Source organism: Aromatoleum toluvorans, from assembly GCF_012910905.1.
Taxonomy (GTDB): Bacteria; Pseudomonadota; Gammaproteobacteria; order Burkholderiales; family Rhodocyclaceae; genus Aromatoleum; species Aromatoleum toluvorans.
In genome coordinates this window covers 1-97816 of sequence record NZ_WTVN01000016.1, presented here as the reverse complement: position 1 = coordinate 97816, position 97816 = coordinate 1, and the positions used below count along the sequence as shown (strand labels likewise).

Sequence of the window (97816 nt, the reverse complement as noted above, 5' to 3'; positions counted from 1 at the left end):
GCACCAACCTGATCGGCGTCCCCACCGCCGTACTGGCAAGCAGCGCCTTCCAGGACACCCCGCTGCCGCTTGCCATCAGCGGCGTGCGGCAGACCAACGCGGCGCTCTTCGCGATGCTCCACGACGCCCGCTCCGCGAGCGATGCGGTTGCGGCATTCCGGATCTACATGCGCGCCGTATTCGATCTGGATGCCCCGCCGGAACGCGACGCCGCCGGCCGCAAGCGCTATCGTGCGAACTACCAGCGGCTGCTGCGCGGCTGGGGTTTCGATGCCAACGGCAAGGAGGGGGCGGTGCTCAAGGGCTGGGTGGAGTCGCGCTTCGGCCTGCTGCCGACCTTCCACAAGGAGATCCTGGGGCGCTATCCGTCGCCCGCGTGGATGACCTACACGGAGGAGAAGATGGCGGCGCGCTTCCACAACAACTGCATCCTGTTGCAGCTCGACCTGCTCTACGAATTCGCGCAGCGCTTCCTGCGCCGCTGGCTCTATCCCGGGCGCAGCCACCTCACCCTCTACCGCGGCGTGAACGACTTCGGCGAGCACCTGCTGGTCGAGCGCCTCGACCGCAGGCGCGCTGTCGTACGACAGAACAATCTCGTCTCGTTCACGACACAACGCGACGTGGCCGACCAGTTCGGCGACACCATCCTCGAAGTGGACGTGCCGCTGTCGAAGATCCTCTATTGCAACGCGATGGCCCCCGGGCCGGTGCTGCGCGGCGAAGGCGAGGTGCTGGTGATCGGCGGCGACTACCGCGTGCGGCTGGGCTACCTGTGAGCGGCGAACCCACCCTGCTCGACCGCGCCCGCGGCGCCTACCTGGGGCTCGCGGTAGGCGACGCACTGGGGGCGACCGTGGAGTTCCTCACTCCCGGCGAGATCCGCCACCAGTACGGCGAGCTGAAGGACATCGTGGGCGGCGGCTGGCTCAGGCTGAAGGCGGGCCAGGTGACCGACGACACGCAGATGTCGCTCGCCCTCGGCGAGGCCATCCTCGCCGCAGGCGGCTGGCACCTGCCGACCATCGCCGAGCACTGGCTCGCGTGGCTGAAGGGCAAGCCGATCGACGTCGGCAACACCTGTCGCCGCGGCCTCACCCGCTACGGGCGCGAGGGCAGCCTGCACGGACCGGCGAACGACGGGGATGCGGGCAACGGCGCGCTGATGCGCAACCTGCCGACGGTGCTACTGGCCCACTCCGACCCGGCCCTGCTGCAACGCCTGTCGATCGACCAGGCCCGCGTCACCCACCATCACCCGCTGTCGGACGCCGCCACCGTGACGGTCGCGCAGATGACCGCGGCGCTGCTTCACGGCGCGAAGCGCTCCGAGGTGATCGGCATCGCGCAGGACCTGGTGGCGCGCCACCGGCAGTTCCGCTTCGCCCCCTACCCGGGGCGCACCAGCGCCTACGTCGTGGACACGGTGCAGACGGTGCTGCACGCCTTCTTCACCAGCGCGGGTTTCGAGGATTGCCTGCGGCGGACGGTGAACCTCGGCGGCGACGCCGACACCACCGGCGCCATCGCCGGCATGCTGGCCGGGGCGCGCTGGGGCGCGGCGGCGATTCCCGCGCGCTGGCTGCGCAAGCTGGAGCGGCCGGCACGTGCCGCCATCGAGCGGCAGGTGCCGGCCCTCCTCGCCCTGGGCGACGCAATCAGTCGCCGGCCAGCCGCCGCGCCTCGACCGTGACCGGCAGGCGGGTGTCGAAGGGCAGGTCGGGCAGCTCCAGCTGCCAGCCGTTGTCGAGCGTGGCCGTGCTGCCCCACAGACGGTCGTCCGCCAGTTCGACGATGCGCGCCTCGAGGTCCTTCTTCGGCACGTAGATGGAATAGCCGCCGCCCGCTTCCTTGCGTACTGTCACTTTCATGCTGTTGCCTCCATGGATTCCGCGAGGCCGCCGATGGCCTCGCCGGGGGCGTCGACATCGTCCGCCGCGATGCGGTCGAGGGAGCGCAGTTCGCGCCCCTTCATGCCCACCACGTAGCCGCGGTCGACGAAATCGATGCCGTAGATGTAGAACTGCTGCAGGAAGGAGCCGATGCTCTTGACGTAGCCGACATCCCCCTTCTTCACCAGCAGGTCGCCGAGTTCCTTGCCGCCGAAGGTGCCGTCGTTGCGCACGTTCTTGCGCGAGACGACCTTTTCGCCATAGTCGAAGGCGGGCGGGCCGTCGAGTTCGACGAGGTCCGAGTCGCGGGCTAGCATGTCGGCCCCCGCAAGGCGGCCGTGGCGGAAGTGAGGGTGAGGTACATCGTCGTTCTCCTGAAGGTCGATGAAGTATTGCGAAGCTCAGGCGGCGGACGCCGCAACGGTCGGACAGGCGACGGTTTTGCCGAACCAGTCGAGCAGTGAGGCCTCGATGTATTCGTGCGCGTAGCCCTCGACGGCGGCGATGCCCGCCGCGGCCAGGTCCTTGCGCGGGCAGTGGCCGATCTTCGCCACCAGCACGGCACTGCAGCCGGCCAGCGCCTGTGCGATGCCGGGCATCGCCTCGTCGTCCTCATAGCCGCCCTGGCAATAGAGCTCCACCTTGCGGTGTCCGACGAACCGGGCGCCGGCGGCGGAGACCTCGTAGATCTGGAATTCCTCGGCGTGGCCGAAGTGCTGGTTGATGCGCCCTGAACCCTTGGTGGCCACCGCCACCAGCCGGGATGCATCGACTTGCCCGGTTACGACCGGCACGGCCGCCAGCGCCGCCTCCCGCGCCGCCGCCTGATCGCCGCGCTCCTTGTCCACGAAGGCACGGTAGGCCTGGCGGGTCTCCGCCACGCGGGCCGGGTCGATGCTCGCGGCAATCGCCGCGATGCTGTCCATGCCGAACTCGCCGCCCCGGTCCTCGCCGAGCATGCCCACCGCATCGGCGCGGCACTGCCGGCAGTGGCGCATCAGCTGCATGTCGCCCTCGCAGCGGTCCTGCAGGGTTTTCAGCTCCTCGGGCGTCGGCCCGCGCTGGCCGGTAAGGCCGAAATGGGTGCCGTGAGCCGGGTCGGAGATGAGCGGCATGATGTTGTGCAGGAAGGCGCCGCGGGCCTTCACCGCGGCATTCACCGCCACCAGGTGCGCGTCGTTGATGCCCGGAATCATCACCGAATTCACCTTCACCAGCACGCCGGCCGCCACCAGGCGCTCGAGGCCCAGCATCTGCCGCTCGTGGAGGATGCGCGCCGCCTCCACGCCGTGGAAGCGCTTGTGCCGGTAGTAGATCCACGGGTAGATGCGCGCCCCCACCTCGGGATCGACCATGTTGATGGTGATGGTGACGTGATCGACGCCGAGGTCGCGGATGCGCTCGACGTGGTCGGGCAGCGCCAGGCCGTTGGTGGACAGGCACAGGCGCAGGTCCGGCGCGGCGGCCTTGATCAGGTCGAAGGTGCGGAAGGTCTTCTCCGGATTCGCCAGCGCGTCGCCGGGGCCGGCGATGCCCACCACCGACAGCTGCGGGATGCGCGCCGCCACCGCCAGCACCTTGGTCGCCGCCTGCTCGGGTGTGAGCTTCTCGCTGACGACACCGGGGCGGCTCTCGTTGGCACAGTCGAACTTGCGGTTGCAGTAGTTGCACTGGATGTTGCAGGCCGGCGCCACGGCGACGTGCATGCGGGCGAAGTGGTGGTGCGCCTCGGCGCTGTAACAGGGGTGGTCGTGCACCCGAGCGCGGATGTGTTCGGGCAGTGCCGACGACGAAGCGGAACCGCAACCGCCCTGCTGCGCCGTGCTGCACCCGCTGTCGGTCGCGGCGCTGCGCGCGACCGTGAGGGGAATGACGCGGCGTGGCGCGCTCGCCGTCCGCATGGACGGGGAAGCAGACAGTGCGACGATCGAAGGGGGCAAGGCCATGGCATTCTCCGTTGAGCCTGTTCGTCTCGGCGCGCAAGGCGGCGCCATGGCTCCCCCCATTGCAACGCCCGTGCCACCGCGGGCGACATCGCCGAAATCCTTGCGGCGAGCGGCTCTCCGCGTTTTTTCAGGATCCGTGGCGGATGTCCGGTTCGCAACAAGCGGGGCGGAATCGCGACATTGGCGTCGCGGCGTCCGGCGTGTTGCAAAGTGGACATTGTCGCGACAGACGGACGCAGGCGGTTTTCGGAAACCCTTGCCAGCCGGCGATCACGGCGCATGGCACGGTTCTCGCAGTGATCGGGCTGATCCGATCCTCATCGACAAGCGAGACCACCATGAGCACCTCCCCCCTCTTCAGCACCCTCGGCGACAAGCTGCTGTCCCCCACCTTCAGCGGCGCGACCGGGAAAGCCGACCGCTACGGCTTCCGCGGCGAACTCGGCCTGCGCTTCCCGCCGTCCGTCGCCGGCGAGAAGCGCCCGCCCGAGATCAAGGCCGACCAGGTGATCTTCGCCGCCGAGGGCGAGCAGCTCGTCTTCCTCACCCTGCACGTCGAGTCCCTCGCCCACCTCGACCTGATCCGCGAGACCTTCGGCAGCGCGCTGACGCCCGCAGGCAAGTACTTCATCTTCGCCGGCAACGTGGACATTTCGAAGAAGTACCAGCTCGACATCGAGGGCATCACCTTCCACGTGCTGCCCCTCGACGAGGCGACGGTGTACAACGAGATCCTCGACCTGTTCTACCTGGAGAAGAACGAGCTCAAGAAGCTCGGCAACGACGCCAAGATCGACGCGATCGTCACGGCGGCCGGTGCCTCGCGCGGCGGCTTTCCCCTCGTACCCTACGCCCAGGCCCTGGCCGAGATGGGGCCGGTCAAGGTGGCCGAAAACCGTCCCGTGTAATTTTTCGCCGCGGGCGCGGGATGGCCCGGCGGCCGCCCGCGCTCTTCACGGATCGCATCGACGAACACCCCAGGAGCGAGCATGCCCCTCTTCGACTTCCGCTGCCCCCGTTGCCGGACCGTGCACGAGCGCCTGGTGCGCGCCGACAGCACACCGGCCTGCGACACCTGCGGCCAGCCGCTGGAACGCCTGGTATCCCTTCCTGCCGCGCCCGGCAAGAGCGCCGGCATGATCGCCCGCGCCCGCGCACGGGCGGCGCGGGAGGGGCACTTCAGCAACGACTGAAATCGCCCACGCCCCTACAGGCGCTTCATCTCGACCCCCTGCTTGCGCAGCGCGTAGCCGATCTGGCGGGGGGTTAGGCCCAGCAGGCGCGCGGCCTTGGCCTGGACCCAGCCGCAGCGCTCCATCGCGTCGATCAGACGGGTGCGCTCATCGGCGGGCACCGCACCGCCTTCGTCGGCGCGGTTGGCTGCAATCTCCTCGCCCGGCACGACCGGCGAGGACACGGCCGGGCGTGCCCGCGACAGCGGCGCGGCCGCCACCGGAAAACAGCTGCGCGAGCGCGTAGTCTCCAGCAGCATCGCCGAGAAGCACTGGCCCTTCTGGCAGCGCATGTCGCTTTCGCGGATGAGGTTGCCGCGGGTCATGGTGGCGGCCCGCTGGATGCAGTTTTCCAGTTCGCGCACATTGCCCGGCCAGTTGCACTGCATCAGGATCTCGACGGCACCGCTGGTGATCGCCAGCGCGCGGTTGTTCTCCGTGTTGAAGCGGCTGAGGAAGAAATCCACCAGCAGCGGAATGTCGTCCTTCCGCTCGCGCAGCGGCGGCAGGAAGATCGTCACGACGTTGAGGCGGAAGTAGAGGTCGGCGCGGAAGTCGCCCTTCTGCACCATCTCCTCCAGGTTGCGGTTCGTCGCCGCCACGAGGCGGACGTCGGTCTTGATCGTCTTGCTGCCGCCGACCCGCTCGAACTCGTGCTCCTGCAGCACGCGCAGCAGCTTGGCCTGGAAGGATGGCGAGATGTCGCCGATCTCGTCGAGGAAGACCGTGCCGCCGTTCGCCATCTCGAAGCGCCCCTTGCGCTCCGAGGTCGCGCCGGTGAAGGCGCCCTTCTCGTGGCCGAACAGTTCCGATTCCAGCAGGGTCTCGGGCAGGGCCGCGCAGTTGAGCTTGACGAAGGGTCCCTTGCTGCGCGCCGACAGGTAATGGATGGCGTGCGCGATGGCCTCCTTGCCGGTGCCCGACTCGCCGCGCAGCAGCACCGTGGCGTCCGAGCCGCGGGCCGCCTGATGCACGTCCGCGAAGACCTCCTTCATGCGCTTCGATTTGCCGACGACGTTCTCGATGTCGTACCGGCCCTGCAGCTGTTTCTGCAGCCGGCTGGTTTCCTCCAGCAGGTGCTGGCGGTCGACGGCCACCGCCCGGTGCAGCTGATACGTCTGGCCCAGGAGGTTCGCCACCAGCGACAGGATGCGCACGTCGCGCTCGAAGCTGATCGGCCGCTCGCCGCCGGGCTTGCGGTCGGCCGACAGGATGCCGATCACCTCGCGCTCGCTCTTCACCGGCACGACGATGTAGGCGGTGCCCGCGACGCCGTCCGGATTGTGTCCGGTGCGGTTGAGGAACAGCGGATCCTTCGTCAGGTCGGGGACGACGATGGGCGAACCGTGACGCAGCACCTGGGCGGTCATGCCCTCCGCTGCGTCGAGCACCGGCGCTTCGTCGAGGGCCCAGGGGACCCCGGCCGCACCAATGATGTGCAGCTTGCCGTCGTCCTGCACCAGGCCGACGATGCCGTGTTCCATCTGCAGCTGCGTGAGCAGCAGCCTGAGCACCTTCCGCACGGATTGCCGGAAGTCCAAGGTCGCGGTGAGAACCTTGCTGATCTCGTAGATGGTGAGGAGTTCCAGCTCGGACGACTGATTGGTTTTCCCACTTTGCATGATCGCGATTCCTGGCGCCCGGTCATGGCCGGGTTGGTTCTTGTGGTGGATGCCCCCTCCCCGCCCTGGACAAAGCAAGCGGCGCGCCACCCTCGGTCTCCGGCCCCGGACTGGCACGTCGCTTGCACCCTTCCACGACAGACCGCAGCGGCGGTCCCGTCTTGTCGGCTTTCCGCCACGACGCTTGTTCCTGCCCAACAGCCCGCTTCGGCCAATTTTTCGGCCCGTCACCTGGACACCCGCCCATGAAGATCGCCATTGCCACCGATGATTTCACCGCTGTCGCCGGTCACGCCGGCCAAGCCCGCCACTGGCTGCTGTTCGACTGCGTGCCGAGCCAGGCGCCGGTGGGCGAGCGGATCGAACTGACCAAGGCCCAAATTTTCCACCACTGGGAAGCCGACGGCCCGAGCGGCGAGCCCCACCCCCTGGACGGCATCGAGATCATCGTCGCCCGCAGCGCCGGCGACGGCTTCCTGCGGCGCATGCGGCAGCGCGGGGTCAACGTCCTGCTCACCAGCGAGACCGCCGCCGAGGCGGCGCTCACCCGCATCCTCGCCGGCGAGGCCCTGCCCGATCCGCGCTGGGACGTCTCGCAGCTGCTCTGCCGGCTGCGAGACCTGTTCTCAAAGCACTGAGGACTGCGCTAGCTGCAACGGCGTGGCCGGGCCCCGGACACAAAAAAGCAGAGACGACCCGTGGTCGCCTCTGCCTCGGTCTCCCTCTGCGTACGAGCAGCCTTACGTGGCGGGGGCCGTCAGCCGGGCAATGCGCCCCTCCAGATCCGCCACGTGCTGCGCCTCCTCGGCGGCGAATTCCGCCGCCATCGCCTTCACCCGCGGATTGCGGCTGGTGGCGGCGATGATCGCGTAGAAGGCCTGGCCGCGCCGCTCGCCGTCCAGCGCCATGGCCAGGGCCGCCGGCACGTCGAGGAAACCGTCCACGCCGGCCCAGGTCACCGCTTCCGGGCTGGTGCCGTCGGGCCACCGGTATTCCTCGGGGCGCAGGTTCGGCACCGCACGGAAGCCGCCGCGGGCGGAGGCCTCCGCCAGATGCTGCCGCGAGAAATGCGCCATGAGGCGGAAGAAGGCCTCCACCGCGGCATTACCGAAGGTGTGCATGGCGTCGGCCAGCTCCTCGTAGCGGCGCGCCGCCTCGGCTTCAAGGCTGATGGCGTGGGCGAGGAAAAGATGGATGTCGTTCATGGATGCGCCCGAGCCCCTCAACCGAACTTGAACAGGATGCCGAAGCCGCCGCGCGGCCAGTCCCACTCCACGTTGCGGTGCTCGTCGCAGATGATGCGGCAGGTGCCGCACTCCATGCAGCCGTCGGCGATCATCACCACCCGGCCGTTGCCCTCTTCCGTGTAGCAACCGGCCGGGCAGCACACCGTGCATTGCTTCTTGTCGCAGCCGGTGGCACAGAGCTGCGGGTCCTTGATGGTGATGTGGGGCCGCCCGGCATCGACGCGGTAGCGGTTCTGGAACAGCTTTTCTTCAACCTTGATCATGATCGCTCTCCGTTTCTGATCCGCTCAACGCGACTGGAAGGCACGCCACATCTTGAAGGCATCGCCCAGCAGGCCCAGGCGGCTGCGCGCCTCGACGAAGGCGCTCTTGATCGAGCGCTCCTTGCTCTTCTTGTCCACCCCGTCCACCTTGACCAGGGTGTGGGCCGCGCGATTGAGCAGCTCCGGGTAGGTGGTGAAGAAGTGCGGATTCTTCTCGAAGATGGCCGGGGCCTGCCGGTACTTCCTGAGATCCTTCATGACGAATGAGTCGTCGAGCTTGGCCTGGTAGCGGGCCAGGCTGCGGGCGTTCCACGCCTTGCCCTGCTCCTTCAGTTCGATGAGGGTCTCGGCGGCCAGCTTGCCGGTGGTCATCGCCAGGTTGGAGCCTTCGCGGTGCAGGCCATTGACGAACATCCCGGCGTCGCCGGCGATCATCCAGCCGTCGCCATAGACCTGCGGCATGGCGTGGTAGCCGCCCTCGGGGATCAGGTGGGCGGCGTACTCCTTCATCTCGGAACCGGCGAGCAGCGGGCGGATCGCCGGATGGTCCTTCATCTTCTCGAGGAGCTGATAGGGGGTGACCTGCTGCTCCTTGAAGTCGCTCAGCATGCAGCCGATGCCCAGGGTGATCGACTCCTTGTTGGTGTACAGGAAGGCGGTGCCCATCATGCCGGCGGTGATCTTGCCGGCCATCTCGATCACCACCCCCTCCTCCTCGCCGATGTTGAAGCGCGACTCGATGGTCTCCTGGGGCAGGAAGTGGATCTCCTTCACCGCCAGGGCCACGTCCCTGGGCTTGATCTCGTCGTGGAAGCCGGCCTTCTTCGCGAGCAGGGAATTCACCCCGTCGGCGAGGATCACGCAGTCGGCGTAGATCTCGCCGCCCTTGCGGTCGGTGGCGACGCCGATCACCCGCTTGCCGTCGAGCAGCAGGTTGGTCACCGTCGTCTCGCACAGCACCAGGGCGCCGGCGTCCCGTGCCTTCTTGTTGAACCACTGATCGAAGTGGGCGCGGATGATCGTGTAGCGGTTGTAGGGCTCGCGGTTGAACTCTTCCGAGCGGTAGTTGGAGCCGACGTAGGACTCGTCGTCGAGGATCCACACCCGCTGCTCGATGAGGTGGCGCTCCAGCGGCGCGTCGTCGCGGAAGTCGGGGATGATCTTTTCCAGCGCGTCGGCGTAGAGGATGGCGCCCTGCACGTTCTTCGAACCCGGCGTCTCGCCGCGCTCGATCTGCAGGACGTTGAGCCCCGCCTGGGCGAGGGTGTAGGCGGCGGCGTTGCCGGCCATGCCGGCGCCCACCACGATGACGTCAAATTTCTCGGCCATGATGCTTACTCCAGAAAGCGGCAACAAAATGAAGCGCAGCGGCCCTGACAAGGCGCGCCGACGCAGACAGTACGACCAGTACGGCAAGGAGGCGCAACGCGGTCAGGGGCATTTTGCTGTCGCTTTCTCAACCGGCCTTGCGCGCCTGCGCGAGGTGCTTGCGGAACGCCTCGGTCAGCGCCGGCAGGATCTGCATGGCGTTGCCGACGATGCCGTAATGGGCGAAGTCGAAGATCGGCGCGTTGCTGTCGTTGTTGATGGCGATGATCACGTCGGCGCCGTCCATGCCCACCCGGTGCTGCACCGCCCCGGAGATGCCGGCGGCGATGTACAGCTTGGGGCGCACCGTCTTGCCCGACTGGCCCACCTGGCGGTCGAGCTCGGCCCAGCCCGCCTGCACCACCGGCCGCGAGGCGCCCACCTCGGCGCCCAGCACCTTGGCGAGGTCCCAGACGAGCTGGAAGTTCTCCGGCTTCTTCAAGCCCCGGCCGCCGGCGACGATGATGTCGGCGAAAGGCAGGTTGGGCTTGTCGCGGGTGTCGTCGGGAATGAACTGGAGGATCTTGGTGATGATCGAGGTCTCGACGATGCTGAAGGCGTGCTCGATGACCTCGCCGCGGCGGGAGGCATCCGCGTCGGGCATCGCCATCACCCGCGGCCGCACCGTGGCCATCTGCGGCCGGTGGCGCTGGGTCATGATGGTGCACAGGAGCGAGCCGCCGAAGGTCGGCCGGGTCGAAGCCAGGCAGCGCGACTCGGCCTCGATCACCAGCTCGGTGCAGTCGGCCACCAGGCCGGTGGCGAGCGTCGTCGCCACCGAGCCGGCCAGGTCGCGGCCCAGCGTCGTGGCGCCGAGCATCAGGATCTCCGGCTGGTAGGTATCCACCAGCTCGGTCAGGCACTTGGTGTAGGGCTCGTTGCGGTAGTCGCGCAGGGCGTCGTGCTGCACCAGGTAGCAGCGGTTGGCGCCGAAGTGGAAGGCCTCCTCGCAGATCGCCCGGGTGCGCGCCTCGGGGGGGCCGAGGACGACGCCGACGAGATCCACGCCCAGCTGGTCGGCGAGCTTGCGCCCCTCGCCGAGGAGCTCCCAGGAAACCGGATGCACCTCGCCGCGCTCGGCCTCGATGTACACCCAGACGTGCTTGTAGGACAGGAAGCGGGGGTCGAGTTCGACCTTCTTGCGGGCCGGCTTCCTCGGGGCGTCGTTGCTATCGCTCATGATCGCTGATCCTTGGTAACTGAGCTTGGTACGGGTGGGCGCTCAGGAAGCGCACTTGATGATTTCCGCCTCGATCTTCGGATGCCTGGTAAACACCTTGGCGAGCAGGGTGACCACCAGGTCCTGCGGATCGTTGTCGTGCACCTCGATCATCTCGGCGCGCTGGCTGCGCGGCTTGGGCGCGAAGACCTTGCCCACCACCGTCGGGCTGCCCTTGAGGCCGATCTTCGCCACGTCCTCGATGCCGGCGGCGACCCGGTCCCACACCTTGAGCGGATAGCGGGCGGCGCGGAACATGTCGGCCATGTCGCCGAAGCGCATCTCGTTGGTGCCTTCGAGCATGGTGATGAGGCAGGGCACCGCCGTCTTCAGCAGTTGCACGCCGCCCTCGGCGCGCCGCTCGACGGTGATCTCCTTCTTCCCGAAGTCGATGTCCACGATCTTCGAGACGTAGGTGAGCAGCTGGTAGTCGAGGCGCTTGGCGATCCCGGGGCCGACCTGGGCGGTGTCGCCGTCGATGGTCTGCTTGCCGGTGAAGATGAGGTCCACCGGCTGATCCTCGCGCACCTTGCCGATCGCCGCCGACAGCGCGAAGGAGGTGGCCAGGGTGTCGGCACCGGCGAAGGCCCGGTCGGAAACCAGGATCGCGTGGTCGGCGCCGAAGGAGAGGCACTTGCGCAGCGCCACCTCGGCCTGGGGCGGGCCCATGGTGATGACGGTGACCGTACCGCCGAAGCGGTCCTTCAACCGCAGCGCCTCTTCGAGGGCGAAGAGGTCGTAGGGGTTGATGATCGCCGGCACCCCCTGGCGCATGATGGTGTTGGTCACCGGATGCACGCGAATCTGCGCGGAATCCGGCACCTGCTTGATGCAGACGACGCTGTGCATGCTGCGCTCCTCGTCGGTGAAGGGTCAGGCCTGGTAGCGCGGGACGGACTTGTCGACGATCACCGTCTTGTCCACCGGACAGGCGACCACGCACTGCGGGTCGTCGAAGAAGCCGATGCATTCGGTGCACTTGTCCGCCTTGATGGCGAAGACGCCGTTCTTCTCATGGATGGCGTCGTTCGGGCACTCCGGTTCGCACGCCGAACAGCCGGAACACTGGGAGGAAACGATCTTGTAGGCCATGGTGGAGCTCCTCGGGAGTAGGGATGACGCCCACCTCAATGCAGGACCTGTGCCATGGATTACAAATACTTTAAAAACAATGTCTTGCATTATTTTCCTGCGATTTCGCGCCGTGTCGCAAACCCGACAGGATGTCGCGATGCGGGCAGAATCCCGGCGCGTGCGGACCGGTCATCGCGAAAAGAAAAAAGTCCATCGCGCCCTTCCCGGAAAGGCGCGATGGACCACAAGGCGGGCGTCCTCGCGAACGCCTGCAGCCCAGAGACGGCGACGGCCTAGCTGGAACCGCGGCGCAGGCCGCCAAGGGCTACGCGGTGCTCCCCCCGGGCCCGCTGGAATACGCGGAAGACCTTCTGCTCGATGCCCGAGGAGCCGACGAAGTCGGTGTAGGCGCGGGCCAGCAGTTCGCGGCAGATCGCGTGGGCATTGTCGGGCGGCAGCCCGTCGATGCCGCCCTGCTTCGCCAGATACTGGTAGAAGCGCTTGAGGATGTGCAGGCGGCTGACGTTCACCACCGCCCGCTCGTAGGGCACGGCGAAGTAGTCGAGAAACTCCTCGGCGCTCTCCAGCCGCCTGAGTGCACAGCCGAGGGCGGAGATATTGGTGGGGGCGGCGGTGACCGAATCATTCGACATGGGAAGCTCCTCAGGGCTGGCAAGCGTCCACCGCCGAGCCGCGCAACAGGCGCTGCAGCGTGGACGGGCCGGGGGGGGATTTATGGCGCGTGGCGTAGTCGCGGATGGCCGGCAGCAGGCGGCGCGCCCGGACCTCGTCGATCTCTTCGCCCAGGGCGCGGTAGGCGTTGATCACGCCGCCGGTGCCGGAATGCTTGCCGAGCACCAGGGTATGGCTGCGCCCCAGTTCCGCCGGGTCGATGCTCTGGTAGTTGCGCGGATTCTTGAGCAGGCCATCCACATGGATGCCCGCCTCGTGGGTGAACACCCCGCCGCCGACGATCGGCTTGTTGGCGGCGACGGGCCGCCCCGAGGCGGCGGCCACCAACGCCGAGATGCGCGGCAGCGCCCGCGGGTCGACGCCGGTGTCGCAGACATGGAGATGGCGCAGCGCCATCACCGCCTCCTCCAGCGGGGCATTGCCGGCCCGCTCGCCGAGGCCGTTCACCGTCGTGCTGATATGCGTGGCGCCCGCGCGCACCGCCGCCAGGGTATTGGCGGTGGCGAGCCCCAGGTCGTCGTGGGCATGCATTTCCAGGTCGAGGTCGGACACGGCCCGCAGGCGGCGAATCGCGGCATCGGTGGCGAAGGGGTCGAGCACGCCGAGCGTGTCGGCGTAGCGGAAACGCACCGCACCGGCCGCCTGGGCCGTCTCCAGCACGGCGCAGAGAAAGTCCGGATCGGCCCGCGACGCGTCCTCGCCGCCAACCGAGACCGTGGCCCCCCACTCACGCCCCAGCCGTACCACCCGGCGCACCTCGGCCAGCACCCAGGCGCGGTCCTTGCCCAGCTTGTGGGCGATCTGCTGGTCGGAGACGGGCGTCGCCAGATGGATGATGTCGGCACCGCAGCCCAGGGCGCCGCGCAGGTCGGCCTCGTTGAGGCGGCACCACACCATCAGCCGGGCCGGCAGCCCGAGGGCGGCAATGGCGCGGATGTTCTCGCGCTCGCGCTCGCCCATCGCCGGGATGCCCACCTCCAGCTCGGGCACGCCCGCTTGCGCCAGAGCGCGGGCGATCGTCAGGCGCTCCTCGGGGGTGAAGGCGACGCCGGCGGTCTGTTCGCCGTCGCGCAGGGTGGTGTCGTTGATGCAGACCGGGGGGGTGTCCATGGCGATCTTGCGTCCAAGGAAACGGGATGAACCGACCTCTGCAAGGACGGTGCCAATTGCCGCACCACGGCAGCCCGCCACCACCGGATTCCACCAAGCCCTGCACCGCCGGCACTTCGGCCGACCGAGCCGTCATCCCGGATGTTGCCGGCCCGCCCCGCCCGCTGCCGACAAATGTCGACTTTGTCGCATCCACGACATCGAGCCGCGCGCCCGCTCGCCGCGCTGGAATACGTCCGGCATGGACGCACCGCATCCCGGTGATATGCTCCCCGCTCCCCGACGGATTCCCCAATGCTCGACGTTTTCAGGATCACCGGCCCCGCCTTCCTCGTCATCGCGATCGGCTTTCTCGCCGTGCGCAGCGGCCTCTTCGACAAGAGCGAGACGCGCATTCTCGGCAAGTTCGCGATCAACATCGCGCTGCCGGCGATGCTGCTGAAGGCGCTGACCGAGCGGCCCTTCGCCGAAATCATGAACGTCGGCTACCTGACCGCCTACACGCTCGGTTCGCTCGCCGCCTTCGCGACGGGCCTCGCCTTCGCGCGCCTCGTACAGAAAAAGGTCCTGCCGGCGAGCGTCGTACACGGCATGGGCATGTCCCTGTCGAACAGCGGCTTCATCGGCTACCCGATCGTGCTGCAGGTCGTCGGCCCTGCGGCCGGCATCGCGCTCGCGTTGTGCTTCCTCGTCGAGAACCTGCTGATCGTCCCCCTCGCGCTGGCGCTCGCCGAGAGCAGCGGCGGCAACGGCGGGAAGATTCACCAGGTCGTGCTCGGCACCTTCGCCCGGCTCGCGCGGAATCCACTCATCATCGCCATCGTCGCCGGCTTCAGCCTCGCGCTGCTCGGCATCGGCCTACCCGTGCCGGTCGCGCGCTCCATCGACATGCTCTCGCTCGCCGCCGCAGGCGTCGCGCTCTTCGTCATCGGCGGCACCCTGGTCGGCATCAAGGTCCGCGGCATGCGCCGCGACATCGCGCAGATCGTCGCGGGCAAGCTCGTCTTCCACCCGCTCTTCGTGTTCATCGCGCTCGCACTCGTGCCACCGCTCGACCCCACGCTGCGCGTTGCCGCGATCGCCTTCGCGTGCATGCCGATGGCGAGCATCTTCCCGATCATCGCGCAGCGCTTCGGCCAGGAAGAACTCCCCGCTGCGGCGCTGATGGCCGCGACGATCAGCGCCTTCTTCTCCGTGAGCGCGGTGATCTGGATGCTGCAGCCGCAGCTAGGCTGAGATACTGGTGCGGGGGCGCTCAGGGCTTCAGCGAACGCTGCAGCACTTCGAGCACCTTGCGCAGGTCCTCGATCGGCACCTGGCCAGGGGCGGAAGCCTTCTGGCCGACCGCGAAGCTCACGGACGAACCGAACACCCAGCCGAACAGCCGCGACAGCGAACCGTAGGTGCCCATCGACATGCTGATGATCGGCAACGAGATCGCCTTCTGGCCCTGGAGCGTCGCCTGCAGCACGGTCAGCACGTCCTCGAGGCCCTGCGGCATCACCGCGACCTTCGCGACATCCGCACCGGCCTTCTCCATCGACACGAACGTCGCGACGATTTCCTCGGCCGACGGCGTCTTCTGGAAGTTGTGGAAGGACGCGATCAGCTTGGTGCCGGTCTCGCGCGCCAGTTCGACCGCGGCCGCGAAATGCCTCGGTTCGCTGGAGAGTTCGCAATCGATGAAATCCACCGCGCCCGAGCGCGCGACCGCCTGGTACATCGCCAGCACTTCGTCCTCGGAAATACCGATCGTCTCGCCGCCCTCGCGGATCGAGCGGCGCGTGAAGATGATCGGGATGCCGCCCGCGCGCTTGCGGATTTCCCTGGCGAGTTCCACGACCCGGCCCGAATCGGCAATGCCGGAGAAGAAGTCGACGCGCCACTCCAGCAGGTCGGGCCGTTTCGCGACGATCGCGTCGAGCTCGCCGAGCACGGCGCCCTCGTCACGGCCGACCAGCGGCGCACACACCAGCGGTTCCCCGCCGCCACCAACGGGCTTGCCATTCACTTCCAGGGGACGGGTAAATGCCATCAGTTCAGTCCTCGTAAATTCAAACGGGCGCCTGGCGCCCGGCCCTCAATCCTTGTAGCCGACGCGCTCGCGGATGCCATCGGACGTGCGTCCGTCGTGCCCCATCCCGCGAACCCGGCAGCATTCTGCACCGTGTCGCGCCGACTGCCGAGCCCAGGGTGTTGCCATCGCCTCGCCAACCGCGGCGCGCTCCATGGCTTCCGGCACTCAATGCCGCGATCGCCCGCCCGTCTCCAGCCTGCGCTCGATGGCGCCCAGGGCGACCCTGATGCCGTTGCCGATCGCGATCTGCGGCTCCGAGGCTTCCAGCCCCTCGGCCGCCTCGCGTTCGGCGACGGTGCGCCGTGCCTGATCGAACGCCATCTCGAACGAAAGCGTCTTGCGCAGGGCCTCGTCGAAGAACGCGCGGCCGAAGAAGGTCCAGTCGGCTTCGTGACTGCAGCCGTGCGAGTTGCGGTCACGCCGCGCGGCGCTGATGACGAGGCTGTCGTTGCCCGACAGCGGCGGGACGAAGCCGCCCGAGTAGCAGGCCGAGACCACCACCACCTGGTAGCGGATACCCGCCGCCTGCAGCATCTCGTGCAGGCGCTCGGGGGTGAGGTCGTCGAAGCGGAACGGCCACAGGCTGAGGTCGAAGCGGTGTTCGGGCGAGCCGTGCGAGGTCATGAAGAGCACCAGCACGTCTTCGTCGCGGTTCATGCGCTGGCCGATGACCGCGAGGCTGCGGGCGAGCGCCGTGACGCTGGCGATCGGCCGTTCGGCAACCGTTCCCGGGTTGTTGACGAGGGTGACGCTGTGGCCGGCGGTATCGAACCGCTCCTCGAACAGGGCTTCGACGGACTGCACTTCGCGCAGGAACACGTCCTGCCCGCCGTGGCCGCCGACGGCGAGCAGGAAGAGCTCCGGCACGCCGGGGCGGCCGGGCGTGACGCGGTCGAGCGTCTCCTCCAGCAGGCGCGGTTGCGCGTAAAGGACCGACTCGCTGGCGCTGCGCAGGCGGCGCGCCTGGGCCGTGGTGTCGACGATCGGTTCCTGGCGGGCGAGCCAGAGGGACTCCTTTTCGTCGATCACCAAGGGCGGCAGCCCGATCAGGACGATCGTGACCAGGACGGCAGCGACACGGCGCTCGCGCTCCAGGCCGGCGGCGCGCACCAGTGCTGCCACCGACGCGAGCAGGCCGAGGCCGAACGGCGCCCACCACACGACGACCGCGGCCTCGCCGAAGGCCAGCCAGGCCGATTCCGGAAGCAGGCTCAGCCCGCCCCAGATGACGCTTGCGGCGAGCCACAGTGCAGCGAGGGCGACGGCGCCAGCCACGGCCCGCCCCTCGTTCCCTGCGATCCGGGCCGTCGCCCACGCCGCGAGCAGCAGCCAGGGGATGCCGAAAAACAGCGGCAACAGGCCGGCGGAGTTGAACTCCCCTGCCCCGCCGACGCGCCAGAAGTCGAGCGCGCCGCCGAGCAGCATGTCCAGCAGCAACAGCAGGATCAGCTGCGGAACGGAGGCACGCAGGGAGCGGAGCGCGGACGGGTGCAGCGCGAGAAACAGGCAGCCGGCCCGCAGGTTGCACCCGAGGTCGCCAAGCAGTCCGCCGGCTTTCGGCTGGATCACGGGGGGCGATTCGGCCTTGTCGGTTTCCAATGGGGGGCTCCGGGCGGAAATGCGCGTGAGCGCCGCTGACAAGCGCGCTCACGCCGCTGAGCCTGCATTATAGCCCGCACGGTTCGGACGGGCCGCGGGCGGGCGCCGCCGGCAGCCGCCCGCTGCGCGCTAGCGCATCACACGCACGCGCCGGCGTGTGCACTCCGGCCATCGGCACCCGCGTCACCCACGGCGTCCCGACTCATCGCGCCGAGGAGCGCCAGCGCCCGCTCGAGCTCTTCCGACCAGGCATGGCCGAAATTCAGGCGGATGCAGTTGCGGTACTCGCGCGCCGCAGAGAACATCGGACCCGGGGCGATGCTGATGCCTTCCTCCAGCGCGCGACGATGCAGCGCGAGCGCGTCGTGGTCGGGCGGCAACTCCACCCACGTGAAATACCCCCCGCGCGGCCGCGTCAGCCGCGTTCCCGGCGGGAAATGGCGTCTGATCGCGGCGGCCATCGCTGCCTCCCGCGTCTCGAGGGTGCTGCGCAGCCGGCGAAGATGCGCATCGAACGCCCCCTGCTTGAGGAATTCCGCCAGTGCGATCTGCACCGGGATCGTCGTCGCGAGGCTGGTCAGCACTTTCAGGCGCTGGATCTTCTGCGCATGGCGGCCGGCCGCGACCCAGCCCACGCGATAGCCGGGGGCGAGGCTCTTCGAGAAGCTCGATACGTGCATCACCAGGCCTGTCGGGTCGAGCGCCTTGGTGGCGAGCGGAGCGTGCCGGTCGAAGTGCAGCTCGGCATAGGTATCGTCCTCGATCAGCGGCACGTCGTGCTGCCGCAGCAGATCGAGAAGCGCGCGACGGGCGTCGTCGGGCACGAGACTGCCGGTCGGATGCTGGAAGTTCAGCATGAACAGGCAGGCCTTGATCGGGTGGTGGCGCAAGGCGTCCGCGAGCGCGGCGAGATCGACGCCCTCCTCCGGGTGGGAGGGAATCTCGATGACCTTGAGGCCGTGGCGCTCGATCATCTGCAGCGCCGGCGGAAAGGTCGGCGACTCCACCGCCACCAGGTCACCGGGCCGGGTGACCGCCTCCACGCACAGATTCAGCGCCTCCATCGCCCCGCAGGTAATGACGATCTCCGCCGGGGCCACGGTAGCGCCGCCGGCGAGATAGCGCAGCGCAATCTGTCGCCGCAGCTCGTCGTTGCCGGGCGGCAGATCGGTGACCGTCGCGCGCGGGTCCATGCGCCGGGCTGCCGCCGCGAGGAAGCGGCCGAGCTTGTCGAGCGGATAGAGTTCGGGACTCGCGAAATTGGACCCGAGTGGCACGACGGCCGGATCCTTCACCGATTCGAGGATCTGGAAGATGAAATCGCTCACCTGCAGCGCCCGCGAGGGACTGGCCGGGCGGTTCGTCTGGGGCTCCGCCGCCCGCCGCGGCCGCGCACGCACGAAGAACCCCGACTTGGGCCGCGCCTCGACAAGTCCGCGGCTTTCCAGCTGGTAATACGCCTTGAGCACAGTCGCGGGGCTCAGGCGCTGTGCCTGACAGGCCTGCCGGACAGACGGCAGCCGCTCGCCGGAGCGCAGCACGCCTTCCCGGATTCGTTGTTCGATGTCCAGCGTCAGACGATCGTAAAGGTTCATTCCACTCCTCTCGCCCCACGGGTATCTCCGGGGCTTGCCGAAGATATCGAAACGCCGAACGCGCTTCCTTGATCCAGCTCGTTTTCTTCGCGGCGCTCTTTCGGTGCCGGATCCCGCGCCGCGCTCTGTACCGGTCGAAAACACCGCGCATTGTGACTGACGCCCGGAATTACGGAAGCGCAACATTCAAGCCCTCGGCAGCGCCCGCTGCCGCATCTGATTGAACACGGAGCCGAATTGACATGAGCGAGAAGCGCCCCCACAACCCCACGGACACGAGCCGCCGCCGATTCCTGAATACGGCGGCTGTCGCAGGCATTGCCGGTGCCGGATTGTCCGTCGGGCTGGCCGCTTGCAAGCAGGACTCTCCCGCGGCATCGGCGCAATCCGCACCGGTCACGCCTGCGTCTGACGCACACGCGGGTGATTACTCGGTGCCGCCGGGGCAGCTCGACACCTACTACATGTTCTCGAGCGCCGGCCACGCGGGCGACGTGCGCGTGTTCGGCCTGCCGTCGGGGCGCGAATTCAAGCGCATCCCCGTCTTCAACATGGACTGCATGGTCGGCTGGGGCATCACCAACGAATCCAAGGCCATCATCGGCACCAACCCCGACGGTTCGGTCAAGTACAACACGGGCGACACGCACCACATCCATCCGTCCTACACCGACGGCACCTACGACGGCCGCTACCTGTTCGTCAATGACAAGATCAACTGCCGCCTGGGGCGTGTGCGCCTCGACACGATGGAGTGCGACAAGATCACCCAGATTCCCAACATCCAGGGTTTTCACGGCACCTTCCCGGACAAGCGCGATCCGCTCGACCCCGCGATCAATCGCACGACACGCGTGTTCTGCGGCTCCGAATTCTCGACTCCGTTGCCGAACTTCGGCAAGGGCATCGATGACACCGCACACTACCGCTCGCTCTTCACCTGCATCGACGCCGAGTCGATGGACGTGCGCTGGCAGGTCCTGATCGACGGCAACTGCGAACTCGTCGCGACGTCCTACGACGGCAAGCTCGCGGCGACCACCCAGTACAACACCGAGATGGGCACGACCTACCCGGAGATGATGGCCGCGGAGATGGACTCGTGCCTGTTCTTCAACGTCGCCCGCATCGAGCAGGCCGTCAAGGACGGCAAGTTCAAGACCTACGGCGACTCGAAAGTGCCTGTCGTCGACGGCACGAAATCCGCCAACACCGACCCGAAGACGGCCCTCACCTGCTACGTGCCGATCCCGAAGAACCCGCACGGCGTGAACATCAGCCCGGACGGCAAATACTATGCGTGCGCGGGAAAGCTCTCGCCCTCCGGAAGCCTCATCGCCCACGAGCTCGTGCTCAAATGGTTCGACGGCGAACTCGATGAGCCGCGCAAGGCGGTGGTGGCGGAGCCCGAACTGGGTCTCGGGCCGCTGCATACGGCCTTCGACAACCGCGGCAATGCCTACACGACGCTGTTCCTCGACAGCCAGATCGTGAAGTGGAACATCGAGGGTGCGATCAAGTCGTACCAGGGCGACAAGACTGCCACCGTCGTGCTCGATCGCCTCGACGTGCACTACCAGCCCGGGCACGGTTTCACGTCGATGGGCGAAACGCGCGAGTGCGACGGCAAGTTCCTGATATCCGACAACAAGTTCTCGAAGGACCGCTTCCTGCCCGTGGGGCCGCTGCATCCCGAGACCTCGCAGCTGATCGACATCAGCGGCGACAAGATGGTGATCGTGCACGACAACCCCGTGACCTCGGAACCGCACGACTCCATCATCATCCGCCGCGACATCATCAAGACGCGCCAGATCTACAACGTCGACGACTTCCCGAACGCGGTGAAGGACCACAAGGACTCCGGCGTCTTCCGCAACGGCAACAAGGTCACGGTGAAGCTCATCAGCCAGGCGCCAGCGTTCAGCCTGCCCGAATTCCGTGTCAAGAAGGGCGACGAGGTCACCATCATCGTCACGAACCTCGACAAGATCGAGGACCTGACGCACGGCTTCGCGATCCAGCGCTACAACATCAATTTCATCCTGAATCCGCAGGAAACCAAGTCCGTGACCTTCAAGGCCGACAAACCGGGCGTGTTCTGGTGCTACTGCACGCACTTCTGCCACGCGATGCACATGGAAATGCGCTCGCGCATGATCGTCGAGGCCTGAACGGCCTCAGCAGGACTGTGCCGAAGCCCTCCCGGTTTCGGCGCGGACATCGTGCCCCGTCCTGGGGGCAACGATGGGCTCATTTGGAGGGGCTTCGGCCCCTCTTTTTTTTGTCATCCCCGGCGAGTGCGAGCCGGGTTCCCGATCCAGTCACGTACCTGCGCCGCAACCCACGCGCCATCGTCCAGCGGTATGTCGTGCCCCGCCCGCGGGTGGATCCTGAGCTCGCAATCCCACCGCTGCGCGAGTGCACGCGAACAATCGACATGGACCAGGCCGTCGTTGCGGCTGGCGAGGATCAGCATTTCGGCATCCGGGCCTTCGGCCGGCGGCCGGTAGCGGGCGGCGGCGCACAGTTGCCGCAGCGCGTTCCTGCGCGTGACGGGACAGCGCTCACGGATGGCGACCCAGGCATCGAGCACTTCCGGGGAGCCAGCCCGCAGCCGGCTCGTCATCGCAAGGATCCGCTCCTCCCATGCGCGCCCGCTGCCGTCGCACAAGGCCAGCTTCAGCAAGGGCAGATAGTTGCGCGGGCGCAGGCGCCGGTAGAACGGGCTGAAACGCCCCACGCTGGTATTGATCAGCACGCAGCGCGCGACTTCGTCCGGATGCGCCTGCGCCCATGCCACGGCGACCATCGCCCCCAGCGACATCGCGAGCAGGTTGTGCGGTGGCGCGATCCCCTCGCCCGCCGCAGCCTGCCGGCAGAACTCGGCCATCGCGCGCACATCGGCGGGGCTGGTCAGGTGATGGAGGGGGCCGTTGCCGGGGAGATCGAGGGTCACGACGCGCGCGCCCGGCACGCTGCGTTCGAAGACATCGACGAAATCGCCCCAATGGCGGCTTTCGCGGGTGAGGCCGCGCAGGAAGATCCAGCTTGTCATGCGCTCACTGATACCACCGGGCCATTGCAAGCGCGTGATGCCTGTCCCGCTCCTCGCCCGTCGGCGTCCACAGGCGGTAGCTGCATGCGGCGCGCGCGAGGAAATCGAGGAACGACAGGTGGCGACGCAGCACGCGCTGCTGCCGGTGCGCGATCTGGGGATTGAAGATCCCCTGGCGCGAGAAGATCTGGCGCGGGTTCTTCTTGATCCACAGCCACGCTCCCATTTCCAGCGTCAGCGGCAGGAAGACCCGTTCCGGGGCATCGCAGGCACGCAGGTGCAGGTAGTCCCACAGGTCCCCGTGGGCGAGGTACTGATGGCTCTGCGGCTCGAAGATGTAGGGATGGTAGGTGTGCGCCTGACGGAAGATCTCCTTCAGCGCATGCATCTCGGCGAGGTGCTTGAGGGGTTTGCGGGTATGGGCGTAGGGAAACCAGATGCGGTCCCGCAGGCCGAAGCCGGAGTGGCAGTCGAGCGCGATGCTGAAGTCCCGCGTGAGAAGCTCCGCACCGACGGTCCGGCAGAGGGCCTGGCTTTCGAACTCCATCGGGTCGTCGCGATGGCCGCGATACCACGGCAGGCGCGAGCTGATCCGCTGTCCGCCGGCGAGCAGCGGCACATGCTCCTCGGCGTCGAGGGGCGCGTTCCGCATCAGGTCCACGCCGTTCGGGTTTGCGCGCGTTCCGAGCCACATGCCGCCGGGGTTCACGAGGGGCATGAAGACCAGGCGCACCGATTCGAGCTGCCGATTCAGGGTCGAATCCCAGCGCAGCCGCATCACCAGGTGCCGCAGGTACGCAATGACGACGTCGGCGCCGATCCGTTCGAGGCCGTGCACCCCGCCGAAGAATCCGATGGCAGGCACCGCGGGGTCCGGATTGCCCAGGGCGATCGCATAGACCGGAAACCGGCTGCCGGATTCGCCCGCGACTTCGCAGACGATGCGCACTTCCAGGCGATCGCCGCCGAGCGCGATCACGTCCTCGAGTTCGCTGAGTTCGGGAAGCGGGGAATGAAACCCCACGGGCTGTCGCAAGTCGGTCACGTCAGCATCTCCTCCCCGAATCCGGTGCCCGGCCAGCGCCGCACCGTGCGCTCGACCACTTCACGCAACTTAAACAAGATTGCCATGTTTCGCTGCTACGGTGGACACGTTCGACAACGCAGGCACCGTCACGCAAATGAAATGGAAACTGTTCAATTTGCAGCGAATGATCGACGAACTGTTCGTTGACGACTGGCTCTATCCGTGGCGGTCCGCGACGACGAAAGGCGAGGTCCCGCAATGAAACGCATCATGCGCCGGGTCGTCGGGATGCCGCTGCTTTCCCTGTGCAGCACGCTCGTGTGGGGTGTGTCGGAACTGGTCGCGCTGCAACGGGCGCGACGCACGGCGAGGCCGCCCCGCTAGCCGCTTCACCGAAGCGCTCCGCCGCCCGAAACCCAAACGCAACCCGGCTGTGATCCTTTCGTCATGAAGGGCGGCAACACTGCATGCTCCAATGTCCGGAGCCTGCAATGCAACGTCCCAGTCGCCGCCAGTTCATCCGAAACGTCACCCTCGGAGCCGCCGCGGCCACCGGCGCCCTCGCCCTGTCCAGCTTCCAGTCGCTGGCAAACCCCGGCTCCACGGACGCGTCGACCGGCGGCGCCGCGTCTCCGTTCCGTCACGGTGTAGCCAGCGGCGATCCGCTGAGCAACCGGGTGATTCTCTGGACCCGGATCACACCTGAAACCGCCGGCACGCAGACGGGGATGTGGGAGATCGCCGCAGACGCCGGGTTTCGCCGGATCCTTCACGCCGGCCCGTTCACAACCGGCCCGGAACGGGACTTCACGGTCAAGGTCGATGCGGCGGGGCTGGCGCCGGACACGGTCTATTTCTACCGCTTTCACATCGGGACGCGGATCTCGCCGGTCGGGCGCACGCGGACGCTGCCCGTCGGCCGCCCGACGCAGGTCAAGCTGGTAGTCTTTTCCTGCTCGAACTACCCCGCGGGCTACTTCCACGCGTACCGCGAGGCCGCGCGCCTCGACGGCGTGCATGCCGCAGTGCACCTCGGCGACTACCTCTACGAATACCAGCGGAACGGATACGCATCGGAGGATGCAGAGGCCCTCGGCCGGGAAGTCGATCCGCCCCACGAGTCGCTCTCCCTCGACGACTACCGCCGGCGCCACGCGCAGTATCGCAGCGACCCGAACCTGCAGGCCGTCCACGCAGCCCTGCCCTTCATCTGCGTGTGGGACGATCATGAAGTCGCCAACGACGCGTGGCGGGAAGGCGCGGACAATCATGATCCCGATACCGAAGGAGACTATTTCGCACGCCGGGCCGCCGCCGTCCAGGCCTACCACGAATGGATCCCCATCCGCACACCGGACCCGGCCGATCCGCTGAAGATCTCGCGATCCTTCGATTTCGGCGATCTCCTCAGCCTGCACATGCTCGATACGCGGCAGATCGCCCGCGACAAGCAGCTGAACTACGGCGACTACCTGTCCGAAGGAAAACTCGACACCGCGCGCTTCTCGCGGGATCTCAACGATCCGGCGCGCCAGCTCATCGGCGAAGCCCAGACCGCCTGGCTCAAGGACGCCCTCGTGCGTTCCGACGCCCGCTGGCAGGTACTCGGCCAGCAGGTGCTGATGGCACGCATGGACGTCCCCGCCCCCGTCGCGCTCGACCAGCTCGGGATCAGCGAATACCTGGCGCTGCACGACAAGGCGAACCTGATGCCGACCGCGTTGAGCGCCGATGAACAGGCGCACATCGCCGGGCCCGTACTGCCCAACAACCTCGACGCATGGGACGGATACCCCTCGGCCCGCGAGACCGTCCTGGGACTCGCACGGGACCTGGACAAGAACCTCGTCGTCCTGGCCGGTGACACCCACAACGCCTGGGCCAGCAATCTCGCGGATGCGGCGGGCACGGCGGTGGGCGTGGAGTTCGCCACCGCGTCGGTGTCCTCGCCGGGCCTGGAAACCTACCGCACCAGCGAGCACCCGGACGCCCTGGCGGCCGGGCTGGTTCGCCTCATCGACACGCTCAAGTTCACCGACACCTCCCACCGTGGCTTCATGGTCGTCACCGCCACGCCCGATCAGTGCGAGGCCGAATGGCATTTCTTGACGACCGTGAAGCAACCCGACTACCGGCGATTCGTCGGCACCCGGCTGCGCGTCCTGCCCGGCGCGGGCAATCGCGCGCTGCGCCCGGTGGAATCCGCGCTTGCCACGCTCGCACCGAACACCGATGGCATTGCCGTGCTGTAAGCACATCGAACGACTCGCCTCCGGAAACGTGACCCTCCGGTACCGTACCGTCATGCAGCTGTAGTAGGGCTGTCATGAGTCCATCTCATAGTGGCGGACCATCCCCTTTCCCTGCCCGCCCACTTGCGCTCAACTCTCGCCTTCCTTGCCACCCTGGGCCGACTGTTCGCGGATTTCGGCCTGGCCCTCTCCGCATGCGCGATCGTGCTTCTCGCATGGTCTGCGCTGGAACGCCCGGTCACGCCCCCGGACTGGGACGGACGGGTCCCCGGCGTCACCTACAGCGGCTATCGGCCCGGCCAGGGTCCGGCGCAGCAGCGTTACCCGAGCGCGGAGGAAGTCGCGCAGGACATGGCGCTTCTCGCCCCGCATAGCCGACGCGTCCGCACCTACAGTTCGACGGAAGGCCCCGACGTCCCGGAGATTGCCGCGCAGCACGGCCTCGACGTCATGGCGGGCGCATGGCTCGGCAAGGATCGCGCGAAGAACGAAAGGGAGTTGCAGGGGCTGATGCGACAGGCGAGCGAACACCGCAACGTGTCGCGCCTGATCGTCGGCAACGAGGTCATGCTGCGCGAGGACCTCACGGAAGCGGAACTCATCGCGGCGCTCGACCGCGTGCGCCGCAGCACGCGCAAGCCGGTGTCCACCGCGGACACCTGGCACATGTGGTTGCAGCACCCCAAGCTCGCTGCGCACGTCGACTTCATCGCCATCCACATCCTCCCCTACTGGGAAGGGGTCAAGGTCGAAGAGGCGGCAGCCTACACCCTCGAACGACTCAAGCGCGTCAAGGCCGCCTACCCGAACAAACCCGTCGTGATCACCGAAACGGGCTGGCCGAGCCATGGCGACGTGCAGTGGGACGCCATCCCCACTCCGCAGGCACAGGCGCGCTACCTGCGCGAATTCATCGCCCAGGCGCGCAGCCTCGGCATCGACTATTACGTGATCGAAGCCTTCGACGGCCAGTGGAAGCGCGACGAGGAAGGGCGCCCCGGACCCTATTGGGGCCTCTTCGATGCCTTCCGGCAGTGGAAGATTCCGGTCCGGGGCGCGCTATCGGTTCATCAGGGCTGGCAGGATCGCGTCATGCCGGCCCTCGGCTGCGTGCTGGCGCTCGGCGTGCTGCTGTCCTGGCGCTTCAGGCGCTGGCACTGGTGGGCGCGCCTGAGCGCGGTGCTCGCCGTGGCGGCGGGGACCAGCTTCGTCCTGTGGCGCGGCATGGCGGGCGTCGGCAGTTACGCCCCCGTGCAATCGACCCTGATCGATGCCGCGCTCGCTGGTCTGCTGCTCGTGTCCCTGCTGGTCTTTGCCGTGCAGCTGATCGAAGCGCTCGACGTGCTGGGCACGCGCCGCTGGCGCCGCGCCTTCGCTGCGACCCCGTGGCCGGACGAACGCCCCGTGCCCATGGTCAGCCTGCATGTCGCCATCTCGAACGAACCGCCGGACATGGTGATCGCGACGCTGGAAAGCCTCCGGCGCCTGGACTGGCCGGCGCTGGAAGTGCTGGTCATCGACAACAACACCGCAAACGAAGCGCTGTGGCGGCCGGTCCAGGCATGGATCGCACATCACCCCGAACGCTTCCGCTTCTGGACCCTCCCCGCCTGCGAAGGATTCAAGGCCGGCGCGCTCAACTTCGCCCTTGCACGAACCGATCCGCGCGCAGAAGTCATCGGCGTCGTCGATGCCGACTACCAGGTCGAGCCGTTCTGGCTGCGCGAAATCATGGGCCATTTCGCTTCGCCCGAAGTGGCCGTCGTCCAGGCGCCGCAGGCGCACCGGGACTACGAATCCGACCTGCTCGCACGCAGCGCGAACTGGGAGTTCGAGGGATTCTTCCGTGCCGGGATGCATCACCGCAACGAACGCAACGCGATCATCCAGCACGGGACCATGTGCCTGGTGCGCACGTCGGCGCTGCGCAATGCAGGCGGATGGGGCCAATGGACGCTGTGCGAGGACACCGAGCTCGGCTTGCGCCTCCTCACGCATGGCTGGGAGCTGCGTTACGTCGACCGCGTCTACGGGCGCGGCCTGACCCCGGAGAACTTCGCCGCGCTGCGCAGCCAGCGCCGCCGCTGGGCGCTCGGAGCAATGCAAATACTGAAGGGCCATGCCGGCGCACTGTGCGGACACAGCCAGCTCACGCTGGCGCAGCGCTATCACTTCGTCGCGGGCTGGCTGCCGTGGCTGCAGGAGGCCTTGCAGGTCGCTGTCATGCTGATGAGCGTGTGCTGGACGCTCGGCATGCTGCTGTGGCCGCGCTACATCGAGCCGCCCATCCCCGGCACCCTCGCCCTGATGCTCGCCGTCGTGCTGGGCCGCACTGCCATCGGCGCCGCCGTCTATGCGACCAAGGTACGCTGCACGTGGCGCGAATCGTTCGAAGCCGCCATCGCGTCGATGGCCCTCAATTACGCGGTGGCGTGCGGTGTGTGGGCCGGGCTGCTGGGCCGCCACGCGCGTTTCATCGTCACCGCGAAAGCGGGCGCGAGCGCACGGCGCGGCAGGCGGCGCCTGCCGCCGGAAGCGAAGTGGGCCCTTGCCCTGCTCGTTGCGGCTGTCGCCACGCTGATCCAGAACGGCGTCGATGCGCCCGAGCCGCTGTGCTGGGCCGTCGCCCTCGTCGTCATGGCCTTGCCCCATTGCGCCGCGCTCTGGCTGAGCTTTGCGCCGCGCGGCGGCCGCCCGACGCCCCATCCCGTGGAAGCACCGCAGGGCGAGGGTCTGCCGGCCACGACCGATTACGCCTTGCGCCCCTCGGCCGGCCAATGACGGCGCTGAAGGCCGGCAGCGTCTAAAGGATATTCACGCCATCCAGCGGGAATGCACCGCCCGCCCCTCACCCGCGGAGTTCTGCCGCCGGCAGCTGCATGCCCTCCGCCGTCAAGCGACGCTCAGTAGCCCTTGAATCCGCGCAACAGCCACACCGAGGCCCGGCGGTGAAAATTCGGGTACACCGCGATGTCGACGTCACCGAGCTTGTCCGCGGCCTCGAAACGTGCGATCACGGCCTTGACGTCCGCCCGCTCGGAGACGAACAGCACCGGATCACCCGACGCCGTCGTCAGGGGCACGGTCAGACCATAGTGGTCCATCACGTGCGGATCCGGCTGCCAACGCGCGTAGCGGCTCGGCCGCAGGCTGTACACGAGCTGCGCGAGCAACTCGCGCTCGTCCGCGACGAGAACGGCATCGGGATGCGCTTCGAGCCGGGGGCGCACCGCCTCGGCGAACTCATGCCAGCCGCGCGCGCGCTTGTAGGGATCGATGCGGCCGTTGAGCTCCTTGCCCGCAAGACGGACCACATCCGGCCAGTGATACAGCACCGAACTCGCGACGATATTTAGCGCGATGGCCGCGACGGCGAGCCGCCGACTCCCTCGCCGGGCGAGGAATGCAACCGTCAGGACGGTCGCACCCACCAGCGCGGGAGCCGCCCAGTTGCCGTTGGCCCGGCCGGTCAGCGCCTGCAGGCCGACGACGACCAGAAGCGGGACGACGAACACGAACAGGAAACGAAAGCGCAGATCCGCCCAGTCATCGCGCCACCGGACCAAGGCCCACCCCAGGCACACTGCCAGCAAGGGACCGAGCAGCAGCCACTGGGCGCCGACGAATTCGATGAACTCGTCGGGACTCCAGGTGCGAGTGCCCAGCCGCGTGATTTCCGCGGTGTGGCGGAAGGTCGGGAAACCGTGCTCCCAGTTCCACACGAGGTTCGGCGCGAAGATCGCCAGCGCGAGGAAGATGGCGATCGCGGGGCCGAGCACCTTGTTCCCCTTCGGCCCGCCGCGGCGTATGAAGAGCGCCAGGAAGGCCGAACCGCCGAACGCGAGCATGACGTATTTCGACATCAGCCCGAGGCCGGCGACCAGGCCGATGCCGACCCAGTACGGCAACGCACCGTCGTTCAGCGCACGCCACATCAGCAGCATGCCGGCCGCCCAGAAGAACAGCAGCGGCGCATCGGTGCTCGCGAACAGCGACAGGGTCGCGGTCAGCGGCAAGGTCAGGAAGGCCACCCCGCACCAGAAACCAACGCGGTCGTCGAAGAGTTCGCGCCCGATTTCGCGCACCAGGAAGGCGGTGCCGGTGTAGAGGATCAACGAAGGCGCCTTGATCGCGAGGAGATTGTCGCCGAACACCGCGCCGGACCAGGCAATCAGCGCGGCGATCACCGGCGGCTTCGAGTAATACCCCCAGTCGAGCGCCTGCGCCCAGCCCCAGTAATAGGCCTCATCGACATAAGGATCGAGACCGAGGCGCGCAATCACGGCAACCCGGTACAGCGCAAACGCCAGGGCGATGATGGCGAACAGGAACAGCGACGAGCGGCGGTGCGACGGGTTGGCGAGGGTCGAATGGTCCATAGGGCGCCGATTATACGTTGGCGTCCGTCTCAACACGATTAATCCCGGCGGACGGGCCGCCCCGCCGAACGCTCAGTAAACCGACGGCACGTACATCGCTTCCGGGATCGGCTCCCGGATATAGTCCGGGTGATGCACCCGCTGCGGCATCGCAACCGGCTCGCGCTGCACTTCGTGGTAAGGAATCTGGCTCAACAGGTGGTGAATGCAGTTGAGCCTCGCCTTCTTCTTGTCCACGGCCTCGACGATCCACCACGGCGCCTCGGGGATGTGGCTGCGCTCCAGCATCTCCTCCTTGGCCTTCGTGTAGTCTTCCCAGCGCCGGCGCGACTCCATGTCCATCGGCGAGAGCTTCCACTGCTTGAGCGGGTCGCGGATGCGCATCTGGAAGCGCGCGTACTGCTCCTCGTCGGTGATCGAAAACCAGTACTTGATGAGTACGATGCCGGAGCGGACGAGCATCTTTTCGAACTCGGGCACCGTACGGAAGAACTCCTCGTACTCATCGGCCGTACAGAAGCCCATCACCCTCTCGACGCCCGCACGGTTGTACCAGCTGCGGTCGAAGAGCACGATCTCCCCGCCCGCGGGCAGATGGCTGACGTAACGCTGGAAGTACCACTGGCTGCGCTCCCGGTCATTCGGCGCCGGCAGCGCGGCAACACGACATACGCGCGGATTGAGGCGCTGCGTGATGCGCTTGATCACGCCGCCCTTGCCGGCAGCGTCGCGCCCCTCGAACAGCACGACGACCTTCAGCTGATTGTGCACCACCCAGTCCTGCAGCTTGACGAGCTCACCCTGCAGCCGGAACAGCTCCTTGAAATAGAAGCGCCGCTCCTTCGTGAGGCTCTCCAACTCCGGACGCATCGGCATGTCGCCCAGCAGCTCGTCCATCCGGTGATCGTCGATCTCCATCTCCAGTTCCTCATCGAAACTGTCGAGAAGGTCGGCATACATCCGGGTGTCGTAATCCCTTTGATCCGGGGCCTTCGGTTTCTCCATGAGCACTCCTGCGGTTATCTGGTGTGCGGACGCGGCACAATCGCCATGACTGCATCGACACCCGCCCGCTGAGATCCGGGTCCCGGAAAGCAGTTCCACCCGAGTGGCGAGAGGTCGAGTGTACAGCCGCAGCAGGTCCCGCACCGAGGGCAAAATGGCTACTTGCATGCTATTGAAATGCGCACGATAATAAATTATTACCGTAATAACATGCGCACACCATGAACGGAAGCAAGGCCATTGCACTGCTCTCACAAAAGGGGGGCTCCGGCAAGACGACCGTGACGATGCAACTGGCCGCCGCCCTGGTGCTGCGTGGCTACCGGGTCGCCGTGGCAGATCTCGACCCGCAGGAGAGCGCAACGCGCTGGGCAGAGTCGGCCCCGGCCGATGCCCCCTTTCCGGCACGCATGCTGCGCCCCCTGGGCGACACCGAAGAGATCCGGCAGACCCTCTGGACCGCGACGCGCGAGGTGGATTTCATATTGTTCGACTGCCCGCCATCGATCGAACATCCGCACATGGTCAGTGCGCTCGAACTGTGCGACTTCGCGATCGTTCCGGTCGTCCCGAGCCCGACCGACCTCTGGTCAACCCGCGCGATCGAGAAGGTGATCCTCAAACGGATCAGGTCGGGCCGGCTTCAGCGAGCCGCCCTGTTGCCGAATCGCGTCATGCGCACCGCCCTCGCCGCGGACGTCCTTGAAGTCATGCGCGACTTCTCGTTGCCGGTGCTCGACGCTGCACTCTCCCAGCGCAGCGCCTACGCACAAAGCGCCGTCATGGGAGCGTCCGTGTACGAGTTGGGACGAACCGCCGCACCGGCCCAGGAAGAAGTCGACCGACTCGTTTCAGTCGTTCTCGAACAACTAGGAGAGTAAGCATGAGCACGAACACCAAGACCCGGTCCGCCTTGCGCGAGGCACTGAAGCACGAAGACGCCGCCCTCGCGGACCGCATTCCGGATGCCACCCCGGCAGCCGCCGCCGCACCCGTAGCGGAGGAAAAGCCGGCGACCGCCACGCCTCCGGCAGCCGCTGCAGTCGACGCCGGCGTCGCGACGATCGCCAAGGTCGATACGCCCGCGAAAGCCAGGGCCAAGGCACCCGCCAAGCCCGCCGCCAAGGCAAGCACCAAGACCGCCGAAAAGCCGAGCGCGAAAACTTCCGCCAAGGCCGCCACGCCCAAGCCCGCGGTCGCCGCACCGGCAAGCGTGGAAGCGAAAGCGGCTCCCAGCCGGAAATCGCCACAAAAGGCCGTGACCGCTGCCGCCGAGGCGAAAGCCGAACCCGCGAAGAAGGCACATGTGAAGCGCGAGCCCGAGGACATGGAACACGCGAAGAAGCCGAAGAGCGAAAAGGTGGTACGGGATTCCTTCTCGATGCCGGCAAACGAACACGCGGGCATCAAGTCCCTGCGGATCGCGCTGGGCAAGGCCGGCCGGCTTGCGAGCAAATCGGAAGTGCTGCGCGCAGGCCTCAAGGTGCTGGGCGAGCGCAGCATCGCCGACGTGCTGGTGGTCCTCGACGGGCTCCCCGTCGCAGCCAAGGGCAAGCGCAAGAAGCACTGACACCTCATGCGCGTTTCGCCGGGGCTGCCCTGCCCCGGCAAGCCTCAGCTGTCGAAACGCCGGCGCAATTCGCGCCGTTCCTGCGCTTCCAGAGTGAGCGTTGCCGTCGGGCGCACGATCAGGCGGCGAACGCCGATCGGCTCGTCCGTTTCCTCGCACCAGCCGTAACTGCCATTCTCGATTCGCGCCAGCGCCTTGTTGATCCGGTGCAAGTGCTTGCGCTCGCGGTCACGCACGCGCAGCTCGAGCATGTGGTCTTCCTCCAGCGTCGCGCGATCCATCGGATCGGCGGGGGCATCGATCTGCTGCTGCAGATTGATTGCCGTTTCTCTCGCCGCGTCCAGCAGGGTTTCACGCTCGTGCAGCAGGCGTGCTCGAAAGAACGCGAGCTGCCTGGGGTCCATGTAATTTTCATCCGGCGCGCCGAGTATCTCCGCCTCGGTCGGCATCTGCTCATCAGGGATCGGGCTGGCAATCATGGCTCTGACTGTGTGATGCGAAAGGGAAAATGATCGAAAGCCGGGCGAGCGTATTCACCTTATGTTTCAGCAAGATAAAGGCACCGCCGGATTGTCGGCCGCGAGGCGGCGACGGATATCCGCCGTTTTACCGCCATCTGCGCGACCTGCCCTCTCATGTTGTTTGCAAGCCATCAAACAACCTGCACTTGTAGCATTGCCGTAACTATAAATTCATCCTGCGGAGCCGCCGCACGCCTAGACTCAGTGTCGAAGCTGTCATGGTTTTTCATGTGCAAGGAGGTCCAAATGACTACGGACAATGCTTCTCCGGACTACCTCGAAAAAGCACGATCGCTGCCCGCGGAGGAATCTGCCCGGCTACTGCAACGATTCGGGGTCTATTGCTCCAAAAATTTCCGCTTGAGAAGCCTGGCGACAACGGAAAAGATGGCCCATCTGTTGTGCAAGGCGGATGAGGACCTGGCCGCATGGCGCACCAACCTCGCTGCCCTGCGGCAGCATGACGGGCTGTGAGTGTCCTCGCTCGATCAGCCCTTTTCGTGGGCATAGATCCCCAATTCAGCATGCTGCATCGCAACAAACAACCGCATTTTCTGTGCTAAAGTTCGATTTTGCTGCAAGCGGAGTTCCCCTATGGGTCGCGAAATCGAGCGCAGGTTTCTGGTTTGTGATTCGCGATTCCTGGACGGCCGTACCGGCGAGCGCATCGTGCAGGGCTACGTCGCAAAGGAATCCGGGGCGATGACCACCCGGGTGCGGATCCGCGCCGATCGCGCCTTTCTCACGCTCAAGGGGCCGCGCCAGGGGCTCGGGCGCGACGAGTTCGAATACCCCATCCCCATCGCCGACGCGTGGCGCATCCTGTTCGACTATTGCGGCGATCGGATCGTCGAAAAGACGCGCTACAACGTCGCCTACGCCGACCATCTCTTCGAAGTGGACGTCTTCGCCGGCCGTAACGCGGGGCTCATCATCGCCGAAGTCGAGTTGGGGCACGAAGCGCAGTCGCTGATCCTGCCGCCCTGGGTGGGTGAGGAAGTCACCCTGAACAAGCGCTTCGGAAATTTCTCCCTCGCGCTGTTCGAAGGCCCCACCCTCCCGGAGGACAGGCGCCGCCTCGAAGGACCTGCTCCGGGTCAGCGTCTCCAGGCAATGCATTAAAGCGCCCAGGAAGCGCGGCCCGCGCCGCGCAGGCCACACGCCCCTCAGGCAAACACCTCGCCGAGGTTGACCGTCCCCTGCTTCCCGACCTGCGGCCGCTTCGTGCGAATCCAGCGCGCGGCGCGGGCGCGGCCGAGGTCGCGCAGTTCGTGCAGGAAGGCGCGGGCAGCATTGAGCTTGCTGCCGCTCCCGGTTTCGGCAAGTTCCTGCGCCTCGATCATGTGGAAGCGCAAGGCCATCAGCTTGCGTTCGAGCCGCCCGTGCGACACCCAGTTGCTGCCCGCTTCGAGGTAGGCCCGGGCGTGCGCGATCATCCGCATCTCGCGCAGGAAGGTCGCGGAGAAGCCCAGCTCCACCGTGCGGTCGGCAATCTCCGCGGCGCTTCGCGGCGCGGTGGAGATCTGCAGGGGATTGAGCAGCACGAGCAGAATGTCCGGCGTGTCGCACTCGTACATCAGCGGGTAGACCGCCGGATTCGCGCTGAAGCCGCCGTCCCAGTAGGCCTCGCCGCCAATCTCTACCGCATGATGCATCGTCGGCAGGCATGCCGAAGCGAGCAGCATGTCCTCGGTCAGCTCCGCCGTACGGAAAAGGCGCACCTTCCCCGACTGCGCGCGCGTTGCGGCAATGAAGAGCTTCAGTCGACACTTCTTGCGCAGGTACTCGAAATCGAACTGCGTGCGGACCACATCGCGCAGCGGATTCAGTTCCAGCGGATTGAACTGGTAGGGCGACAGCAGCCGCGTCATCCCCAGCATCACGCCTAGGGGATTGGGCAAGGCGCCGTTTCCTGCCGGATTCAGGCTGTGCAGCAGGTCCAGTTCCAGCGGGGAACTGCCCGCAATGGCCTCCCAGAAGTTCGACAGGCTCTCGCGCGCGCCCTCGCCTCCGCCCCGCGTCCAGCCCTGCGCGAGCGCAACGGCGTTCATCGCACCGGCGCTGGTTCCGCTGATGCCTTCCAGCTTCCAGCCTTCCTCGAGCAGACGATCCAGCACGCCCCAGGTGTAGGCGCCATGTGCCCCACCGCCCTGCAGCGCGAGGTTGATCGCTGGCAGTTCGCCGTTCTTCGTCGTCCACCATCGTTTCCGAAGCATGTTCGACTCCCTTCCCGCCGTCGGGAATTTCTTTGCTGCAATGCAGCATACCGCGAAAATACGGACGGGAATGTTTCAGAAGTTCAGCAGGACGAATCCGACGGCCGCGCACGCGGCGATCACGTGGATCACGTTCGCCTTGAAGCGGAACAGCGCGACCGCCGCACCAAGCGCGATGAGGGCCGAGATCAGGTCGAATCCGCCGCCAAACCCTTTCGGCCACAGCACGTGATAGCCGAAGAACAGCGCCAGGTTGAGCACCACGCCGACCACGGCCGCCGTGATCGCGGTGAGCGGCGCGGTGAATTTCAGGTCGTTGTGCGTCGTCTCCACCAGCGGCCCGCCGAGCAGGATAAAGATGAAGGACGGCAGGAAGGTGAACCACGTCACCACCGTAGCCGCCACGGCGCCGGCGAGAAACAGGCTGTCGGGCCCGAACACGGCCTTCACGTAGCCGCCGACGAAGCCGACGAACGCGACCACCATGATGAGCGGCCCCGGCGTCGTCTCCCCCAGCGCCAGGCCGTCGATCATCTGCGTCGGCGTGACCCAGCCGTAATGCCCGGATGCGCCCTGAAAGACGTACGGCAACACCGCGTAGGCACCGCCGAAGGTGAACAGCGCTGCCTTGGTGAAGAACCACCCCATCTGCGTCAGCGCATGCTGCCATCCCCAGATCGCCGTCAGCAGGCCCATCGGCACCAGCCACAGCAATCCGCCCGCGACGATCACGCGGGCGACGCGCGACCACGCGAAGCGCGCGTGCTCGGGGGTGGGCGTATCGTCGTCGATCAGCGCCGGACCGAAGGACTTGTCGGCCTTGCCATGGGCGCCGCCCGCGCTGAAATGCCCCGGACTCAGGCGCCCGCCGACCACGCCGACCAGCGCCGCACCGACGACAATCGCCGGAAACGGCAGATCGAATCCGGCGATCGCGACGAAGGATGCCGCCGCGATCGCCCACAGCACGTTGTTCTTCAGCGCGCGCGATCCGATGCGATGCGCCGCCTGCACGACGATGGCCGTCACGGCCGGCTTGATGCCGTAGAAGAGCCCGGAAACCAGCCGGGTCTCGCCGAACGCCACGTACATCCATGACAGCCCGATCAGGATGAACAGCGACGGGAGCACGAACAGTGCACCGGCGATGATGCCGCCACGCGTCCGGTGCATCAGCCAGCCGATATAGGTGGCGAGCTGCTGTGCCTCGGGTCCGGGCAGGACCATGCAGTAGTTCAGCGCATGCAGGAAGCGCCGCTCGGAAATCCATCGGCGGCGTTCGACCAGTTCCTGATGCATGATCGCGATCTGTCCCGCCGGGCCGCCGAAGCTGATGAAACCGAGCTTCAGCCAGAAAAGGAAGGCTTCCCGGACCCCGACCGGTGCAGGTGGCGGCTTCGTGGGAGCGTCCGTCGTCGGTGCGGGATCATGCATGCTTGCGGCGCTGCCTTCCGGAACGTGGCCGAGCTGAGGTCGAACACCGCCGAGCCCCTCCCGGACGCGCGTTCGTCATCGGCCATCAGGTCGATCGAGCGTATAAGTATGCATGTCCCGCGTTTCGTTTTCACATCTCCGCCGCCGAACGCGGATGCGACGCCGGGAATTCGGCCAGGCGGATCGCTCAACCGGCCCCCGCGACGCATAGCCCCGGCCGCATCGCCGGGCGCGCGACCGGCGCACCGTAGGCGTGCCCCTGGGCAAGCGCGCCCGACGGCCAGGCGACTGCAGGCTTCTCCTCGACCCGCGTCACGATCACCCGTGCGGATCCCGCCCGGGTCCGCAGGCGTTCGAGCGCAGCCGGACCGTCATCCTCCGCGGCCAGCACGGAAGCGCCGATCTTGATGAAATCGGTCGGCACGCTGCCCGACAACGCCTGCCATTGCGCCACCGATTCGATATTGACCGCCACGCGGAAGCCGTTGTGGCGATAGTTGCGCAGGACGAAGCTCAACAGGTCGGCCTGCCGGCTCGCAACCACCGGCGCCTCGATGACGATGCGTTCGGGTGCGAAACCGAGCGCGTCGACCACCTTGCGGAAAGCCGCACCATGGTCGCCCGCGACCGCCGCCAGCAGGCGGCCATGCACGTTCAGGAACAGCAGGCCGTCGTCGCCCGCGGACGCGATGAAATTCAGCGCATGCACGGTCCGCGCAAGCCGGTCCAGCGCAACGAGGCGATCGTCGTCCGCGTTCGCGGAAAACAGCACCCAGGGCGACAGGTCCCGCTGGCCGCTGCCCAGGCAGCGCAGGAGGGCCTCGTGGCCCACCACCCCGCCGGAGGACGGCTCGACGATGGGCTGGAACACGCTCGACAGCTCGCAGCCGAACCAGTCCCCGACCACGCTGCCATCGGCAAGGCGGGGCAACTGCCGTCCCGCTTGCCGTTCGAGCGGCAGGCGGCAAAGGAAGTCGCGTACGCGATCGGCGATCGGCGAAACCGGACTGGTCATGGTGAGCTCCTGCGTGGGATTGGCGGTGAACGCGACGCGCCGCGCATGACTTGCAAGCACGTCGTTTCGGCTCAAATGTACGGGGGCGGATCACGGAAGCGAACGATGAAATTCTGCAGAGCTTATGCATGGCCGCTGGCGGCACGATCACCGTGAAATGCAATGAGGGAACGGCGTGGCCGCCGTTCCCGGGAGCGCGGGGCGGCGGTCACAAGCGCGGCCGCCTCCAAGAAATACCGATTAACGCCCGCGGAAATTCGACGGCAGCAGACTGTCGAGGCGCCACACCTCGTTGCCTTGCATCGCAATCGTCTGGCCATCGGCGGTCACCATCCTGTGCCCCTGCTCCATCGAATAGGCGCGGCCGTACTTGTCCTCCATGGCCATTTTGCCGTCCTTGAAGACGTGCAGGGTCGAACCATCCTTCAGGTCGTAGGATTTCTCGAGTGCAGTCGAGCCGTAGTTGTCCCGCAGGACCTCACGCGCCGCAGGAGTCGCCGGCGCGGCGGGCGTCGCCTGGACGTCGTCGAGCCAATGCGACGATCCCGCCTCCGAGTAATCCGTATGCGCCGATGCCGCGAACGAGCCGGCAAGCAGCATGGATGCGAAAACGATGCGGATCGATGTGGCTTTCATGATGTTTCTCCTTGCAGTGACTGGATCAGGCGCCCTGCAGCGGGCAACCTTGATCGAATGCTAGGAGACCACTCCCGACGGGAGCATGACCCTGAAATTACTTTTTATTAAGCGCAATGTCATTTTGCGGACATCTCTCTGCACACGCTCCACGAAAGCAGCACTCCGTCGAATCGCACACGTTGCGCGCAATTCGCGCCCGAAACTGACAGGAATGTAATGTTCGCGTCAGGGCGACGTCGCCCTCGGAGGTCTATGATGAATTCATCGGAACTTCGGATTGACGCCATGAGCCCGAAACAGCTTCCCGTGTCCAGCGCCTCCGGCGAGGCAAGGCAGACGCGGCGCATCCGCTGGGTGTTCGGCGCCTTCGTCGCCATTGCCGCAGTCCTGCTCGCCCTCGAACACCGCGCGCATCTGCTGGGCATCCTCCCCTGGCTGTTCCTGCTGGCCTGTCCGCTGATGCACCTGTTCATGCATCACGGCCACGGCAGCCATGGCGCTCACCACGACCGCCCGAAGGACGGAGGTGCGCAATGACCGAATCGAGCCCCGCTTACGGCCTCTGGTCGCTGGTCGCCATCAACTCGGCGGTGTTCATCGTGTTCGCCGCGAGCTTCTTCAAGCCGCGCTCGTCGCGCGACTGGCGCACGCTCGGCATGTTCTCGGCGTTCATCGTCGCGCTGTTCGCCGAAATGTACGGCTTTCCGCTGACCATCTACCTCCTGTCGGGCTGGCTCGCGACGCGCTTTCCCGGTGTCGACTTCCTCGCCCACGATGCCGGCCACCTGCTCGAAGTGATGTTCGGCTGGCGCGCCAATCCGCATTTCGGACCGTTCCACATCGTTTCCAACATCCTGATTGCAGGCGGGTTCTGGCTGCTGGCCTCGGCCTGGAAGGTGCTCTACGCGGCGCAGGCGGCCGGCACGCTCGCCACCACCGGGCCCTACGCACACCTGCGCCACCCCCAGTACGCGGCTTTCGTCGTGATCATGGCCGGCTTTCTGCTGCAGTGGCCGACGGTCATCACGCTCGCGATGTTCCCCGTCCTCGTCGTCGCCTACGTCCGTCTCGCCCGAGACGAGGAGCGCACGGCGGCTGCGACCTTCGGCTCCGAATGGCAACAGTACGCACAACAGACCCCGGCCTTCTTCCCACTTCGGACAAGGCATCACCCCGACCCGATCGCCGACGGCCGCGGCGACCACTCATCAGGAGAACGCTCATGAAACCGATGCTGATCACCGCCCTCGCAATGTCGCTCGCCGCCGTATCGCCGGCCTGGGCCGACGACGCTCACCACCCCGACCAGGCCCCCGCCGCGACGGCACCGGCCGCGGCCACGCCCGCTCCGGCACCTGAAAAGACGATCCAGCGCATGCGCGACAACACCGCCACCATGCAGTCGCAGCTCGACGCCCTGGCGGCGGCGAAAACCCCCGATGAACGACAGAAGCTGCTCATGGACCACATGCAGACGATGCGCGAAAACATGATGCTGGGACAGCAGATCGCCGCCGGCGACGGCTCGTCGATGGGCTGTCACATGATGGGCGGCAAGGGAATGATGGGAGGCGGCATGGGCATGATGGGCGGGATGATGGGCGGAGATGCATCCGGCGCCTCGCCCGACGCCATGACCCAGCGCATGCAGCAGATGGAACGGCGCATGGACATGATGCAGATGATGATGGAGCGGACGGCGGCCCCCGCACGCAAGGCCCCCGCGAAGTGATCGATCGCCCACGTGCGGAACGAGGAAAAGCGCCATGCTCGAATCCGTGAAAGCCCTGCTGCGGCGCCTGCGCGCGTGGATGGCGGAGAACGAGCGCGCCCACCGCGCCGCGAAGCCGTACGGCTGCTGCAGTTCGCCGTCGTCCATCTACGCCGCGCGTCGCCCGCGCGACAAGGAACACAGCCATGACTGAACCACGCGCCATGCACGCACACGCCCATCACGAACATGAACATCACGGCGAGGAACATCACGGGCACGCGGCGCACACCGACCACCCTCACCATGCCCACGCCGGTTCCGCCGCGACACCGGATTCCGCCGCGCTGACGGACCCGGTCTGCGGCATGAGCGTGAAGCCCGACTCGCCCCACCACACCTCCTTCGAGGGCCGCGACTATCGCTTCTGCAGCGCGAAATGCCTCGACAAGTTCCGCGCCGACCCCGTGCGCTATGTGCAGCCCTCACAGGCCTCACAGCCCGCGACCACCGGTGTGGAGGCCGCGCCGGGCACCGAATACACCTGCCCGATGCACCCGGAGGTCCGCCAGACCGGCCCCGGCACCTGTCCGAAATGCGGCATGGCGCTGGAGCCGGTGATTCCCGAGCTAGAGGAAGGCGAGAACCCGGAGCTGGCCGATTTCCGCCACCGCTTCTGGTGGCCGTTACCCGCGACCGTGCTCGTCACCGTGATCGCGATGTCCGGCGGCGTCCTGGATCCGCTGCTCGGCGGCGCCCGCCCGTGGATCGAGCTGCTCCTCGCGACGCCCGTCGTCCTCTGGGGCGGATGGCCATTCTTCGTGCGCTGGGCGCAGTCGATCGCCAACCGCAGCCCGAACATGTGGACGCTGATCGGCACCGGCGTGGGCGCGGCCTACGGCTACAGCGTGGTGGCCACCCTCGCGCCGGGCGTCTTCCCCGAGTCCTTCCGCATGGGCGGACACGTCGCCGTGTATTTCGAGGCCGCGGCGGTGATCGTGTCGCTGACCTTGCTCGGGCAGGTGCTGGAACTGCGCGCGCGTTCCGAGACAGGCGCCGCGATCAAGGCCCTGCTCGGCCTCGCGCCGAAGACGGCACGGCGCCTCAACGCGGACGGCAGCGAGGAAGACATCCCGCTGACTCACGTCCATCCCGGCGATCGCCTGCGCGTGCGCCCGGGCGAGAAGGTGCCGGTGGACGGCGTCGTGCTCGAAGGCGCCAGCGCGGTGGACGAGTCGATGCTCACCGGCGAGCCGATGCCGGTATCGAAGGCGACAGGCGACAAGGTGATCGGCGCGACGCTCAACACCAGCGGCGCGCTCGTGATGCAGGCGGAGAAGATCGGCTCGCAGACCGTGCTCGCGCAGATCGTGCAGATGGTCGCGCAGGCGCAGCGCTCGCGTGCGCCGATGCAGCGCATGGCCGACCGCGTCGCCGGCTGGTTCGTCGTCGTGGTCGTCGCGATCGCGCTCCTGACCTTCCTCGGCTGGGGCCTCTTCGGGCCCGCGCCCTCGTGGGCCTACGGGCTGATCAACGCGGTCGCGGTGCTGATCATCGCCTGCCCGTGCGCGCTGGGACTCGCGACGCCGATGTCGGTGATGGTCGCGACCGGCAACGCCGCGACGCAGGGCGTGCTGTTCCGCGACGCCGCGGCGATCGAGAACCTGCGCCGCGTCGACACCCTGATCGTCGACAAGACCGGCACGCTCACCGAAGGCAGGCCCGCATTCCACTCGACGGTCGCGGCGCCCGGCCGGGAGGCGGACGAGGTACTGCGCCTCGCCGCGAGCCTCGACCAGGGCAGCGAACACCCGCTCGCCCACGCGATCGTCGGCGAGGCGCGACGCCGCAATCTGGCGCTGTCGAAACCCGACGACTTCGAATCGTCCTCGGGCATCGGCGTGCGCGGCACGGTCGACGGCCGCCGGTTGGTGCTCGGCAACACCGCGCTGATGGACGAGGAAGGCATCGCGTGGCACGCCCTTGCGGCGCAGGCCGAAGCCCTGCGCACCGAAGGGGCGAGCGTGATGATGCTCGCCGCCGACGGCATCGCCGTGGGGCTGGTCGCCGTCGCCGACCCGGTGAAGACCACGACGCCCGAGGCGCTCGCGGAACTGCGCGCACACGGTATCGACCGCATCATCATGGCGACCGGCGACGGACTGACGACCGCGCGCGCCGTCGGCAAGCGCCTGGACATTGCGGAGGTGCTGGGCGAGGTCAAGCCGAAGGACAAGGACGATCTGGTCGCGAAACTGCAGCGCGAAGGCCGCGTCGTCGCGATGGCCGGCGACGGCATCAACGACGCGCCGGCGCTCGCACGCGCCGACGTCGGCATCGCGATGGGCACCGGCACCGACGTCGCGATGTCGAGCGCACAGCTCACGCTGGTGAAGGGCGACCTGCGCGGCATCGCCGCCGCACGGCGCATCTCCGTCGAAACGGTGCGCAACATGCACCAGAACCTCACCTTCGCGTTCGCCTACAACGCGCTCGGCGTGCCCCTCGCGGCCGGCCTGCTGTATCCGTTCACCGGCCTGCTCCTTTCGCCGCTGGTGGCCGCACTGGCGATGAGCGCGAGTTCGGTGTCGGTGGTCACGAACGCGTTGCGGCTGCGCCGCGCGGCCGGCGCGGCGAACTGAGCCGCGGCGCCGGGAGTTCGTCGACTCCGGCGCAGCCGCTCAGAACGGGACGGCGCTCTCGAACGTCAGCGGAACGCGCCGCTCCGGATGGATGAAGGCGATCGCCGCGGCGTGCAGGTGCAGGCGCGCGTGGCGCTGCGCGCTGTGCGGCGGCGCGTAAAGGACGTCGCCAAGAATCGGGTGGCCGAGCGACATCAGATGCACCCGCAGCTGATGGGTGCGCCCCGTCACCGGCTCCAGCTCGACCCGCGACATCGCGGCATCGTCCTCGCCGCTGCGTGCGACGACGCGATACCGCGTCAGTGCACGCCTCCCGTGCTCATGGTCGACCCTTTGTCGCGGGTTGTTGTCCGGATCGGCGGCCAGCGGCAGGTCGATTTCGCCGCGGTCATCCGCGACCAGTCCATGAACCGCGGCGACATAACGTTTGCCGACCGTGCGCTGCGCGAACGCGTGATTCATCCGCCGCAGCATCTCCGGTCCGCGCGCGAGCAGGATCAGGCCCGAGGTCGCCATGTCGAGCCGGTGCACGAGCAGTGCATCGGGATACCGCGCCTGCACCCGCAGTTCGAGGCAATCCTGCCGATCCTCGCCGCGCGCAGGCTGCGACAGGAGGCCGGACGGCTTGTCGGCGACGACGATGGCGTCGTCCGCATAAACGATGGCGGGAGCGAGGTGCGGCACGATTTCAGGCAGGCGGGGCAACAGTCGCCGTCTTTTATCAGGATTCCCCGGCGCCGGCAAACCGGCCGCGGGACATTCACACCGGCGGAACGGCAATCCTGTCCAGCACATCGAGGAAGGTGCCGATTACCGGGCTGGGCGGCCGGTCCGCACGCGCCACGGCGAGCGACAGGTAGGCGTCCTCGTCGCTGATCGCCAGGTAGCGGACGCGCGGCAGTTGTACGCATTCGAGCGGCGCGGGTAACACAGCGACACCGAGCCCCGACGCGACGAGGCCGATCTGCGTCGTCGCTTCGCGCGCCCGCTGCACGATACGGGGCTCGAAGCCTGCACCACGGCACAGATCGCCGACGATCGCCGGAATTCCGGTCCCGACGTCGGGCGGATAGGCGATGAACCCCTCGTCGCGAAACTCCGCGAGCGACACCTCCGTCCGCGCCGCAAGCGGATGCGCGGAATTGACGACGAGGCGCAGCCCGTCCCGCCCGATCTCCCGCGTCACGACGCCCGGGGGCACGACCAGTCCGCGATAGCGCACGAGACCGACATCGATGTCACCGCGCAGCAGCGCCGCAAACTGGTCCCCCGTGAACATCTCGCGCAACTGCAGATCGACCTGCGGAAAGTCGCGACGATAGGTGTAGAGGACGTCGGCCAGCGTCGTCGTGTAGGGCAGCGAGGACGTGAAGCCGACGCGCAACTCGCCGAGCTCGCCCCGCCCCGCACGACGCGCATCTTCGGCAGCAGCCTGCGAGCGCGAAAGGATCTCGCGCGCGTGATCGAGGAAGCGCCTGCCCGCTTCGGTCAGCGCCACGCGCCGCTTGCTGCGCTCGAAGAGCGGCGTGCCGATCTCGTCCTCGAGGTCGCGGATCTGCATCGACAGCGGCGGCTGGCCGATGTGCAGGCGTGCCGCCGCGCGCGTGAAATTGAGCTCCTCGGCAACGGCAAGGAAATAGCGAAGGTGGCGCAGCTCCATTGATCTGTTTTACAGATTTGTTTATCGCATTAAATATATTGGACGTATGCATCGTGCGCAACCTAGCATTCAGTCACGTGCCGCACCGCGGCCAGCGACCGACCGGAGATTCGCCCGACAATGCCCGACCCTGCGCCAGACGCCGCCATCAGGGACTCCTCGCCCCACATCGAGGCCGACACACCCGCCTTCCGTCGCGCCAACCTCGCCATGTTCGTCGGCGGCTTCGCGACCTTCGCGCTCCTCTACGCGCCCCAGCCGATCCTGCCGCGCCTCGTGTCCGATTTCGCCGTCGCGCCCACCACTGCCAGCCTTGCCGTCTCGCTCGGCACCGCCGCCCTCGCGATGATGCTGCTGCCCGCCAGCGTACTGTCCGACCGCTACGGACGCCAGCCCTTGATGAAGACCTCGCTCGCGCTCGCGACGGTCATCGCCTTCGCGACCGCCCTTGCGGCCGACTTCAACCAGTTGCTCGTGCTGCGCATGCTGCTTGGCGCCGTCCTCGCCGGTCTGCCCGCGTCGGCGATGGCCTGGCTGGGCGAGGAAATCTCCCCGCGCGCGCAGGGACGGGCAATGGGCCTCTACATCGCCGGCAACGCGCTGGGCGGCATGAGCGGGCGCTTTCTCGTCGCCTGCATCACCGACTGGAGTTCATGGCGGATCGCCGTCGCAACCCTGGCCGTGCTGGGCCTCGTCGCAACGATCGTGTTCTGGCGCTGCCTGCCGCCCTCGCAGCACTTCCGCGCGCGCGACATCCACCCCGCGCGCATCCTCGCCGACGCCCGCACGCTGTTCGCCGATGCCGGGCTGCGTCGCCTCTTCGCAACCGCCTTCCTGCTGATGGGCGTCTTCACCAGCCTCTACAACTACCTCGGATTCCGCCTGCACGCGGCGCCCTTCGGACTGGGCCAGAGCGCGATCGGCGCCGTCTTCCTGCTCTACTTCGTCGGCACCCTGTCGTCCGCCTGGACGGGACGACTCGTCGACCGCATCGGGCGCCGCGCGGTCCTGTGGACGATGATCCTCGTGAGCAGCACCGGACTCGCAGTCACGACGGTCGACCATCTGCCGGCGATCGTCGCCGGCGTCGCGGTCTTCACCTTCGGCTATTTCGGCGCCCACACGACGGCGAGCGGCTGGGTCGGGCGCCGCGCCGGCGAGCGCCGCGCACTCGCCACCGCGATCTACCTGTGCAGTTACTACCTCGGCGCGAGCGTCATCGGCACGCTCTCCGGTCTGGCGTGGGAATCCCGCGGATGGGCCGGCGTGACCGCCGCACTCGGCGTCTGCATCGCCCTCGCCTTCTCCACCGCATGGCGGCTGCGCAAACTGGTGCCCGCCACGTCGCGGGAAGCGCTCACGGTCTGATCCGGAAGATCGGCGCGCCCCGCGTCAGGCGGACATGCGCACTTGCTCGACCGCCCTGAGCTTCGCAGGTCCGTTGGCCGCCGGCTCCTCCAGCCGCATGCGCGCGAGAGCCGCAATGAGGTCCGACTGGGTCACCATGCCGATCACCCGGTCGCCCACCCCGACGACCGGCACATGATGCAGGCCCGCATCGGAGAACACGCCGACCAGTTCGTCGATCGACTGCTCCGGGCGCGCCGTGACCACCCGCGGCGACATCAGCTCACGCACGGCAACGTCCCCACCGGGATATTCGGCAATACGTGCGCGCGGCGATCCATTGCCCTGAACGAAAAAGTCGTGCAGCGTCACCATGCCCGCCAGCCTGCCGCCGGCAGACACCACCGGCAAGGCCTTGACCCGATGTCGCGCGAGCAGCGCCCATGCCGTCGCAATCGGCGCATCTGCCGAGACCGTGACGACATCGGCCGCCATGATGTCGGCGCACCGGATTTCCCCCATGCGGCGTCGATACGCGCGTGCCTCCGCTGCGACGATGATCTCCTCCAGGTCGTCGTTGCTGACGTCGAGCCACTCTCCCCGAGCCTCAAGAACCGCCTGCAGGTCGTCGGGCGTTACGCCCACCCGCGCACTCGGCAACGGGTCGGCCGTACCGTGGGGATGCGCCTGCTCCACGTGCCGATGCGGATACCGCCGCCCGGCCGCGGCATTGAACGCCAGCGCGATCGCCAGCAGGCACAATGAATCGACCCCCACCGGCCACAACGCAAAGCCATACCCCAGATCCGTCACCGCCGGCCCGCCGAGCACGCTGGTCAGGGCGACCGCGCCCCCGGGCGGATGAAGACAGCGCAACCGGAACATCGCCCCGATCGTGATCGCGACGGCCAGCGCCCCGGCAAGGCCCGGATGCCCGACGAGCTTCGCGCACGTCACCCCCACGAGGGCGGCCAGTACATTGCCGACCATGATCGACCAGGGTTGGGCCAGCGGGCTCGACGGCACGGCAAACAGCAGGACGGCCGATGCGCCCATCGGCGCAATGAACCACGGATTCGCCTGCCCCAACGCAGCCCGGCCGATCCACTCGGTCACCGACAACCCGATCAGCGCCCCCAGCACGCCCGCGATCCGCTCGCGGCGACTCACCGCATGCGGGGCCGGCACAAAGGCGCGCAACCACGACATCAAACCACTCAAATTCCACTCCGCACCGGACCACCGCGATCGCCCGACGGCATCGCCTCGGCCCAGCAAATTCCAGTCATTGTTTTATCGCGCGATCCGCTCGGCACCGGACATCCGTCCGGACGCCCTGTTCACGCGCTGCGCCGCAGGATGTGCACGCCCTGGCCCTGCGGGCTCTCCAGCAGCTCGGCCAGGGAAACGCCGTCCAGCACCTGCAGGAAGGCCTCCAGCGCCTTGCCCAGCGCCCCCTTCAACCTGCAATCGGGGGTCAGCAGGCACTGGCTGTCGCTGCCGAAACATTCCACCAGCGCCATCCCGCGCTCCATGCTGCGCACCACCTCGCCGACGTTCACCGCCGCGGGCGCGCGTGCGAGCCGCAACCCGCCGCCCTTGCCCCGCAAGCCCTCGACGAATCCGTCACGGACGAGATGGTTGGCAATCTTCATCAGATGGCTGCGCGAGATCCCGAACCGTTCCGACACCTCCGCGATCGTGACCAGGCGCTCGCCATTCACGGCGAGGTAGATCAACACCCGCAGGGCGTAATCGGTGTGCTGGGTCAGATGCATGGGGTCTCTCTGTCATCGTTGTCGGACGAATCCGGCCCTCCATTATAGCCGCCGCCGCACAAAGATTCATATCAGTTGACTCTTTTTAAAGATGCACTCTATAGTCATCTTACGACGCGCATCCGCTGCGCTCGAAAACGACGCTATCCCCACAGGAGGATCCGCGATGCAACCCGCCCCAACTTTCGCCCGCCGTACCCTCACCATCGGCCGCCTGACGATGGCCTTCTCCGCGCTCGGCATGGTCGCCGCCACGCTGGTGGCCTACCCTTACGCCGAACGTTTCAGCATGGGCATCCAGATCGCCAGCCACCTGGCCCTGCCGATCTCCGCCGCATTCTTCAAGATCGGCTACGTCGTGCGCCTCGCCTCGCACCACGCGCTGGGCAACATGTCCGCCGGCTGAAGGCGGCCGGCGCGTACTTACTCCAGCCTTGACACCGCCGCCGGAGTATCGATGCCGGAATTGGCCGGCAACAGCGAGGATCCGATGATCGCACTCGACGAAAAAGTCACCGTCGCCCGCGTGTTGTCGAAGCGAAGCTGGACACCGAAGCTGCTCTCCTTCCGCCTCGCACGCGCCCCGGGATTTCGCTTCGTTCCCGGGCAATTCGCGCGGCTCGGCCTGCGCAAGCCGAACGGCAGCCCGGTATGGCGCGCCTACTCGATCGCTTCGGCAACCTGGGACGATCACCTCGAGTTCTACTCGATCATCGTTCCGGGCGGGCAATTCACAAGCTTGCTGAACAATCTGGAAGCCGGTGACGAGGTGATGATCGAACGCGCACCCTACGGTTTCCTCACCACCAACCGCTTTGCCGACGGCCGCGACCTGTGGATGCTCGCAACCGGCACGGGTCTCGCCCCCTTCCTGTCGATACTCCAGGACGAGGCAAACTGGCGCCGTTTCGAGCGTCTCGTCCTCGTCCATGGCGTACGCGAATCGGCCGAACTCACGTACAGGGAAGAGATCGCCGCACTGCGCGATCATCCCCTGTGGGCAGACGTCGGAGAGCGCCTGAGCTATCAGCCGGTCGTGAGCCGCGACCGATTGCCGCAGGCGCTATCGGGCCGGATTCCGGCACTTCTCGACGACGGCACGCTGGAAGCGCACGCAGGTCTTCGGATCACTCCGGAACACTCACGCGTGATGGTGTGCGGCAGTCCCGACATGGTCCGGGACACGCATCGAGCGCTGATCGCGAAAGGCTGCCGACTCAGCCGGCTCGCCGCTCCCGCGCAGATCGCCGTCGAGAACGGCTGGTAGCGCCGGCCGGCGCCCGAAGGGCAGCGCCGGCGCAGCGCAAACGCGTCAGCGCCGATCGACCCAGAACAGCAGCGCCGCGGCCGCCAGGAGGAACAGGAAGCTGGGTGTCACCGCCGCAAGCGGGGGAGACCAGTTGTTGATCACGCCAAGGTTCGAGAACAGCCCGTTCAGCAGGTAGAAGCCGACCCCCAGCATCACGCCGAGGAAGACCTTCATGCTCACCCCGCCCCGCCGGTCGTGGGTCAGCGCGAACGGCAGGGCCAGCGCCATCATCACCAGCGCCGCAAATGGATAGATCAGCTTCTTCCACAGCGCGATCTCGTAGCGGTCCGAGTTCTGCTGGTTCTCGCGCAGGTGGTTCACATACGCCACGAGCGTCGTCACCGACATCCGCTCCGGCAGCACCATCAGCACGCTCAGCACCTCCGGCGTCAGCTCCGACTTCCAGTCCAGTTCCGGCATGTCCACCACTTCCGTGCGGTTCCCGAGGAAGCGCGTCTGCCGGATACCGCTCAGGCGCCAGATGTTCTCGTCCGTGCGATACCGGCCGCCCGCCGCTTCCGTGACCGACTGCAGCGCATGTTGGTCATCGAACTCGTAGATCCGCACCTTTTCCATCGTGCGATCCGGCTGCAGCGTCTGCACGTTCACGAAACGCGGCCCGTCCTTCACCCACAGACCCGATTTCAGCTGGCTCGAAACCGTCGAACTGGTCGCCGTCAGCCGCCACTGCTGGGCAGCCCGCTCGGCGGGCGGCGCGATGTACTCGCCGATGACGAAGGTCGCGACAACGAAGATCACCCCGATCCCGGCGAGCACGCGCAACATCTTCAGCGTCGACATCCCCGAAGCCCGCATCACGGTGATCTCGGAATGCCGCGCCAGCGTCGTCAGCGAATACAAGGTGCCGATCAGCACCGCGATCGGCAGCAACTCGTACGCCCGTCCCGGCAGGATCATCGCCACATACAGGAGGGCGTGATGCAGCTCATAGCCGCCCTTGCCGATGGAATCGAGCTCGTTGAGGAAGTCGAAGAATGCGAACAGGCACAGGAAGGCGAGCAGCACCATGAAGGTCGCGCCGACGATTTCCCGCATGAGGTAGCGGCTGAGCACCTTCATCATGGACGCGCCCGCCAGAATGGCGACACCGCGAGGCGGCGGTAGAACATCAGCGCCAGCAGGGCAAGCACGACGACGTGCGGCAGCCACACGGCGAACTCGAAACGCAGCCGCCCCTGCCCCACCCAGGACTGGAAGATGCTGATCGCGTTGCTGTATACGAGATAGGTCAGGATCGCGAACATCAGGTTGTTGGCCCGCCCGGCGCGCGGATTCACGAAGGACAGGGGGATCGCCATCAAGGCCAGCAGCAGCGCCGCAACCGGCACGCCCAGACGCCCCAGCAGCTCGCCCAGGTTGTGATCGGTCGGCGACTGCAACAGCTCGAGCGTGGGAATCACGCGCGAGCGCACGCCCTGGCTTTCCGCCTTGCGCTCCTCGATCAGCACCGAGTAAGTCTCGAATTCCATCACCCGGTACTCGGGCGTGCCCGGCTCACCCTCGTAACGCCGTCCCTTCTCCAGCACGACGAAACGGTCGCCGTTCGCATCGGTGCGCAGCGACCCCTCGGCGGCCATGATGACGCTGAGGCGCCCGTTCTGCTCCGAGCTCACGAACACGTTGCGCGCCTTGCCGTTCTCACCTGCGCCCATCTCGACGAAGAACACACGCTGCGCACCCGCCGATTCGCGGAAGACGCCCGGCGCCACGCGCGAGGCGTCGTCGCGTGCGTCGAGCCGCGCCTGGAACTCCGAGTTCTTCAAGTGCGCCCAGGGCGAAAGGAACAGGGTCGCGGCCGCGATGCCCAGCACGATCGGCAGCGCGAAGCGCAGCACCGGCCGGATGAAGGCCGTCAGCGGCACGCCCGAGGCGAACCACACGACCATCTCGGAGTCGCGATACGAACGCGACAAGGGCATCAGCACCGCGATGAACACGGTGAGCGACAGGACGATGGGCAGCTGGGTCAGCGCACCGAAGCCGATCAACGCGAGCACCGCGTCCGAGGGTACGCGGCCGCCGGCCGCCTGCCCGAGCAGACGCACCAGCACCACGGTGATGACGATCGCAAACAGGGCGACGAACACACCGACAGCCGACTGGGAGAATTCACGCCGGAGGGCGCGGCTGAAAATCATCGCGCGGACTTCGATCTCAAAGGAGTACGGGGTTTTTGACGCATTTGCCGCGAACGGGCCATAATCGGCGGCAATCGGAACGACGCGTCTTATAAAGGAGCTGGGCGTGGAATTTACCATAAAGACCGGAGCCCCGGAAAAACTGAAAACCGGCTGTCTGGTTGTCGGAACGTTTGCGGAAGGCAAGCTCAGCGACGCCGCCGCGGCCCTGGACAAGGCCTCCAAGGGCAAGCTTGCGGCACTCGTTGCGCGCGGCGACCTGGACGAGAAGGCCGGCGCCCTGCTCGCGCTGCACGACCTCCCCGGCTGCGCCGCGGAACGCGTCATCGTCGTCAGCCTCGGCAAGCAGGACGAATTCACCGACCGCGCCTGGCGTGACGTGATCGCCGCCGTGGCCCGGGTGCTCGCCGCCACCCCCGCGCACGACGCCGCGGTCTGCCTTGCCGACGTCGAGGTCCCCGGACGCGACGTCGAGTGGGCGTTGCAGCAACTCGCGCGCGTACTGGCCGACGCCACGTATCGCTACGACGCGACGAAGTCGAAGAAAAAGGACGACAAACCGCGCGGCGCCCGCAAGGTCGTGCTTGCGACGGGCAACAAGATCTCCGCGACCATGGAAGCCGCGGTCAAGCGCGGCCAGGCGATCGCCGAAGGCATGGCGCTGGCGAAGGAGCTCGGCAACCTGCCGGGCAACCTCTGCACGCCGACGCATCTCGCGGAAACCGCCGTCGAACTCGGCAAGCAGTTCAAGCTCAAGGTCGAGGTGCTCGAACGCGAGGACATGGAAAAGCTCGGCATGGGCTCCCTGCTCTCGGTCGCGCGCGGCTCGCACCAGCCGCCCAAGTTCATCGTCATGCAGTACAAGGGCGGCAAGGCCAAGGACAAGCCCGTCGTGCTCGTCGGCAAGGGCATCACCTTCGACACCGGGGGCATCTCGCTCAAGCCCGGCGCCGAAATGGACGAGATGAAGTTCGACATGTGCGGCGCCGCCAGCGTCCTCGGCACCTTCAAGGCGCTCGCGCGCATGGCCCTGCCGCTCAACGTCGTCGGCATCGTGCCGACCACGGAGAACATGCCCGGCGGCGCGGCCACCAAGCCGGGCGACGTCGTCACGTCGATGAGCGGCCAGACCATCGAGATCCTCAACACCGACGCCGAAGGCCGCCTGATCCTGTGCGACGCGCTGACCTACGCCGAGCGCTTCAAGCCCGCCTGCGTCATCGACATCGCCACCCTCACCGGCGCCTGCGTCGTGGCGCTGGGCAAGATCCCGAGCGGCCTGCTCGCCAACGACGACGAACTCGCGCGCGAGCTCACCGACTGCGGCACCGTCTCCGGCGACCGCGTCTGGCAGCTGCCGCTGTGGGACGAGTACCAGGACCTGCTCAAGAGCAACTTCGCCGACGTCGCGAACATCGGCGGCCGCTACGCCGGCACGATCACCGCGGCCTGCTTCCTCGCGCGCTTCACCAAGGCCTACAAATGGGCGCACCTCGACATCGCGGGAACGGCCTGGCTTTCCGGCGACGCGAAGGGCTCCACCGGACGCCCCGTGCCGCTGCTGGCCGAATTCCTCATCGCCCGCAGCCAGGGCGGCAAGGCCTGAGGCTGGGAACCGTCGCGATGCCGCCGCGGGTGCAGTTCTACCACAACGCCGAGAACCCGCTCGCGCTGGCCTGCGAACTTGCCTCCCGTGCCTTCGGCAGCGGCCGCAAGGTCGCCCTGCGCACGGCCGACGCCGCATCCGCCCGCCAGCTCGACCAGATGCTGTGGAGCTTCGAGCAACAGGCTTTCGTCCCGCACGTGATGGCCGGCTCTGCGCTCGCGGCCGAGACGCCGGTCGTCATCGGCCACGCCGAAGCGCCGGGCGAATGGCCGCACACCGAGATCCTCTTCAACCTCGCCGACGACGTGCCGCCCGGCTTCGAGCGCTTCCGCATGGTGGTCGAGATCATCGGGCAGGGCGAAGCACAGAAGCTCCCGGCGCGCGCGCGCTGGATGCACTACAAACAGAAGGACCTGCCCCTGCAGGCCTTCGACGCCATCCGCAGGGAGGCCCTATGAGCCCCTGGCCGCTACCGCCACGACTCGAGCCCGACGACGACCTGAAGGCTGCCGATCTCCTCCTGGGCAAGGCCGACGCCCTCCTCAAACGGCACCGCGGCCCGGAACCGAGCCTGCCCGAACCCGTGGAGGAGGTCTCCCTCGAAGAGGAAGACCTCCCCGTCCTGACCGAAGTCGTCACGGCGGGAGACCTGCCCACGGCGCTCAAGGCACCCCAACCGTCCCCGCCGAAGCGCCCCGCCAGCGCACTCGCCGAACAGCTCATCAGCCTCGACACCGAAGTCTCCCGCGCCGTCGAAGCGTGGTTCCATGCCGAACTGCCGGAGATCGTCGCGCGCGAACTCGACAAGCTCGGCGCCAGCATTCGCGAACAGGCTCTCGCCCACTTGCGCGCAACGCTGCTGCCCGCGCTGTCCGCACATATCTCGCACCACCTCGAGAAGAACACCGACGTCCTCCCGCCCGACGAACCCTGAACAGGCTGGAACCGTGCTCGGGCGCAAGGGCGGCGGCCTCGATCCGCTATAATCGACCCTTTGCCTTCAGCCCCAGAGCACACCATGGAACTGGCCAAGAGTTTTGAGCCCGCGGACATCGAAGCCCGCTGGTATCCGGAATGGGAGTCGCGCGGTCATTTCGACGCCGGACTGGACAAGTCCAACCCCGATGCTTTCTGCATCCTGCTGCCGCCGCCCAACGTCACCGGCACGCTGCACATGGGCCACGGCTTCAACCAGACCATCATGGACGCGCTCACCCGCTACCACCGCATGCGGGGCTTCAACACGCTGTGGCAGCCGGGCACCGACCACGCCGGCATCGCGACGCAGATCGTCGTCGAACGCCAGCTCGACGCCAAGGGCATCTCGCGCCACGACCTCGGCCGCGAGAAGTTCCTCCAGAAGGTCTGGGAATGGAAGGAATACTCCGGCGGCACGATCACGCGCCAGATGCGCCGCATGGGCACCTCGCCCGACTGGAAGCGCGAGCGCTTCACGATGGATGCGGGCCTGTCGAAGACCGTCACCGAAACCTTCGTCCGCCTCTACAACGAAGGCCTGATCTACCGCGGCAAGCGCCTCGTGAACTGGGATCCGAAGCTCGGCACCGCGGTCTCCGACCTCGAAGTGGTGTCGGAAGAGGAAGACGGCTTCCTGTGGCACATCACCTACCCCTTCAGCGAAGGCCCGATCGGCGACCTGAAGGGCCTCACCGTCGCCACGACGCGCCCCGAAACGATGCTCGGCGACGTCGCGGTGATGGTGCACCCGGAAGACGAACGCTACGCCCACCTGATCGGCAAGACCGTCCGCCTGCCGCTGTGCGACCGCGACATTCCGATCATCGCCGATGACTACGTCGACCGCGAATTCGGCACCGGCTGTGTCAAGGTCACCCCGGCGCACGACCAAAACGACCATCACGTAGCACATCGCCAAGCACTTCCCGCGTTTGTTGTGATGGATCTTAAGGGACGGATGCTCAGCGGGGTCGCGAAGTGGTCAGACGTAATAGTCGACTCATGGACGAAAGACCCGCTCGGCAATGAAGAGGGAATGAACGCGGTTCTCTGGGATTTGCTGGCCAAATGGCGTGAACTTTCGCTGGACGAATTGACCGAAAAACTCGTTCCGACGAAATATCAAGGTCTTGATCGTTTTGTTGCCCGCGAAGTGATCGTGCAGGACCTCGAAGCGCTCGGACTGCTCTCCAGCATCAAGCCGCACAAGCTGATGGTACCGCGCGGCGACCGCACCAGCGCGGTCATCGAGCCGATGCTCACCGACCAGTGGTTCGTCGCGATGAGCAAGGCCGGCGCGGACGGCAAGAGCATCACCGAGAAGGCGCTCGAATGCGTCGCCTCGGGCGAGATCCGCTTCTACCCCGAAAACTGGGTCAACACCTACAACCAGTGGCTCAACAACATCCAGGACTGGTGCATCTCGCGCCAGCTGTGGTGGGGCCACCAGATCCCGGCGTGGTACGCCGACGTCGAAGGCGACGCGCGCGTATGGGTCGCCCACAGCGAAGACGAAGCAAGGGCACTCGCGGCGAAGGACGGCTACACCGGCAAGCTGCGCCGCGACGAGGACGTGCTCGACACCTGGTACTCCTCGGCCCTGTGGCCCTTCTCGACGCTCGACTGGACGTCGGAGTGGCCGGCCAAGTCGAACGACGCGCTCGACCTCTACCTGCCGTCGTCGGTGCTCGTCACCGGCTTCGACATCATCTTCTTCTGGGTCGCGCGCATGGTCATGATGACCAAGCACATCACGGGCAAGATCCCGTTCCGCGACGTGTATGTCCACGGCCTCATCCGCGACGCCGAAGGCCAGAAGATGTCGAAGTCGAAGGGCAACGTGCTCGACCCGATCGACCTCATCGACGGCATCGCGGTCGAGGAACTCGTGAAGAAGCGCACCTTCGGCCTGATGAACCCGAAGCAGGCGCAGAGCATCGAAAAGAAGACGCGCAAGGAATTCCCCGAAGGCATCCCCGCCTTCGGCACCGACGCGCTGCGCTTCACCTTCGCGTCGCTCGCGACGCCGGGCCGCGACATCAAGTTCGACCTGTCGCGCTGCGAGGGCTACCGCAACTTCTGCAACAAGCTGTGGAACGCCACCCGCTTCGTGCTGATGAACTGCGAAGGCCACGACTGCGGTATCGACGCCGCCGCCGGCAGCGCCGCCTGCAATGCCGCAACGCTCGACTTCTCCTTCGCCGACCGCTGGATCGTGTCGCGCCTGCAGCGCGCCGAAGCCGACATCGCGCAGCACTTCAAGGACTACCGCTTCGACCTCGTCGCCAAGGCCGTCTACGAGTTCGTCTGGGACGAGTACTGCGACTGGTATGTCGAACTCGCGAAGGTGCAGATCCAGAACGGCAGCGAAGCCCAGCAGCGCGCGACGCGCCGCACCCTGCTGCGCGTGCTCGAGACGGTGCTGCGCCTCGCCCACCCGCTGATCCCCTTCATCACCGAGGAGCTGTGGCAGACGGTCGCCCCGCTCGCCGGCCGCAAGGACGCCGAGAGCATCATGCTCGCACGCTACCCCCAGGCCGATCTCGGCCGCATCGACGAAGCCGCCGAAGCGAAGATCGCCGAGCTGAAGGCCATCGTCGGCAGTTGCCGCAACCTGCGTAGCGAGATGGGCATCTCGCCCGCCCAGCGCATGCCGCTGGTCGCGGCGGGCGACGCGGCCGTGCTGGGCGCCTACGCGCCCTACCTCGCCGGCCTCGCGCGCCTGTCGGGCGTCGAGATCGTCGATGACATCGGCGCGGACGAACTCGCCCCGGTGTCGGTATCCGGCGCCTTCAAGCTGATGCTGCGCGTCGAGATCGACATCGCCGCCGAACGCGAGCGCGTCGCCAAGGAAATCGCACGACTGGAAGGCGAAATCGCCAAGGCCGAGGGCAAGCTCGGCAACGCGAGCTTCGTCGAACGCGCCCCAGCTGCGGTCGTGCAGCAGGAACGCGAACGCCTCGCCGGCTTCGTCGCGACGCTGGACAAGCTCCGCCCGCAGTTCGAAAAACTCGCGCAGCGCTGATTCCGCACGGCTGAAAACAACAGGGGCCGCCCCGCAATCGGGGTGGCCCCTTTTCGTATCGCCGCCGCATCGACCATCGAGGCCGAGCGCGCCGGCAACCGTTTACTTGCGCTTCAGATAGAATTCAAACGCATTGTCACCCGTCTCGCCCTGCTGCAGCAGGTCGTTCCCGGTCTGGCGGGCAAACGCCTGAAAATCCTTCACCGAGCCCGGATCGGTTGCCAGCACCCGCAACACCTGGCCGGCACTCATCTCGGCGAGCGCCTTCTTGGCGCGCAGAATCGGTAGCGGGCAGGTCAGCCCGCGCGCATCGACTTCCTTGTCAACTTGCATCACGCGACATCCTCACAGACAGTTGCCGCCATTCTACCCCAGCGCCATGGCGACGCCCGCCACACGCAACCGTCATTCGCCGCGGCTCCCCCCGCGTTCGCGCTCCTCGCGCCGACGCTCGCGCTCCTGCTCCTTGAGTTCGCGCAGGCGCGCATCCACGGCGGACAGCTCGTAGAAATTGCCGTCGCCCGCGCGACGCGCCCATTCCAGCTGCTCGATCGCCGCAGGCACTGCACCGCGGAGCACATAGACCTCCGCCTGCGCCCGGTGCTGGGCCGCACGATGCCCCAGGTCCGCTTCCGCACGCGCCAGGAAGGCCCACAGGCGCGAATCGCGGCTGCGATTCTGCACCGCAGTCCGCGCCATCGTGCCGGCTTCCTTCGCCTGCCCCGCCTGCAGCATGGCGTCGATCAGCGCGTACTGCACCGCCGTGCTGTCGGCAAACCGCTTCCTCGCAGCCTCCAGCACCTTCACCGCGCCGGGCGCATCGTGCCGGGCGAGCCGGAGCTCTGCCGCGAGCATATCGACGAAGCTCGACGGCGGCGCATCCTTGCGCAGCGTCTCGAGCTGCCGCCCCGCGTCGTCCAGCCGCCCGACCGCAAGCAGCGCCCGCGCCAGCCCGTAGCGCACGGAGACGTCGGCGCCATTCCTGGCCGCCTGAGCCTCGAACTCGCGCACGGCGTCGATCGGCGGCATCGCGGCCACGCGCAGCTTCGCACGCACGAATCCGAAGTCGGCCGAATCCGGCACCTGCTTGTAGTGCATCTGCCCGACACGGTTGCCCAAGTCGGAGATCCGCTCCTGCGTCAGCGGGTGGGTGCGCAGGTAGCTCGGCGCGTTGTTCTCGTAAAGACGGCTGGAGCGCTGCAGGCGCTCGAAGAAGCTCGGCATGCCGCGCACGTCGAAACCGGCCCCTTCCAGGCTCTGCAAGCCGATGCGATCGGCCTCGCGTTCGAAGTCGCGCGTATAGCCGAGCTGCGCCTGCAGGGCGCCGGCCTGCCCTGCCGCAATGGCTGCCTCGCTGACCTGCGAATTGCTGCGTGCCGCCAGCACCGCAACGAGCAGCGAAGCCAGCATCACCATGCTGGTCTGGCTCTGCTTGCCGAACATCTGCGCGATATGGCGCTGCGTCACGTGCGCGACCTCGTGCCCGAGCACGGACGCCAGTTCCGACTCCGATTCGGCGGCGAGGATCAGCCCCGTATGCACGCCGATGTAGCCTCCCGGCAAGGCAAACGCGTTCAGCGTGCCGTCGCGCACGGCGAAGAAATCGAAATCCTGCTGCGGTGTCGGACTCGCCGCGACGAGTCGCCGCCCCAGGCGGTTGACGTAATCCTCGACCTCGGAATCGTCGAGATAAGCCGGATCGCGCCATCGGATGTCGCGCATGATCGATTCGCCGAGCTTGCGCTCCGCGAGCGGCGAGAGCTCGGAAGCCCCCACGTCGCCCAGATCCGGCAAACCGGCCGCGTTCAGGCGCGGCACGAGGGCGACGCACAGGAGCAGGATAAGAAGTCGTCTGATCATCGGGTGCTATGATACCGGGCCACCATCAACCGTTCCGCGCGGAATGTATCCCTCTGTACGCCGCGCAGCCCGAGCCATGACCGAGCAGAAACCTTCCGCCCTCACCCACTTCGACGCCCAAGGCCAGGCCCACATGGTCGACGTCGGCGACAAGAGCGAAACCCGCCGCGTCGCCATCGCACGCGGCTCGATCAGCATGAAGCCAGACACCTTCGCGATGGTCAAGTCGGGCAGCGCAAAGAAGGGCGACGTCCTTGGGATCGCCCGCATCGCGGCGATCCAGGCATCGAAACGCACCAGCGACCTGATCCCGCTCTGCCACCCGATTCCGCTCACCCGCGTAGCGGTCGAGTTCGAACTCGACGAGGCGCAAAGCCGCATCGACTGCAGCGTCACCGCGGAGACAGTCGGACGCACCGGTGTCGAGATGGAAGCCTTGACCGCGGTGAACGTTGCGCTACTGACGATTTATGACATGTGCAAGGCCGTCGATCGCGGCATGCGCATGGACGGGATCCAGTTGATGGAGAAGCTCGGCGGGAAGTCGGGCCACTGGGTCGCGACGCAATAAGCGGCTAACCCCGGGGCGGGAATCATCCTGACGGAACGGTAGAGCTGCAGGACAGAGTCCGCGTACATACCGACTGCACCCAACACCAATCGACCCTGCAAAACAAACGGGGCGGCTCACGCCGCCCCGTTCAGGCCTGCCTCAACTACACGAACCGGTTACTGGAACTTGTAGATGTAGCGCGCGCCGATGAAGTTGGATATCTGCCGCTGGTTTGCGACAACCGACGTGCCATCCGTAAAGGTGGCCGCACTGGTGCCAGCACCCGTGTAGACAAACTGCGTACCGTTGGCAAACTGCCAGGTCCAATCGTCGGTCTTCCAGCGCTCGTGGATCAAATCGATGCGAAGATCGGAGTCCTTGCGCAGCGCATACTCGGCAAACAGCTTGAACGTCGTCACGCGGGTATTGATGTCAGGCAGCGGACCCACCGCAGCAACGCCCGGCACCGGATCCGGAGCGGTCCGGATGATCCTTTCGTCGAACTTGCTGCGGTTGAGGCTCATGTGCACGTCTGCGCCAAGCTTCAGCTTCGGCGTTGCCCGCCCCACGACACTCAACCCGACCGATTCGCCCGCGTCCGAAAGATCGGCATCCTTTTCCGCCGCACGCAGTTCAAGCGCACCGGTAGTCCGGTTGCGGATCTCCGCTCGCTGACCGCGCTGGTTCGCCTTGGTCAGATCCTTCGAATACCACGCCGACATCTTCCAGTCGTTGTTCAGCTTGTAGCTGACGTCGACCGAATAGAGTTCGGCGCTCCCATCGCGAAGACCAAACGGTCGCGCCTGGCTGTGCCCGTACTCGTCCTGGGCATTCTCATAGACGAACTGTGCCGACAGACGCTCCAGCGGGGTCCAGTCCATCGCAAGACGCCATTTGCTGCGGTCACGATCGGCGATGTTGATCGGATTGATCAGGTCGCTCGGCGCTCCGCCCGGTCCGGCGGCAGCCGAAATGAAGTGCGACCCCTCGCGCTCGCTATGAATGTAGCCGAGCGAACCGCCGAGCGTCTCGGACAGGGTGCGACGCAGTTGCAGGCGGTAGGTGCGTTCCTCCACGTCGGAGCGCATGGGAACCACCCGCTGCGTATCCCGTCCGCCGGCACCATTCGCATTGGAAACCGGAATCCGGCGATCGTCCTCACGCTGCTCGTAGCCCCCCGTCAGGCTGTAGCCCTGCGGCAAACGGTAGGTGCCTTCGAGCTTGCCCGTGAGTGTCTTGTACGAGAACGGCGTGTTGTCGACACATTCGCTTGCGTTGCAGCGCGCGTTGGCCTGCACGAAGCGACGAACGGGTGTGTCGTCGTCGGCATCGTGATAGCGAAGGTTTGCACCAAGCGAGAAATTGCGCGTGACCTGCGAAGTCAGTCCCAGTTGAACCAGGGTGGTATTGACCTCGCCATTCAGCCTCGACGGAGCACCCGCCAGGGACAGACCGGGAATGCTGCTGGTCGGCAGCCGCTCGTTCTGGGTCGCATGCGTGTATTCAACCTTGAAACGGCCACGCGTACTCGGCGTGAAGTTGTAGCCACCGTCGAGGAATAGCTGATGCGCTTCATTGTCCAGCGGAAGCGACAGGAAGAAGTGGTTATTCAGGACTGTCGGATTGTCACCCTGCCGGATGGTATCGACCAGCGTGTTGTGCGTGTCGTACCAGCTGCCGTTGTAGCCGCCGGACAGCTGGAGCCGCTCTCCGGTGTAATTCAGAACGGCCTCAAGCTGACGCGTCGTGCTGTCGATGGGTTCGACCGCAAATTCCGCGGCACCACCACGGCCCCACAGACGGGTCCCGTCCTTTTCCTCGTTCTTGAAGCTGACGTTGAAATCGAGCCCGGGCAGCAGGTTCTTGTAGAACCCGAGCGTCGTTCCCTCGCGCGTGGTGCCGAGCTCGACCTCGTTGCGCGGCAGGGCGTTGCGACCGGCTCCACTCACGATGAGGTTCGTCGTGCCGATCCCGCGCAGGCCGGTCAGGAACAGGTGGGGATTGTCACGCAGCGTCTTGCTGTACTCGATCGATGCACCGATATTTCCCTGGCGCAGATACTCCGCCTTCAGATCGCGACTCTCCAGACCGAGATTGCGCGCCGAAAACGTATACCACGTTCCCGTCGCATCGTCGCGCTTCACGATGTTGGCATCGAGCAGGCCGTAGGCGCCGCTTTCGCGCATGCCGTCGAAGATCCCCAGTTGCGGGCGATCCTCGGTCCAATATCCCAGACCGACCGAAACCGAGCTATCCGGCTTCGTGAGCTGACTTACTTCGTCGTCGGCCGCATGCACGGGACCGTATACCGCGAGCAGGGCCGCGGAAATCGCGGTCAGCTTAACCACTCTTGTCATATTTTTCATGATTGATCTCCCTTGCCCGATCAGCGGCGGAACCGGTTCACGGTTGCACTGTTCTGCGTGCTGTTGCTGCCATGGATGTTGGTATGGCAGTTCAGGCAGCCCCTTCCGACGGTGCCCAGCTCGGTGGTGCTGCCCGTGCGGCCGGCAGGCAGTCCGGCGGACTGGCTCGGGTGGCTGGTATGGCTATGACATTCCTGGCACAGGAACGGCGGACGCGCCTTGAGGAGGTTCTCGATGACGGTACCGTGCGGGTTGTGGCAGATCGCGCAATCCTCGGTCACCGGCTGGTGGTTATGCACGAAGGGGCCGCGCTTTTCCATGTGGCAGCTGTAGCAGGTCGCGTTGACGCTGCTCTTCGCGAGCGCCTTCGGATTGTCACCGTGCACGTTGTGGCAGGACGAGCAGTTCACCTTGCCTTCGGGGATCGGGTGGCGGGAGGGACGGCTCACCTGGGCACGCTGCTCCTTGTGGCACTCGTAGCACACTTCTGCCTGGTCCGCCTTGTCGCGTACCGGATCCTTGCCGTCGTGAATCTTGTGGCACGAGCTACAGGAGACGTCCTGGTTCGCGTGGGTGCTCGACTGCCAGCCGATACGCTTGCTGCCCTGGTGACAGCTCAGACAGGCGGCATTGCGCTCCTGGGAGGAAGCTGCATTCTTCTTGGTGAAGCCGACGTCGACCGGCGGGGTCGGGCCGCTACCGCGACCGGCTTCCTTGACGTGCTTCTCGCTCTCGCCGTGGCAGTTCGTACAGCCCGGCGTGCGCTTGTCGGCGACTGCGCCGTGTTTCGTCTTGCCGATACGCAGGGCCTCGGGCGAGTCGTTCTCGTCGTGGCAGCTGGTACATTTGGCGTCGCCGGTCAGGACGATGTCCTTGGGCGCTTCCTTTTCCGCGGCGTTCGCGGTCAGGGCCGGGAGGATGCTCCCGGCCAGGACGGCGAATGCGCACACGCGCAATGCTTTTCCAAGCAACTTCATATAACCCCCTGATTTGCTGTTTGTGGCGCACACCTGGGCGGCGTGCGCCGGATCGCTTCTCTAGCGATTACTGGGCACGGATCCAGTCGATGAGATTCTTGATCTCCGCCTTGTCCGTGGTGTCGATCACCTTGTGCGTTTCCTCGGTGCCGTCCTCGAGCTTCACCTTGTGCTCCTTGGTGATCTGCTCGACCATTTTCTGTTCGGCGTCAGCCTTGTCCTTGAACTTCGCCGCGATCTTCTTGTACGACGGACCTTTCTTGGTTTTGTCGATCGCGTGGCACTTGAAACAGTCGTTGCGCTTGGCCGTTGCCTTGGCGGCATCCTCGTCCACGGCCATTGCGCCCGAGGAAGCAAACGCTGCCGTCAAGCCGGCCACGATCACCGCAAGAATTCGTGCCTTCATGCTGATTCTCCTTCGATAGATACAGGTCACAATCCCGCCAGACGGAGCCGGACCCCCGGCGAGCATTTTGGAAGTGGAATATACCCCTAAATATTTCGGGGATGTTTGATACGAATCTACAAAATGACACAATCGCTTCGTTACAACACAACACCTTGACAAGGCGTGTCTTTTTTAAAGAGGATTCGTCTTCTGCCAGCAGACGGCATATTATCAATGGCTAATTAAATGTATATGTATTGCATATTAATTAGTAACTTACGATATTCCGGACATGTTGCGGCCACGAGCGGCGTGACGCTCGCACGCGCCGACCGCACGACGATGGGCGCTGGCGGGCCCTGCCGCTCGATGCCCCGCCCGTTTGATCGATAAGTGATGCTCCACCACTGGCGGGCAGTTCGTCAGGCCGTACTTGCTCGAGAAGCTGCAGATCCGATCGACGAACGAGAGAGTGGCCGGACGCACGGCCGCGGATGGTCGCGACCGCAGGGCGGTGCCGATGCGCTCACCGGCGTCGAAACCGGCTCCAGGCTGGCATCGCCGGGACGGATCCGGCCCGGTTTCGCTTCGGCGGATCAGAGGGGCCTCGATCCGCGAGGCGGGATTATCTGCCGGTGAAATTACCCGGCTGCACGGCGACGGCAGATAAAAAAACACCCCGGAGTCCGGGGTGGCAAGCGTGATCCCCAGGGGGAGGGATCAATGGAGACCCATTGCGGATTACTGCTTGACGGCTTCGACGTGGAAGCTGACCTTGACCTCGTCGGCAACGATCGAGGTGTCGGACCAGGTACCGTCGCCGATGGCAAACTCCAGGCGCTTGAGCGTGAAGGCGCCGTCGAACGTGGCGGTGTTGCCGTTCTGCTTGACGGTGACCGGCGTCGTTACGTCACGGGTCTTGCCCTTGATCGTGAGCTTGCCGGTCATTTCATAGCGATCGCCGCCGAGCGGCTTCACCGACGATGAGACGAAGGTCGCGGTCGGGAAGGCCTTGACGTCGAACCAGGGCTTGCCGACGACTTCCGTGTTCGCATCCGACGAGCCGGCATCGATGCTGGCGAGGTCGAGATCGAGACGAACCGTCGACTTCGCGGGAGCCGCCGGGTCGAACGCCAGATCGACCTTCGCCTTCTTGAAGTAGCCATTGACCGGCACATTCATCTGCTTGAAGACGAAGTCGATGCGGTTCTTCGCCGGCTGGACCTGATCGAAGACGCCGGCGGCCTGTGCCGCGTGGGCGCCGGCGAACGGCAGGGCGAGGGAGACCAGGGCGGCGGCCAGGATTCGATTGTGTTTCATGTGAGGCATTCCTTTGTTTGTCCGGTTCAGCGTTTGAGCAGGGGCACCATGCGTGCCAGTGTTTCGTCTCGGTCGATGATGTGGTGCTTGAGTGCGGCGGCGATATGAAGACCGACCAGAATCAGCAGGCCGGAGGTCAGGACTTCGTGGGTGGACTTGAGCAGGTTGCCGAGCGCTTCGTCCTTGCCCACGAGATCAGGCAGCGGGACGAGGCCCAGGTACACCACCGGGAAGCCTTTGGCGGAGCTCATCAGCCAGCCGGTGGCCGGCACGGCGACCATGAGAGCGTAGAGTGCAACGTGGGTGATAGAGGCGATGGTGCGCTGCCAACCGGGCATCGTAGTGACCGGCGCCGGCACGCGCCGGGTGAGGCGCACGATGACGCGGGGAATGAACAGCAGCAGCACGGTGAAGCCGATCCACTTGTGCCACGAGATCAGCTGCAGCTTGCGCGGCGACAGCGACAGGTCCGTCATGTAGTAGCCGAGCGGCAGCGCCACGAGCACCAGGATCGCGATCAGCCAGTGCACGGCGACTGCCGGCCGTGTGTAGTTCTCAGGAGTTGTCAACGAAATTCCCCTTGTTTAAGCGTATTCGTGCACATCATCACACGGCGCGGAAGAATTCAGCCAGCAGGCAGTCGATCGACTTGGGCGGATGGCCGACCAGCGCGGCGAAATCGTTGGTGGTGCGTGCAAGGCGATTCCCGGCGGCGGCCGTGAACATGTTCGCCATCGCACGGGCGATCCACGCGGGCATGCCGGCGCCTTCGAGCGCGCCGGCGTAGGCGTCCTCGCCGATCGGCTCGTAGCGCAGGGCCGCGCCGGTATCGGCGCCGACCCGTGCGGCGAGGTCGTGGTAGTCGTGGGCCGTCTGACCGGTCAATTCATAGACGTGCTTTTCGAGCCGCGGTGCGACGGTGGCGGCCGCGACCGCCTGGGCGAGCTCGTGACGCGACACGTAGCTGACCTTGCCCTCGCCCGCCGGCAGTTGCAGCACACCGCCCTGCAGCGCGCCGGCGAAGGTCATCGGCAGGAAATCGGCATACATGCCGTTGCGCAGGATCGTGTGGGCGACGCCGCAGGCCGCGAGCGCGGCCTCGCTGTCGGCGTGGACCTGCGCGAACTCCGAGGGCGAGGCGGCATCGGCGTCAAGGAAGCTGGTATAGAGGATGTGCTCGACGCCGGCAGCGCGGGCGGCCTCGATCGCGTTGCGGTGCTGGGCGATCCGCTGCGCCTTGGGGCCGTCGGTCGATACGATCACGAGACGCGACACGTCGGAGAATGCGCTGCGCAGGCTGTCGGGCTCATCGAAGTTGCCGCGCCGAACCTCGACGCCACGGGCCGCAAGAACCTGCGCGCGGCCCGGGTCGCGGACGCTGACCGCAAGCTTGCCGGCGCCTGCGTCCGGAAGCCGGAGCGCCAGTTGCTGCACGATCAGCTGGCCCAGATGGCCGGTCGCGCCGGTTACGAGGATCATTTTCTTTTCCTTGGCATTGCGTCATTGGGGTATGGGCGCACTTTAGGGGATTGATTAGTCCTAAAATAGCGGAACCGAGCAAACTCTTTGTTGCATCGAGGACAACAATAATGGACCGCCTGCAAGCCATGGAGGTGTTTGTGCGCGTCGCGGAAGCGGGAAGCTTCACCGCGGTTGCGGATCGGCTGAATGTCGCCCGTTCGGCGATCACGCGGCAGATTGCGGCCCTGGAGGCGCATCTGGGCACGAAACTGCTCGCGCGCAGCACGCGGCGGCTGAGCCTGACCTCGTCCGGCTCGGCCTACCTGGAAAAATGCCGCGAGATTCTGGCGATGGTCGAGGCCGCAGAGGGTGATCTGGCCGGCGAAAAGCAGGCGCCGCGCGGCCAGATCCGCGCCAGCGTGCCGATGAGTTTCGGCGTGCGCCACCTGATGCCGCTGGTCGCGGACTTCATCACGACCAACCCGGAAGTCAGCGTGGACGTCGAGTTCAGCGATCGCCGGGTGAATCTGATCGAGGAAGGCATGGATTTCGCCGTGCGGATCTCCGAGCATATCGATCCGTCACTGGTGATCCGGCGCCTGAGCCGCAGCGCGCTGGCCGTCGCGGCCTCGCCCGACTATCTGGACCGGCACGGCCGCCCGCAACATCCCGACGACCTGCTGCAGCACCACTGCCTGACCTACACGCTGGGGTCCAGCCTCGGCTGGGGCTTTCGGGTGGACGGCGAGCCTTACTCGGTGCCGATCAAGGGGCGGTTTCGCGCCAATAACGGCGACGCATTGCTCGATGCCGCGATCCGCGGCATGGGGATCGTGCGGGAGCCGACCTTCCTCACGTCGCAGGCGGTGCGCGCCGGCCTGCTGGAGGTGCTGCTGCCGGAATATTCGGCGACGGAGCTGCACATCTACGCGGTATTTCCCGGCACCCGCTACGTACCGCACCGGGTGCGCACGCTGGTCGACTATCTGGCCGAGCGGATCGGGCCGGTTCCGTACTGGGCCTGAGGGGTCGCCAGGCGTCAGAAATTCAGCCGCCAGGGCAGCTCGCCCTGGATGAACAGGCGGGCCTCGTCGGAAGCCGGACGGGCGAAAAAGCGTTGCACCGGGGCATGCTCGCGGACCCGCCCGGCGCTCATGAAGACGACGTCGTCGCCGAGGCGGGTCGCCTGGCCGAGATTGTGCGTGGTCATCAGGATGCGCGTGCCGTCGGTACGGATCTCGCGCACGATGCGTTCGACCTCGGCCGTGGCGGAGGGGTCGAGACTGGCGGTGGGTTCGTCGAGCAGCAGGAGGCGCGGGGCCGTGACCCAGGCGCGCGCGAGTGCGAGGCGCTGCTGTTCGCCGCCGGACAGCAGCCGCGCGCTGTCGGACGCGCGCGCGAGGAGGCCGACGCGATCGAGCACGCGTTCCGCGCGGCGGCGGCGCTCGACGCGCGGAACGCCATGCGGCTTCAGCGCAACGGCGACGTTTTCGAGCACCGAGGTGCGCAGCATCATCGGATGCTGGAAGACCATCATCACGCCCAGCTCGGGGCGCTTTCCTCCGCCCCAGTCGATCTTCCCCCCGGTCGGTTCGAGCAGGCCGCAGATCGTGCGCAGCAGCACGCTCTTGCCGGCGCCGTTGGGGCCCAGCACGAGCGTGATCCCCTCCCCGCCCAGTTCGAGGTCGATGCCATCCAGGACGGGACGCCCGTTGGGTTGGAAGCGGATGTCGCACAGGCGCAACGGGAACATCGCACTCACCCGTAGCGACGCATGGCCCACGCCCGCATGGCAAAGGCGAAGGCATTGAGGATGAGGATGACCACGACGAGCACGACGCCGAGCGCAATGGCGAGCGGCAGGTCGCCTTTGCTGGTTTCGAGCGCGATCGCCGTCGTCATGACGCGCGTCGCGTGGTCGATGTTGCCGCCGACGATCATCACGGCGCCCACTTCGCTCATCGCACGCCCGAGTCCGGCGAGGACGGCAACGACGAGGGAATGGCGGCAGTCGTACAACAACGTCGTGACGCTCTGCGACCATGAGAATCGCATCGCACGGAACTCTTCGGCATAGCGTTGCCAGGCATCCTCGATGATCTGGCGCGCGATGGCGGCCATCAGCGGAACGACCAGCAGGGTCTGTGCGGCGACCATCGCGGCGGGGGTGTAGAGCAGGCCCAGTTCGCCGAGCGGCCCCGAGCGCGACAGGATCAGATAGACGACCACGCCGACGACCACGGAAGGCGCGCCCATCAGGCCGTTGATGGTCACCAGCGCGGCGCTTCGGCCGGGGAAACGGCCGACCGCGAGACAGGCGCCCAGCGGAAGGCCGATGAGGGTACCCAGGATCACCGCCGAACCACTCACCCGCAGCGACAGGCTGACGATCTCTACCGCGCGGTGGTCGAAGGTCGCGAGTAGTGCGAAGGCATCGGCGAAGGTCGCGGCTAGTCCGTACATCGACGGGAGAATAGCGTAAGCGCCGCAGTTCGGCAGCCCTTCCCTGCACGCCGACGGCATTCCGGTCGCATCAGGATGTCAGCCGCCGCCACGTTGCATCGCGCGGTCGAGCGGAAGAAGAAGCGCCCGGCGGTCGGCTTCGCTGCCGCCGGAGAATTCGTAGCGAACCGAGAGCGTCGGCAGTTCGAGCAAGCCGATGCGCCGCACGCCCCCGGCGGCGACATGGATGTCGAGACGGGTTGCTCCGCCGCGCAGGCGGAAATGGCCCGGCGCGACGGTTTCGACCTCGACGGTTGAGGCCTTGCGCAGGTCACGCGCGAACTCCGCCGGGGAGGCCGTGACCTCGCGCTCGAAACATTCGGGGACGGGACCGCTGATGAACGCCATAGATCAAGGTCCGGTCAGGCGACCCGCCGGTTTCCCGGCAGCAAGGGCTGGCAAATCCACGTTCCGTTTACTCCTTCGATTCCGGCCGCCGCGACCGCCCGAGAAACTAGCATCGACATCGGGCGCTGGCAATGAGTACCCGCTCTCTACGCCGTCATGGGAGCGATGAGTCCCATCCGTCGCTCGCTCCCCGGTTCGCCCGCCCGGACCCATGCGGTGCGTGCTTTTGCCCAACATTTTGGGCAACTCCCCCAATGCGCTGTAAATGGAATCGAGTGAGGAATAATTAGCTACATATACTCAAATACTTATATATGGTAGAGCAATGGCTCGATTGTTGCCTCGACGATGACAGAAGTCCCAGCCCACATGCGAACCGGGCAAGGGAAGTCCCCCAACCCCAATGCCGCGCGATTCGGATGGCGCCGTCGAGTTGTTGACCTGACAGAGCGTTGCTGACCGACTCGCGTGGTGCCGCCGAGGGCAACATGGATTACGCAGCCTTGCTGACCGACGGAAACGCGATGGCCGGAGCGCTGCGTCAACAGCTGCTCGGCCCTGGGGAGACATCCTGGGAGATCGATCGTTGCCACGTGGTACAGACGCGGTGGCACCTTTCGGAGCGAACTCACGAGGAAGGTGCCGCGTGGCTCGACGTCTGTTACCGGCTCGACCTGCACCACGCACGGCGCGGCACCCGGCGTGCCGTGTGGCTCCACGCCAAGGCCTATTCCGGCGGGCGGAGCGTGGATGCATACCGGGCCGCACTGCCGGCGGCGTGCGTGATTCCCGATCTGGGCCGCCCGGTGATGCACGTGCCCGAACTGGACCTCGTCGTGTGGCCCTTGCCCAACGATCCGGTGATGGGGCAGCTACCCGCCCTGCTCGACCCCGTTGCGGTGCAGCCCCATCTCCCCCCTTCCGCAACGGGCTCCGAGCGGCAGGGAATCGGTGAAATCCGTATCGTGCGCTACGAACCGGAGGACCATTGTCTCGCGCGCATCGGGTTCCAGGACACGAGTCGTGAGAAGGCGATCTACGGCAAGAGCTACGCCGGCGAAAAGTGGCGCGATGCGCGCGACTGCATGCATTCGCTGTGGTGCACGGGCTGTATCGACCCGCGCGCGTTCGTCGTCGGCCGCCCGCTGGGGTCCTGCCCGGCGCTGAACGCGATCTGGCAGGAGGAGGTACGCGGCGAGGCCCTTGCGGACCGGCTGGTGGGGCCGTTCGCCGAAGCGACCCTGGATGCGGTCGCCGCAGCGCTGGCCGTGCTGCATGCCGGACCGCTGATCGCCCGCGAGACCCGCCCGATTGGCGAGACGGTCGCGCTCGCGCGCAGATGGTGCGCGACCCTGGCCCGGGCGGACACGGGCTTCGCCGCGGACCTGGACGCCGTGCTCTTCCACCTCGAGCGCGAGGCCGCCGCGCCGCGCCGGATGGCAACCGTGCATGGCGACTTCCATATCGACCAGATGCAGTGGTGGAACGGCCGCATCGCGCTGTTCGACTATGACAGCTTCACGATCGATTCGCCTGCGCGCGATGTCGCGGACCTGGTCGGCCGCCTGCTGTGCCGCGAGGACGGAGAGGCCCGCTGGCCGCTTGTCGCGTCACGTTTCGTGGAGCTCTACCGCCGGCATTGCGGCGGAAGACTCGCCGAGCGTGAGTTGGACTGGTACCTGCAACTGACGCTGCTGCGCGAGGCATACCGTTCGTTCGTGCGCCACCGCACCGGCTGGCAGGAAAGGGCACGCCGCGCGCTCGTCATGGCACGCGCAGGCATTGCGGCGCTGCCGCACCCGCGTTCGATCTGAAAACGACTGCGCAGGCAGGAACGGCGACGTCCCTGCCCGCTCAGCCACCCGCGATCGGCGGCCAGATGGCCAGTTCGTCGCCCTCCACGAGATGCCGGGAGGTGCGCTGCGCGGGCGGGACGAAGTGACCATTGACCAGCACGAGGTGCGCGCTGCGTTCGGGGACGTTGAAGCGCGCGATCAGTTCGGAGATGGTCGCGCCCTCGCCCACCTCCAGTTCGACGCGGTTGCCCTTGCGGTCGGACGGGAGGTAGTCGGTGAGCGAGGCGAAGAGCTTGAAGCCGATCTTCATTTCCGCGTGATCTTCCTTCAGCGCGCGAGCGCCATGGGTTGCTGCGAGCGTGCGACGTAGGCTTCGACGAACTGCAGCGGGTTCGCGAGCAGGCGGTCCTTCCACGCGCCGAGTTTCACCTGGCCGTGGATCAGGCCGCGCAGCGCGCCGACATGCTGCGTGAGGCCGATGGAAGTCGCGCCGATCATCACGTCGTCCTTGAACTGCAGGCTCAGGTAGCGGAAACGGTTCTCGTCGACATGCTCGACGCCCTTCCCCCCGGCATCGCTCCCCTCGCCCCACCACTGGCCGAAAGACGCCGAGATCAGGCCCAGCGTGTCGAGCACGTTGATCGCGAGCACGCCGTTGAGCTTGGTGTGGCGGCCCGCCATGTTGAGCGCGGCGACGCGCGCCTGGTCGGCGGCGTTGGGCTGGATTGCGGCAACGAGGTGCGCGCCGGTGAAGAGGTCGGGCGCCTCGGCGACGTCGCCGGCGGCGAAGATGCCCGGAACACTGGTTTCGAGCTTGTCGTCGACCAGCACGCCCTTGGCGACATGCACCGGGGTCGAGTCGAGGAAGGCGATGTTCGGCGCGACGCCGGCCGCAACGATCACGAGGTCGCAGGGCAGGACTTCGCCGGTCGACAGCGTGACGTCGACAACGCCGTCGGAACCGGCGCGGTCGATGCGCTGCACACCGGCGTTGGTGACGACGCGGATACCCTTGTTCTCGACCCAGCGCTTGATCATGCCGCCGGCCTGGGGCGTCATCATGCGCGGCACCATGCGGTCGCCCATCTCGACGACGGTGAGCTGCACGCCGCGCGCGGCCAGCGCCTGCATGATGATGCAGCCGATGAAGCCGGCGCCGAGTTGCAGCACGCGCGAGCCGGGACGGGCGAGACGGGCGATGGCGCGCGCATCATCTAGCGTCCAGCAGGTCTGCACTTCGGGCAGGTCGACGCCGGGGATGGGCGGGCGCACCGGATGCGAGCCGGTCGCGATCAGCAGGCGGTCGTAGTCCTCGAAGTGGCCGTCGTGGAACAGGATGCGGCGCTTGTCGGTGTCGAGCGACACGGCGCGCGCGCGCAGTTCGCCGATGTTGAGCCGGCGGAAATGGTCGGGTGCCTTGCGCAGCCAGGTGCCCGATTCGTCGATGTTCTCTTCCAGCAGGTAGGGAATGGCCATGCGCGAGTACGGCGGGGCGTTCTCGCTGCCGACCATCAGGATATCGTCGGCGGGGGCGGCGCGGCGCAGCGTTTCCGCCGCGACGACGCCGGCGGGTCCGTTGCCGAGTATCACGTGTTTCATCGGTTCGTCCTCGTTTGGGCGATCAGGCGCCCTTCCCGGCAGCGGGCCGCCGGGAAGGGATCACACGCTCGACAGGCGAGCGTCAGGCGATGCTCAGAGTCCGAGTCGCGCCAGGGTTTCCGAGGTCGGCACGCCGTCGGGCGTCCAGCCACGGACCTTGTAGTACTCGGGCAGCATCTTGTCGAGCTGGTTCACCAAGCCCTTGGCCGGGCCGGTCTTGGCCGGTTCGGTGGTCAGGCGCGGCGGCAGGTTGTCGTCCTTGGCGGTGAAACCGGCCGCGTTGTTGAACTGGCGCTCGAGGTTCCAGATGCGCTCGCCCACTTCGTTGAGCTTCTCCATCGTCCATTCGGGCCCGCACGCCGCCGCGAGCTGGGGCTGCACGTCCGCGAGCGTCCACGCGAAGGACGTGAACACGCAGATGCCGGCCGCGTCGAACACCGCGGTCGCGTCCTGGAAGGCCTTCACGAGTTCGGCCTTGCCGTCGGTGACGTGCGGGTCGGTCTTGACCGGGATGCCCAGCACTTCGGACGCGACGGTGTAGCCGCGCAGGTGGCAGGCGCCGCGGTTCGAGGTCGCGTAGGCGAGGCCCATGCCCTGGATGCCGCGCGAGTCGTAGGCCGGGAATTCCTGCTTCTTGACGCTCATCGACAGTTCCGGGTGGCCGTACTTCTCGCACAGGCGTGCCGACCCCATGCCGATCTCCTTGCCAAAGCCCTCACCGTTCGCGGCCATTTCGGCGAACTTCGCAAGCGCCGCAGCCGAGCCGAACGGACTCTCGATCCCGATCTGCTCCTTGGTCAGGATGCCCATCTCGTAGAGTTCCATCGCCGCGGCGACGGTGGCACCGAAGGTGATCGGGTCCATGCCCTGCTCGTTGCACAGCAGGTTGGCGTACTGCAGGGCTTCGAGGTCGCCGACGCCGTTCGCGGCTCCCAGCGCCCAGGCGGCTTCGTACTCCAGGCCGCCCGATGCGCCCCAGTACTGCGGGCTGTTCTTGACGGTGAAGTGATCCTTGTCGATCTGCGAGATGCGTCCGCACGCGATCGTGCAGCCGAAGCACGCGGCATTGGTGATGAGGTGCGTCTTGCCGTCGGTCGGGCGCTTCTCGTGCATCGCCTCCGCGGAGATCTTGGCGGCGTCCTCGAACTGCACGTCGCGGTGGTTGCGCGTGGGCAGCGCACCGATCTCGTTGATGACGTTCATCAGCACCTGGGTGCCGAACTTGGGCAGGCCCTGGCCGGTGACGGCGTTGTCGGCGAGCACCTTCTTCGCGTCCTGGGTCGCCTTGAGGAAGGCCGGGAAGTCCTTGACGCCCGACACGCCCTTGGTGCCGCGGATCGCAACCGCCTTGAGGTTTTTCGAGCCCATCACGGCGCCAACGCCCGAGCGCCCCGCGGCGCGGTGCAGGTCATTGATGACGACCGCGAACAGCACCTGATTCTCGCCCGCCTTGCCGATCGACGAGACGCGGATCAGCGGATCCTGGTGGTCGGCCTTGATCTGCTCCTCGGTGTGCCAGCAGCTGGTGCCCCACAGGTGGGAGGCGTCGCGGAGTTCCGCCTTGTCGTTCTCGATGAAGAGGTAGACGGGCTTCGGCGACTTGCCTTCGAAGATGATCATGTCCCAGCCGGCGAACTTCATCTCGGCGCCGAAGAAGCCGCCCGAGTTCGAGCACGCGATCGCGCCGGTGAGCGGACCCTTGCAGCTGACGGTGTAGCGCCCGCCGGTGGAGGCCATCGTGCCGGTGAGCGGACCGGTGGCCATGATCAGCTTGTTGTCGGGCGACAGCGGATCGACCTTGGGGTCGATCTCGGAGACGAGGTACTTCGCCGCGAGGCCGCGCGAGCCGAGGTATTCGTTGGCCCACTCCATGTTGAGCGGTTCTTCCTTGCACGTGCCCTGGGTGAGGTTCACGCGCAGGAGCTTGCGATTCCATGCCATGGTATTCCTCTCCTCTCAGGCCGCGGCGGCGGGGGTGTTGGCCTTGGCGGCCCAGGCCTGCATGCGGCCGAGCCCGGTCCAGTTGGCGTCGACGTAGGTGATCGCGCCGGTCGGGCAGGCTTTCGCGCACGCCGGATCGCCTTCGCACAGGTCGCATTTCTGGACCTTGCCGGTGGCCTGGTTGTAATTGACCGTGCCGAACGGGCAGGCGATCGTGCACACCTTGCAGCCGACGCAGGTGTCCTCGAACACCACCTTCGCGCCGGTCGTCAGGTCGAGCCGGATCGCATCGACCGGACAGGAGTGCATGCACCAGGCGTCGGTGCACTGGGTACAGGTGTAGGGCACCTTGCGCCCTTCGTGTTCGAAGTTGAAGACCTTGATCAGCGAGTTGCTGGGATTGATGACGCCGGTATGTTCGTACGAGCAGGCCATTTCGCACTGCAGGCAGCCGGTACACTTCGCGGGGTCAATGTAGAGCGATTTCCACATCGATGTTTTCCTCCGTCGGTTGATTCGCTACGGGACACAACAGACAACTTTAGGCAAATACCATGCCCCTGACAATGTCTAACGCATAAACAGGACGATTAACCCATCCGCCCGAGCTTGCGATAGAGAGTGTTCCGACTGACGCCGAGGCGACGCGCGGCAGCGGAGACGTTGCCACCCACTTCACGCATGACCGTCGCGATCGCGTCGAGTTCGATTTCGTCCAGGCTGCGCGCCCCGACCGCTGCCGCCGGGGCGGACGTCGCAATGGCAGCGACGGGCGCACCCGGCATCGACGCGGCCGGCGCAAAGGCTTCGCCGCCCTCCTCGCCATCGATGCCGAAGAGTTCCTCGGGCAGATGGATCGACGCGATCTCGTGTTCGTTGTCGTCGAGCAGCGCGACCGCGACACGGATGACGTTCTGGAGCTGGCGGACGTTGCCCGGCCACGGATAACGTTCGAAGAAGCCCATGACCTCTTCGCTGATGTCGATCGGCCCGCTGTGCCGGTCGGCCGATTCGAGCTCGAGCAGGTTCGCGACGATGCTGCGGATGTCGGTACGTTCGCGCAGCGGCGGCAGCGTAACGGTGAGGCTGTTGACGCGGTAGTAGAGATCCTCGCGGAACAGGCCCTGCTTCACCGCATCGCGCAGCACGCGGTGCGTCGCGCACACGAGCGAGATGTCGACCGGGATCGACTTCATCGAGCCGATCGGCGTGACGCTGCGTTCCTGCAGCACGCGCAGCAGGCGGGCCTGCATGCCGAGCGGCATATCGCCGATCTCGTCGAGGAACAGGGTGCCGCCGTGGGCCTGCTGCAGCTTGCCGACCGCGCCCTCGCGCCGCGCGCCGGTGAAGGCGCCGCCGACGTAGCCGAAGAGTTCCGATTCGATGAGGTTCTCGGGAATCGCCGCGCAGTTGAGCGCGACGAAGGGGCCGTCGCTGCGCACGCCGCTGTTGTGGAAGGCGCGTGCGAAGAGTTCCTTGCCGACGCCCGACTCGCCCTGGATCAGCAGCGGGATGTCCTTGCCCTGGACGCGGCGCGCGCGGTCGAGCGCGAGTTGCAGGCGCGCGTCGCCGGTCGCGAGGCAGTCGAGCGTGATGCGGTGCTTCGATCCATCGGCGGTTTTCGCCGTCGCCTTCGACGGTTGGGGTGCGGCCTCCTGCAACCTGGGCGCGGGGACTTCCGGGCGCGTGCGCCGGTGGCCGCGCACCTGGACGTAGACGGCTTCGCCGCGGCGCATTTCGAGCAGCAGCAGATCGTCGGGCGCGTTGGCGGCGCGGTCGAGCAACTGGCCGAAGCCGGCGCGGAAGAGCGTGCCGAAGGACGGCGCCTCGGCGAGCCCGGCGGAGAGTCCGAGCCATTCGCGTGCGACCGGATTGGCGCCGACGATCCGGCCGTCGGCATCCACCGCGAGCATCGCTTCCTGCAGGCTGCCCACGTACTCGGGCCGCGGATGAAAGGCGATGCGGACTTCCCGGGCGAACTCGGCCTCGAACAGGCGCTTTTCGAGCAGCTGCACCGACAGGCGCACGAGGCCCAGCGTATGGCGCTGGTTGCTGCGCGAGTCGCCCGAGATGTCGAGCACGCCCGCGACGTGTCCCTGCGCGTTGAACACCGGCGCGGCGCTGCAGGTCAAAAAGCCGTTGCGTTCCAGGTAGTGCTCGGCACCGTGGATCTCGACCGGGGCGCCTTCCAGGATCGCGGTGCCGATCGCGTTGGTGCCGCGGATCGTTTCATCCCACGACGCCCCCGGCTGAAGGGCGACGCGCTGCGCGCGGCCGACGAAATCCGGGTCGCCGAGGCAGTGCAGGATCATGCCGCCCGTGTCGGCCAGGATGACCATGCTGCCCGAGGCGCGGATCTGCTCGAACACGTGCTCCATGATCCCGCCCGCGTGCTCCAGCAGCCGCGCGCTGCGGTCGCGTGCGTCGGAGAGCTGGGAGCGGCCCGCGGGGTCGATCAGGTAGGCGTCGAGGTGGTCGAGCCCGCCCGTCCGGCAGCGCTGCCAGGAACGCAGCACAGGAGGGGCCAACCCGGCCTCCGGCGTTTGGCCAAGCTCGAAGAAAAATCGTCGCGCGTCCGAAATGGTGTTCTCGCGGCGATCCCGCAGTTGCGGCAATACAGCCATCTTCTCCTCCTCTCCTGCGCGTCACTTTTGGGACTATTTTTTTGTTTGTCCCTTGTGTCAGAAAGTAGCACCTGCACCAGGTCGAAGCAATCGATTCCCCGACCGGGCAACAACAGATGAGCAATTTTCCTGCCAACAGCTTTCAGGCGCCTTACCAAGGAAATACCGTGATTCCGCCCCGTTCGGCCAACGTGGCACAGGGCTTGCGAAGGACCGTGCAGATCCGGTTCCCCGGGCGTCGTCAATCAAAGATGAGGAATCACAAGGTGGACAAGCACAACGACAAGGAGACACTGACCCGCAAACTGCGCGCCGCGGCCCTCGCCGCCGGCCTCGCACTCGGAGCGGGACTGGCCCACGCACACGGCGATGTCACGCCGCAGGCGGTGGACATATCGACCCTGCCGAAGCTCGGCGACGAATGGCGCGACGTCAATCCGTACCGCGACAACAAGGAGGCGATCCGCATCGGCGATTCGGCCTTCAACCAGAACTGCGCGCGCTGCCACGGGCTGGGCGCCGTCTCGGGCGGCATCGCGCCGGACCTGCGCAAGCTCGACATCGCGCCGGAAACGGACGAGTATTTCCTGCAGCGCATCCGCCACGGCGTGAGCCGCAACGGCGCGGTATACATGCCGCCGTTCGAGGGCATGCTGCAACAGGAGGCGATGTGGGCCATCAAGGCCTGGCTGGAGACGGTACGTGAGAAATGATCGGCGTGGATTCCTGATCGCGGCGGGCGCCCTGTGTGCGGGGGCCCTGCTCCCGGCCTACGCGGCCGCGCAGCTCGAGGTGCAGCAGGCGGGCACGCTGCGGGTGGCCGTGTATGCGGATTACGCGCCCTTTTCGGCGCGCGGCAAGGGCATCGATGTCGCCCTCGCGCAGGCCCTCGCGGAGCGTCTGGGCCTGCGCGCCGAGATCGTCGAATTCCCGCCCGACGAGAACATGGCCGACGACCTGCGCAACATGGTGTGGAAGGGCCATTACCTCGGCCACCGCCCCGCCGACCTGATGCTGCACGTGCCGGTCGATGCGCAGTTCGCGGCGCAGAACGACAAGGTCGCGATCTTCGGCCCCTACCACCTCGAAACGATGGCGATCGCGCGCAATCCCGAGCGCGTGCCGCCGGTGTCGGGCTCGGCCGCGGTCGCGTTCGAGGCCTTCACGCGCGAGAAGATCGGCGTCGAACTGGACACGCACGCGAGCGACTTCATGCTGCACGTACTGAACGGCCGGCTGCGCGAGAACGTCGTGCATTTCCGCAGCATCGGTGAAGCGACCGCAGCCATGGTGAAGGGCGAGGTCAGCGCCGTGATGGCGCCGCGCAGCCAGCTCGAAGCGGCGCTCAAGGAACACCGGCAGTTCGAACTGAACACGCTCAACATGCCCGAAATGCGCGTGAAGGGCTGGCCGCTGGGCATGGCGGTGAAGGCCGACAGCAAGGAGCTCGCGTCGGCGCTGTCGGGCGCGCTCGCCGACCTGCAGCGCTCGGGCGAGCTCGACCGCATCTTTGCGACCCACGGGATCACGCACAACGTGCCCTGAAGCATCGACGGGCACCAACGGTGCCCGGGAAATTGCCGGATGCACGGTGCAACCCATGCAGGGGTTTGCCGAACATCCGGCTTCTTTTTGGCCGCAACTGTTCCGTTCTGGAACACCTGCTCCACGACGTTACAGCCGGATTGCAGACCGTTCAGGCCGCTCAGGCTGGTTTGCCGCCGGTTCGCCTCAGCATGCCGCGCTGCGGGTCGTAGCCGCGCACGGCGAGCGTGAAGAAGGCGACGAGGCAGCCCGCGACGATCGCGAGCGAGGTTGCGGCGAGCTGACCGTAGAGGGCGAAGCGGATTGCCTCGACGGCGTGCGTGAAAGGGTTCCACTGCGCGACCAGATGCACGACCGCCGCGCCCGATTCCTCCAGCTTCCACAGCGGATAGAGCGCGGGCGAGACGAAGAACATCGGGAAAATCACGAAGTTCATCGTGCCGGCGAAGTTCTCGAGCTGGCGCACCTGCACGGACAGCAGCAGCCCCAGCGCGCCCAGCATCATCCCCGACAGCACCACGACCGGCAGCGCGTAGAGCCAGCCGCTCCACGGCACCTCGACGCCGAAGAGCCACGCGATCACGAGGAAGACGTAGGCCTGCAGCACCGACAGCAGCGTGCCGGCGAGGAGCTTCGCGAACAGGAGGAAGCTGCGCGGCAGCGGCGCGGTCAGCAGGAGCCGCATCATGCCCATCTCGCGGTCGTACACCATCGCGAGCGAGGACTGCATGCCGTTGAAGAGCAGCACCATGCCGAGCAGCCCCGGCACGATGTAGACCTGGTACGGGATGTAGGTGTCGTAGGGCGGGATGATCGACACGCCGAAGACGTTCTGGAAGCCGGCGGCGAAGACGACCAGCCACAGCAACGGGCGCACCAGCGCGGAGGCGAAGCGCCCGCCCTGGCGCACGAACTTGGCGATTTCGCGGCCCGCGATCGCCTGCAGCGCGAGCCATGCGTGGGAGAGTCTCATGGGGCCGGTTTTCCGTTCAGAACGCGCAGCGGCTGTCGCGCTGGTCGAAGCCGAGGGTGTCCATGTTGTTGGTCGGGTGCAGGAAGCCCGCGATCGGGGCGCGCTCGATCACGGCATTGTGGGTCGCGAGCAGGAGGGGCTGGCGCAGCTGGTTGTCCCACGGGCGGAAGCCCAGGCGGTTGCCCTTGAAGCCGTCGATGGCGATCTCGTCGCCCTTGAGGTACTTCGCGACCGTGCCGAAGGGGGCGTTCTGCGTACGCACGACCGCCTCGACGACCGCCTTCACGGCCATCCAGGCAGCCCAGTCGGGATCGGCCATCTTGCGTCCGGCGTGCTTTTCGAGGCGGCTGTTGAGTTGTGGCGCACCGTGGCGCTCCCACGCCCACGACCACGCGGCGGCGGTGAGCCCTTCCGAGCCGACGACGGGGCGCGGGCGCACGGTGCGGTAGGGCACGCTCCGCGCGAACTCGCCGTCGCTGTCGGCGACGAAGACGACGTCGTGGTCGGCTCCGGCGGTGAGCAGCGCGACGTTGCCCTGGTCGCGCTGGCGCGGGTCGTTGCTGAGCACGAAGGGGCGGCGTTCGACGAGCTTGAGGCCGAATCGCTTGGCGGCGCGGTCGAAGGCGTCGGCGAGGAGCTTGTCCTCGGGGCGTGGGCCTTCGAGCATCAGCACGTTGCGCCATTTCTTCGACACGAGGTACTGCGCGAGCGCGTCCATGCGCATCGCGTCGTTCGGCAGCGTGTGCAGGAGGTTCGGCTGGCACTGCGCCTGGCGCAGCGCGTCGTCCGGCGCGGAGACGTTGAAGAGCAGGAGTTCCCTGCCCCGCACGGCCTTGGCGACGTCGGCGACGACCGCGCCGGGCGCGTCGATGAGGAAGTAGCGCACGCCCTCCTTGTTGAGCTTGTCGATCGACGCGACGAGCGCCTTGGCGTCGGCGCCCGCGACGCGTTCGAGCGCGAACTCGGCGCCGACCGCCTGGCCGACGAAGCGCGCCTCGCGCAGCGCCACTTCGGCGCCGGCGAAGGGGCGCCCCAGCGGCAGGGCGAGGCCGCGGAAGGCGAGGTGCGTCTCGTCGTAGCGCGCGTCGGCGTCGAGTTCGAGATGCGCGAAGCGCACCGTGGTCGCGGCCGACGCGCCGCCGGCGAGGCACAGTGTGGCGAGGAGCGCGGCGCCGCGCAGCAGTCGTGGTGTGATCCGGGACATGCGGCGGCCCTCAGTCGTCGATCACGACGGTATGCGGCACGCGCCCGACCGGCACCGAGCGCAGCACCTTGCGGGTCTTCGTGTCGACGATGGAGATGTCGTCGGAGAGGCCGTTGGCGACGAAGAGCAGGCTGCCGTCGCGATTGAGCGTCGCCCCCCAGGCGCGGTTGCCCACCAGCACGTAGTCCTGCACCTTGCGGCTGGCGACGTCGACCACGGCGATATGGTTCGCGCGCCCGAGCGTGACGTACACCGTCTTGCCGTCGGCGCTCATCGCGATGCCGACCGGGGTGACGTCGTCGGGGCGGAAGCCCTTGGGCGTGAAGCCGATCGTCGCCTTGATGGCGTTGGTTGCGCCATCGAGCACGGTGACCTTGCCGCCGAGCTCCGAGGTGACCCACACCTCGGCGCCGTCCGGCGTCATCGCGAAGCGGCGCGGGCGGTTGGCGACGACGACGTTGGCGAGGATCCTGTTCGTTGCGGCATCGATCACGTGCACCATGTTCGCGACCTCGGAGGTCGCATACACACGCTTGCCGTCGCGCGACAGGCGCACGCCTTCGGGCTCCTCGCCGACCTCGATGCGGGCGACGGGCTTCTTCGTCGCGACGTCGATCACCGTGACCTGCGCGCCCTCCTCGTTCGAGACATAGAGCCGCTTGCCGTCGGGCGAGAGGTCGAACATCTCGGGGTCTTCGCCGACCGGGATGCTGTGTGCGACCTTCAGCTGGCCGATGTCGATGACGTCGATGCGGTTGGCCTTGCTGGCGATCACGTAGAGCTGGCTGCGATCGGGCGACAGGCGCATGTCGCGCGGGCGCTTGCCGGTGGCGATGGTCTTCACGACCTGCCAGTTCTTGCTGTCGAGCACGGTCACGGCATTGTCGTTCTCGCTGCTGACGAACACGTAGCCGGTGTCCTTGGCGCCGGCCGCGCCTGCGGCCAGTGCGAGGATGCCGGCGGCGATGAATCCGATGGGGGGTTTCAAGCGGGTCTCCTTTCTGGTTCTTGTATTCTTGTGCGAGGGGGGCCGGGAGATCTCAGTCGGCGCGCTCGCCGCTCCCGCCGGTCATCTGCAGGAAGGCGTCGGCGAGGCTCGCCGTGCCGACCTGCGCGGCGAGTTCCTGCGGGCGGCCTTCGGCGAGGATCTGGCCGCGATGCAGCACGATGACGCGATCGGCCGCCTCGGCCTCGTCGACGAGGTGGGTCGCCCACAGCACGCCGACGCCGCGCGCGCGCAGCGCGAGCACTTCGTCGAGGAGCTGCCGGCGCGAGGCCGGGTCGAGGCCGACCGTGGCCTCGTCCATCAGCAGCACCGCGGGCTCGTGCACGAGGGCGCGCGCGAGCTCGACCTTGCGCCGGTTGCCGCCGCTGAGCTCGCGCACCGGGTCGCCCGCGCGTTCGGTGAGGCCCAGGCGCGCGAGCGCGTCGGCAACGCGTTCGCGCGCGCGCGCGCCGCCCAGGCCGTGCAGCGCGGCGTGGAACCTGAGGTTCGCGGCGACGCCGAGGTCGAGGTCGAGCGTGCTCTGCTGGAACACGACGCCGATGTGCGCGAGCGCCGCGACGGGGTCCTTGCGGATGTCGTGGCCGCACACTTCGATGCGGCCGCCGTCGGCGTTGAAGAGGCCGGTCAGGAGCTGGAACAGCGTGCTCTTGCCCGCGCCGTTGGGGCCCAGCAGCGCGACGAATTCGCCGCGCCCGACGGCGAGGCTCACGCCCCGCAGCGCCTCGCGCGCGCCGTAGGATTTGCGCACGTCGGCGAGATCCAGAAGCACGGCTTCCTTCGTCGAGGGCGTTGATCGTGACACTTCGCTTTCGATCTTCATCCGGTCATTCATCCGTTGTCCCGTCCGGGAAGGTCGTGAGCCCCGCAAGCAGCTCGGGGTGCTGCGCTAGGAGATTCGCCTGCAGGGCCTGCACCGCCGCATCGTCCGGCAGGCGCGGCCGCGGCAGCGCGACGGGGAGTTCCAGCACCACCCGCCCCGGCGAGCGCGACAGGAAGCAGACGCGGTCGGCCAGCGCCAGCGCCTCGCGCAGGTCGTGGGTGACGAAGAGCACCGTCGCCCCGGAGCGCTGCCACTGTTCCACCAGCATCGCGCGCAGGCGGTTCGCGGTCGGCACGTCGAGCGACACGAAGGGCTCGTCCATCAGCAGCAGCTTCGGCTCGATCACGAAGGCCCGCGCGAGCGCGACGCGGCGCTGCATGCCGCCGGAGAGCCGCCCGGGAAAGGCGTCGAGCACATCGCCGAGGCCCATCGCGGCGAGGAGTTCGCGCGCGCGCAGTTTCGCCGCGGGCGACGGGCCGGTGACGAGGAGCACGTTCTCCAGCACCGTGAGCCATGGCATCAGGCGCGGCTCCTGGAACATGAAGCCGATGTCGCGCGCGCTGTCCGCGCCGGCGAGCTGCACGCGGCCGTCGACGTCGCGGTCGAGCCCGCCGACGACGTTGAGCAGCGTGCTCTTGCCGCAACCCGAGGGGCCGACGACGCACACGAACTCGCCCGGCGCGGCGCGCAGCTGCAGGCCCGCGAGCGCGAGGTGGGGCACGCCGCCGCGGTCGGGGTAGGACTTGCGGTCGATGACGATGTCGAGCATTCAGGACCTCCAGCGCGTCAGGCGCCGCTCCAGCGGGCGCAGTCCCGCCGCTTCGACGACGAGCACGATCGCGGCGAACACCAGCGTGTAGGCGAGGATGCCCGCGATGTCGAAGAGCTGGAAGAACATGTTGAGCTGGAAGCCGATGCCGTTGCTGCGCCCGAGGAGCTCCACGACCAGCACGATCTTCCAGATCAGCGACAAGCCCGAGCGCGCCGACGCCATCAGGTAGGGCACGAGCTGGGGCAGGTAGACGTGGGTGAAGGTGCGCGTGCGCGGCAGACGGTAGGCACGGGCGACCTGCATCAGGCGGGCGTCGACGGCGCGCGCGCCTTCGCGCACGGTGACGACGACGGTCGGGATCTTGTTCACCGCGACGGCGACGATCGCCGCGGCGTCGTTGAGGCCGAACCACACGTAGCACAGGATGATCGTGACGAGCGCGGGGATGTTCAGCCCGAGCACGAGCCAGCCGTCGAGCAGCAGGTCGAGCCGGCGCCAGCGCCCCATCGCGATGCCGATCGCCGCGCCGATCGACATCGCCAGCAGGAAGGCGACCGCGACGCGCGCCAGCGTGATCGCGAGGTGCGACGGCAGGGCGAGCGATCGCGTCTCGGCGGCGATGCGCGCGAACACCGTCGCCGGCGGTGGCAGGGTCGAACTTTGCAGCAAGGTGGCGGCGATCTGCCACAGCACGAGGAACGCGACCAGCGAGGCCGCACGCAGCCAGCCGTCGCCCGGCAGGCGGAGGCGCTTCGCCGCCCGCCGCCCGCGCGTCACCGCCGGCACGCTCCAGGACGTGGGCTCATCGGCTCCCGCCTTCATCAGCGGCTTCCGCCCGCACGCCAGAAGGTGCCCGCCGGCAAGGCCGTGGCGTTGCCGACGAGCTCGGCCCCGCCCTCCGCGGCGAGGATCCCGAAGATGCGCTGCGCGGTACGTTCGGCCTGCGCGATGTTTTCACCGGGGATGCCGGCCCGGAAACCGTCGCGCAGGGCGACGAGGGTCGCGTCGTCCTCGGCGCGCGTGAGCGGGCGCAGCTCCTCCCAGACCGCGTCGGAGGTCTGCATGTGCCGCCGCGCCTGCGCCCCGGCGCGCAGGAAGCCCTCGAAGGCCGCGCGGTGCTTCGCCGCCCAGTCCTCGCGGAACACCCAGCCGATCATCGGCAGTTCGCCTTCGACGCCCAGCCCCTTGAGGATGTCGTCCAGCGTGAGCAGCTCGCGCATGCCGGCCGCACGCAGGCGCGCGGAGAAATGCCAGAAGTTCAGCACCGCGGGAATTTCGCCCTTCAGGATCAGGGCGTTGAGGAGCGGCGGCGCGCCGAAATCGGGCTTCACGAAGGTCGCCGCGTCCTCGCCGACCGACTTGCGCGACCAGGCCCGCAGCAGCAGCCAGCTCTTGTCCAGCGCCCCGCCGGCAACCCCCAGCCGCTGCCCGCGCAGGTCGGCGAGCGAGCGCAGGTTGGCGTCCGGCCGCACCATGATGCCGCCCACTGCACGCGAGTACGGCACGAAGGCGAAGTCGCGCCCTTCGGCACGCTGGCGCGCGACCCAGATCCAGTCATTGACGATGAGATCGACCGCCCCGCCCTGCAGCGCGACGTTCGCGGCATCCTTCTGCGCGAGCGGCACGACCTCGATCCGCACACCTTCGCGCTCGGCGAAGCCCATGCGCTTCATCACCTCGAGCTCCCAGCTCACGGTGCCGTACTGCAGCACGCCGATGCGGATCACCGCGGGATCGGCGGCCGATGCCGGGGCGATCAGGCAGGCGACGAGTGCGGCGGCTACCAGGAACGCGCGCGCGAAAGGACGCAGCATTTTCTTGTCTCCATCGTTCTTGTGTCCTTGCCCCCGGATCGAGCCGGGGGTGGTGATGCTTCGCTTGCAGGATTCGCTCCAGCCCGCGGCGGCACGGGCAGGCGGTCTGCCCCGCGTCCGCCTGTATCGCTATGGAGCACCTGCTCCATTTCGGAACAACCGGCGGCCGAGCCGCACATTCAGGGCGTCTCGGCGGGAGCCGGATCCGCTTCAGGCATGGACCATGATCACCCTTCCCTGCCGAGCAGCGCAAGCTCCTCGTCCGTGAACAGGCGCGAGCGCGTCAGGAAAGTGAGCCCCTCGGGCCCCTCCAGCGAGAACATGCCCCCTCGCCCTTCGACGACATCGATGATGAGCTGCGTGTGCTTCCAGTATTCGTACTGCGCCCGGCTGATGTAGAAAGGGCTGCCGCCAATCTCGCCGAGCAGGATGTCGGACGGGCCGGTGAGGAATTCGGCGCGCAGGTAACACATCGGCGCACTGCCGTCGCAGCAGCCGCCGGACTGGTGGAACATCACCGGACCGTGCTTCACGATCAGCCGTTCGATCAGTTCCTCGGCACTCGTTGTGGCTATGACTCGCGGGACCATGATTCGCTCCTTGCCGCGGCGACGCAGCGAAAAAAAACGGGCGGCCATTGCCGCCCGCGAATCTCTTCCGCTGTGGGCGGACGAGAGGGAGAGAAGAACAACATGAGCGCCGCCGGGAGACTACGCCCGGCAACACGCTCAGAAGAAACCGAGCGCGAAACCTGGCAACACGCTCAGAAGAAGCCGAGCGCGTTGGGGCTGTAGCTCACCAGCAGGTTCTTGGTCTGCTGGTAGTGGTCGAGCATCATCCTGTGCGTCTCGCGGCCGATACCCGACTGCTTGTAGCCGCCGAACGCGGCGTGCGCCGGGTACAGGTGGTAGCAGTTGGTCCACACGCGGCCGGCCTTGATGCCGCGGCCCATGCGGTAGGCGCGGCTGCCGTCGCGCGACCACACGCCCGCGCCCAGACCGTACAGCGTGTCGTTGGCGATCGACAGCGCTTCGGCCTCGTCCTTGAAGGTCGTCACCGACAGCACCGGCCCGAAGATTTCCTCCTGGAAGATGCGCATCTTGTTGTGGCCCTTGAACACGGTCGGCTTGATGTAGAAGCCTTCGGCGATGTCACCGCCGAACTGCGCCGCCTCACCGCCGGTCAGGAGCTGTGCGCCTTCCTGCTTGCCGAGGTCGATGTAGGACATGATCTTCTGCATCTGCTCGGTGGAGGCCTGTGCGCCGATCATGGTCTCGGTGTCGAGCGGGTTGCCCTGCTTGATCGCCTTCACGCGGGCAAGCGCACGGTCCATGAAGCGGTCGTAGATCGACTCGTGGATCAGCGCGCGCGACGGGCAGGTGCACACTTCGCCCTGGTTCAGCGCGAAGAGCACGAAGCCTTCGATCGCCTTGTCGAAGAACTCGTCGTCGGCCGCGGCGACGTCCTCGAAGAACACGTTGGGCGACTTGCCGCCGAGTTCCAGCGTCACCGGGATGATGTTCTGCGACGCGGCCTGCATGATCAGGCGGCCGGTCGTGGTCGAGCCGGTGAAGGCGATCTTGGCGATGCGGCTGCTGGTGGCGAGCGGCACGCCGGCTTCGCGGCCGAGGCCGTTGACGATGTTGAGCACACCCTCGGGCAGCAGATCGGCGATCAGCTCCATCAGCACGAGGATGCCGACCGGGGTCGATTCGGCGGGCTTCAGCACCACGCAGTTGCCGGCGGCCAGTGCCGGCGCGAGCTTCCACGCGGCCATCAGGATCGGGAAGTTCCACGGGATGATCTGGCCGACGACGCCCAGCGGCTCGTGGAAGTGGTAGGCGACGGTGTTGTCGTCGAGCTCGGCGAGTGAGCCTTCCTGGGCGCGGATGCAGCCGGCGAAGTAGCGGAAGTGGTCGATCGCGAGCGGGATGTCGGCGGCCATCGTCTCGCGGATCGGCTTGCCGTTGTCGACCGTCTCGGCGTAGGCGACGAGCTCGAGGTTCTCCTCGATGCGGTCGGCGATGCGCGTCAGGACGCGGGCGCGCTCGGCGACGGAGGTGCGGCCCCACTTGTCGGCGGCGGCATGCGCGGCATCCAGCGCGAGCTCGATGTCCTCGGCGCTCGAACGCGCCACTTCGCAGAACTTGCGGCCGGTGATCGGGGTGACGTTGTCCATGTACTGGCCACGCACCGGCGCCACCCACTTGCCGCCGATGAAGTTGTCGTAGCGGGTCTTGAACTGGACCTTGGCGCCTTGCTTGCCGGGCATCTCGTAGATCATTGAACTCGTCTCCAGAAGTATCGATTGGTTGGAACGCTGTCTTGCGTCGCCATCCCTTCCGCAGGGTGCGTGCCAGCACGCGCCGCCGCTCGCATCCGAAGAACATTTCCTTTTGCGCACAAATACTTGCATCGACCATTCGGAGGTTTTCGACGCCGCACGGACCTCCCGCCGGACCTGCTCCCGGCTGCTCAACAAGGCAACACCTGTTCCGATGCGTGACAGACTGAGCCGCCGTTCCGGCCCCGGTTCCGCCGCAAACCCCGAGAAACCCTTTCAACGGCGCGGTTCGAGGCCGGCGGAATGATTCATGCTTTATCGCTCCCCATGATGGCAGCGTCACCCTCTCTACCCCGCCCGGAACCGCTCACCGCATCGTGGCAACGCAGCCGCGAGCACGGCCTGCGTCCGGACGAAGCGCTCAACGACACGGCGCTCGCGCCGGGCGAGCTCACGGACCGCATCGCCGCGAACAATCGCCTGCTCGCGTTCTCGCGCCCGATGATCGAAGGCCTGTATCGCCAGATCGGCAGTCCGTCGTCGACGGTGCTGCTGGCCGATCGCCAGGGCATGATCCTCAGCGCGCTGGGCCACACGGACTTCCTCGACCGCGCGAGCCGGGTGGCCCTGCGGCCCGGCGTCGACTGGAGCGAGGCCGCGATGGGCACCAACGCGATCGGCACGGCACTCCACAGTGGGACGGTCGTCAGCGTGCAGGGCGACGAGCATTACCTCGCGCGCAACCGCATCCTGACCTGCGTCGCCACGCCCATCCTCGCGCCCACCGGGGGCATGCTGGGCATCCTCGACGTATCGTCGGACGCGCGCGAGAACCTGACCCACGCCGAGGCGCTGCTGCGCACGACCGCCGAGCTGATCGAGCATCGCCTGCTCGAAACGCTGGACGACGGCTTCCTGACGCTGCACTTCCACACGCGCCGCGATGCGCTCGCGGACCCCCTGCACGCGCTCGTCGTGTTCGACGAAAGCGGCCGCCTCGTCGCGAGCAACCGCAAGGCGCGCGCGATGCTGGGCCTGGACGCGAAGCATCCCGCGACGACGTGCGACGCCTGCTTCGCCACGCCGTGGGGCACCCTGGTCGAATGGGCCGCACAGACGCCCGACGCGCCGTTTCCGCTCTACGACCTGAAGGGGCGCACCCTCATCGCGCGGGCAAACCTGCGCACCCGACGTCGACGCAATGAAGGGACGCGAAGCACGTCGGTGCAGCGCGAGGACTCCCGACTCGGCGCCATCGGCCTCGGCGACGAGCGCATCGCACACATCGTCGAAACCCTGCGCATGAACGCAACGACGAAGGTGCCGCTGCTGATCGAAGGCGAGATGGGCACCGGCAAGGCGCATCTGGTGCGCGCCTTCCACGAGGATCACAAGCCCGCGGCCGACGCGCCGCTGATCGGCATCGACTGCAGCGCCCTGCCGGATGGCGCGGCCGCGGAGGCGGAGATCGAACGCGCCCGCGCGCAGGCCGCCAACGGCATCCTCTTCCTCGTGGAAATCGACGCGCTGCCGACCACCTTGCAGGCGCGGCTGTTCGATGCGGTAGACGGCACCCGTTTGATCGGCGCCGCCCGCCGTCCGCTGGCCGAGCTGCGCAACGAGGGCCGGCTCGACCTGCGCGGCTTCGACGCGGCCGGCGGACAGGTCCTGAGCCTGCCGCCGCTGCGCGAGCGCAGCGACTTCGACGCGCTGGTGTGCCAGTTCGTGCGCGAAGCCGCCGGGGGGCGCCCGATCTACGTCTGTCCCGACGCCCTCACGTTGCTGCACCGCCACCGCTGGCCGGGCAACCTGCGCGAGCTGCGCAACCAGCTGCGCCTCATGCTTGCATTGATGGGTGACGAGGCGAGCCAGCTGTGCCCCGAGGACATCCCGCCCGAACTCTTCGAGAACGCCGCGTGACGGCGCGCCGGGTCACGCCGGCTGCGCCGCTTCCGCGCGCGAGCCCATCAGCGGCAGCAGCTGGATCGCCATCACGCACGCGAAGATCAGCGCACCGCCCACGAGCTGCATCGGCGTGAGCACCTCGCCGACGAAGATCCGTGCCGCGATCGCCGCGAACAGCGTCTCGCAGCTCAGCAGGATCGCCGCATCCGCCGCCAGCGTGTGGCGCTGCGCGACCACCTGCAGCGTGAAGCCGAGCCCCACCGACAGGATGCCCGCATAGGCGAGCGACGGCAGCGCGCGCTCCAACGCATCGACGCTCACGACCTCGAGCGAAAACCCGCTGGCCATGCCCAGCAGGCCGCACATCACGAACTGCAGGCAGGCGATCGTGATCGGCGCGCCGTGCCTGGCCGCGACCCGCCCGACCATCATCACGTGCGCGGCCCAGAACAGCGCGCTCGCGATCACCCACAGGTCGCCCGTCGACAGCGCCGACAGGCTGCCGCCGCCGAGCAGATAGGTGCCGCCCAGGCAGCCTGCGCTCGCCGGCCACGCCGACCAGTGCAGGCGCTCGCGCAGCAGCAGCGCACTCGCGACCGGCACCAGCGGCACGTACAGGGCCGTGAGGAAGCCGGCGTTGCTCACCGTGGTGCCGGCGATACCGATCTGCTGGAAGGCGGCGCCGAGAAACAGCACCACGCCGAGCAGCAGCCCGCCCGCAAGGTCCCTGCGGTCGAGCCACACGCCCCGCCGCCCGAGCCGGCGCAGCTCGCGCGCAACCAGCGGCAGGATCACCACCGCGCCGAACAGGAAGCGCACGCCGGTGAAGGTGAAGGGGCCGACGTCGCGCATGCCCGTCTGCTGGGCGACGAAGGCCGTCCCCCAGATCAGTGCCGCCACCAGCAGGAGGCCGTTGGCCTGCGCACGCTTCACGTTCTTCCTCTCCTCATCGGAATCCATGCTTGCAGGCCCCTTCGACGGCGCGGTCCGGCTCGTCGAAACATGCCCATTCAGCGGCTAGCCTGTGGGGCCGACCGAGGCGCCTTTATACCTCAGCTGTGGCAAGCTCTGGCGGTGCAGGGAGGGCAGATTTGCGCAGATCGACAACGCACCCTGTCGTTTAGTCAGATCAATGGCATTTCGCTACAAAATTATCGATTCTGTCTGACGGCCGCATCCTGCAAAGTTCGGCCCTGTGAATCGGCCCCAACCGGGCCGGCGATCGGGCATGGCGAACCACTCCCCGCCGGGCCCGGTCGAAGTGAATCATCGAACCGTGGCGTATGACGCCTGACATGGGGCAAACCAAGACATGATGAACCTGAACGTCAGCCTGATCGGCGTACCCACCGATGTCGGCGCCGGCACGCGCGGTGCCAGCATGGGCCCGGAGGCCCTGCGCGTGGCCGGCATCGAGACCGCCATCGCGGCCTTCGGCGCCGATGTGCGCGACTGCGGCAACCTCGCCGGCCCGGCCAACCCCGACCTGCCGGCGGTCAACGGCTTCCGTCACCTGCACGAAGTCGCGGCGTGGAACACGACGCTGCACAACGCGGTATACGCCGAGCTCAGCGCCGGCCGCCTGCCGGTCATGCTGGGTGGCGACCACTGCCTCGCGATCGGCTCGATCAGCGCGGTCGCGCGCCACTGCCGCAGCGTCGGCAAGAAGCTGCGCGTGTTGTGGTTCGACGCCCACGCCGACCTCAACACCGCGACGCTGACGCCCTCGGGCAACATCCACGGCATGCCGGTCGCCTGCCTGTGCGGCCACGGGCCGGAAGTGCTGACGCACATCGGCGGCCACATCCCGGCGATGCTCCCGTCCGAGATCCGCCAGATCGGCATCCGCAGCGTGGACGAAGGCGAAAAACGCTTCCTGTGCGAGCTCGGCGTCGAGGTCTTCGACATGCGCTACATCGACGAGGTCGGCATGCGCGCAGTCATGGAAGAGGCGCTCGTCGGCGTCGATGAGCACACGCACCTGCACGTCAGCCTGGATGTCGACTTCCTCGACCCGACCATCGCGCCGGGCGTCGGCACCACCGTGCGCGGCGGTCCGACCTATCGCGAAGCCGAGCTGTGCATGGAAATGATCGCGGATACCGAGCAGTTCGCCTCGCTCGACATCGTCGAACTCAACCCTGCGCTGGACAACCGCAACATGACGGCCGAACTGGCCGTCGACCTCGTCGAAAGCCTGTTCGGCAAGAGCACACTGATGCGCATGTACCGGCAGACGCGCCGCCAACGCTGAACCGATCGCACCCGGCCGGGCCGCCGTCCGGCATGAATGCGCGGACCGGCAGCCCCCGACGAGCCGCCCGCGCTATTTGGCGGCGTGATCGTGGTGGTGGCCATCATGGGAGTGGGTCGCTGCTGCTGCCTCACCCGCGGCTTGCGGCGCTGCCGCCATCGACGTCGCAGCGGCCGGAACGCTCTTGGCCTCCAGGTACTCGATGAGCTCGCCGAGTTCCTTGTGCGTCAGGGACAGGTTCGGCATCAGCACCTTGTAGCGGCTCGCAAGTTCCATCGCGATGGGGTCCTTGTCGGCGCGCATCCGCTCGGGGGCCGCTAGATAGCGCACGAGCCAGTCGCGCGCCCGGCGGGTGGTCACGCCCTGCAGGTCCGGCCCGATCTGGTCGCCCTTGCCGAACGCATGACAGGCGGCGCAGCGGTTGTGGAACAGCAGTTGCCCCGGGCCGAAGACCTCGGGCCGCGGGGCCTCTGCGATGCTTTTCAGCGTCTTGCCGGTCGACCAGCCGGGATTCAGCGTGCTGTTCGCCTCGACCATGATGTAGTGCGGATCGGCCGTCAGCGGCACCCGGATCCAGCGGCCCTGCGCCACGTCGCCGATGCGCACGGTGTTCGCATGCTCTTCCTTCGCCCCCCGGTCGCCGAGCTTGGCGCGGACGGCATCGACGTCCTCGCGCTTGCCGGTGAGGAACAGCCAGCCCGGCCCCGCGCCGAACTGTTCCGCATAGGCCTTGAGCACCGCGGGCGTATCGTGCTCGGGGTCGAGACTGATCGAATACATGAAGACGTCGCGCCCGACCTGATCGCCGAGCAGCTTCTGCACGCGCGCCATGTTCGCGGTGTCGAGCGGGCAGGCCTGGTCGCAGCTGCTGAACACGAAGTTGACCAGCACCTTCTTGCCCTTGAGCAGGTCGTCGTAGAAACGCACCGTCTTGCCGTCCTGCGTCACGAGGGGCACGTTGGGGAAGTAGTCCGCCCCCCAGGCATCGTCCTGTGCCGAGTGTGCAACGCCCGGCGCTCCCGACAGCGAAAAGGCCACGCACATCGCGGCAGCGGTGATGAGGCGCTTGATCATGCTTGTTTCCCTCCTTCCTTCGTTGTTTCGGGCCCGGCGGGCGACACCTGCAGGGCGGCACCCGCCGGCCCTCCCGTTCAGAGCGTGCGCGGATCGTGGGACGGCACCACCGGCCCGATCTCCGGCTTGTCCCCGCACACATCGACGCCGGTGTCGAAGCCCTGCGGGTTGCCTTCCTTCAGGTAACAGGAATCCACGTAGCTCACCCCCTCGGGCCGCGGGTCCGGGGTCGGCAGCACCGTGATGTGAACCGCATCGATCCCGTTCGCATTGCTGTTGCCGCGGATGATGTCGTAGCGCATCAGCATCGCGTTGTCCTCATGCACGGTGTTGTGGCAGTGATTCACGTAGGCCCCGCCGAACTCGCCGAAGGCCACCTGGAAGGTGACGTTCCCGACCATGCTGCCGACGTGCCACACGTCCTTGCGCTTGTTGCGCTCCATGGCGGACAAGCCCCGGGTGCGACCGATGGTCTTGCCTTCCTCGAAGTGGAGGTGGAGCGGGTGGCCCCAGCCGTTGCCGGTCGAGACGGTCCAGTGCTCGACGTCGCCCGGCCGCGGCAGGTTCGACACCCGTCGCATGTCGGCGTTGTAGGCGGCGCCGCCATTGACCTTGATGCCCCACGGCTCCGACCCCTCCGGGTGGTCGAACGGCAGGCCGCCGCCGTCGGCGCCGCGCACCAGTTCGATCACCCGGGTCCGGACCGGCTCGACGGTCGGGATCTCCCAGTCCGCACCCGGATCGTTGATCAGGCTCATGTCGTTGGCGCCACAGGAGTTCGCGATGGTGTTCATCGCGCCCGGCTCGTCGATGCTCGGCACCTCGCTGGCGATCCGGAACTCCATGATCGCGCCGAGGCAGGGGTCGTCGCTCTGTGCCTTGGAGGTCAGCGCGTCGCGCAGCGTCAGTGCCGTGTCCGGCCCCTTGCCGCTGGAGAACTTCAGCATATTCACCAGGTAGAGCTTCTGGCCGACCTTGAACTTCGAGAAATCCAGGACGAAGTCATAGCGCTCGGCCGTCCCCTGCATGTCCAGTTCCCTGGCGCCCCGCACGAACTGCGGGAAAATGTTGCCGTCATTGGCGATGATCGTCAGCGGCACCGGATTCGCCTTGCCCGGATCGAGACTGTCGGACACGGCGAGCTTGACCCAGCGCGACATGCCGGCGGACAGCGTGCGGAAGCGGTACTTGCGCGGCAGCACGGCCATGGTCGGCTTCCACTGGTAGTTCACGTGCATCACGTCGCCGAGGAAGCCGTCGGTATCGAAGATGTCGAAGAAGAGCTGCGCGTCGGGGTTCATCGCGACGTCCTGGATCAGCAGGTAGACGTCGAAGTCGCGGTTGCCCCAGGTCTTGGCGTTGCGCCAGCCGCTCGGCAGGCGCAGGTTCACCTTGTTCGCGGCCGGGTTGTCGAGGGGCCGCTCGTAGCCGCGGTCGGTGCCGCTGAAGTACTCGAGCAGCGCGGCATACCCCTTGTACACGTTTTCCGACGTGAACGAGATGCGGTGGTCATGGAACCACAGGCTGCCCTGGATCTCGCGGAAGTCGCCGGGGATCGGGATGATGCCGCCGTCGTTGGTGGGGGTCGAACAGCGCGGATCGCCCCGCCTCACCTTGAGCAGCTTGTCGAGGTCGCGCCCGCGCGAGTCCCGCAGCCCGCCATCGCGCCGGGCCATCATCAGGCTGTAGTTGTAGTCGTAATACTGGCCCGGGAAGAAGTGGGTGTTGGTGGCACCGTCGCTTTCCGCCCCGTTGTGGCCGTTGTGGTTGTGGATCGCCGCCTCCTGGCGCCCGAAACCGCCGTTCGTGGTGTTGGCGACATTGGGGAAGTTCGCCGAGCCGAATTGCGGGTCGAAGAACGGCATGTTGTTGTAGATGCGGTTGATCACCGATTCACCATAACGAGCCTGCATGAGACAGGGCGGCAGGTGTCCGCGGTCGAACCGGCCCTCGCAGAAGGTCCAGATCCGGCTCGGCTCCTGCCCGTGCCAGTTGTTGGCGAAGTTGAAGCTCGTGTTGGGGACGACCTGCCCCAGCGACATCACGAAGCCGACCGGATCGAGCGGGTGCGACACCTGGCCGTCGGCGCCCGCGGCCTTGTTCACCAGCTCGTTCCAGCGCTGGTGCGCAAAGGCTTCACCCGGTGCGCGCCCTTCGCGCGGTCCGGTCGTGCCGGCCACGGTGACGTTGCCGGTGTTGGTCGCGTTGGCGAGATTGACCGTGTGGCGAATGATCTCGGTATTGGCGCGGCGCATCGCGGGGATCTCGCCGGTCTCCTTCGGCCACAGCAGCCAGGCGTCGCTCCCGCCGGTCGAGGTGAGCTTGTGCGACGTCAGGTTCTGGCAGCGCAGCAGCGGCTGGATGAATGGCTGGTCACCAGGGAACGGATAGGGGCTGCGCGGTGTGCCGGTGGGCACGCTGCCGCTGCTGGCAAAGGCGCTGCTGACGAAGGGGTTGAGGCCGTGTTTCCACGCCAGCAAGCCGCCGGCGGTGAAGATGCCGGCCTTGATGAGTTCCCGCCGCGTGATCTGTCCCTGGGAAAGCGCGGCGACGATCTCCAGGCGGTTGTTGCGCGCACGCTCGGCCTCGAGCAGGCGCTGTTTCGAAGCATTCCGTGAAAGAAAGAACATGATCGGTCTCCCAAGCGTCCAATGAGGACAAATTCCGCTGACGTCCCGACATCCGCAGAGAGGATTCCGCGGCGCCCGCAAATCCGGCGATCCGCCAACCCAACCATGCTTCCATTCTTCCCAACATTTTTGGGGGGCGTGCCCAGCGATCAGCATCGCGCATGCCAGTCGTCCTCCCAGGGCGCGAAATTCCGCCACAAACCGCAAAAAGCGTGACTTTTGTCACGGAAATTCGAGCACCAATTTCAAAAAGCGTGACATTCGTCACGAATACCGAGATAAAACGCCCAAATTGGGCAGCCCCTCGGCAGAAAAAGCGCTTCCGCGCATATGGAACGTCCCCGATAGAGGGGGAAATTCCCCACTCACCGGGGACAAAGCGGGGCAACGCCAGGTGCGATACCGGAACTTGCCGCCCTTGTCGCCGATCTTCGGAAATGGATGGGCGCAATCCCCGCCCGGACGCCATCTCCTCTTTCCGGACGGAACGACAAGGTCGACAAGGACGGAGTCGAACGATGAAGCAACTCGACGACCTGCTCACGCGAATCCAGGCGCTGCAGGAGGAACTGGAAACCCTATACCGCGAACACCGCGAGGATCTCGCACGCAGGCGCCTGGAGCTTGCGGACAACTTTCTGCGCCACCAGCGGCGCTACAAGATCGGCCTGTTCAGCTACCTGCGGCGCACGCGGCTGCTGGTCGCGCTGACTGCGCCGGTGGTCTACCTCGGGTGGATTCCCTTCGTGCTGATGGACCTGTTCGTCACCACCTATCAGGCAATCTGCTTCCCCGTGTATCGCATCCGCAAGGTACGGCGCTCGGACTACATGGTGTTCGACCGCAGCGAGCTGCCCTACCTGAACCTGATCGAGAAGTTCAACTGCCTCTACTGCTCGTACGGCAACGGCGTGGCCGCCTACACGCGCGAGGTGGCCGCACGCACGGAGCAGTACTGGTGTCCGATCAAGCACGCACGCCGCATCCATCAGGCCCACGGACGCTACCCGCATTTCTTCGACTACGGCGACGGCGAGGCCTTCCGCGCCGGACTCGAACGCCTGAGGCGGCAGTACGAGCAGGACGAAGCGCCGAAAACGGAACACACCGCGCGCAAAGCCGACTGAAATCCCCCGCCGGTGTTGCGTCGGCACACGCTTGCACCGCCCCATGCGTCGCCTTGCCGGTTGCGCCTTACAATGCGCGCGCAGCATCCAGAACAACAACACAGGACGTGGCGCATGCATTCGCGCAAGGCATTGCCGGCCCTCACGGTCGGCGCAATCGGCGTGGTATTCGGCGACATCGGCACCAGCCCGCTGTATGCCCTGAAGGAAATCTTCAACGGGCACCATCCCATCCCGGTCACCCCGGAAAACATCCTCGGCATCCTGTCGATGGTGTTCTGGTCGATCATGGTGCTGGTGACGCTGAAGTACGTGTTGATCATCATGCGGGCGGACAACCGCGGTGAAGGCGGATCGCTTGCGCTGCTCGCGCTGATCGTCGACAAGGCGAAGAGCCGGCGGCTCACCTGGGTCGTGTCGATGCTGGGCGTGTTCGCGGCGGCGCTGTTCTACGGCGACAGCATGATCACGCCGGCCATCTCGGTGCTGTCGGCGGTCGAGGGCCTGGGCATCATCGCGCCGGAGCTCCAATCCTTCGTCGTGCCGCTCACTGTCGTGATCCTCACGGCGCTGTTCATGATCCAGCGTCGCGGCACCGGCGCCGTCGGCCTGTTCTTCGGGCCGATCATGGCGGGCTGGTTCGGCGTGCTGGCCGTGCTGGGCCTGCTGGAGATCATCCGTCACCCGGAAGTCCTCGCGGCCCTCAATCCGATGTACGCGACCGGATTCATCGCCCACCACACCGCCCTCGCCTTCCTCGCGCTCGGCGCGGTCGTGCTCGCGGTGACCGGCGGCGAGGCGCTCTACACCGACATGGGCCACTTCGGCCCCTTCCCGATCCGCCTCGCATGGTTCGGCTTCGTGATGCCGGCCCTGGTGCTGAACTACTTCGGCCAGGGCGCGCTGCTACTGAACGACCCCGTCGCCATCGAAAGCCCGTTCTTCCACCTCGGGCCGACGTGGGCAATGATCCCGCTGCTGATCCTCGCGACACTCGCCACGGTGATCGCATCGCAGGCCGTGATCTCGGGCGCCTTCTCGGTGGCGCGCCAGGCCGTGCAGATGGGCCTGCTGCCGCGCATGCTGATCGTGCACACCTCCGGCCAGGAAAAGGGGCAGATCTACGTCCCGTTCACGAACTGGACGCTCTACTTCGCCGTGATCGCGCTGGTCCTCGGCTTCCGCAGCTCGTCCAACCTGGCGGCCGCGTACGGCATCGCCGTCACCGGCACGATGATGATCGACACGATCCTCATCGCCTTCGTGATGCTGCTGCTGTGGCGCTGGAACGCGCTCCTCGTCGCCCTCGTCGCCGGCTCGCTGGTGGCCGTGGACATCGCCTTCTTCGCCGCCAACGCGATCAAGATCCCGCAGGGCGGCTGGTTCCCGATCGCGATGGGGCTGGTGTCCTTCACGGTGCTGACGACCTGGCGCCACGGCCGCCGCCTCGTGCAGGAAGAGATCGCCCGCCAGGGCGTCTCCGTGAACGATTTCGCCGCCATGATCGAAGGCGTGCATCGCGTGCACGGCACCGCCATCTTCATGACCAGCGCGAAGGACGGCGTGCCCGCAGCGCTGCTGCACAACCTCAAGCACAACCAGGTGCTGCACGAACGCGTCGTGCTGGTGACGGTACAGACCACCGATACGCCCTACGTGAGCGAACTCGACCGCATCTACCTGCACCACCTGAAGCAGGGCTTCATTCGCGTGATCCTGCGCTACGGCTTCATGGAAGACCCCGACATCCCGAGCGCGCTCGATCACTGCAGCCGCTTCGGCGAATCCTTCGACATGATGGAGACGACCTTCTACCTGTCGCGCGAAACGGTGATCCCGCGCCTGAGCCGCCGGCGCATCGCAACCTGGCGCGGCCGCCTGTTCGCCATCATGTCGAAGAACGCCACCAGCGCGACGGACTTCTTCCGCATCCCGAACAACCGCGTCGTGGAACTGGGCACGCAGCTGATCATCTGATGTTCAGGCGCAACGATGCGGGTGAAGGCAGATGCACACACCGGATCACGACAGGCTGGACCGGGTGGTCGCCGAAGCGCGGCGCGCCCGGGAGCTGCGCGAGCGGGATTATCGCGAGCGGGCGCTCAGGATCTACCCGTGGATCTGCGGCCGCTGCGGGCGCGAATTCACGCGCGCGAACCTGCATCAGCTCACCGTGCATCACCGCGACCACAACCACGACCACAACCCGCCCGACGGCAGCAACTGGGAGCTGCTGTGCGTGTATTGCCACGATGCCGAACACTCGCGCCAGCTCGACACGGCCGGCCGGGACACACGGGGCGACACCGGCGCGCCTGCCACCCATCAGCCCTTCGCCAACCTCAAGTCGCTGCTGAAAGGCGGCGCGTGACGGGGCCGTGCGCAGGAGGCCCTCCCCCTCCCAC

Annotated in this window: 95 protein-coding genes; 37 read left to right on the top strand and 58 right to left on the bottom strand. The window is 66.9% G+C overall.

The window, feature by feature from the left end; translation table 11 throughout:
* Positions 1–779, top strand: a 779-nt coding sequence (locus GPA22_RS12050; RefSeq protein WP_246264288.1) for an NAD(+)--dinitrogen-reductase ADP-D-ribosyltransferase, incomplete at its 5' end; no start/stop codon positions are given.
* Positions 776–1693, top strand: a complete 918-nt coding sequence (draG, locus tag GPA22_RS12045) for an ADP-ribosyl-[dinitrogen reductase] hydrolase (RefSeq protein ID WP_169256307.1) — start codon at positions 776–778, stop codon at positions 1691–1693. The genes GPA22_RS12050 and draG, both read left to right, overlap by 4 nt.
* Here draG and nifT read toward each other — a convergent pair.
* The 3 genes from nifT to nifB form a co-directional block, all read right to left on the bottom strand.
* On the bottom strand, positions 1659–1871 hold the full coding sequence (gene nifT, locus GPA22_RS12040; protein ID WP_121428195.1) for a putative nitrogen fixation protein NifT: 213 nt from the start codon (positions 1869–1871) through the stop codon (positions 1659–1661). The two genes, draG and nifT, sit on opposite strands and share 35 nt — an antisense overlap.
* Entirely contained in the window at positions 1868–2209 is a 342-nt protein-coding gene (locus GPA22_RS12035; RefSeq protein ID WP_169256306.1) for a nitrogen fixation protein NifZ, read from the bottom strand. Before GPA22_RS12035 ends, nifT begins: the two co-directional genes overlap by 4 nt.
* Before the next feature lie 84 nt (positions 2210–2293).
* Positions 2294–3838 carry a nitrogenase cofactor biosynthesis protein NifB gene (gene nifB / locus GPA22_RS12030; protein WP_246264287.1) on the bottom strand — a complete coding sequence of 515 codons (1545 nt, stop codon included), beginning with the start codon at positions 3836–3838 and terminating at the stop codon, positions 2294–2296.
* 338 nt (positions 3839–4176) lie between these two features.
* Between nifB and GPA22_RS12025 the strand changes: the two genes are divergently transcribed.
* Entirely contained in the window at positions 4177–4746 is a 570-nt protein-coding gene (locus GPA22_RS12025) for a hypothetical protein (protein ID WP_169256305.1), read from the top strand.
* Positions 4747–4827: 81 nt separating this feature from the next.
* Positions 4828–5031: an FmdB family zinc ribbon protein gene (locus tag GPA22_RS12020; RefSeq protein ID WP_169256304.1), complete on the top strand. Its 204-nt coding sequence runs from the start codon at positions 4828–4830 to the stop codon at positions 5029–5031.
* A gap of 14 nt (positions 5032–5045) precedes the next feature.
* Here GPA22_RS12020 and nifA read toward each other — a convergent pair whose 3' ends face one another.
* Positions 5046–6692: a nif-specific transcriptional activator NifA gene (gene nifA, locus GPA22_RS12015; protein ID WP_169256303.1), complete on the bottom strand. Its 1647-nt coding sequence runs from the start codon at positions 6690–6692 to the stop codon at positions 5046–5048.
* 245 nt (positions 6693–6937) lie between these two features.
* On the opposite strand from nifA, the gene GPA22_RS12010 reads away from it, so the two are divergent.
* The gene (locus GPA22_RS12010; protein WP_169256302.1) at positions 6938–7330 is read left to right on the top strand and encodes a NifB/NifX family molybdenum-iron cluster-binding protein; all 393 of its coding nucleotides are present in this window, start codon (positions 6938–6940) and stop codon (positions 7328–7330) included.
* Positions 7331–7432: 102 nt separating this feature from the next.
* Here the strand turns inward: GPA22_RS12010 and GPA22_RS12005 are convergent, their stop codons facing one another.
* From GPA22_RS12005 to nifV, 8 genes are all read right to left on the bottom strand, one after another.
* A complete protein-coding gene (locus GPA22_RS12005) occupies positions 7433–7897 on the bottom strand; it encodes a ferritin-like domain-containing protein (protein ID WP_169256301.1) in 465 nt (154 codons plus the stop codon).
* Positions 7898–7914: 17 nt separating this feature from the next.
* The gene (locus GPA22_RS12000) at positions 7915–8202 is read right to left on the bottom strand and encodes a ferredoxin family protein (RefSeq protein ID WP_121428190.1); all 288 of its coding nucleotides are present in this window, start codon (positions 8200–8202) and stop codon (positions 7915–7917) included.
* Between the two features lie 24 nt (positions 8203–8226).
* A complete protein-coding gene (locus GPA22_RS11995; RefSeq protein ID WP_169256300.1) occupies positions 8227–9531 on the bottom strand; it encodes an FAD-dependent oxidoreductase in 1305 nt (434 codons plus the stop codon).
* Between the two features lie 127 nt (positions 9532–9658).
* Positions 9659–10750: an electron transfer flavoprotein subunit alpha/FixB family protein gene (locus tag GPA22_RS11990; protein WP_169256299.1), complete on the bottom strand. Its 1092-nt coding sequence runs from the start codon at positions 10748–10750 to the stop codon at positions 9659–9661.
* 42 nt (positions 10751–10792) lie between these two features.
* Positions 10793–11638, bottom strand: a complete 846-nt coding sequence (locus GPA22_RS11985) for an electron transfer flavoprotein subunit beta/FixA family protein (protein WP_169256298.1) — start codon at positions 11636–11638, stop codon at positions 10793–10795.
* A gap of 24 nt (positions 11639–11662) precedes the next feature.
* Positions 11663–11881 carry a 4Fe-4S binding protein gene (locus GPA22_RS11980; protein ID WP_169256297.1) on the bottom strand — a complete coding sequence of 73 codons (219 nt, stop codon included), beginning with the start codon at positions 11879–11881 and terminating at the stop codon, positions 11663–11665.
* 275 nt (positions 11882–12156) lie between these two features.
* Complete coding sequence (gene nifW, locus GPA22_RS11975) at positions 12157–12516, bottom strand: nitrogenase-stabilizing/protective protein NifW (protein ID WP_169256296.1); 360 nt, start codon at positions 12514–12516, stop codon at positions 12157–12159.
* A gap of 10 nt (positions 12517–12526) precedes the next feature.
* Positions 12527–13666 carry a homocitrate synthase gene (gene nifV, locus GPA22_RS11970; protein ID WP_169256295.1) on the bottom strand — a complete coding sequence of 380 codons (1140 nt, stop codon included), beginning with the start codon at positions 13664–13666 and terminating at the stop codon, positions 12527–12529.
* Positions 13667–13960: 294 nt separating this feature from the next.
* On the opposite strand from nifV, the gene GPA22_RS11965 reads away from it, so the two are divergent.
* The gene (locus GPA22_RS11965; RefSeq protein WP_169256294.1) at positions 13961–14902 is read left to right on the top strand and encodes an AEC family transporter; all 942 of its coding nucleotides are present in this window, start codon (positions 13961–13963) and stop codon (positions 14900–14902) included.
* A gap of 19 nt (positions 14903–14921) precedes the next feature.
* On the opposite strand, the gene aroD is transcribed toward GPA22_RS11965, so the two are convergent.
* The 3 genes from aroD to GPA22_RS11950 all read right to left on the bottom strand — a co-directional run bounded on the left by aroD (position 14922) and on the right by GPA22_RS11950 (position 18937).
* On the bottom strand, positions 14922–15701 hold the full coding sequence (aroD, locus tag GPA22_RS11960) for a type I 3-dehydroquinate dehydratase (protein WP_169256293.1): 780 nt from the start codon (positions 15699–15701) through the stop codon (positions 14922–14924).
* Positions 15702–15908: 207 nt separating this feature from the next.
* A complete protein-coding gene (locus GPA22_RS11955; protein ID WP_169256292.1) occupies positions 15909–17342 on the bottom strand; it encodes a C13 family peptidase in 1434 nt (477 codons plus the stop codon).
* 137 nt (positions 17343–17479) lie between these two features.
* A complete protein-coding gene (locus tag GPA22_RS11950) occupies positions 17480–18937 on the bottom strand; it encodes an aminotransferase-like domain-containing protein (protein WP_169256291.1) in 1458 nt (485 codons plus the stop codon).
* A 242-nt stretch (positions 18938–19179) separates the two neighbouring features.
* Here GPA22_RS11950 and nosZ point away from each other — a divergent pair, with 242 nt between their 5' ends.
* Positions 19180–21111, top strand: coding sequence for a TAT-dependent nitrous-oxide reductase (nosZ, locus tag GPA22_RS11945; RefSeq protein ID WP_169256290.1), 1932 nt, complete (start codon positions 19180–19182; stop codon positions 21109–21111).
* Positions 21112–21224: 113 nt separating this feature from the next.
* On the opposite strand, the gene GPA22_RS11940 is transcribed toward nosZ, so the two are convergent.
* Both GPA22_RS11940 and GPA22_RS11935 read right to left on the bottom strand, forming a co-directional pair.
* On the bottom strand, positions 21225–21995 hold the full coding sequence (locus tag GPA22_RS11940; RefSeq protein WP_169256289.1) for an alpha/beta fold hydrolase: 771 nt from the start codon (positions 21993–21995) through the stop codon (positions 21225–21227).
* Positions 21996–21999: 4 nt separating this feature from the next.
* Positions 22000–23040: a M14 family zinc carboxypeptidase gene (locus GPA22_RS11935; protein ID WP_343036025.1), complete on the bottom strand. Its 1041-nt coding sequence runs from the start codon at positions 23038–23040 to the stop codon at positions 22000–22002.
* Between the two features lie 100 nt (positions 23041–23140).
* Here GPA22_RS11935 and GPA22_RS11930 point away from each other — a divergent pair, with 100 nt between their 5' ends.
* The 4 genes from GPA22_RS11930 to GPA22_RS11920 all read left to right on the top strand — a co-directional run bounded on the left by GPA22_RS11930 (position 23141) and on the right by GPA22_RS11920 (position 28055).
* Positions 23141–23284: a hypothetical protein gene (locus tag GPA22_RS11930; RefSeq protein WP_169256288.1), complete on the top strand. Its 144-nt coding sequence runs from the start codon at positions 23141–23143 to the stop codon at positions 23282–23284.
* Positions 23281–23406 carry a hypothetical protein gene (locus tag GPA22_RS22945; protein WP_281374125.1) on the top strand — a complete coding sequence of 42 codons (126 nt, stop codon included), beginning with the start codon at positions 23281–23283 and terminating at the stop codon, positions 23404–23406. The genes GPA22_RS11930 and GPA22_RS22945 overlap by 4 nt, the downstream gene beginning before the upstream one ends.
* Positions 23407–23513: 107 nt before the next feature.
* The gene (locus tag GPA22_RS11925) at positions 23514–25274 is read left to right on the top strand and encodes an alkaline phosphatase D family protein (RefSeq protein ID WP_169256287.1); all 1761 of its coding nucleotides are present in this window, start codon (positions 23514–23516) and stop codon (positions 25272–25274) included.
* Positions 25275–25364: 90 nt separating this feature from the next.
* Positions 25365–28055, top strand: coding sequence for a glycosyltransferase family 2 protein (locus GPA22_RS11920; RefSeq protein ID WP_169256286.1), 2691 nt, complete (start codon positions 25365–25367; stop codon positions 28053–28055).
* A gap of 122 nt (positions 28056–28177) precedes the next feature.
* Here GPA22_RS11920 and GPA22_RS11915 read toward each other — a convergent pair whose 3' ends face one another.
* Positions 28178–29653 carry an ArnT family glycosyltransferase gene (locus GPA22_RS11915; RefSeq protein ID WP_169256285.1) on the bottom strand — a complete coding sequence of 492 codons (1476 nt, stop codon included), beginning with the start codon at positions 29651–29653 and terminating at the stop codon, positions 28178–28180.
* A 72-nt stretch (positions 29654–29725) separates the two neighbouring features.
* Positions 29726–30658 carry a polyphosphate kinase 2 gene (ppk2, locus tag GPA22_RS11910; RefSeq protein WP_169256284.1) on the bottom strand — a complete coding sequence of 311 codons (933 nt, stop codon included), beginning with the start codon at positions 30656–30658 and terminating at the stop codon, positions 29726–29728.
* A 221-nt stretch (positions 30659–30879) separates the two neighbouring features.
* Between ppk2 and parA the strand changes: the two genes are divergently transcribed.
* Positions 30880–31539 (top strand): ParA family partition ATPase, encoded by a 660-nt coding sequence (parA, locus tag GPA22_RS11905; protein WP_169256283.1) that lies wholly within the window; start codon positions 30880–30882, stop codon positions 31537–31539.
* A gap of 2 nt (positions 31540–31541) precedes the next feature.
* Positions 31542–32228, top strand: a complete 687-nt coding sequence (locus GPA22_RS11900; RefSeq protein ID WP_169256282.1) for a hypothetical protein — start codon at positions 31542–31544, stop codon at positions 32226–32228.
* 44 nt (positions 32229–32272) lie between these two features.
* Here GPA22_RS11900 and dksA read toward each other — a convergent pair whose 3' ends face one another.
* Entirely contained in the window at positions 32273–32707 is a 435-nt protein-coding gene (gene dksA / locus GPA22_RS11895) for an RNA polymerase-binding protein DksA (protein ID WP_169256281.1), read from the bottom strand.
* A gap of 288 nt (positions 32708–32995) precedes the next feature.
* Between dksA and GPA22_RS11890 the strand changes: the two genes are divergently transcribed.
* The gene (locus GPA22_RS11890; protein WP_169256280.1) at positions 32996–33223 is read left to right on the top strand and encodes a hypothetical protein; all 228 of its coding nucleotides are present in this window, start codon (positions 32996–32998) and stop codon (positions 33221–33223) included.
* Positions 33224–33343: 120 nt separating this feature from the next.
* A complete protein-coding gene (locus tag GPA22_RS11885) occupies positions 33344–33871 on the top strand; it encodes a CYTH domain-containing protein (RefSeq protein WP_169256279.1) in 528 nt (175 codons plus the stop codon).
* A gap of 44 nt (positions 33872–33915) precedes the next feature.
* On the opposite strand, the gene GPA22_RS11880 is transcribed toward GPA22_RS11885, so the two are convergent.
* From GPA22_RS11880 to GPA22_RS11865, 4 genes are all read right to left on the bottom strand, one after another.
* Entirely contained in the window at positions 33916–34965 is a 1050-nt protein-coding gene (locus GPA22_RS11880) for a patatin-like phospholipase family protein (protein ID WP_169256278.1), read from the bottom strand.
* A 75-nt stretch (positions 34966–35040) separates the two neighbouring features.
* Positions 35041–36399, bottom strand: a complete 1359-nt coding sequence (chrA, locus tag GPA22_RS11875; RefSeq protein WP_169256277.1) for a chromate efflux transporter — start codon at positions 36397–36399, stop codon at positions 35041–35043.
* Positions 36400–36586: 187 nt separating this feature from the next.
* A complete protein-coding gene (locus tag GPA22_RS11870; protein ID WP_169256276.1) occupies positions 36587–37414 on the bottom strand; it encodes an EAL domain-containing protein in 828 nt (275 codons plus the stop codon).
* Between the two features lie 240 nt (positions 37415–37654).
* The gene (locus GPA22_RS11865; RefSeq protein ID WP_246264285.1) at positions 37655–38050 is read right to left on the bottom strand and encodes a CopK family periplasmic copper-binding protein; all 396 of its coding nucleotides are present in this window, start codon (positions 38048–38050) and stop codon (positions 37655–37657) included.
* 288 nt (positions 38051–38338) lie between these two features.
* Between GPA22_RS11865 and GPA22_RS11860 the strand changes: the two genes are divergently transcribed.
* Genes GPA22_RS11860 through GPA22_RS11840 form a run of 5 tightly spaced genes read left to right on the top strand, consistent with a single transcriptional unit; the run spans position 38339 to position 42406 of the window.
* The gene (locus GPA22_RS11860; RefSeq protein ID WP_169256275.1) at positions 38339–38590 is read left to right on the top strand and encodes a DUF2933 domain-containing protein; all 252 of its coding nucleotides are present in this window, start codon (positions 38339–38341) and stop codon (positions 38588–38590) included.
* Entirely contained in the window at positions 38587–39279 is a 693-nt protein-coding gene (locus tag GPA22_RS11855) for a methyltransferase family protein (RefSeq protein ID WP_169256274.1), read from the top strand. The genes GPA22_RS11860 and GPA22_RS11855 overlap by 4 nt, the downstream gene beginning before the upstream one ends.
* Positions 39276–39785, top strand: coding sequence for a hypothetical protein (locus tag GPA22_RS11850; protein ID WP_169256273.1), 510 nt, complete (start codon positions 39276–39278; stop codon positions 39783–39785). The genes GPA22_RS11855 and GPA22_RS11850 overlap by 4 nt, the downstream gene beginning before the upstream one ends.
* Positions 39786–39819: 34 nt before the next feature.
* Positions 39820–39978 (top strand): hypothetical protein, encoded by a 159-nt coding sequence (locus tag GPA22_RS11845; RefSeq protein ID WP_169256272.1) that lies wholly within the window; start codon positions 39820–39822, stop codon positions 39976–39978.
* On the top strand, positions 39971–42406 hold the full coding sequence (locus tag GPA22_RS11840) for a heavy metal translocating P-type ATPase (protein ID WP_246264283.1): 2436 nt from the start codon (positions 39971–39973) through the stop codon (positions 42404–42406). Before GPA22_RS11845 ends, GPA22_RS11840 begins: the two co-directional genes overlap by 8 nt.
* A 39-nt stretch (positions 42407–42445) precedes the next feature.
* On the opposite strand, the gene GPA22_RS11835 is transcribed toward GPA22_RS11840, so the two are convergent.
* Both GPA22_RS11835 and GPA22_RS11830 read right to left on the bottom strand, forming a co-directional pair.
* Positions 42446–43090 carry a pseudouridine synthase gene (locus tag GPA22_RS11835; RefSeq protein ID WP_169256313.1) on the bottom strand — a complete coding sequence of 215 codons (645 nt, stop codon included), beginning with the start codon at positions 43088–43090 and terminating at the stop codon, positions 42446–42448.
* Positions 43091–43166: 76 nt separating this feature from the next.
* Complete coding sequence (locus GPA22_RS11830; protein ID WP_169256271.1) at positions 43167–44066, bottom strand: LysR substrate-binding domain-containing protein; 900 nt, start codon at positions 44064–44066, stop codon at positions 43167–43169.
* A 210-nt stretch (positions 44067–44276) separates the two neighbouring features.
* Here GPA22_RS11830 and GPA22_RS11825 point away from each other — a divergent pair, with 210 nt between their 5' ends.
* Positions 44277–45434, top strand: coding sequence for an MFS transporter (locus GPA22_RS11825; protein WP_169256312.1), 1158 nt, complete (start codon positions 44277–44279; stop codon positions 45432–45434).
* Between the two features lie 24 nt (positions 45435–45458).
* Here GPA22_RS11825 and GPA22_RS11820 read toward each other — a convergent pair whose 3' ends face one another.
* On the bottom strand, positions 45459–46634 hold the full coding sequence (locus GPA22_RS11820) for an HPP family protein (protein ID WP_246264281.1): 1176 nt from the start codon (positions 46632–46634) through the stop codon (positions 45459–45461).
* A 119-nt stretch (positions 46635–46753) separates the two neighbouring features.
* On the bottom strand, positions 46754–47191 hold the full coding sequence (locus GPA22_RS11815; protein ID WP_169256270.1) for an Rrf2 family transcriptional regulator: 438 nt from the start codon (positions 47189–47191) through the stop codon (positions 46754–46756).
* 166 nt (positions 47192–47357) lie between these two features.
* On the opposite strand from GPA22_RS11815, the gene GPA22_RS11810 reads away from it, so the two are divergent.
* Complete coding sequence (locus GPA22_RS11810; RefSeq protein WP_169256269.1) at positions 47358–47597, top strand: hypothetical protein; 240 nt, start codon at positions 47358–47360, stop codon at positions 47595–47597.
* 51 nt (positions 47598–47648) lie between these two features.
* Positions 47649–48458, top strand: a complete 810-nt coding sequence (locus tag GPA22_RS11805) for a ferredoxin--NADP reductase (RefSeq protein ID WP_246264279.1) — start codon at positions 47649–47651, stop codon at positions 48456–48458.
* Between the two features lie 45 nt (positions 48459–48503).
* Here the strand turns inward: GPA22_RS11805 and lptG are convergent, their stop codons facing one another.
* On the bottom strand, positions 48504–49583 hold the full coding sequence (gene lptG / locus GPA22_RS11800) for an LPS export ABC transporter permease LptG (protein ID WP_169256268.1): 1080 nt from the start codon (positions 49581–49583) through the stop codon (positions 48504–48506).
* Positions 49580–50659: an LPS export ABC transporter permease LptF gene (gene lptF, locus GPA22_RS11795; RefSeq protein WP_169256267.1), complete on the bottom strand. Its 1080-nt coding sequence runs from the start codon at positions 50657–50659 to the stop codon at positions 49580–49582. Before lptF ends, lptG begins: the two co-directional genes overlap by 4 nt.
* 106 nt (positions 50660–50765) lie before the next feature.
* On the opposite strand from lptF, the gene GPA22_RS11790 reads away from it, so the two are divergent.
* The 4 genes from GPA22_RS11790 (at position 50766) to GPA22_RS11775 (ending at position 56268) form a co-directional block, all read left to right on the top strand.
* The gene (locus GPA22_RS11790; RefSeq protein ID WP_169256266.1) at positions 50766–52265 is read left to right on the top strand and encodes a leucyl aminopeptidase; all 1500 of its coding nucleotides are present in this window, start codon (positions 50766–50768) and stop codon (positions 52263–52265) included.
* A gap of 17 nt (positions 52266–52282) precedes the next feature.
* Positions 52283–52723, top strand: coding sequence for a DNA polymerase III subunit chi (locus GPA22_RS11785; protein WP_169256265.1), 441 nt, complete (start codon positions 52283–52285; stop codon positions 52721–52723).
* Positions 52720–53199 carry a hypothetical protein gene (locus GPA22_RS11780; RefSeq protein ID WP_169256264.1) on the top strand — a complete coding sequence of 160 codons (480 nt, stop codon included), beginning with the start codon at positions 52720–52722 and terminating at the stop codon, positions 53197–53199. The genes GPA22_RS11785 and GPA22_RS11780 overlap by 4 nt, the downstream gene beginning before the upstream one ends.
* 84 nt (positions 53200–53283) lie before the next feature.
* Positions 53284–56268, top strand: a complete 2985-nt coding sequence (locus GPA22_RS11775; RefSeq protein ID WP_169256263.1) for a valine--tRNA ligase — start codon at positions 53284–53286, stop codon at positions 56266–56268.
* 102 nt (positions 56269–56370) lie between these two features.
* Here the strand turns inward: GPA22_RS11775 and GPA22_RS11770 are convergent, their stop codons facing one another.
* Together GPA22_RS11770 and GPA22_RS11765 are read right to left on the bottom strand one after the other, a co-directional pair.
* Complete coding sequence (locus GPA22_RS11770; protein WP_169256262.1) at positions 56371–56601, bottom strand: sulfurtransferase TusA family protein; 231 nt, start codon at positions 56599–56601, stop codon at positions 56371–56373.
* 72 nt (positions 56602–56673) lie between these two features.
* A complete protein-coding gene (locus GPA22_RS11765) occupies positions 56674–58128 on the bottom strand; it encodes a beta-barrel assembly-enhancing protease (RefSeq protein ID WP_169256261.1) in 1455 nt (484 codons plus the stop codon).
* 76 nt (positions 58129–58204) lie between these two features.
* Between GPA22_RS11765 and moaC the strand changes: the two genes are divergently transcribed.
* Positions 58205–58699 (top strand): cyclic pyranopterin monophosphate synthase MoaC, encoded by a 495-nt coding sequence (moaC, locus tag GPA22_RS11760; RefSeq protein ID WP_169256260.1) that lies wholly within the window; start codon positions 58205–58207, stop codon positions 58697–58699.
* Positions 58700–58857: 158 nt separating this feature from the next.
* Here the strand turns inward: moaC and GPA22_RS11755 are convergent, their stop codons facing one another.
* From GPA22_RS11755 to GPA22_RS11730, 6 genes are all read right to left on the bottom strand, one after another.
* Positions 58858–61047 (bottom strand): MtrB/PioB family decaheme-associated outer membrane protein, encoded by a 2190-nt coding sequence (locus tag GPA22_RS11755; RefSeq protein ID WP_169256259.1) that lies wholly within the window; start codon positions 61045–61047, stop codon positions 58858–58860.
* 20 nt (positions 61048–61067) lie between these two features.
* Positions 61068–61997: a DmsE family decaheme c-type cytochrome gene (locus GPA22_RS11750; protein ID WP_343036023.1), complete on the bottom strand. Its 930-nt coding sequence runs from the start codon at positions 61995–61997 to the stop codon at positions 61068–61070.
* Between the two features lie 94 nt (positions 61998–62091).
* Complete coding sequence (locus GPA22_RS11745) at positions 62092–62430, bottom strand: c-type cytochrome (RefSeq protein ID WP_169256257.1); 339 nt, start codon at positions 62428–62430, stop codon at positions 62092–62094.
* A gap of 723 nt (positions 62431–63153) precedes the next feature.
* Complete coding sequence (locus GPA22_RS11740) at positions 63154–63732, bottom strand: YceI family protein (protein WP_169256256.1); 579 nt, start codon at positions 63730–63732, stop codon at positions 63154–63156.
* Positions 63733–63758: 26 nt separating this feature from the next.
* Positions 63759–64301, bottom strand: coding sequence for a cytochrome b (locus GPA22_RS11735; protein WP_169256255.1), 543 nt, complete (start codon positions 64299–64301; stop codon positions 63759–63761).
* Positions 64302–64338: 37 nt separating this feature from the next.
* On the bottom strand, positions 64339–65211 hold the full coding sequence (locus GPA22_RS11730; RefSeq protein ID WP_169256254.1) for an SDR family oxidoreductase: 873 nt from the start codon (positions 65209–65211) through the stop codon (positions 64339–64341).
* A 110-nt stretch (positions 65212–65321) separates the two neighbouring features.
* Between GPA22_RS11730 and GPA22_RS11725 the strand changes: the two genes are divergently transcribed.
* A complete protein-coding gene (locus tag GPA22_RS11725) occupies positions 65322–66218 on the top strand; it encodes a LysR family transcriptional regulator (protein ID WP_169256253.1) in 897 nt (298 codons plus the stop codon).
* 14 nt (positions 66219–66232) lie between these two features.
* On the opposite strand, the gene GPA22_RS11720 is transcribed toward GPA22_RS11725, so the two are convergent.
* The 3 genes from GPA22_RS11720 to GPA22_RS11710 all read right to left on the bottom strand — a co-directional run bounded on the left by GPA22_RS11720 (position 66233) and on the right by GPA22_RS11710 (position 68043).
* Positions 66233–66946: an ABC transporter ATP-binding protein gene (locus tag GPA22_RS11720; protein ID WP_169256252.1), complete on the bottom strand. Its 714-nt coding sequence runs from the start codon at positions 66944–66946 to the stop codon at positions 66233–66235.
* A 5-nt stretch (positions 66947–66951) separates the two neighbouring features.
* A complete protein-coding gene (locus GPA22_RS11715) occupies positions 66952–67656 on the bottom strand; it encodes an ABC transporter permease (RefSeq protein ID WP_169256251.1) in 705 nt (234 codons plus the stop codon).
* 78 nt (positions 67657–67734) lie between these two features.
* The gene (locus GPA22_RS11710) at positions 67735–68043 is read right to left on the bottom strand and encodes a hypothetical protein (RefSeq protein WP_169256250.1); all 309 of its coding nucleotides are present in this window, start codon (positions 68041–68043) and stop codon (positions 67735–67737) included.
* Between the two features lie 488 nt (positions 68044–68531).
* Here GPA22_RS11710 and GPA22_RS11705 point away from each other — a divergent pair, with 488 nt between their 5' ends.
* Complete coding sequence (locus GPA22_RS11705; RefSeq protein ID WP_169256249.1) at positions 68532–69857, top strand: hypothetical protein; 1326 nt, start codon at positions 68532–68534, stop codon at positions 69855–69857.
* A gap of 40 nt (positions 69858–69897) precedes the next feature.
* Here GPA22_RS11705 and thiS read toward each other — a convergent pair whose 3' ends face one another.
* The 5 genes from thiS to GPA22_RS11680 all read right to left on the bottom strand — a co-directional run bounded on the left by thiS (position 69898) and on the right by GPA22_RS11680 (position 76003).
* A complete protein-coding gene (gene thiS / locus GPA22_RS11700) occupies positions 69898–70149 on the bottom strand; it encodes a sulfur carrier protein ThiS (RefSeq protein WP_169256248.1) in 252 nt (83 codons plus the stop codon).
* Between the two features lie 17 nt (positions 70150–70166).
* Positions 70167–71438: an NAD(P)/FAD-dependent oxidoreductase gene (locus GPA22_RS11695; RefSeq protein ID WP_169256247.1), complete on the bottom strand. Its 1272-nt coding sequence runs from the start codon at positions 71436–71438 to the stop codon at positions 70167–70169.
* 93 nt (positions 71439–71531) lie between these two features.
* Complete coding sequence (locus GPA22_RS11690; RefSeq protein WP_169256246.1) at positions 71532–73379, bottom strand: aldehyde ferredoxin oxidoreductase family protein; 1848 nt, start codon at positions 73377–73379, stop codon at positions 71532–71534.
* Between the two features lie 15 nt (positions 73380–73394).
* Entirely contained in the window at positions 73395–73871 is a 477-nt protein-coding gene (locus GPA22_RS11685) for a 4Fe-4S dicluster domain-containing protein (RefSeq protein ID WP_169256245.1), read from the bottom strand.
* Between the two features lie 98 nt (positions 73872–73969).
* Positions 73970–76003 carry a sigma-54-dependent Fis family transcriptional regulator gene (locus GPA22_RS11680; protein ID WP_169256244.1) on the bottom strand — a complete coding sequence of 678 codons (2034 nt, stop codon included), beginning with the start codon at positions 76001–76003 and terminating at the stop codon, positions 73970–73972.
* A 251-nt stretch (positions 76004–76254) separates the two neighbouring features.
* Between GPA22_RS11680 and pedF the strand changes: the two genes are divergently transcribed.
* Both pedF and GPA22_RS11670 read left to right on the top strand, forming a co-directional pair.
* The gene (pedF, locus tag GPA22_RS11675) at positions 76255–76716 is read left to right on the top strand and encodes a cytochrome c-550 PedF (RefSeq protein ID WP_169256243.1); all 462 of its coding nucleotides are present in this window, start codon (positions 76255–76257) and stop codon (positions 76714–76716) included.
* A complete protein-coding gene (locus GPA22_RS11670) occupies positions 76706–77548 on the top strand; it encodes a transporter substrate-binding domain-containing protein (protein ID WP_169256242.1) in 843 nt (280 codons plus the stop codon). The genes pedF and GPA22_RS11670 overlap by 11 nt, the downstream gene beginning before the upstream one ends.
* A 160-nt stretch (positions 77549–77708) precedes the next feature.
* On the opposite strand, the gene GPA22_RS11665 is transcribed toward GPA22_RS11670, so the two are convergent.
* From GPA22_RS11665 to adh, 9 genes are all read right to left on the bottom strand, one after another.
* Positions 77709–78521, bottom strand: a complete 813-nt coding sequence (locus GPA22_RS11665; RefSeq protein WP_169256241.1) for an ABC transporter permease — start codon at positions 78519–78521, stop codon at positions 77709–77711.
* 16 nt (positions 78522–78537) lie between these two features.
* Complete coding sequence (locus GPA22_RS11660; RefSeq protein WP_169256240.1) at positions 78538–79725, bottom strand: ABC transporter substrate-binding protein; 1188 nt, start codon at positions 79723–79725, stop codon at positions 78538–78540.
* A gap of 10 nt (positions 79726–79735) precedes the next feature.
* The gene (locus tag GPA22_RS11655) at positions 79736–80713 is read right to left on the bottom strand and encodes a PQQ-dependent catabolism-associated beta-propeller protein (RefSeq protein ID WP_169256239.1); all 978 of its coding nucleotides are present in this window, start codon (positions 80711–80713) and stop codon (positions 79736–79738) included.
* A 52-nt stretch (positions 80714–80765) separates the two neighbouring features.
* Positions 80766–81551: an ABC transporter ATP-binding protein gene (locus GPA22_RS11650; RefSeq protein WP_169256238.1), complete on the bottom strand. Its 786-nt coding sequence runs from the start codon at positions 81549–81551 to the stop codon at positions 80766–80768.
* Between the two features lie 4 nt (positions 81552–81555).
* On the bottom strand, positions 81556–82320 hold the full coding sequence (locus GPA22_RS11645; protein ID WP_169256237.1) for an ABC transporter ATP-binding protein: 765 nt from the start codon (positions 82318–82320) through the stop codon (positions 81556–81558).
* Positions 82321–83145 (bottom strand): ABC transporter permease, encoded by an 825-nt coding sequence (locus tag GPA22_RS11640; protein ID WP_169256236.1) that lies wholly within the window; start codon positions 83143–83145, stop codon positions 82321–82323. It lies immediately after the preceding gene.
* Positions 83145–84137 carry an ABC transporter substrate-binding protein gene (locus GPA22_RS11635; RefSeq protein ID WP_169256235.1) on the bottom strand — a complete coding sequence of 331 codons (993 nt, stop codon included), beginning with the start codon at positions 84135–84137 and terminating at the stop codon, positions 83145–83147. Before GPA22_RS11635 ends, GPA22_RS11640 begins: the two co-directional genes overlap by 1 nt.
* A gap of 227 nt (positions 84138–84364) precedes the next feature.
* Complete coding sequence (locus tag GPA22_RS11630) at positions 84365–84727, bottom strand: DUF779 domain-containing protein (protein ID WP_169256234.1); 363 nt, start codon at positions 84725–84727, stop codon at positions 84365–84367.
* 173 nt (positions 84728–84900) lie between these two features.
* Entirely contained in the window at positions 84901–86421 is a 1521-nt protein-coding gene (adh, locus tag GPA22_RS11625) for an aldehyde dehydrogenase (protein WP_169256233.1), read from the bottom strand.
* Positions 86422–86748: 327 nt separating this feature from the next.
* Between adh and GPA22_RS11620 the strand changes: the two genes are divergently transcribed.
* Positions 86749–88341, top strand: a complete 1593-nt coding sequence (locus tag GPA22_RS11620) for a sigma-54-dependent Fis family transcriptional regulator (protein WP_169256309.1) — start codon at positions 86749–86751, stop codon at positions 88339–88341.
* A 12-nt stretch (positions 88342–88353) separates the two neighbouring features.
* On the opposite strand, the gene GPA22_RS11615 is transcribed toward GPA22_RS11620, so the two are convergent.
* On the bottom strand, positions 88354–89286 hold the full coding sequence (locus GPA22_RS11615) for a DMT family transporter (RefSeq protein WP_211169084.1): 933 nt from the start codon (positions 89284–89286) through the stop codon (positions 88354–88356).
* A gap of 352 nt (positions 89287–89638) precedes the next feature.
* Between GPA22_RS11615 and rocF the strand changes: the two genes are divergently transcribed.
* Positions 89639–90580 (top strand): arginase, encoded by a 942-nt coding sequence (gene rocF, locus GPA22_RS11610; RefSeq protein WP_169256232.1) that lies wholly within the window; start codon positions 89639–89641, stop codon positions 90578–90580.
* A 72-nt stretch (positions 90581–90652) separates the two neighbouring features.
* Here rocF and GPA22_RS11605 read toward each other — a convergent pair whose 3' ends face one another.
* Together GPA22_RS11605 and GPA22_RS11600 are read right to left on the bottom strand one after the other, a co-directional pair.
* Positions 90653–91654 (bottom strand): SCO family protein, encoded by a 1002-nt coding sequence (locus tag GPA22_RS11605; protein WP_169256231.1) that lies wholly within the window; start codon positions 91652–91654, stop codon positions 90653–90655.
* 77 nt (positions 91655–91731) lie between these two features.
* Positions 91732–94284, bottom strand: a complete 2553-nt coding sequence (locus GPA22_RS11600; RefSeq protein WP_169256230.1) for a multicopper oxidase domain-containing protein — start codon at positions 94282–94284, stop codon at positions 91732–91734.
* Between the two features lie 518 nt (positions 94285–94802).
* On the opposite strand from GPA22_RS11600, the gene GPA22_RS11595 reads away from it, so the two are divergent.
* The 3 genes from GPA22_RS11595 to GPA22_RS11585 all read left to right on the top strand — a co-directional run bounded on the left by GPA22_RS11595 (position 94803) and on the right by GPA22_RS11585 (position 97782).
* Positions 94803–95411, top strand: coding sequence for a hypothetical protein (locus GPA22_RS11595; RefSeq protein ID WP_169256229.1), 609 nt, complete (start codon positions 94803–94805; stop codon positions 95409–95411).
* Positions 95412–95525: 114 nt separating this feature from the next.
* Positions 95526–97388 carry a potassium transporter Kup gene (locus tag GPA22_RS11590; protein ID WP_169256228.1) on the top strand — a complete coding sequence of 621 codons (1863 nt, stop codon included), beginning with the start codon at positions 95526–95528 and terminating at the stop codon, positions 97386–97388.
* Positions 97389–97419: 31 nt separating this feature from the next.
* Positions 97420–97782, top strand: a complete 363-nt coding sequence (locus GPA22_RS11585) for a YajD family HNH nuclease (RefSeq protein ID WP_169256227.1) — start codon at positions 97420–97422, stop codon at positions 97780–97782.
* Positions 97783–97816: the final 34 nt, after the last annotated feature.

What these genes read in the sequence shown, in the direction of transcription:
- GPA22_RS11585 (WP_169256227.1), top strand. Translation starts at nt 97,420, where the DNA reads ATGCACACACCGGATCACGACAGGCTGGACCGGGTGGTCGCCGAAGCG.
- GPA22_RS11710 (WP_169256250.1), bottom strand. Translation starts at nt 68,043, where the DNA reads ATGGCGTTCATCAGCGGTCCCGTCCCCGAATGTTTCGAGCGCGAGGTC.
- GPA22_RS11850 (WP_169256273.1), top strand. Translation starts at nt 39,276, where the DNA reads ATGAAACCGATGCTGATCACCGCCCTCGCAATGTCGCTCGCCGCCGTA.
- GPA22_RS12020 (WP_169256304.1), top strand. Translation starts at nt 4,828, where the DNA reads ATGCCCCTCTTCGACTTCCGCTGCCCCCGTTGCCGGACCGTGCACGAG.
- GPA22_RS11815 (WP_169256270.1), bottom strand. Translation starts at nt 47,191, where the DNA reads ATGCATCTGACCCAGCACACCGATTACGCCCTGCGGGTGTTGATCTAC.
- GPA22_RS11950 (WP_169256291.1), bottom strand. Translation starts at nt 18,937, where the DNA reads ATGAACCTTTACGATCGTCTGACGCTGGACATCGAACAACGAATCCGG.
- GPA22_RS11805 (WP_246264279.1), top strand. Translation starts at nt 47,649, where the DNA reads ATGCCGGAATTGGCCGGCAACAGCGAGGATCCGATGATCGCACTCGAC.
- nifB (WP_246264287.1), bottom strand. Translation starts at nt 3,838, where the DNA reads ATGGCCTTGCCCCCTTCGATCGTCGCACTGTCTGCTTCCCCGTCCATG.
- nifA (WP_169256303.1), bottom strand. Translation starts at nt 6,692, where the DNA reads ATGCAAAGTGGGAAAACCAATCAGTCGTCCGAGCTGGAACTCCTCACC.
- GPA22_RS11775 (WP_169256263.1), top strand. Translation starts at nt 53,284, where the DNA reads ATGGAACTGGCCAAGAGTTTTGAGCCCGCGGACATCGAAGCCCGCTGG.
- GPA22_RS11995 (WP_169256300.1), bottom strand. Translation starts at nt 9,531, where the DNA reads ATGGCCGAGAAATTTGACGTCATCGTGGTGGGCGCCGGCATGGCCGGC.
- GPA22_RS11860 (WP_169256275.1), top strand. Translation starts at nt 38,339, where the DNA reads ATGAGCCCGAAACAGCTTCCCGTGTCCAGCGCCTCCGGCGAGGCAAGG.
- GPA22_RS11990 (WP_169256299.1), bottom strand. Translation starts at nt 10,750, where the DNA reads ATGAGCGATAGCAACGACGCCCCGAGGAAGCCGGCCCGCAAGAAGGTC.
- nosZ (WP_169256290.1), top strand. Translation starts at nt 19,180, where the DNA reads ATGAGCGAGAAGCGCCCCCACAACCCCACGGACACGAGCCGCCGCCGA.
- chrA (WP_169256277.1), bottom strand. Translation starts at nt 36,399, where the DNA reads ATGCATGATCCCGCACCGACGACGGACGCTCCCACGAAGCCGCCACCT.
- GPA22_RS11880 (WP_169256278.1), bottom strand. Translation starts at nt 34,965, where the DNA reads ATGCTTCGGAAACGATGGTGGACGACGAAGAACGGCGAACTGCCAGCG.
- GPA22_RS11615 (WP_211169084.1), bottom strand. Translation starts at nt 89,286, where the DNA reads ATGGATTCCGATGAGGAGAGGAAGAACGTGAAGCGTGCGCAGGCCAAC.
- moaC (WP_169256260.1), top strand. Translation starts at nt 58,205, where the DNA reads ATGACCGAGCAGAAACCTTCCGCCCTCACCCACTTCGACGCCCAAGGC.
- lptG (WP_169256268.1), bottom strand. Translation starts at nt 49,583, where the DNA reads ATGATGAAGGTGCTCAGCCGCTACCTCATGCGGGAAATCGTCGGCGCG.
- GPA22_RS12010 (WP_169256302.1), top strand. Translation starts at nt 6,938, where the DNA reads ATGAAGATCGCCATTGCCACCGATGATTTCACCGCTGTCGCCGGTCAC.
- GPA22_RS11720 (WP_169256252.1), bottom strand. Translation starts at nt 66,946, where the DNA reads ATGTTCCCGTTGCGCCTGTGCGACATCCGCTTCCAACCCAACGGGCGT.
- rocF (WP_169256232.1), top strand. Translation starts at nt 89,639, where the DNA reads ATGATGAACCTGAACGTCAGCCTGATCGGCGTACCCACCGATGTCGGC.
- GPA22_RS11840 (WP_246264283.1), top strand. Translation starts at nt 39,971, where the DNA reads ATGACTGAACCACGCGCCATGCACGCACACGCCCATCACGAACATGAA.
- GPA22_RS22945 (WP_281374125.1), top strand. Translation starts at nt 23,281, where the DNA reads ATGAAACGCATCATGCGCCGGGTCGTCGGGATGCCGCTGCTTTCCCTG.
- GPA22_RS11940 (WP_169256289.1), bottom strand. Translation starts at nt 21,995, where the DNA reads ATGACAAGCTGGATCTTCCTGCGCGGCCTCACCCGCGAAAGCCGCCAT.
- GPA22_RS11620 (WP_169256309.1), top strand. Translation starts at nt 86,749, where the DNA reads ATGATGGCAGCGTCACCCTCTCTACCCCGCCCGGAACCGCTCACCGCA.
- GPA22_RS11595 (WP_169256229.1), top strand. Translation starts at nt 94,803, where the DNA reads ATGAAGCAACTCGACGACCTGCTCACGCGAATCCAGGCGCTGCAGGAG.
- GPA22_RS12035 (WP_169256306.1), bottom strand. Translation starts at nt 2,209, where the DNA reads ATGCTAGCCCGCGACTCGGACCTCGTCGAACTCGACGGCCCGCCCGCC.
- GPA22_RS11695 (WP_169256247.1), bottom strand. Translation starts at nt 71,438, where the DNA reads ATGAAACACGTGATACTCGGCAACGGACCCGCCGGCGTCGTCGCGGCG.
- pedF (WP_169256243.1), top strand. Translation starts at nt 76,255, where the DNA reads ATGAGGAATCACAAGGTGGACAAGCACAACGACAAGGAGACACTGACC.
- GPA22_RS11855 (WP_169256274.1), top strand. Translation starts at nt 38,587, where the DNA reads ATGACCGAATCGAGCCCCGCTTACGGCCTCTGGTCGCTGGTCGCCATC.
- GPA22_RS11870 (WP_169256276.1), bottom strand. Translation starts at nt 37,414, where the DNA reads ATGACCAGTCCGGTTTCGCCGATCGCCGATCGCGTACGCGACTTCCTT.
- aroD (WP_169256293.1), bottom strand. Translation starts at nt 15,701, where the DNA reads ATGGCATTTACCCGTCCCCTGGAAGTGAATGGCAAGCCCGTTGGTGGC.
- lptF (WP_169256267.1), bottom strand. Translation starts at nt 50,659, where the DNA reads ATGATTTTCAGCCGCGCCCTCCGGCGTGAATTCTCCCAGTCGGCTGTC.
- GPA22_RS11745 (WP_169256257.1), bottom strand. Translation starts at nt 62,430, where the DNA reads ATGAAGGCACGAATTCTTGCGGTGATCGTGGCCGGCTTGACGGCAGCG.
- GPA22_RS11785 (WP_169256265.1), top strand. Translation starts at nt 52,283, where the DNA reads ATGCCGCCGCGGGTGCAGTTCTACCACAACGCCGAGAACCCGCTCGCG.
- GPA22_RS11845 (WP_169256272.1), top strand. Translation starts at nt 39,820, where the DNA reads ATGCTCGAATCCGTGAAAGCCCTGCTGCGGCGCCTGCGCGCGTGGATG.
- adh (WP_169256233.1), bottom strand. Translation starts at nt 86,421, where the DNA reads ATGATCTACGAGATGCCCGGCAAGCAAGGCGCCAAGGTCCAGTTCAAG.
- GPA22_RS11715 (WP_169256251.1), bottom strand. Translation starts at nt 67,656, where the DNA reads ATGTACGGACTAGCCGCGACCTTCGCCGATGCCTTCGCACTACTCGCG.
- GPA22_RS11865 (WP_246264285.1), bottom strand. Translation starts at nt 38,050, where the DNA reads ATGAAAGCCACATCGATCCGCATCGTTTTCGCATCCATGCTGCTTGCC.
- GPA22_RS12025 (WP_169256305.1), top strand. Translation starts at nt 4,177, where the DNA reads ATGAGCACCTCCCCCCTCTTCAGCACCCTCGGCGACAAGCTGCTGTCC.
- GPA22_RS11665 (WP_169256241.1), bottom strand. Translation starts at nt 78,521, where the DNA reads ATGAGACTCTCCCACGCATGGCTCGCGCTGCAGGCGATCGCGGGCCGC.
- GPA22_RS11985 (WP_169256298.1), bottom strand. Translation starts at nt 11,638, where the DNA reads ATGCACAGCGTCGTCTGCATCAAGCAGGTGCCGGATTCCGCGCAGATT.
- GPA22_RS11730 (WP_169256254.1), bottom strand. Translation starts at nt 65,211, where the DNA reads ATGATCCTCGTAACCGGCGCGACCGGCCATCTGGGCCAGCTGATCGTG.
- thiS (WP_169256248.1), bottom strand. Translation starts at nt 70,149, where the DNA reads ATGAAGATCGGCTTCAAGCTCTTCGCCTCGCTCACCGACTACCTCCCG.
- GPA22_RS11885 (WP_169256279.1), top strand. Translation starts at nt 33,344, where the DNA reads ATGGGTCGCGAAATCGAGCGCAGGTTTCTGGTTTGTGATTCGCGATTC.
- GPA22_RS11925 (WP_169256287.1), top strand. Translation starts at nt 23,514, where the DNA reads ATGCAACGTCCCAGTCGCCGCCAGTTCATCCGAAACGTCACCCTCGGA.
- GPA22_RS11900 (WP_169256282.1), top strand. Translation starts at nt 31,542, where the DNA reads ATGAGCACGAACACCAAGACCCGGTCCGCCTTGCGCGAGGCACTGAAG.
- ppk2 (WP_169256284.1), bottom strand. Translation starts at nt 30,658, where the DNA reads ATGGAGAAACCGAAGGCCCCGGATCAAAGGGATTACGACACCCGGATG.
- GPA22_RS11685 (WP_169256245.1), bottom strand. Translation starts at nt 73,871, where the DNA reads ATGTGGAAATCGCTCTACATTGACCCCGCGAAGTGTACCGGCTGCCTG.
- GPA22_RS11780 (WP_169256264.1), top strand. Translation starts at nt 52,720, where the DNA reads ATGAGCCCCTGGCCGCTACCGCCACGACTCGAGCCCGACGACGACCTG.
- GPA22_RS11605 (WP_169256231.1), bottom strand. Translation starts at nt 91,654, where the DNA reads ATGATCAAGCGCCTCATCACCGCTGCCGCGATGTGCGTGGCCTTTTCG.
- GPA22_RS11640 (WP_169256236.1), bottom strand. Translation starts at nt 83,145, where the DNA reads ATGAAGGCGGGAGCCGATGAGCCCACGTCCTGGAGCGTGCCGGCGGTG.
- GPA22_RS11890 (WP_169256280.1), top strand. Translation starts at nt 32,996, where the DNA reads ATGACTACGGACAATGCTTCTCCGGACTACCTCGAAAAAGCACGATCG.
- GPA22_RS11705 (WP_169256249.1), top strand. Translation starts at nt 68,532, where the DNA reads ATGGATTACGCAGCCTTGCTGACCGACGGAAACGCGATGGCCGGAGCG.
- GPA22_RS11680 (WP_169256244.1), bottom strand. Translation starts at nt 76,003, where the DNA reads ATGGCTGTATTGCCGCAACTGCGGGATCGCCGCGAGAACACCATTTCG.
- GPA22_RS11965 (WP_169256294.1), top strand. Translation starts at nt 13,961, where the DNA reads ATGCTCGACGTTTTCAGGATCACCGGCCCCGCCTTCCTCGTCATCGCG.
- GPA22_RS11830 (WP_169256271.1), bottom strand. Translation starts at nt 44,066, where the DNA reads ATGGAGCTGCGCCACCTTCGCTATTTCCTTGCCGTTGCCGAGGAGCTC.
- GPA22_RS11765 (WP_169256261.1), bottom strand. Translation starts at nt 58,128, where the DNA reads ATGATCAGACGACTTCTTATCCTGCTCCTGTGCGTCGCCCTCGTGCCG.
- GPA22_RS11660 (WP_169256240.1), bottom strand. Translation starts at nt 79,725, where the DNA reads ATGTCCCGGATCACACCACGACTGCTGCGCGGCGCCGCGCTCCTCGCC.
- GPA22_RS11980 (WP_169256297.1), bottom strand. Translation starts at nt 11,881, where the DNA reads ATGGCCTACAAGATCGTTTCCTCCCAGTGTTCCGGCTGTTCGGCGTGC.
- GPA22_RS11725 (WP_169256253.1), top strand. Translation starts at nt 65,322, where the DNA reads ATGGACCGCCTGCAAGCCATGGAGGTGTTTGTGCGCGTCGCGGAAGCG.
- GPA22_RS11645 (WP_169256237.1), bottom strand. Translation starts at nt 82,320, where the DNA reads ATGCTCGACATCGTCATCGACCGCAAGTCCTACCCCGACCGCGGCGGC.
- GPA22_RS11740 (WP_169256256.1), bottom strand. Translation starts at nt 63,732, where the DNA reads ATGAAACACAATCGAATCCTGGCCGCCGCCCTGGTCTCCCTCGCCCTG.
- GPA22_RS11770 (WP_169256262.1), bottom strand. Translation starts at nt 56,601, where the DNA reads ATGCAAGTTGACAAGGAAGTCGATGCGCGCGGGCTGACCTGCCCGCTA.
- GPA22_RS11590 (WP_169256228.1), top strand. Translation starts at nt 95,526, where the DNA reads ATGCATTCGCGCAAGGCATTGCCGGCCCTCACGGTCGGCGCAATCGGC.
- GPA22_RS11825 (WP_169256312.1), top strand. Translation starts at nt 44,277, where the DNA reads ATGTTCGTCGGCGGCTTCGCGACCTTCGCGCTCCTCTACGCGCCCCAG.
- GPA22_RS12005 (WP_169256301.1), bottom strand. Translation starts at nt 7,897, where the DNA reads ATGAACGACATCCATCTTTTCCTCGCCCACGCCATCAGCCTTGAAGCC.
- dksA (WP_169256281.1), bottom strand. Translation starts at nt 32,707, where the DNA reads ATGATTGCCAGCCCGATCCCTGATGAGCAGATGCCGACCGAGGCGGAG.
- GPA22_RS11915 (WP_169256285.1), bottom strand. Translation starts at nt 29,653, where the DNA reads ATGGACCATTCGACCCTCGCCAACCCGTCGCACCGCCGCTCGTCGCTG.
- parA (WP_169256283.1), top strand. Translation starts at nt 30,880, where the DNA reads ATGAACGGAAGCAAGGCCATTGCACTGCTCTCACAAAAGGGGGGCTCC.
- GPA22_RS11755 (WP_169256259.1), bottom strand. Translation starts at nt 61,047, where the DNA reads ATGAAAAATATGACAAGAGTGGTTAAGCTGACCGCGATTTCCGCGGCC.
- nifW (WP_169256296.1), bottom strand. Translation starts at nt 12,516, where the DNA reads ATGTCGAATGATTCGGTCACCGCCGCCCCCACCAATATCTCCGCCCTC.
- GPA22_RS11600 (WP_169256230.1), bottom strand. Translation starts at nt 94,284, where the DNA reads ATGTTCTTTCTTTCACGGAATGCTTCGAAACAGCGCCTGCTCGAGGCC.
- nifV (WP_169256295.1), bottom strand. Translation starts at nt 13,666, where the DNA reads ATGGACACCCCCCCGGTCTGCATCAACGACACCACCCTGCGCGACGGC.
- GPA22_RS11810 (WP_169256269.1), top strand. Translation starts at nt 47,358, where the DNA reads ATGCAACCCGCCCCAACTTTCGCCCGCCGTACCCTCACCATCGGCCGC.
- GPA22_RS11690 (WP_169256246.1), bottom strand. Translation starts at nt 73,379, where the DNA reads ATGGCATGGAATCGCAAGCTCCTGCGCGTGAACCTCACCCAGGGCACG.
- GPA22_RS11650 (WP_169256238.1), bottom strand. Translation starts at nt 81,551, where the DNA reads ATGAAGATCGAAAGCGAAGTGTCACGATCAACGCCCTCGACGAAGGAA.
- GPA22_RS11630 (WP_169256234.1), bottom strand. Translation starts at nt 84,727, where the DNA reads ATGGTCCCGCGAGTCATAGCCACAACGAGTGCCGAGGAACTGATCGAA.
- GPA22_RS11635 (WP_169256235.1), bottom strand. Translation starts at nt 84,137, where the DNA reads ATGCTGCGTCCTTTCGCGCGCGCGTTCCTGGTAGCCGCCGCACTCGTC.
- nifT (WP_121428195.1), bottom strand. Translation starts at nt 1,871, where the DNA reads ATGAAAGTGACAGTACGCAAGGAAGCGGGCGGCGGCTATTCCATCTAC.
- GPA22_RS12000 (WP_121428190.1), bottom strand. Translation starts at nt 8,202, where the DNA reads ATGATCAAGGTTGAAGAAAAGCTGTTCCAGAACCGCTACCGCGTCGAT.